This is a genomic window from Kitasatospora sp. RG8 (assembly GCF_017813315.1).
Taxonomy (GTDB): Bacteria; Actinomycetota; Actinomycetes; order Streptomycetales; family Streptomycetaceae; genus Kitasatospora.
In genome coordinates this window covers 56043-169786 of record NZ_JAGIYX010000008.1, presented here as the reverse complement: position 1 = coordinate 169786, position 113744 = coordinate 56043, and the positions used below count along the sequence as shown (strand labels likewise).

At 73.9% G+C, this 113744-nt stretch carries 98 protein-coding genes and 3 pseudogenes (2 of these 101 cut by a window edge); 50 read left to right on the top strand and 51 right to left on the bottom strand.

Going from position 1 to position 113744, the window contains the following annotated elements; genetic code table 11:
• Positions 1–1219, bottom strand: the 5' portion of a protein-coding gene (locus J5Y04_RS15090; RefSeq protein ID WP_209412514.1) for a class I adenylate-forming enzyme family protein. 359 nt of this gene lie to the left of the window's left edge; 1219 of the gene's 1578 nt are visible here — the first part of the coding sequence; the start codon lies at positions 1217–1219; its stop codon lies beyond the left edge, outside the window.
• Between the two features lie 143 nt (positions 1220–1362).
• On the opposite strand from J5Y04_RS15090, the gene J5Y04_RS15085 reads away from it, so the two are divergent.
• The 3 genes from J5Y04_RS15085 (at position 1363) to J5Y04_RS15075 (ending at position 6164) form a co-directional block, all read left to right on the top strand.
• Positions 1363–2250 (top strand): LysR family transcriptional regulator, encoded by an 888-nt coding sequence (locus J5Y04_RS15085; RefSeq protein WP_209412513.1) that lies wholly within the window; start codon positions 1363–1365, stop codon positions 2248–2250.
• 351 nt (positions 2251–2601) lie between these two features.
• Positions 2602–5817: an SNF2-related protein gene (locus tag J5Y04_RS15080; protein WP_209412512.1), complete on the top strand. Its 3216-nt coding sequence runs from the start codon at positions 2602–2604 to the stop codon at positions 5815–5817.
• A gap of 176 nt (positions 5818–5993) precedes the next feature.
• On the top strand, positions 5994–6164 hold the full coding sequence (locus J5Y04_RS15075; RefSeq protein ID WP_209412511.1) for a hypothetical protein: 171 nt from the start codon (positions 5994–5996) through the stop codon (positions 6162–6164).
• A 114-nt stretch (positions 6165–6278) separates the two neighbouring features.
• Here J5Y04_RS15075 and sph read toward each other — a convergent pair whose 3' ends face one another.
• The 3 genes from sph to J5Y04_RS15060 form a co-directional block, all read right to left on the bottom strand.
• On the bottom strand, positions 6279–7313 hold the full coding sequence (sph, locus tag J5Y04_RS15070; RefSeq protein WP_209412510.1) for a sphingomyelin phosphodiesterase: 1035 nt from the start codon (positions 7311–7313) through the stop codon (positions 6279–6281).
• A gap of 72 nt (positions 7314–7385) precedes the next feature.
• A complete protein-coding gene (locus J5Y04_RS15065) occupies positions 7386–9482 on the bottom strand; it encodes an MMPL family transporter (RefSeq protein WP_209412509.1) in 2097 nt (698 codons plus the stop codon).
• 182 nt (positions 9483–9664) lie between these two features.
• Positions 9665–10627, bottom strand: coding sequence for a deoxyribonuclease IV (locus tag J5Y04_RS15060; RefSeq protein WP_209412508.1), 963 nt, complete (start codon positions 10625–10627; stop codon positions 9665–9667).
• Positions 10628–11266: 639 nt separating this feature from the next.
• Between J5Y04_RS15060 and J5Y04_RS15055 the strand changes: the two genes are divergently transcribed.
• A complete protein-coding gene (locus tag J5Y04_RS15055) occupies positions 11267–12361 on the top strand; it encodes a nitrous oxide reductase family maturation protein NosD (RefSeq protein ID WP_209412507.1) in 1095 nt (364 codons plus the stop codon).
• A gap of 162 nt (positions 12362–12523) precedes the next feature.
• Positions 12524–13555 (top strand): methyltransferase, encoded by a 1032-nt coding sequence (locus tag J5Y04_RS15050; RefSeq protein WP_209412506.1) that lies wholly within the window; start codon positions 12524–12526, stop codon positions 13553–13555.
• A gap of 67 nt (positions 13556–13622) precedes the next feature.
• Here J5Y04_RS15050 and J5Y04_RS15045 read toward each other — a convergent pair whose 3' ends face one another.
• Positions 13623–14324, bottom strand: coding sequence for a class F sortase (locus tag J5Y04_RS15045; RefSeq protein ID WP_209412505.1), 702 nt, complete (start codon positions 14322–14324; stop codon positions 13623–13625).
• A 265-nt stretch (positions 14325–14589) separates the two neighbouring features.
• The gene (locus tag J5Y04_RS15040) at positions 14590–14973 is read right to left on the bottom strand and encodes a hypothetical protein (RefSeq protein ID WP_209412504.1); all 384 of its coding nucleotides are present in this window, start codon (positions 14971–14973) and stop codon (positions 14590–14592) included.
• Between the two features lie 269 nt (positions 14974–15242).
• Between J5Y04_RS15040 and J5Y04_RS15035 the strand changes: the two genes are divergently transcribed.
• A complete protein-coding gene (locus J5Y04_RS15035) occupies positions 15243–15683 on the top strand; it encodes a PPOX class F420-dependent oxidoreductase (protein ID WP_209412503.1) in 441 nt (146 codons plus the stop codon).
• A gap of 84 nt (positions 15684–15767) precedes the next feature.
• Entirely contained in the window at positions 15768–16628 is an 861-nt protein-coding gene (locus J5Y04_RS15030) for a hypothetical protein (protein WP_209412502.1), read from the top strand.
• A 256-nt stretch (positions 16629–16884) separates the two neighbouring features.
• Here the strand turns inward: J5Y04_RS15030 and J5Y04_RS15025 are convergent, their stop codons facing one another.
• From J5Y04_RS15025 to J5Y04_RS14995, 7 genes are all read right to left on the bottom strand, one after another.
• Positions 16885–17217, bottom strand: coding sequence for a TcmI family type II polyketide cyclase (locus J5Y04_RS15025; RefSeq protein WP_209412501.1), 333 nt, complete (start codon positions 17215–17217; stop codon positions 16885–16887).
• Positions 17218–17222: 5 nt separating this feature from the next.
• Positions 17223–17678, bottom strand: a complete 456-nt coding sequence (locus tag J5Y04_RS15020; protein WP_209412500.1) for an SRPBCC family protein — start codon at positions 17676–17678, stop codon at positions 17223–17225.
• A gap of 1 nt (position 17679) precedes the next feature.
• Positions 17680–17940, bottom strand: a complete 261-nt coding sequence (locus tag J5Y04_RS15015; RefSeq protein WP_148641381.1) for an acyl carrier protein — start codon at positions 17938–17940, stop codon at positions 17680–17682.
• 39 nt (positions 17941–17979) lie between these two features.
• Complete coding sequence (locus J5Y04_RS15010; protein WP_209412499.1) at positions 17980–19221, bottom strand: beta-ketoacyl synthase N-terminal-like domain-containing protein; 1242 nt, start codon at positions 19219–19221, stop codon at positions 17980–17982.
• A gap of 5 nt (positions 19222–19226) precedes the next feature.
• A complete protein-coding gene (locus tag J5Y04_RS15005; RefSeq protein WP_209412498.1) occupies positions 19227–20483 on the bottom strand; it encodes a beta-ketoacyl synthase in 1257 nt (418 codons plus the stop codon).
• A complete protein-coding gene (locus J5Y04_RS15000) occupies positions 20480–20914 on the bottom strand; it encodes a cupin domain-containing protein (RefSeq protein ID WP_209412497.1) in 435 nt (144 codons plus the stop codon). Before J5Y04_RS15000 ends, J5Y04_RS15005 begins: the two co-directional genes overlap by 4 nt.
• Before the next feature lie 75 nt (positions 20915–20989).
• Complete coding sequence (locus tag J5Y04_RS14995) at positions 20990–22156, bottom strand: SchA/CurD-like domain-containing protein (protein WP_209412496.1); 1167 nt, start codon at positions 22154–22156, stop codon at positions 20990–20992.
• A 301-nt stretch (positions 22157–22457) separates the two neighbouring features.
• On the opposite strand from J5Y04_RS14995, the gene J5Y04_RS14990 reads away from it, so the two are divergent.
• A complete protein-coding gene (locus J5Y04_RS14990; RefSeq protein ID WP_209412495.1) occupies positions 22458–24083 on the top strand; it encodes an FAD-dependent monooxygenase in 1626 nt (541 codons plus the stop codon).
• Between the two features lie 111 nt (positions 24084–24194).
• Here J5Y04_RS14990 and J5Y04_RS14985 read toward each other — a convergent pair whose 3' ends face one another.
• A complete protein-coding gene (locus J5Y04_RS14985) occupies positions 24195–25853 on the bottom strand; it encodes an APC family permease (RefSeq protein ID WP_209412494.1) in 1659 nt (552 codons plus the stop codon).
• A 389-nt stretch (positions 25854–26242) separates the two neighbouring features.
• On the opposite strand from J5Y04_RS14985, the gene J5Y04_RS14980 reads away from it, so the two are divergent.
• The 6 genes and pseudogenes from J5Y04_RS14980 to J5Y04_RS14955 all read left to right on the top strand — a co-directional run bounded on the left by J5Y04_RS14980 (position 26243) and on the right by J5Y04_RS14955 (position 30816).
• A complete protein-coding gene (locus tag J5Y04_RS14980; protein ID WP_209412493.1) occupies positions 26243–26545 on the top strand; it encodes an urease subunit gamma in 303 nt (100 codons plus the stop codon).
• 14 nt (positions 26546–26559) lie between these two features.
• Positions 26560–26871, top strand: coding sequence for an urease subunit beta (locus J5Y04_RS14975; protein ID WP_209412492.1), 312 nt, complete (start codon positions 26560–26562; stop codon positions 26869–26871).
• Positions 26864–28600 (top strand): urease subunit alpha, encoded by a 1737-nt coding sequence (locus J5Y04_RS14970; protein WP_209412491.1) that lies wholly within the window; start codon positions 26864–26866, stop codon positions 28598–28600. The genes J5Y04_RS14975 and J5Y04_RS14970 overlap by 8 nt, the downstream gene beginning before the upstream one ends.
• On the top strand, positions 28600–29265 hold the full coding sequence (locus tag J5Y04_RS14965) for an urease accessory protein UreF (protein WP_209412490.1): 666 nt from the start codon (positions 28600–28602) through the stop codon (positions 29263–29265). The genes J5Y04_RS14970 and J5Y04_RS14965 overlap by 1 nt, the downstream gene beginning before the upstream one ends.
• Positions 29255–29950, top strand: a pseudogene (gene ureG, locus J5Y04_RS14960) (urease accessory protein UreG); the annotation flags it as partial. The gene J5Y04_RS14965 and the pseudogene ureG, both read left to right, overlap by 11 nt.
• 101 nt (positions 29951–30051) lie before the next feature.
• Complete coding sequence (locus J5Y04_RS14955) at positions 30052–30816, top strand: urease accessory protein UreD (protein WP_209412488.1); 765 nt, start codon at positions 30052–30054, stop codon at positions 30814–30816.
• A 5-nt stretch (positions 30817–30821) separates the two neighbouring features.
• Here J5Y04_RS14955 and J5Y04_RS14950 read toward each other — a convergent pair whose 3' ends face one another.
• Positions 30822–31748 carry a serine/threonine dehydratase gene (locus J5Y04_RS14950; protein ID WP_209412487.1) on the bottom strand — a complete coding sequence of 309 codons (927 nt, stop codon included), beginning with the start codon at positions 31746–31748 and terminating at the stop codon, positions 30822–30824.
• Positions 31749–31828: 80 nt separating this feature from the next.
• Here J5Y04_RS14950 and J5Y04_RS14945 point away from each other — a divergent pair, with 80 nt between their 5' ends.
• On the top strand, positions 31829–31996 hold the full coding sequence (locus J5Y04_RS14945; protein ID WP_209412486.1) for a hypothetical protein: 168 nt from the start codon (positions 31829–31831) through the stop codon (positions 31994–31996).
• A 58-nt stretch (positions 31997–32054) separates the two neighbouring features.
• Here J5Y04_RS14945 and J5Y04_RS14940 read toward each other — a convergent pair whose 3' ends face one another.
• Both J5Y04_RS14940 and J5Y04_RS14935 read right to left on the bottom strand, forming a co-directional pair.
• Entirely contained in the window at positions 32055–32369 is a 315-nt protein-coding gene (locus tag J5Y04_RS14940) for a hypothetical protein (RefSeq protein ID WP_209412485.1), read from the bottom strand.
• A complete protein-coding gene (locus J5Y04_RS14935; protein ID WP_209412484.1) occupies positions 32366–32656 on the bottom strand; it encodes an SAV_915 family protein in 291 nt (96 codons plus the stop codon). The genes J5Y04_RS14940 and J5Y04_RS14935 overlap by 4 nt, the downstream gene beginning before the upstream one ends.
• A gap of 234 nt (positions 32657–32890) precedes the next feature.
• On the opposite strand from J5Y04_RS14935, the gene J5Y04_RS14930 reads away from it, so the two are divergent.
• From J5Y04_RS14930 to J5Y04_RS14920, 3 genes are all read left to right on the top strand, one after another.
• On the top strand, positions 32891–33328 hold the full coding sequence (locus J5Y04_RS14930; protein ID WP_209412483.1) for a helix-turn-helix domain-containing protein: 438 nt from the start codon (positions 32891–32893) through the stop codon (positions 33326–33328).
• Entirely contained in the window at positions 33321–33731 is a 411-nt protein-coding gene (locus J5Y04_RS14925) for a DUF4180 domain-containing protein (RefSeq protein WP_209412482.1), read from the top strand. Before J5Y04_RS14930 ends, J5Y04_RS14925 begins: the two co-directional genes overlap by 8 nt.
• 165 nt (positions 33732–33896) lie before the next feature.
• A complete protein-coding gene (locus J5Y04_RS14920) occupies positions 33897–36116 on the top strand; it encodes an NADP-dependent isocitrate dehydrogenase (protein WP_209412481.1) in 2220 nt (739 codons plus the stop codon).
• Positions 36117–36185: 69 nt separating this feature from the next.
• Here J5Y04_RS14920 and J5Y04_RS14915 read toward each other — a convergent pair whose 3' ends face one another.
• Positions 36186–37655: an MFS transporter gene (locus J5Y04_RS14915; RefSeq protein WP_209412480.1), complete on the bottom strand. Its 1470-nt coding sequence runs from the start codon at positions 37653–37655 to the stop codon at positions 36186–36188.
• Between the two features lie 146 nt (positions 37656–37801).
• On the opposite strand from J5Y04_RS14915, the gene J5Y04_RS14910 reads away from it, so the two are divergent.
• Positions 37802–38578: a TetR/AcrR family transcriptional regulator C-terminal domain-containing protein gene (locus J5Y04_RS14910; protein ID WP_209412479.1), complete on the top strand. Its 777-nt coding sequence runs from the start codon at positions 37802–37804 to the stop codon at positions 38576–38578.
• Positions 38579–38656: 78 nt separating this feature from the next.
• Here the strand turns inward: J5Y04_RS14910 and J5Y04_RS14905 are convergent, their stop codons facing one another.
• Positions 38657–39628 carry a cytochrome c oxidase assembly protein gene (locus J5Y04_RS14905; protein ID WP_209412478.1) on the bottom strand — a complete coding sequence of 324 codons (972 nt, stop codon included), beginning with the start codon at positions 39626–39628 and terminating at the stop codon, positions 38657–38659.
• A 357-nt stretch (positions 39629–39985) separates the two neighbouring features.
• Here J5Y04_RS14905 and J5Y04_RS14900 point away from each other — a divergent pair, with 357 nt between their 5' ends.
• The 16 genes and pseudogenes from J5Y04_RS14900 to J5Y04_RS14825 all read left to right on the top strand — a co-directional run bounded on the left by J5Y04_RS14900 (position 39986) and on the right by J5Y04_RS14825 (position 54350).
• Positions 39986–41548: an AMP-binding protein gene (locus J5Y04_RS14900; RefSeq protein WP_209412477.1), complete on the top strand. Its 1563-nt coding sequence runs from the start codon at positions 39986–39988 to the stop codon at positions 41546–41548.
• Positions 41549–41669: 121 nt separating this feature from the next.
• Positions 41670–42902: a 5-aminolevulinate synthase gene (gene hemA, locus J5Y04_RS14895; protein ID WP_209412476.1), complete on the top strand. Its 1233-nt coding sequence runs from the start codon at positions 41670–41672 to the stop codon at positions 42900–42902.
• Positions 42899–44419 carry an AMP-binding protein gene (locus tag J5Y04_RS14890; RefSeq protein ID WP_209412475.1) on the top strand — a complete coding sequence of 507 codons (1521 nt, stop codon included), beginning with the start codon at positions 42899–42901 and terminating at the stop codon, positions 44417–44419. Before hemA ends, J5Y04_RS14890 begins: the two co-directional genes overlap by 4 nt.
• Before the next feature lie 104 nt (positions 44420–44523).
• Complete coding sequence (gene fabG / locus J5Y04_RS14885; RefSeq protein WP_307853119.1) at positions 44524–45411, top strand: 3-oxoacyl-[acyl-carrier-protein] reductase; 888 nt, start codon at positions 44524–44526, stop codon at positions 45409–45411.
• Positions 45411–45839 carry a 3-hydroxyacyl-ACP dehydratase FabZ family protein gene (locus J5Y04_RS14880; protein WP_209412474.1) on the top strand — a complete coding sequence of 143 codons (429 nt, stop codon included), beginning with the start codon at positions 45411–45413 and terminating at the stop codon, positions 45837–45839. Before fabG ends, J5Y04_RS14880 begins: the two co-directional genes overlap by 1 nt.
• Entirely contained in the window at positions 45836–46312 is a 477-nt protein-coding gene (locus J5Y04_RS14875) for a 3-hydroxyacyl-ACP dehydratase FabZ family protein (protein ID WP_209412473.1), read from the top strand. Before J5Y04_RS14880 ends, J5Y04_RS14875 begins: the two co-directional genes overlap by 4 nt.
• A gap of 105 nt (positions 46313–46417) precedes the next feature.
• Positions 46418–46678 carry an acyl carrier protein gene (locus tag J5Y04_RS14870; protein ID WP_148641354.1) on the top strand — a complete coding sequence of 87 codons (261 nt, stop codon included), beginning with the start codon at positions 46418–46420 and terminating at the stop codon, positions 46676–46678.
• Between the two features lies 1 nt (position 46679).
• Positions 46680–47888 carry a beta-ketoacyl synthase gene (locus J5Y04_RS14865; protein ID WP_209412472.1) on the top strand — a complete coding sequence of 403 codons (1209 nt, stop codon included), beginning with the start codon at positions 46680–46682 and terminating at the stop codon, positions 47886–47888.
• The gene (locus J5Y04_RS14860; protein ID WP_209412471.1) at positions 47885–49006 is read left to right on the top strand and encodes a beta-ketoacyl synthase N-terminal-like domain-containing protein; all 1122 of its coding nucleotides are present in this window, start codon (positions 47885–47887) and stop codon (positions 49004–49006) included. Before J5Y04_RS14865 ends, J5Y04_RS14860 begins: the two co-directional genes overlap by 4 nt.
• On the top strand, positions 48990–49847 hold the full coding sequence (locus tag J5Y04_RS14855) for an alpha/beta fold hydrolase (RefSeq protein ID WP_209412470.1): 858 nt from the start codon (positions 48990–48992) through the stop codon (positions 49845–49847). The genes J5Y04_RS14860 and J5Y04_RS14855 overlap by 17 nt, the downstream gene beginning before the upstream one ends.
• Positions 49844–50482, top strand: coding sequence for a 2-hydroxychromene-2-carboxylate isomerase (locus tag J5Y04_RS14850; RefSeq protein ID WP_209412469.1), 639 nt, complete (start codon positions 49844–49846; stop codon positions 50480–50482). The genes J5Y04_RS14855 and J5Y04_RS14850 overlap by 4 nt, the downstream gene beginning before the upstream one ends.
• A complete protein-coding gene (locus J5Y04_RS14845; protein ID WP_209412468.1) occupies positions 50479–50652 on the top strand; it encodes a hypothetical protein in 174 nt (57 codons plus the stop codon). The genes J5Y04_RS14850 and J5Y04_RS14845 overlap by 4 nt, the downstream gene beginning before the upstream one ends.
• Positions 50649–52081 (top strand): annotated as a pseudogene (locus tag J5Y04_RS43965) (aldehyde dehydrogenase family protein). The gene J5Y04_RS14845 and the pseudogene J5Y04_RS43965 overlap by 4 nt, the downstream one beginning before the upstream one ends.
• A 26-nt stretch (positions 52082–52107) precedes the next feature.
• The gene (locus J5Y04_RS14835; protein WP_209412467.1) at positions 52108–52905 is read left to right on the top strand and encodes a response regulator transcription factor; all 798 of its coding nucleotides are present in this window, start codon (positions 52108–52110) and stop codon (positions 52903–52905) included.
• A gap of 31 nt (positions 52906–52936) precedes the next feature.
• Positions 52937–53467 (top strand): DUF4188 domain-containing protein, encoded by a 531-nt coding sequence (locus J5Y04_RS14830; RefSeq protein WP_209412466.1) that lies wholly within the window; start codon positions 52937–52939, stop codon positions 53465–53467.
• 58 nt (positions 53468–53525) lie between these two features.
• Positions 53526–54350 carry a thioesterase family protein gene (locus J5Y04_RS14825; RefSeq protein ID WP_209412465.1) on the top strand — a complete coding sequence of 275 codons (825 nt, stop codon included), beginning with the start codon at positions 53526–53528 and terminating at the stop codon, positions 54348–54350.
• Between the two features lie 208 nt (positions 54351–54558).
• Here the strand turns inward: J5Y04_RS14825 and J5Y04_RS14820 are convergent, their stop codons facing one another.
• Both J5Y04_RS14820 and J5Y04_RS14815 read right to left on the bottom strand, forming a co-directional pair.
• On the bottom strand, positions 54559–55323 hold the full coding sequence (locus J5Y04_RS14820; RefSeq protein ID WP_209412464.1) for a response regulator transcription factor: 765 nt from the start codon (positions 55321–55323) through the stop codon (positions 54559–54561).
• Between the two features lie 178 nt (positions 55324–55501).
• Entirely contained in the window at positions 55502–55933 is a 432-nt protein-coding gene (locus J5Y04_RS14815; protein ID WP_245204826.1) for a MarR family winged helix-turn-helix transcriptional regulator, read from the bottom strand.
• A gap of 87 nt (positions 55934–56020) precedes the next feature.
• Here J5Y04_RS14815 and J5Y04_RS14810 point away from each other — a divergent pair, with 87 nt between their 5' ends.
• The 4 genes from J5Y04_RS14810 (at position 56021) to J5Y04_RS14795 (ending at position 61126) form a co-directional block, all read left to right on the top strand.
• Positions 56021–57577 carry an MFS transporter gene (locus tag J5Y04_RS14810; protein WP_209412463.1) on the top strand — a complete coding sequence of 519 codons (1557 nt, stop codon included), beginning with the start codon at positions 56021–56023 and terminating at the stop codon, positions 57575–57577.
• Positions 57578–57916: 339 nt separating this feature from the next.
• Entirely contained in the window at positions 57917–58417 is a 501-nt protein-coding gene (locus J5Y04_RS14805; RefSeq protein ID WP_209412462.1) for a hypothetical protein, read from the top strand.
• Positions 58418–58512: 95 nt separating this feature from the next.
• Complete coding sequence (locus J5Y04_RS14800; RefSeq protein WP_209412461.1) at positions 58513–60603, top strand: M48 family metalloprotease; 2091 nt, start codon at positions 58513–58515, stop codon at positions 60601–60603.
• A 106-nt stretch (positions 60604–60709) separates the two neighbouring features.
• Positions 60710–61126 (top strand): VOC family protein, encoded by a 417-nt coding sequence (locus J5Y04_RS14795; RefSeq protein WP_209412460.1) that lies wholly within the window; start codon positions 60710–60712, stop codon positions 61124–61126.
• 133 nt (positions 61127–61259) lie between these two features.
• On the opposite strand, the gene J5Y04_RS14790 is transcribed toward J5Y04_RS14795, so the two are convergent.
• The 4 genes from J5Y04_RS14790 to J5Y04_RS14775 form a co-directional block, all read right to left on the bottom strand.
• Positions 61260–62048 carry a DUF6597 domain-containing transcriptional factor gene (locus tag J5Y04_RS14790; RefSeq protein ID WP_374106026.1) on the bottom strand — a complete coding sequence of 263 codons (789 nt, stop codon included), beginning with the start codon at positions 62046–62048 and terminating at the stop codon, positions 61260–61262.
• Positions 62049–62121: 73 nt separating this feature from the next.
• Entirely contained in the window at positions 62122–62526 is a 405-nt protein-coding gene (locus tag J5Y04_RS14785) for a hypothetical protein (RefSeq protein WP_209412459.1), read from the bottom strand.
• A gap of 97 nt (positions 62527–62623) precedes the next feature.
• Entirely contained in the window at positions 62624–63034 is a 411-nt protein-coding gene (locus J5Y04_RS14780; RefSeq protein ID WP_209412458.1) for a roadblock/LC7 domain-containing protein, read from the bottom strand.
• 94 nt (positions 63035–63128) lie between these two features.
• A complete protein-coding gene (locus J5Y04_RS14775; RefSeq protein WP_209412457.1) occupies positions 63129–63998 on the bottom strand; it encodes a MarR family transcriptional regulator in 870 nt (289 codons plus the stop codon).
• Between the two features lie 555 nt (positions 63999–64553).
• Here J5Y04_RS14775 and J5Y04_RS14770 point away from each other — a divergent pair.
• Together J5Y04_RS14770 and J5Y04_RS14765 are read left to right on the top strand one after the other, a co-directional pair.
• The gene (locus tag J5Y04_RS14770; protein ID WP_209412456.1) at positions 64554–64922 is read left to right on the top strand and encodes a hypothetical protein; all 369 of its coding nucleotides are present in this window, start codon (positions 64554–64556) and stop codon (positions 64920–64922) included.
• A 183-nt stretch (positions 64923–65105) separates the two neighbouring features.
• Positions 65106–66278, top strand: a complete 1173-nt coding sequence (locus J5Y04_RS14765; RefSeq protein WP_209412455.1) for a CopD family protein — start codon at positions 65106–65108, stop codon at positions 66276–66278.
• A 249-nt stretch (positions 66279–66527) separates the two neighbouring features.
• Here J5Y04_RS14765 and J5Y04_RS14760 read toward each other — a convergent pair whose 3' ends face one another.
• From J5Y04_RS14760 to J5Y04_RS14720, 9 genes are all read right to left on the bottom strand, one after another.
• Positions 66528–67205, bottom strand: coding sequence for a response regulator transcription factor (locus tag J5Y04_RS14760; RefSeq protein WP_209412454.1), 678 nt, complete (start codon positions 67203–67205; stop codon positions 66528–66530).
• Entirely contained in the window at positions 67202–68533 is a 1332-nt protein-coding gene (locus J5Y04_RS14755) for a sensor histidine kinase (RefSeq protein ID WP_307853118.1), read from the bottom strand. Before J5Y04_RS14755 ends, J5Y04_RS14760 begins: the two co-directional genes overlap by 4 nt.
• Positions 68534–68626: 93 nt before the next feature.
• Positions 68627–69475, bottom strand: a complete 849-nt coding sequence (locus J5Y04_RS14750) for an ABC transporter permease (protein WP_209412453.1) — start codon at positions 69473–69475, stop codon at positions 68627–68629.
• Positions 69472–70431 carry an ABC transporter ATP-binding protein gene (locus tag J5Y04_RS14745; protein WP_209412452.1) on the bottom strand — a complete coding sequence of 320 codons (960 nt, stop codon included), beginning with the start codon at positions 70429–70431 and terminating at the stop codon, positions 69472–69474. The genes J5Y04_RS14750 and J5Y04_RS14745 overlap by 4 nt, the downstream gene beginning before the upstream one ends.
• A 208-nt stretch (positions 70432–70639) precedes the next feature.
• Positions 70640–72061, bottom strand: coding sequence for an MATE family efflux transporter (locus tag J5Y04_RS14740; protein ID WP_209412614.1), 1422 nt, complete (start codon positions 72059–72061; stop codon positions 70640–70642).
• Between the two features lie 23 nt (positions 72062–72084).
• Entirely contained in the window at positions 72085–73116 is a 1032-nt protein-coding gene (locus J5Y04_RS14735) for a cysteine synthase family protein (protein ID WP_209412451.1), read from the bottom strand.
• A 34-nt stretch (positions 73117–73150) separates the two neighbouring features.
• Complete coding sequence (locus J5Y04_RS14730; protein ID WP_209412450.1) at positions 73151–74488, bottom strand: Y4yA family PLP-dependent enzyme; 1338 nt, start codon at positions 74486–74488, stop codon at positions 73151–73153.
• On the bottom strand, positions 74479–75468 hold the full coding sequence (locus J5Y04_RS14725) for an ornithine cyclodeaminase family protein (RefSeq protein WP_307853117.1): 990 nt from the start codon (positions 75466–75468) through the stop codon (positions 74479–74481). Before J5Y04_RS14725 ends, J5Y04_RS14730 begins: the two co-directional genes overlap by 10 nt.
• Positions 75469–75521: 53 nt before the next feature.
• Complete coding sequence (locus J5Y04_RS14720; protein ID WP_209412449.1) at positions 75522–76511, bottom strand: TauD/TfdA family dioxygenase; 990 nt, start codon at positions 76509–76511, stop codon at positions 75522–75524.
• Positions 76512–76900: 389 nt separating this feature from the next.
• Between J5Y04_RS14720 and J5Y04_RS14715 the strand changes: the two genes are divergently transcribed.
• From J5Y04_RS14715 to J5Y04_RS14700, 4 genes are read left to right on the top strand one after another with little or no spacing between them, the layout of a single operon-like run.
• Entirely contained in the window at positions 76901–78460 is a 1560-nt protein-coding gene (locus tag J5Y04_RS14715; RefSeq protein ID WP_209412448.1) for an ABC transporter substrate-binding protein, read from the top strand.
• Positions 78457–79437 carry an ABC transporter permease gene (locus J5Y04_RS14710; protein WP_256463498.1) on the top strand — a complete coding sequence of 327 codons (981 nt, stop codon included), beginning with the start codon at positions 78457–78459 and terminating at the stop codon, positions 79435–79437. The genes J5Y04_RS14715 and J5Y04_RS14710 overlap by 4 nt, the downstream gene beginning before the upstream one ends.
• A complete protein-coding gene (locus tag J5Y04_RS14705; RefSeq protein WP_209412447.1) occupies positions 79434–80285 on the top strand; it encodes an ABC transporter permease in 852 nt (283 codons plus the stop codon). Before J5Y04_RS14710 ends, J5Y04_RS14705 begins: the two co-directional genes overlap by 4 nt.
• Complete coding sequence (locus J5Y04_RS14700; protein WP_209412446.1) at positions 80282–81757, top strand: ABC transporter ATP-binding protein; 1476 nt, start codon at positions 80282–80284, stop codon at positions 81755–81757. The genes J5Y04_RS14705 and J5Y04_RS14700 overlap by 4 nt, the downstream gene beginning before the upstream one ends.
• Positions 81758–82512: 755 nt before the next feature.
• Here the strand turns inward: J5Y04_RS14700 and J5Y04_RS14695 are convergent.
• From J5Y04_RS14695 to paaA, 9 genes and pseudogenes are all read right to left on the bottom strand, one after another.
• Entirely contained in the window at positions 82513–83790 is a 1278-nt protein-coding gene (locus tag J5Y04_RS14695) for an aminotransferase class V-fold PLP-dependent enzyme (RefSeq protein WP_307853116.1), read from the bottom strand.
• Entirely contained in the window at positions 83787–84743 is a 957-nt protein-coding gene (locus J5Y04_RS14690; RefSeq protein WP_245204824.1) for a S9 family peptidase, read from the bottom strand. Before J5Y04_RS14690 ends, J5Y04_RS14695 begins: the two co-directional genes overlap by 4 nt.
• Positions 84736–85572 (bottom strand): tryptophan 2,3-dioxygenase, encoded by an 837-nt coding sequence (locus tag J5Y04_RS14685; protein WP_209412445.1) that lies wholly within the window; start codon positions 85570–85572, stop codon positions 84736–84738. Before J5Y04_RS14685 ends, J5Y04_RS14690 begins: the two co-directional genes overlap by 8 nt.
• A gap of 19 nt (positions 85573–85591) precedes the next feature.
• Positions 85592–86365, bottom strand: coding sequence for an SDR family oxidoreductase (locus J5Y04_RS14680; RefSeq protein ID WP_209412444.1), 774 nt, complete (start codon positions 86363–86365; stop codon positions 85592–85594).
• A gap of 57 nt (positions 86366–86422) precedes the next feature.
• A complete protein-coding gene (locus J5Y04_RS14675; RefSeq protein WP_209412443.1) occupies positions 86423–87520 on the bottom strand; it encodes a 2Fe-2S iron-sulfur cluster-binding protein in 1098 nt (365 codons plus the stop codon).
• Positions 87521–87526: 6 nt separating this feature from the next.
• Positions 87527–87997: a 1,2-phenylacetyl-CoA epoxidase subunit PaaD gene (paaD, locus tag J5Y04_RS14670; RefSeq protein ID WP_256463502.1), complete on the bottom strand. Its 471-nt coding sequence runs from the start codon at positions 87995–87997 to the stop codon at positions 87527–87529.
• A gap of 185 nt (positions 87998–88182) precedes the next feature.
• Positions 88183–88983, bottom strand: a complete 801-nt coding sequence (gene paaC / locus J5Y04_RS14665; RefSeq protein WP_209412442.1) for a 1,2-phenylacetyl-CoA epoxidase subunit PaaC — start codon at positions 88981–88983, stop codon at positions 88183–88185.
• Positions 88984–89101: 118 nt separating this feature from the next.
• Positions 89102–89377: pseudogene (paaB, locus tag J5Y04_RS14660) on the bottom strand (1,2-phenylacetyl-CoA epoxidase subunit PaaB); the annotation flags it as partial.
• On the bottom strand, positions 89374–90426 hold the full coding sequence (paaA, locus tag J5Y04_RS14655) for a 1,2-phenylacetyl-CoA epoxidase subunit PaaA (RefSeq protein WP_209412440.1): 1053 nt from the start codon (positions 90424–90426) through the stop codon (positions 89374–89376). The gene paaA and the pseudogene paaB, both read right to left, overlap by 4 nt.
• A gap of 332 nt (positions 90427–90758) precedes the next feature.
• Here paaA and J5Y04_RS14650 point away from each other — a divergent pair, with 332 nt between their 5' ends.
• The 3 genes from J5Y04_RS14650 to J5Y04_RS14640 are packed head-to-tail and all read left to right on the top strand — an operon-like array spanning position 90759 to position 93279.
• Positions 90759–91007, top strand: coding sequence for an acyl carrier protein (locus J5Y04_RS14650; RefSeq protein WP_209412439.1), 249 nt, complete (start codon positions 90759–90761; stop codon positions 91005–91007).
• Complete coding sequence (locus J5Y04_RS14645; protein ID WP_209412608.1) at positions 91007–92482, top strand: class I adenylate-forming enzyme family protein; 1476 nt, start codon at positions 91007–91009, stop codon at positions 92480–92482. Before J5Y04_RS14650 ends, J5Y04_RS14645 begins: the two co-directional genes overlap by 1 nt.
• Positions 92479–93279 (top strand): 4'-phosphopantetheinyl transferase superfamily protein, encoded by an 801-nt coding sequence (locus J5Y04_RS14640; RefSeq protein ID WP_209412438.1) that lies wholly within the window; start codon positions 92479–92481, stop codon positions 93277–93279. The genes J5Y04_RS14645 and J5Y04_RS14640 overlap by 4 nt, the downstream gene beginning before the upstream one ends.
• Here the strand turns inward: J5Y04_RS14640 and ccrA are convergent.
• The 4 genes from ccrA to J5Y04_RS14620 all read right to left on the bottom strand — a co-directional run bounded on the left by ccrA (position 93263) and on the right by J5Y04_RS14620 (position 107352).
• Positions 93263–94426 carry a crotonyl-CoA carboxylase/reductase gene (ccrA, locus tag J5Y04_RS14635; protein WP_209412607.1) on the bottom strand — a complete coding sequence of 388 codons (1164 nt, stop codon included), beginning with the start codon at positions 94424–94426 and terminating at the stop codon, positions 93263–93265. The two genes, J5Y04_RS14640 and ccrA, sit on opposite strands and share 17 nt — an antisense overlap.
• Before the next feature lie 83 nt (positions 94427–94509).
• Positions 94510–94725: an MbtH family NRPS accessory protein gene (locus J5Y04_RS14630; protein WP_209412437.1), complete on the bottom strand. Its 216-nt coding sequence runs from the start codon at positions 94723–94725 to the stop codon at positions 94510–94512.
• A 26-nt stretch (positions 94726–94751) separates the two neighbouring features.
• A complete protein-coding gene (locus J5Y04_RS14625; RefSeq protein ID WP_209412436.1) occupies positions 94752–98540 on the bottom strand; it encodes a type I polyketide synthase in 3789 nt (1262 codons plus the stop codon).
• Positions 98533–107352, bottom strand: a complete 8820-nt coding sequence (locus tag J5Y04_RS14620; protein WP_209412435.1) for a non-ribosomal peptide synthetase — start codon at positions 107350–107352, stop codon at positions 98533–98535. Before J5Y04_RS14620 ends, J5Y04_RS14625 begins: the two co-directional genes overlap by 8 nt.
• Before the next feature lie 578 nt (positions 107353–107930).
• On the opposite strand from J5Y04_RS14620, the gene J5Y04_RS14615 reads away from it, so the two are divergent.
• Together J5Y04_RS14615 and J5Y04_RS14610 are read left to right on the top strand one after the other, a co-directional pair.
• Positions 107931–109181: a protein kinase gene (locus tag J5Y04_RS14615; RefSeq protein WP_307853115.1), complete on the top strand. Its 1251-nt coding sequence runs from the start codon at positions 107931–107933 to the stop codon at positions 109179–109181.
• The gene (locus J5Y04_RS14610) at positions 109178–109705 is read left to right on the top strand and encodes an RNA polymerase sigma factor (RefSeq protein ID WP_307853114.1); all 528 of its coding nucleotides are present in this window, start codon (positions 109178–109180) and stop codon (positions 109703–109705) included. Before J5Y04_RS14615 ends, J5Y04_RS14610 begins: the two co-directional genes overlap by 4 nt.
• 87 nt (positions 109706–109792) lie before the next feature.
• Here J5Y04_RS14610 and J5Y04_RS14605 read toward each other — a convergent pair whose 3' ends face one another.
• The 4 genes from J5Y04_RS14605 to J5Y04_RS14590 form a co-directional block, all read right to left on the bottom strand.
• Positions 109793–110788 (bottom strand): 2-hydroxyacid dehydrogenase, encoded by a 996-nt coding sequence (locus J5Y04_RS14605; protein ID WP_209412433.1) that lies wholly within the window; start codon positions 110786–110788, stop codon positions 109793–109795.
• Positions 110789–110909: 121 nt separating this feature from the next.
• Positions 110910–111935, bottom strand: coding sequence for a 6-phosphofructokinase (locus tag J5Y04_RS14600; protein WP_209412432.1), 1026 nt, complete (start codon positions 111933–111935; stop codon positions 110910–110912).
• A 363-nt stretch (positions 111936–112298) separates the two neighbouring features.
• Positions 112299–113027 (bottom strand): type 1 glutamine amidotransferase, encoded by a 729-nt coding sequence (locus tag J5Y04_RS14595; RefSeq protein WP_148641312.1) that lies wholly within the window; start codon positions 113025–113027, stop codon positions 112299–112301.
• A gap of 43 nt (positions 113028–113070) precedes the next feature.
• A protein-coding gene (locus J5Y04_RS14590) for a MurT ligase domain-containing protein (protein WP_209412431.1) crosses the window boundary here: on the bottom strand, positions 113071–113744 show its 3' portion. 589 nt of this gene lie beyond the right edge of the window; only the last 674 of its 1263 coding nucleotides appear in the window; its start codon lies off the right edge, out of view; its stop codon occupies positions 113071–113073.

Below are 113744 nucleotides of genomic sequence, written 5' to 3'. Positions count from 1 at the left end.
CGAGGTGGCCGACGTCCCCGGTGCGGACCCAGCCCTCGTGCAGCACCTCCGCGGTGAGGTCCGGGCGGCGCCAGTAGCCGCTCATCACCATGGGGGTGCGGACGTGGATCTCCCCGTTCTCGCCGGCGGGCAGGACGGCCCCGGCCGGGTCCCGGACCTCGATCTCGACCCCGGGGTCCGGCCGGCCCGCGGTGATCCGCCCGCCCGGGCCGGTCACCGTGTGCTCGTCCGGCCCGACCTCGGCGATGTTCCCGGCCTCGGTCTGCCCGTACCAGCCGTGCAGCACCGGCCCGAAGGCCTCCGCGGCCTGCCGCAGCCGTTCGGCGGAGGCGACCGTGCCCCCGTAGAAGAGCCGCCGCAGCGAGGAGAGGTCGGTGCCGGCTGCGGTCGGGTGGTCCAGCAGCTCGTACAGCATCGGTGGCAGCAGCCACAGGTCGGTGATGCGCTCCCGCTCCAGCGCGGTGAGGACGTCGCCCGGTTCGAAGCCGGGCCGCAGCACCACGGTGCCCCCGGCGAGCAGCGCCGCGTCGGCGAGGATGCCGGCCATGTGTGCGAGGGAGGTGCAGGCCAGGGCGCGGGGCGGCGCGTCGGCCCGGAGTCGTCCGGCGAGCCGGTCGAGCAGCTGCCGGTAGGGCCCGTGCGTCAGGGGGATGCCCTTCGGGATCCCGGTGGTGCCCCCGGTGAAGCGAAGGCACCAGTCGTCCTCGGGCCGCACACGGTCCACGGAGGCGTCGGCGCCGGGGGCGGCTTCCGGGGCAACGACGTGGGCAGCGCCGGGGGCCACGGCCGTGCCCGGCAGTGGGGTGCCGAGCGTGAGCACCGTCGGGACCCGCACCCGTGCGAGCAGTGCCCCGGCCGCGGCCTGACAGGCCGGGTCGACCAGCAGCACGGTGGCGTCCGCGCTCGCGACGATCTCCGCCTGCACCGCCGCGGACATGCCCGCGCCCAGGAAGAGCACCCGGGCGCCGAGCAGGTTCGCGGCATAGCGTGCGACGACGGCCTCCGGCAGGTCGCCGGTGAGGAACGCCACGCTGTCTCCGCGCCGGACGCCGTGAGCGGCCAGGCCGGCGGCGGTGGCGCGGACCTCGTCGTGGAGCGCACCGGCCGTGACGGTGCGGCCGTCGGCGCCGACCAGCGCGGGCCGCCCGGGTTGCCGGAGCAGGGTCGCGAGGATGCCGTCGACATAACTTTCGAACGGTGGAGTGGAGTTGGCGGGCATGGTGGCGTCTCCTTCGACGGTCCTGGCGGATGGCCCTGTCCGGAGGCTAGGCGAACTCCGCTCATCGGCGCCAAGACCGAATCCGGTATGAGATCATGCCTGACCGGTTATCAGAACCGGCCCGGCCGAAGGGGGACGACGGGGTGGACCTGCTCGCTCTGCGCTGCTTCCAGGTCGTCGCCCGGCACGGTCACATCAGCCGCGCCGCCGAGGAGTTGCGCGTTGCCCAGCCTTCGGTGAGCCGGACGATCGCCAGGTTGGAGGCGGAGCTCGGCGTCCTGCTCTTCGACCGCCGCGGCCGACGGATACACCTCAACGACCACGGCGCGGCCTTCCTCCGCCGCGTCGACCGCGCCCTGCGTGAACTGGACGACGGCAAGCGTGAGTTGGCCGAGCTCGCGCAAGGGGGAGGCCGGGTGACGCTGGCCACCGAGACCCTGCTGACCGTCACCGACCTGCTGGCCCGCTTCCGGGCCGCTCACCCCGAGGTCGAGATACGGGTGCGGCAGTCCTCCGTCGATGCGATGGTGCGTCGGCTCCGCACCCGGGAGGTGGATCTCTGCGTCGCCTCCCAGCCGCTCGTGGGGCCGGGGCTGGTGTCCGAACCGCTGCTGCGGGAGGAGGTGCTGCTCGCGGTGCCCGAAGGCCACCGGTTGGCGGGCCGGGACGAGGTCCCGGTCTCCGAGCTGGACGGTGAACCGTTCGTCACCCCGAGCCGGGGCCACTGGCAGCGGGTCCTCGCCGAGCGGCTCTTCGCGCAGGCCGGCGTGGAGCCGGTGATCGTCTGCGAGGGGGACGAGCCCGGCGCCGTCGTCAACCTGGTCGCCGCGGGCATGGGCGTCGCCCTGCTGCCCGCGATGGCGCGTGCCTCGGAAGTCCGGGCGCCTCTCCGCTGGGTGCGGCTCGCCGAACCGGGCTGCCACCGCGAACTGCGCCTCGTCCGCGACGGCGCCGCCCACCACCCGGCCGCCGCCCGCCTCTTCGGCGCCTTCGCAGTCCACCACTTCGGCCGGACGGCCACGGGGGTGTGAGCGCCGCCGGGGCCTGGGCGCCGCGGGGTCCCGAGCGTCGCGGGGGTCGGACGGCCGCCGGATCCTGAGCGCCGCGGGAGCCCGACCTCTGCGGGGGCCAGACCTCCGCCGAGTCCGGCAGCGGCACCGATCGCGTGGCCAACCGCTCACGCCACCCATGGTGGGGCACGGCCGGGCCCGCCCGTCCCGTTCGCTCGGCCACCTTGCCCCGTCCCGTTCGCTCGGCCACCTTGCCCCGTCCCGTTCGGTCGGCCACCTCGCCCCGCCGCCTTGTCGGACCCCGCGGTTAGGGTGGAAATGCCACTGCCACCGCAGTGCCGCCACGCCCCGTCTCGTCCGGAAGGCCCGCCCATGTACGCCCTGCACGCGCTCTGGCGAGCCGACGGCCGCCTCGCGCTCTGGGCGGAGGACGCGCAGGCGTACCGGACCGGGCGGGCGGCGGCGCGCCGCGCGGAGGGCGGAGCGCATCCGTACGCCTGCACCGCGGGGGAGGTCGCGCGGCTGCTCGGGGCGATCGGGCCGGGGCTCGACTGGCTGGCCGGCCAGGGCGCCGAGCGCTGGACCGGGCTTCTCCTGCCGACCCTCGGTGACCGGCCGACCCCCTCGCCCGACCTGCCGGTCGGCCGTGCGCCGCACGGGGTCGTGCTGAGCCCGTGGCGGGTGCCGTCCCTGCTGTTCGACGCCGCGGAGGCGGCCCAGCTGCTGGGTGCGCTGTACGACCCGCACTGGCCGGGTGCGACCGTCGAACTCCCCGGCGCCGGGTCGGTCGAGCTGGCCTACGGCGCCTCGCTGCGCTGGCTCTCCGCCGTGCACGACCTCGCCTGGCGGCTGGTCGGGCGGGGGCTGCTGCTGCCGGCCCTGAGCGAGGAGGCACCGGGGGAGTGGTACGCGCGCTGGCGGCCCGCCCCGGACGCCCCGGCCCGCCGTGAGCTGGCCGCGCTGGCGGCGGGTTGCCCGCCCGTCTGCCGCGCCGAGCACCGGCCGTCCGCACCCGGCTCCTCCGCACCCGGCTCCTCCGCACCCGGTTCCTCCACGGCCGCCTCCTCCACTGCCGGTTCCCCCGCCGCGGCCGGGCCCACCGGCGCCGACCTGGTCACCGGCCTGCTGGAGACCCTGGTCGACCGCGAGGCCCGGGCCGCCCTCGCGGACCTCGAACCGCCCGCCGAGCCCTGGCTGGCCGCCCTCCACGCCGCCGACGGCCTGCTCGGCCAGGCCCCGCCCGCGGACCTCTCCGAACGCCTCACCGCCTGGCGCGGCACCCGGCCCGCGGACAGTCCGCTCCGGCTCAACCTCCGGCTCACCGAGCCACTCGCGCCCGACCTGGACGCCTCAGGACCGGACGCGTCCGGCCTGGATGCGTCCGGCCTGGACTCCTTCGGTCTGGACGCCCGCCACGACACCCCTGACGGGAAGGCCGCCGACGTCTGGCGCCTCGACCTGCTGGTGCAGGCCGTCGACCGCCCCTCCGTGGTCGTCCCCGCCGCCGACCTCTGGTCCGAGGAAGCGGGGTACGCCGTCCTGGCCCGGACCGTCCCCGACCCGGCGGCGGCCTACCTCGCCGAGCTGGAGCGCGCCGCCCGTGTTCACCCGCCACTGGGTACCGCCCTGTTGGGCGCCCGCCCCACCGGCGTCGACCTCGACCGCGACGGCGCCCTGCGGTTCCTGCGCGAGGCCGCTCCCGCCCTCGCCCGGGCCGGTTTCGGCGTGCTGCTCCCGGCCTGGTGGCAGCGGCGCCCCCGGCTCGGGCTCGCCCTCAGCGCAGCCCCGGCCGCCGCGCCGGGCGCGGTCAAGCGCACCGCGCACATCGACCAGGACGACGTGCTGGACTTCCAGTGGCAGCTCTCCCTCGGCGAACTCACCCTGACCGAGGAGGAGTTGGCCGAGCTGGCGGCGGCCCAGCGCGGGCTGGTCCGGCTGCGCGGCCGCTGGATCGAGGTGGACCAGGCCCAACTCGCCGTCGCCGTGCGGTTCCTGGCCGAGCACGGCACCGGCACGATGGCACCGGCCGAGCTGCTCCGGCTGGCCGTCGACGACCGTGCGGCCGTGGACGGGCTGCCCGTCACCGCCGTTCACGCGGCCGGTCCGCTCGGGGAGCTGCTGGCAGGCCGGCCCGGCCCCGCAAGCCGCGTCCCCGAGCTGCCCGCCGGCTTCACCGGGACGCTCCGCCCCTACCAGCGGCGGGGACTGGCCTGGCTGGACGCCCTCGGCCGGCTCGGTCTGGGCGCCGTGCTGGCCGACGACATGGGCCTGGGCAAGACCGTCCAGACCCTCGCCCTGCTCGCCCTGGAGCAGGAGCGCGGCGCGACCGGTCCGGTCCTGCTGGTCTGTCCGATGTCGCTGGTCGGCAACTGGCAGCGGGAGGCCGCCCGGTTCGCCCCGGGCCTGCGCGTGCACGTCCACCACGGCGCGGACCGTACCGCGCCCGACACGTCCGCCGATCTCGTGATCACCACGTACGGGCTGGTCCAGCGCGACGTCGCCGAGCTGCGCCGGGTCCGCTGGCGGCGGATCGTCGCCGACGAGGCGCAGCACATCAAGAACCCGGCGGCCCGGCAGTCCCGGGCGGTCCGCTCGCTGCGGTCCGGCCCCCGGATCGCGCTCACCGGTACACCGGTGGAGAACCGCCTCGCCGAGCTGCACGCCGTCCTCGACTTCGCCAATCCGGGGCTGTTCGGCAGTGCGGAGTCCTTCAAGGAGCGGTTCTCGATCCCGGTCGAGCAGTCCGGCAATGCCGAGGTGGCGGCCAGGCTGCGGCGGCTGGCCGGGCCCTTCCTGCTCCGTCGCAGCAAGAGCGACCCGCTGATCTCCCAGGACCTGCCCGCCAAGCAGGAGTTCACCGTCCGCTGCAACCTCACCGCCGAACAGGCGGGCCTGTACCGGGCGGTGGTCGCCGACCTGTTGCAACGCCTGGCGGGCATCCGCGGGGTGGAGCGCAAGGGTGCGGTGCTGGCGGCGATCGGCCGGCTCAAACAGGTCTGCAATCACCCGGCCCAACTCCTCCATGACGGTACCGAGTTGGCCGGTCGTTCGGGCAAGGTCGAGCGGCTGGTGGAGTTGCTGGAGGAGGCGCTGGCCGAGGGGGACCGGGCGCTGGTCTTCACCCAGTACGCGGAGTTCGGCACCATGCTCCAGCCCTACCTGGGCCGAAGGCTGCGCGAGGAGGTCGCCTACCTGCACGGCGGCGTGCCGAAGGGGCGCCGGGACGAGCTGGTGGAACGGTTCCAACGACCGGACGGGCCGAAGGTCTTCCTGCTGTCGCTCCGCGCGGGCGGCACCGGCCTCAACCTGTCCGCCGCCAACCAGGTGATCCACCTCGACCGCTGGTGGAACCCGGCCGTCGAGGACCAGGCCACCGACCGGGCGCACCGGATCGGGCAGCGCCGCGACGTTCAGGTACGGCGGCTGGTCTGCGCCGGCACCGTCGAGGAGCGGATCGACGGTCTGCTCGCGGCGAAGCGCAGCCTGGCCGACGCCGTGATCGGCGGCGGCGAGCAGTGGCTGGCCGAGCTCTCGACCGAGCGGCTGCGCGAGCTGCTCACCCTGTCGGCCGACGCGATCGGAGAGTGACCCCCGTGATGCCTGAGCTCCCCGCGGTGCCCGAACGCCCTGCGGTGCCTGGACGCCCCGCGGTGCCAGAGCCCCCCGCGGTGCCAGAGCCCCCCGTGGTGCCAGAGCCCCCCGCGGTGCCCGGACGCGCTGCCAGGTCCGGGCGCGCCCCCCGGCCCGCATCCGGTGACCGCCCGTTGGCCGAGTGCCTCGACACCTTCTGGCAGGGGCGCGTACCGCCGCCCGCCGACGAGGCCGGACCGGCCCCGGCCCTCGACGGCCTGGGCCCGTCCGGCATCACCGTCCGAGGGCGGTCCCTGGAGACCACCCTCGGACCGGCCTACCGCCGCTTCACCGGCACCGGCTGAGGCATCGGCCGAGGCGCGGCGCGAAGCACAGGCCGGGGCACCGTCCGCGCGACCCTTCGCGCGGCCGTCCACGCAGCCGTGCACGCAGCCGTGCGCGCGTGGTCGTTCGCCCGCTCAGCCCGCCGACAGCGGGTAGTGGTCGGACAGGTCGGTGTAGGTGTAGCTCTTGCCCCAACTGCTCACCGTCCACGGCGAGCTGTGGAAGCGCACCACCGTGTTGGTGTAGCTCGCCGGCTGCGCGTGGTCGGCACGGTAGAGGACGTAGTCGAGGTCCTCCTTGGGCTCGCCCGGGTAGCGGTAGGCGGCGATCGAGTTGTCGACGGTGTCGAAGGAGTCGGCCCAGCCGTTGCGCGTGGTGGCCGGTGCGACGTTGGCGTTGGCGAGCAGCGAGGGGTACTCGCTGCCGTGCGAGTCGATGTTGAGGTCGCCGGCCAGCAGGACCGGCTCGGCGGCCGGGATGTTCTTGCCGTCGATGAACGCCTTCATCGCCTTGAGCTGTGCCGCCCGGACGGCGGCGGGCTGGCCCGCGGAGCACCCGGTGTCGGTGGACTGCAGGTGGGTGCCGACCACGTGGGTGCGCACGCCGTTGACGTCCAGCACCGCGTAGACGAAGCCCTTGTTCGACCAGTAGTCGCTGCCGCAGGCGTCCTTGAAGACGTACTGCTCCTTGCGCAGGATCGGCCACTTGCTGAGCAGCGTCACCCCGCCGTCCTCCGGGGAGGCGGAGGTGTAGCTGCCGCCGGTGGCGTCCCAGCCGTCGGTCGACCGGCCGACGACCGGGGTGTGGTACGGGTACGCGGCGGAGGCCTGCGAGGTGAGCAGGTCGGAGGCGGCGTTGTCGAAGGCCTCCTGGAGCACGACCACGTCGTGGCCCTGGAAGACGTCGGACGCGGCGATGGCCTTGGCCCGGTAGTCCTGGCCCCAGTTGGGGTACAGGTTCTTGCTCATCAGGAACACGTTGTACGTCAGCACGTTCAGTGCCGGAACCGTGGCGACCGGCGCGGCCGCCGCAGCGGTGACCGGAGTCGTGCCCGCGGCGGTGGTCGCGGAGGCGGCCGGAGCGGCGGCCACCGGGGCGATCAGGGCGGCGGCGACGGTGCAGGCGGCGGCCAGCCGGGTGCCGCGGCGAGGCGTGGTGAAAGTTGGCATGAGCGCAGTCAACGCGGTCCCGGTCACGCCCGGCAAGACTGCGGACGAGAACCGTGTGAACTCGGCGGTAACTTAAAGCTGTCTGGTCAACTCGCTCTCCGGACGGTGGACTTGCTTGGACAACTCGGACGGCCACCACATGTGCCGGTCCAGGTCCATGGTGAGCGCGGTGACCAGCACCGACCGCACCACCAGGGTGTCCAGCAGGACGCCCAGCGCCACGGCGAAGCCGATCTCGGCGAAGCCCACCACCGGCAGTGTGCCGAGCACCGCGAAGGTGCTCGCGAGGATCAGCCCGGCCGAGGTGATCACCCCGCCGGTCGCCGCCAGCCCGGCCACCGCACCGTGCCGGGTGCCGTGGTGCACGGACTCCTCCCGCACCCGGGTCATCAGGAAGATGTTGTAGTCGATCCCGAGCGCGACCAGGAACACGAACACGAACAGCGGGAACGAGTTGTCCTGGCCCTCGAAGTGGAAGACGTGCTCGAAGAAGAACGCGCTGATCCCGAGCGCCGCCGCGTACGACAGCACCACCGTGGCGATCAGCACCAGTGGCGCGGTGACCGCCCGCAGCAGCATCGCCAGGATCACCAGCACCACGCCGAGCACCAGCGGGATGATCGTCCGGTTGTCGTGCGTCGCGGCCCGTCCGGCGTCCAGGATCACCGCCGTGGAGCCGCCCACCTTGGCGTCGGCGTCCGGGACGGCGTGGACGGCCGCGCGCACCCGGTCCACGGTGTCCTTGGCAGCCTGGCTGTCCGGCGGGTCGGCGAGCGTGGCCTTGAACAGCGCCTCGCCCTGCTGCACCACCGGTTCGGACGTCCCGGCCACGCCGGGCGTCGCCGCCGCGGCCGCGCGGACGGCCCCGGCCCCGCCCGCCGTGCTGATCACCGTCAGCGGCGCACCCGTCCCGCCGGGGAAGTGCTGCTCCAGCACCTCCTGGCCGACCACCGAGTCCGGCTTGCCGGTGAAGGTGCCGGCTGTGCTCAGACCGGTGGCGTTGAGCGAGACCAGCCCGACGCAGCAGGCGGCCAGGGCCAGTGCGGTGCCGATCCACACCTTGCGCGGACGGCGGCCGATCCACGTCCCGACGTGCGCCCAACGGCCCGTCCTGGTCGGCTCCGGCGTCCCGAACGCGGGCTTGACCGGCCAGAACACCCAGCGGCCGACGATCACCAGCAGTGCGGGCAGCAGCGTCAGCATCGCGATCAACGCCACCAGCACGCCGATCGCGCAGACCGGGCCGAGGCCGCTGGTGGAGTTCATCTCGGCGATCAGCAGGCAGAGCATCGAGGCGATCACGGTGGCCGACGAGGCGAGGATCGCGGGGCCGGCCCGGTGCAGGGCGAACGCCATCGCCTCGTGCCGGTCCTCGTGCCGTCTCAGCTCCTCCCGGTAGCGGGCGGTCAGGAGCAGCGCGTAGTCGGTGCCGGCGCCGAGGACCAGCACGATCAGGATGCCGGCGCTCTGCGCGTTGACGGTCAGTCCGGCGTGCTGGGCCAGCAGGTAGATGACCGCCTGGGCGACGATCAGGGCCCCGGCGGCCGAGACCAGCGGCAGGGCCCAGAGGACGGGGCTGCGGTAGGTGAGCAGCAGCAGGATGATCACCACGCTGATGGTGGCGGCCAGCAGGGTGCCGTCGATGCCCGCGAAGGCCTCGGCCTGATCGGCGCCGATCCCGGCCGGGCCGGTGACGTGCGTGGCCATGCCCTGGCTGTCGGCTGCGGCGGTGGCGCGCAGGCTGTCCACGGCCGGGCGCAGGTCCTGCCAGCCGCCGGTGCCGATGTCGATCGGCACGGTGGTCTGCATCGCCTTGCCGTCCGTGGAGACCACGGGGCCGACCACCGGCCCCAGCACGTGTGGCGCCCCGGCGAAGGCGGTGGCGTCCCGGGCGGCCTCGGCCCGGTCGGCGAGGGTGATCCCGCTGTCGCGTTGGTACACCACCACGGCCTGCGCGGTGTCCACCGGTTGGAAGGCGCGCTGGGCGTCCAGTACCTGGGTGGACTCGGCATTGCCGGGCAGCCAGCTGGACGCCTGGTTGTCCTCGGCGTTGGTCAGCTTGCCGGCGAGCGGTCCCGCCACCACCAGCAGCACCAGCCAGAGCGCGAGCACCACCCACTTGCTGCGACGACCGCAGGGGAGTGTGGCCAGTCTCCGGGTCGGGCTCATTGCAAACCCCCAGGGGGCTGAGACATCACTCGTTCCAGCCTGCCACCGCCCCGCCGACCCGGCAGCCCGAGTACGCAGTCCGAGCGTTGCCCGAGCGTTGCCCGAGTGCTGTCCCGCCGGCTGGACAGGGCGTTGACGACGGTCCGCCAGGGGCGTAGCCCCCGCCGGGGCCGGGCCGCCCGTCAGGCCGGTACCGCGGCCCGCTCGCGCAGCTCCTTGAGCAGCGCGATGTCGATCGCGTGCCCGGTCCCGTCGCCGCCGTGCCTGCGGTCCGGGGTCTCCACCACCAGCGGGACCCCGGCCGTCTCCGGGTGCTCGAAGAGCTCGCGGAACGGCTCCGCGCCGATCCGTCCCGCGCCGATGTTGGCGTGCCGGTCCTTGCGGGCGCCGACCTCGTCCTCCGAGTCGTTGGCGTGGATCAGTCGCAGCCGGCCCGGCCCGGCGGCCGCCACCAGGGCGTCCAGCGCCTCCCGGACGCCGCCCGGCGCCGCCAGGTCGTGGCCGGCCGCGAAGGCGTGGCAGGTGTCCAGGCAGACCCCGACCTTCGGGTGGCCGTCCAGCGCGTCCACGTACGCGGCCAGGTCCTCCATCCGCGAGCAGAGCGAGCTGCCCTGACCGGCCGTCGGTTCCAGCAGCAGCCAGGGCGCGTCCTCGCCCAGGGCGTCCAGCTCGTCCAGCAGCGGGCGGACGTCCGCGCGGACCTGCGCCATCGCCTCGGCCCGCCGGGAGCCGCCGCCCGGGGCCGTGCCGACCGCCGAACCGGTGTGCAGCACCACGCCCAGGGCGCCGATCGCGTGGCCGCGCAGCAGGGAGTGGCACAGCGAGACGGCCGAGCGCTCACGGGTCGCCGCGGTGTCCGAGCCGAAGTTGATCAGGTACGGCGCGTGCACGTACGCCGGGATGCCCTGTTCGGCGCAGGCGGTGCGGAACTCCTCGTCCTGCGCCGGGTTGCCCGGGGGAGTGGCCCACCCGCGCGGGTTGGCCACGAACACCTGGACGGCCTCGGCGCCCACGGTCCGCGCGTACGCCAGCCCCGTCCCGGCCAGCCCGCGGGCGGCCACCGGCACGTGGGCCCCGACGGGGTTGCGGACGGCGGTGACCGGTGCGACGGCGGCTGGGGGCGGCAGGACGGCGGCGGTGTTCATGGCCCCGAGCATGCCACGCGGCCCGGAGCCCCCGGCGCGCAGCCGCCTGCACCTGGCATTCGTGCACGTACGAGGCCTTATGAGAAACGGTCCTTCGTTATCGATCGAGTGAACCGGAGGCCCGGACGCCGGCCCGGCCGGAGCCGGGACCGTCACCATCCGTGACAGTGGGCAACCCGGTGGAGGCGGCCGTGACCACCGCCGAAGCCGCCGAGACGGTCGACCTGCGCGCCGCGCGCCTCGTGCAGGACCCGTTCCCCGCCTTCTCCCGGATCCGCGAACGCGCCCCGCCGGCCCGCGGCACCATCCCCGGCGTCGACCCGGTCTCCTCGCCCCGCCGCTCTCCGGGCCCGCGCCCGTCCGGCCCGTACCCGTCCGGCCCGTACCCGTCCGGCCCATGCTCGTCCGACCCATACCCGTCCGGCGCGCGCCCGCCCGTACCGTCCGGCCCGCCCTGCGGGCCCCCGCCCCCGGCCATTTGCCGACGCCCCGTCAGTCCTGCAGCCCAGCCCTGGTGGCGGGCCCACCCGCGCGCCCATAGCGTCGATGCGACCGACATCCACCGGCCGTCATCTCTCGCTCACACCGCGTCACCGCGCCGGCGTTCCCGCGAGCGCGTCAGAAAGCAGGTCACCACTCATGCCCACGCGACGGGTCCACCACCTCGCCGCGGCCACCGCCGCCGCCACGACCGCCCTCACCAGCGCCCTCACCACCCTCGCCGTCGCGCCCCCGGCCCACGCCGCGGGCGCCCTTCACCTCGTCCAGCCGGGCGAATCGATTCAGCAGGCCGTCGACTCCGCCCGGCCCGGCGACACCGTCCAGCTGCTCGCGGGCACCTACCGCGGCAGCGTCCGGATCACCACCCCCGGCCTCACCCTGCGTGGCGTCGGTCCGCAGAGCGTGATCGCCCCCGGCACCGCCGCCGACGGCACCGCCGGCGACTCCGTCTGTGCCGCCGCGGGCCACGGCCTCTGCGTCGCCGGCACCGACGACAACCGGCTCGACGGGGTCACCGTCGAGGCCCTCGCCGTCACCGGCTTCACCAAGAACGGCATCAACGCCAGCTCCACCACCGCCATGACCGTGCGCGCGACCCACGTCCACGACAACGGCCTGCAGGGCATCAGCCAGGAGAAGTCGACCCGCGCCGTCATCGTCGGCAACGAGTCGGCCCGCAACGGTCAGTCCGGCGTCTTCCTCGCCAACAGCGTGGTCAACGAGGGCGGTGCCACCGACACCGAGGGCACCGTGGTCAGCGGCAACCGGCTCTCCGGGAACCGGATCGGCGTCACCGTCCGCCGCCTGCGCGACCTGAGCATCGAGGCGAACGACATCCACGGCAACTGCGGCGGCGTCTTCATCGTCGGCGACGAGGGCGTGCCGCGGGCCGGCGCGTTGAGCATCGCCCGCAACAGCGTCGTCGCCAACAACAACTACTGCCCGCCCAACCCGCGGCTCGACTACATCCAGGGCACCGGAATCCTGCTCACCGGCGCCGAGGACACCTCGGTGACGGAGAACGACGTCCGCGACAACGTCGGCGCCTCGCCGATGTCCGGCGGCATCGTGCTCTTCCGCAGCCTGGTCGGCGCGCCCAACGCCCGCAACACCATCAGCGGCAACCACGCGGTCGGCAACGGCCCGGCCGACCTGGTCGACGCCGACACCGGCACCACCAACACCTTCGCCCGCAACCACTGCGCGCTGTCCTCGCCCGCCGGCCACTGCTGAACCCGCTGCGCCCGCAGGACCCCGGCCGCGCGCCCCGGCCGCCGGCCCCCTCAGCCCTGAGGGGGCCGGCCCCCGAGGACCCCGGCCCACACCCCCCCCGAGGACCCCGGCCCACAGCCCCCCGAGGACCCCAGCCCCTTCTCACCAGCAGAAAGACGGCACATGACCACCGCACCCGCCACCACCCCGCAGGCCGCGATGCGCCTGCGGGAGCTCGTCTTCGGCGCCGCCTGCGCCGCCGCCGTCCGTGCGGCCGCCCGGCTCGGCGTCGCCGACGCGCTCGGCGACACCCCGACCACCGTCACCGACCTCGCGGCCGCGCTCGACACCGAGCCCAAGCCGCTGCGCCGCCTGCTCCGCGCCCTCACCTGCTACGGCGTCTTCCAGGAGACCGGCGACGACCGCTTCGAGCACACCGAGATGTCCCGCCTGCTGCGCGAGGACGCCCCGAACAGCCTGCGCTACATCTCCCTCTGGTGCACCGAGCCGTGGACCTGGGAGGCCTGGCCGAAGCTGGACGAGGCGGTCCGCTCCGGCCGCAACGTCTTCCCCGAGCTCTTCGGCAAGGAGTTCTTCGACTACCTGCACAGCGACGCGGGCGACTCGGCCAAGGTCTTCGACAAGGCGATGACCACCTCCAGCCGCCAGTCGGCCGCCGACTTCGCCGCCTACCTCGACCTCACCGGGATCGACTCGGTGGTCGACATCGGCGGTGGCCAGGGCCACGTGCTCGCCAGCCTGCTGGAGAAGCACCCGGCGCTGCACGGCACCCTGCTCGACCTGCCCAAGGTGGTCGCCGGTGCGGACCCGCGGCTGCGCGACGGCGGCGCCTACGCCGCCCGGGCCCGGCTGGTGCCCGGCGACTGCCGGGTGGACATCCCGGTCCGCGCCGACCTCTACATCATCAAGAACATCCTGGAGTGGGACGACGAGAGCACCCGTCGCACCCTCGCCAACGTGGTCGCCGCGGCCCGCCCGGGCGCCCGCGTCGTGGTGGTCGAGAACCTGGTCGACGACAGCCCGTCGATGCGCTTCACCACCGCCATGGACCTCATGCTGATGCTCAACGTCGGTGGCGCCAAGCACTCCGAGCAGAGCCTGGTGCGGCTGATGGAGGAGGCCGGCCTGGCGGTCGCCGAGGTCCGCCCGGTCAACCCGTACCTGCACGCCTTCGAGGCCACCGTCCGGGGCTGACTCCGGGCCCGCCCACGACGGGACCGCCCGCACCGGGTACACGGTGCGGGCGGTCCCGTCGTACGGCTCAGGCCTTGCGCGAGGACTCCAGGTGCGCGAAGACCACCACGTTGTCCAGGTAGTCCTTGCGCTTCCGGTCGTACGTGCCGCCGCAGGTGATCAGCCGCAGCTGGGCGTCGGGCGTCTTCCCGTAGACCTTCTGGTCGGGGAAGGCGTCCTTGGCGAATGTCTCCACCGAGTCCACCAGGAAGACGGCGACCGTGCCGTCCGCCCGCTGCACCTCGACCCTGTTCCCCGGCAGCAGCAGGCTGAGCAGCAGGAACACCGCGGGGCCCTTGTTGGTGTCCACGTGCCCGGCCACCACGGCGCTGCCGCGTTCACCCGGGGTGACGCCGTCGCGGTACCAGCCGACCAGGTTCTTGTCGTCCGGAGGCGGCGCGTTGAGCTGCCCGGCCGGGTTGAGCGTCAGCTCGGTGAACGGTGCGTCCACGGCGATCTGCGGGATCCGCAGCCGGGTCGGCTTGGACCGCTTCAGCGGGGGCGCGACGGGCCCGGGAGCCGCCTTGGCCGGTGACTGGGCGGACGCCGGGGAGGCGGGCGCCCCGCCGGGTGACGCGCCCGCGGTGGCCGCCGGGGGAGCGGCCTGGCCGGGCGCGGGATCGGCGGAGGGTGCGGCGTCCACCGAGTTGTAGATCAGCAGCAGACCGGCCGCCGCCGCGCCCATACCCGCGCGCAGCAGCCGGGAAGTACCAGGGACCAGACCGGCCATCACTCCACTCCTCGGCCTTCACGTCGACACACCGGCAACGGTGGCGTACCTGCGGCACCGGCGTACCGGCAGCCCCGCCATGCCTGCGGCCACGGCGTACCGGCGGCGCCGCCGTACCCGTGGCCCTGGCGTACCTGCGGCGCGGCCCCGGAACGGTGCCGTGGGGCATCGCCCCGCGCGCCCCCGCCGTGGCCGCCGGGGAAGCGGCGGCCACGGCGGGGAGGCGACGGGACGTGGCTTGCGGCGCCGGAGCCGGCGCCGCGGGTCAGATCGCGGCGCCGGCGGAGCGGCGGCCCTTGCGCAGGGCGATGGCGCCCGCGCCGAGGCCGCCCAACAGCAGGACGGCGCCGGAGGCGAGGCCGCCGCCGGACAGGGCCAGGCCGCCGCCGCCGGTGTGCACGCCGCCGTGCGGGGTCTTCTCCTCGGCCTTCTTCTCCTCGCCCGAGTAGCCCGAGGAGCCCGAGGAGGAGGAGTCCTTGTCCTGCTTCTCGTCCCAGGTCTTCTGGCCGTCGGGGCTGGCGGCCTTGTCCTGCTTCTCCTGCCAGGTGAGGTTCTTGTCGGAGCCGTCGGCGAAGGCGGCGGGGGCACCGACGGTGAGGGCGGCAGCGGCCACGACGGCTCCGGCGAGCAGTGTGCGGGCAGAACGCATGATGATGATCCTTCCGGCGCGGAGCCGCGACAGCCGACACGTCGTCGGGCAAGGGGACTCGCGGAGGTGCGCCTGATCCACCGTCAACCACCGTGACGGCCGCTGCCACCGGAGGACGGCAGTGACGGCGGCGGTCGTGCGGCCCTTCGGGTGGACTCGCGGGCGTGTTCACCCGGGTGCCCCGGCGATCCGGGTGAATCCGGTTCAGGCCTGGCCCGGGGGAGGCGGGCGGCGGCGTGGAGCCCGGCGCGCGCGGGCAGGCATGACGCATGGTCGAGATCTCGAAGGACGTACAGGCGAGGATCGAGGCGGGGCACGTCTGGTACGTCGCCACGGTCAACGCGGACGGGTCACCGCACGTCAGCCCGATGTGGGTGGGCACGCAGGGCGGTCTGGTGCTGTTCAACACCTCGGTCGGCCGGGTCAAGGAGCGCAACCTGCGGCGTGACCCCCGGGTCTGCCTCTCGCACGCGGACGCCGCCGACCCGTACGACCGGGTGCAGATCCGGGGGCGGGCGGTCCGGTTCGTCGAGGGGGAGGAGGCTGACCGGAACATGGACCGGCTGGCCGCGGTGTACCTCGGGGCGGAGCGCTACGAGTGGCGGATCCCCGGCGAGCGGCGGGTGGTGGTCCTGGTCGAACCGGACCGGATCAGCCGGGTGGTCGGCGTCGAGGCCCTCCCGCCGGGCGCGCCGGGGGCCCACGGGTAACCCGGCTCCCGAGGGCACCCCGGGGAACCGGGTCCGGCCGGCCGCGTCTATCTTGATGGTCCACTGACACCAGAGGGAGCGGGAATGGGCACGGTCGGTCGGAAGGTTGCGGCGGTGGCGGCGACGGGGGTTCTGCTGGGCGTGCTGGCGGCCTGTGGCTCCGGAGGGTCGAAGACCTCCCACGACGTGGCGGCGGGCGGCGCGAGCCCGGCGGCGGGGGCGACCGCCGGCGCAGCCACGACGGCGCCCGCGGACGCCGGGGCGAGCCCGGCCGGCGGTGCCGCGTCCGCCACCTCCGCGGCCGCTTCGGCACCCGGTGCGGCGGCCGGTACGCCCGGCACGCCCGCGCCCGGGGCTGCGGGCACGCCGTCGCAGGGCGGCGGTGCGGGTGCCGCCGGCGGCGGCACCGCGCAGCCCGCCGGGGCGGACTCCGACACGCTGCTCCTCGACGACAGGCTCCTGCTCCAGCTGATGCCGGACCAGAAGGCCATGACCGGCTGGGAGGAGGAGAAGCGCCGGGTGGACACCGCCGACCACGCCACCACCTGCAGCGGCGCCGGCTCGTGCACCGGCAAGCCGCTCAGCGGGACGGCCCGGTTCTCCTCCGGTGAGGTGACCGCGCGCTTCGGGATCGACACCCTCCCGAGCAAGGCGGCGGCCAAGGACCGGCTCGCGGAGGCCTACGCGGCGTACGGCGACGCCGGCAAGTACCACACGGTCGACCTGGCCGCGCTGGGCAGCGAGAGCCGCGTCTTCCAGGGCCAGCTGGCCGGCCGGGACGGCGTCACCGTCGTGCTGCGCTCCGGCACGGTCGTGGCGACGGTGACCACCGAGGGCGGCCCGGTCGACCCCGCGGCGACCCGGCGGCTCGCCGCGATGCTGGTCCAGCGCGTGGAGCAGGCCCAGGCGGGCCGGACCCCGGACGCGGTCCTCGGCACGGCCTGAGAAACGGCCTGAGAAACGGCCTGAGGGACGGCTCGGCGAGCGGCCCGGCGAACGTTCCGTGAAACGGGGGCCGGCGAACCGCCTCACGAGCGTCCTGACGAGCGGCCCGGCGAACGTCCCGGGAAACGGGGCCCGGCGAGCGGCCCGGGCGTGCCGCGGGGCGCCCGGCCCCGTGCCATGCGCCCCGCACGCTGCGTGCGCCCGCGCACGCCGGTGCCCCGCAGGCCTGCCTGCGGGGCACCGTGCGGTTCGCGGCTCAGTTGAGGCCGCTGCGCTCCCAGCGGTAGAACTCGCGCGCCATGGCGTCCTTGGGCTCCCGCCAGGTGGCCGGGTCGTACGCCTGGACGTAGGCGGTGAGGGCGTCGCTGACCGCCCGGAACTCCGGGTGGCCGGTCACCTGGGCGACGGCCGGGCCCGGCGGGCGGTCCGCCTCGATCAGGTGCAGGTAGACGTCGCCGAACTGGAAGAGGCTGCGGCCGGTGACGCCGATCAGGTGCGGCAGTTCGCCGCGGTCGGACTCGGCGAACACCTCGGCGATGCCCTGGGCCGCGTCCGGCTTCATCCGGGCGACGATCAGTGCGCGGTGCATCCGGCTCACACCTCCCCGGCCTGCTTCTCGACCTTCTCGCGGATCAGCTGCATCTGGATGCGCGAGTTGCGGTTGATGTGGTTGACCATGCCGTCGTCGTCGACCGGGGCGGTGGGCTTCATCGCGAAGTCCTGGACCCAGCGCATCTTCGTGCCGGCCGGGACCTCCGTGTACTCCCAGCGGATGTCCATGAACTCGAACGGCCCGGGCTCGACCCGGCGGGCGCGCACCGCGAGCGAGGCCCGGTCGGTGGTGCGCTCGGAGACCCAGCTCCAGACCTGGCCGTTCTCGTCGGGGTGCATGGTGAGCCGGAAGCGTACGCTGTCGCCGTCCCGCTCCAGCACCTCGACGGAGGCGTACTCGCTGAACAGCTGCGGCCAGTTCTCCAGGTCGTTGGTGATCTCCCAGACCAGGTCGAGCGGCGCGGCGATGACGATCTCGTTGTCCGTGTGTCCGGGCATCTCAGGCACCGGCCTTCGAGGTGAACGCGGAGTTCACCAGGTCGAGGAACTCGGCCGGGGTCTTGGCCGACTCCGCACCGTTGGTGACCTTCACGCCGTGCCGGTTCTCCAGTTCGCCGACCACGCCGAGCAGACCGAGGGAGTCCACGCCGAACTCGTCGAAGCTGGCGCCGGGGCGCTCCAGCTCGACCGGGTCGATCGCGACGCCGGCCCGGGCCTCGATCAGTGCGGCCAGTTCGGGGTGGCTGAGGGTGTTGCTCACGGGAAGTCCCTTCTAGGTGAGCCAAACAGGGGTTGTCGGTCAGGCCCGGTCGTCGCGCCGGAGGACCAGCGCGGCGTTGGAGCCCATCAGCCCGCGGCTGAGCACCAGCGCGGTGCGCAGCTCGGCCGGGCGGGCGCGGCCGGTCACCAGGGCGAGGTCGTGGCAGACCTCGGTGACGTTGGGGGTGGGCGGCAGGACGCCGTCCTCCATGGCGAGCACGGCGGCCGCCGCGTCGAGCAGCGGTGCGCCGCAGTAGGCCCGCCCGGTCCCGGACTTGGGCGCGGTCACCGGGACGCGCTCGGCGTACGGGCCGAGGGCGTCGGCCAGGGCGAGCGCCTCGGCGCGGTCGGCGGCCGGGACGCCGAGGGCGTCGGCGAAGACCACGTCGACCTCCTCCGCGGCGATCCGGGCCTGGTCGAGCGCGATCCGGATCGCGGCGGCCAGTCCCTCCCGGGAGTCCTCCCAGCGGGAGGCGCCGGTGAAGGTGGCGCCGTGCCCGGCGATGCGGGCCCGGACGGCGGCCCCGCGCCGGCGGGCCGCCTCCTCGTCCTCCAGCAGCAGCATCGCACCGCCCTCGGCGGGGGCGAAGCCGTTGGCGTCGGCGGAGAACGGCAGGTAGGCCCGGTCGGGATCCTCGGCGAGGCTGAGCTCGGGGTACCCGAGCTGGCAGACCATCGAGTACGGCGCCAGTGGTGCCTCGGCCGCGCCGGCCACCACCGCGTCGGTGCCGCGCGCGATCGTGCGGGCCGCGTGCGCGAGGGCGTCCAGGCCGCCGGCCTCGTCGCTGGCGACCACACCGCAGGGGCCCTTGTAGCCGCCGCGGATCGAGACCTGGCCGGTGCTGGCCGCGTAGAACCAGGCGATGGACTGGTAGGGGCCGACGAACTGTGGTCCCTGGCCCCAGAGTTGCTGCAGCTCGCGCTGGCCGAACTCGCCGCCGCCGGATCCGGCTGCGGTCACCACGCCCACCGCGTACGGCTGTTCGGGGTCAGCGGTGTAGCCGGCGTCCGCCACCGCCAGGTCGGCGGCGGCCATCGCGTAGTGCGTGAAGCGGTCGGTCTGTACCAGGTAGCGGCTGTCGATCACGGACTGCGGGTCGAAGTCCCGTACCTGCCCCGCGATGCGCAGCGGGAGGTCGGCGCAGCCCTCGCGGGATATCCGGTCGAGGACGCTCACGCCCTGCCTGGTGGCCTTCCAGAAGGCGTCGGTACCGACGCCGTTCGGCGCCACCACGCCGAGGCCGGTGATCACGGCCCGGCGGCCCTGTTGACGTGACGTCATGGATCTCACCCCGTTCTGTTGAGCACGACGGCGGACTGGAACCCGCCGAATCCACTGCCGACCGAGAGGATGTGACGGAGCGGCAGCTCGCGCGCGGTGCGCGGCACGTAGTCGAGGTCGCACTCCGGGTCCGGAGTCTCGTAGTTGGCGGTCGGCGGTACCACGCCGTGGGCCAGTGCGAGGGTGCAGGCGACCACCTCGATCGCGCCGATCGCGCCGAGCGAGTGCCCGACCATCGACTTGATCGAGCTCATCGGCGTCTCGTACGCGTGCCCGCCGAGCGAGCGCTTGACGGCCGCCGTCTCGTGCCGGTCGTTCTGTTTGGTGCCCGAGCCGTGCGCGTTGACGTAGTCGACGTCGGTGCGGTTGACCCGGGCGTGGCCGAGCGCCTCGTCGATCGCCCTGGACATCTCCAGCCCCTCCTGGGTGAGGCCGGTCATGTGGTAGGCGTTGCCGAAGGTCGCGAAGCCGCCGATCTCGCCGTAGATCCGCGCGCCGCGCCGGCGGGCGTGCTCCAGCTCCTCCAGCACCAGGACGGCGCCGCCCTCGCCGAGCACGAAGCCGTCCCGGTGGGCGTCGAAGGGGCGGGAGGCGTGTTCCGGGTCGTCGTTGCGTTCGCTGGTGGCCTTGATGGCGTCGAAGCAGGCGACGGTGATCGGCGAGATCGGCGAGTCGGAGGCGCCGGCGATGCAGATGTCGGCGCGTCCCTCCTCGACCGCCTGGAAGGCGTAGCCGATCGCGTCCAGCCCGGAGGTGCAGCCGGTGGAGACGGTCTGCACCGGGCCGTGCGCGCCGGTGCGCTCGGCGACCGTGGAGGCCAGGGTGGAGGGCGCGAAGGCCCGGTGCAGCTGAGGCTCGGCCCGCCGGTGGTCGACGTCCCAGCGGGCGCCGCCGGCGCTGACCAGGGCGTAGTCGTGCTCCAGCCGGGTGGTGCCGCCGACGGCGGTGCCGAGCGAGACCCCGATCCGCCACGGGTCCTCGGCGGCGAGGTCCAGGCCCGCGTCGGCGACCGCCTCGTCCGTCGCCACCATGGCGAACTGCACGTACCGGTCGGCCCGTTGGACGTCCTCGGGGCTCAGTCCGTGCGCCGCCGGGTCGAAGTCGCACTCGGCGGCGATCCGGGAGCGGAACCCGGTGGGGTCGAAGAGCGTGATGCCCCGGGTCGCCGTCCGGCCGGAGGTGAGCAGCCGCCAGAAGGCCGGAACGCCCACGCCGCCGGGTGCGACCACGCCGATCCCGGTGACGGCTACGCGCCGTGTCACGAAGCGACCTTGGCGTGTTCCGGGGGACCGGAGGTGCCGGCCTCCCCGGTCTCCTCGGTGTCGACGTGGCCCAGCTCGGGGCGCGGGGCGAGCGGGCCGAGGTGGAAGACCATCCGGGCCTCGGTGTCGCCGACGTTGCGGAACCGGTGGCGCATGTTGAGCGGGATCATCAGGCCCTGGTTGGGCTTGAGCGCCCGGGTGACCCCGTCGAGGTCCACCTCCAGGTCGCCGCTGACCACGAAGACGAACTCCTCGGAGTACGGGTGGTAGTGCTCGCCGATCCGCTCGCCGGGCTGGACGATGGCCAGGCCCATGAAGCCGCTGGTCGCGCCGCAGGTGGTGGGGGTGAGCATGGCGCGCAGGTCGCCGCCGCGCCGGCGGTTCTCCGGTGCCTCGTCGACGTGCACGATCCGTGGGTACTGCGTGGACATGGTTTCTTCCTCCGAGTGTGTGGGGTCCGGGCTTCGGGGCCGGGGGCTCTGGAGCCGGTGTGGAACGGGGTGTCGTCAGTTCCCCTGCGAGCTGCGGTCGGTGACCGGGTTCATCGCGCGGGCGGCGAGGACGGCGCTCAGCCCCGCGACGGTGCGCAGGTCGCTGTCGGCGCCGAGGTCGAGCAGCCGGCCGAGGACGGTGGCCTCGCGCTCGCCGGCCACGCCGAGGGCCGCCGCCGGGTCGGCCTCGGCGGGTACCCGCAGGTCCACCAGGCGGACCACGACGTCCTCCCGGTGGAAGACGACGGCCGTCGCGACCGGGCCGGTCGGGTCCGCGGTGGCGAGGTTGTCGTACTCGGCCAGCAGCGCGGCGACGGCCTGCCCGTTGCCCGGCTTGACCGGGTAGAGCACGGCGTGCCGGTGCAGCCGCCCGGAGGCCGGGGAGCCGGCGATCGCCTGGTGCTCGGCGGGCAGCGCGGCCTTGGCGAAGAAGGCGCGCGCGGCCTGCGGGTCGCCCAGCTGGCGGGCCTCCTCCAGGTACGGGTTGATCGCCTCCTCGACGGCCCGGACCTCGGGCTGCATGGCGACGTGGCGCAGCGCGTCGCCGAGGCTGCCGGTGACCTCGACGGCCCGGACCACCCGGTTGCCGTGCATGAACAGCGAGGTGCGGCGCAGCCGCGTGTTCTCGTCCACCTCGGCCTTGGGGGAGGCGTAGCCGGACAGGATGCGGGCCACCTTCTGCTCGCTGCCCGGCTTGACGGTGAAGGTCAGCGCGTGGCGGATCACCCCGTCCGGGCCGGGGGCGGCCTGCGGCGGGCCGACGTGCCCGGCCGGCGCGGTGCGCGGCAGGCCGGGCGGCACCTCGACCGGGGCGCGGGTGCCGGTGGCGCCGGCCGCGGAGGTCTCCCGGAGGATGGAGTAGCGCAGCGAGCGGAAGGTGTCGCTCACGCAGCCGTGCATCGGCTTGACCATCTCGCGGTGCGCCGGGCTGTCCACCCACTCCAGGAAGGTCTCCTGGTCCTGCCACTCGCTGGTGATCAGCCACTGCCGGGGGTCGTTGATCGACTGGCACAGCTGGTCGCTGACGTGCCCGGGGACGGACGCCACCTGGTGGCGCAGCTTCTCGTACACGTCCAGGAAGCGCTGCTGGGCGCCGTCCTTGATCTCCAGCATCAGCATCACGCGCAGCCGCGTTTCGGTCTCGGCCTGCTGTTGCGCCTGCGGTTCGGACAGAGTCGTCATGATCCACTTTCTGCTTCTGGGGCGCCCGCGTCCGGCCGCGCGGGGCGGCGTCCGGCCAGGGGTCCGGCGGGGGAGGGCGGTGCGGTGGCGGTCGGCCCGGGCATCGGCATCAGGCCTGAGGTCGATCGTGCGCGGAGCCCACGGGTGGCGCGAGATTTGCGGGCCATCCGAGCGAAGAGGCGGCACAACGCCCCCGGGGCGGGGGATGCAGAGACGGGGCCGCCGTCTGTGCGCGCCCCGCCGAGGGCGGCGCCGAGCCCCGCAGCCGGTCCGCGAACTCCCGTACAGGCTGGAGTAATTGATGAATCCGAAGGTTGACGACCGGGTGCCGGTCCTGATCGTCGGCGGCTCGCTGGTCGGGCTGTCGGCCTCACTCTTCCTGGGCCGACTGGGTGTCAGACACCTGCTCGTCGAGAAGCACGCCGACACCTCGCATCACCCGCGTGGCCGAGGCAACAACGTCCGCACGATGGAGCTGTACCGGGTGGCCGGGATCGAGCCGGCGATCCGCGAGGCGGCCTCGGTGCTCGCCGCCAACCACGGCATCCTCCAGACCCCCTCGCTGACCGGGGAGGAGCAGGAGTGGCTGTTCCGGGAGATCGACCCGGGCGGCCGGCTGGCCCGGTTCAGCCCGAGCGCGTGGTGCCTGTGCAGCCAGAACGACCTGGAGCCGGTGCTGCTGAAGTCCGCCCGCGAGCTCGGCGGCGACCTGCGCTTCAGCACCGAGCTGCTCTCCTTCGAGCAGGACGCCGACGGGGTGACCGCGCTGCTGCGCAGCCGGGAGACCGGTGAGGAGCGCACCGTCCGGGCGCAGTACCTCGTCGCCGCGGACGGCCCGCGCAGCCCGTCCCGGGAGCGGCTGGGCATCGGCCAGACCGGCAAGGGCGAGCTGTTCCACAACGTCAGCATCACCTTCCGGGCCAAGCGGCTGGCGGAGGCGGTGGGCGACCGGCACTTCATCGCCTGCTACCTCACCAACCCGGAGGCCGACGGCGCGTTGCTGCCGGTGGACAACCACGAGGAGTGGGTGTTCCACGCGCCCTGGCACCCCGAGCACGGCGAGCCGCTGGAGGCGTTCACCGACGGGCGGTGCGTGCGGCACATCCGGGCGGCGGTCGGCATGCCCGACCTGGAGGTGGAGGTCACCGGCAAGGCGCCGTGGCACGCGGCCGAGCGGGTGGCCGAGCGCTACTCCGGCGGGCGGGTCTTCCTGGCCGGGGACGCCGCGCACGAGATGTCGCCGACCGGTGCGTTCGGTTCCAACACCGGCATCCAGGACGCGCACAACCTGGCCTGGAAGCTGGCCGCGGTGCTCGGCGGCTGGGCCGGGCCGGGGCTGCTGGACACGTACGGGCAGGAGCGCCGGCCGGTTGCCGAGGTGACCAGCGAGCGCGCCTCGGCCCGTTCGGCCGAGCACAGCCACCCCGGGTACGCGGTGGTGCCGGGCGTGGGCCGGCAGGCCGGGGTGCTGGCGGTGGCGCTGGGCTACCGCTACCCGGCGGGCGCGGTGGCCGGGGCGGATTCGGCCGGCGCGGTGGTGCCGGAGAAGTTCGAGTCGGCCGGCGAGCCCGGCAGCCGGGCGCCGCACCAGTGGCTGCTGCGGGCGGGCGTGAAGCTCTCCACCCTCGACCTGTACGAGCAGGCGATGGTGCTGCTCACCGGCCCGGACGGGCGGGCCTGGCACGAGGGTGCCCGGCGGGCGGCCGACCGGCTGGCCGTCCCGCTGGACGCGTACCGGATCGGCCTGGGAGCGGAGGACGACCTGGCGCCCGAGCCGGGCACCGACTTCGCCGAGCTGCACGGGGTGCGGCCGGACGGCGCGGTGCTGGTCCGGCCGGACGGCTTCGTCGCCTGGCGCTCCGAGGGCGCGGCGGCGGACCCGGAGGCGGTGGTGACGGCGGCGCTGCGCGAGGTGCTGAAGCTGTAGCGCCGGCCCGGTACCGGACCCGGTCGCCACAGGAGGCGAGCGGGCGGCGGACGCAACGGGACGGGCCCGCCGGGTGAACCGGCGGGCCCGTCCTGGTGTGCGGCGGGGGCGTCAGTGACCGCCCGCGTCGACCACCTCGATGTCCTCGATGTTCTGCTCGATCGCGTCGGCCGGCAGCGCGACCCGGATCGCCCAGAAGTAGATGGCGAGGGCGAACGCGGCGACCGCGCCCATGTCCCACCACATCGGGATGTTGCCGGCGCCGTCGCCGAACCCGCCCTGCCAGGAGATCAGGCCGAGGCCCACCAGGTAGACCGGCAGCCACTGCGCGGCGCGCCAGTCCAGGCGCGGGGCGTTCGGCAGGCCCTTGCGGATCGCGTACGCGGCGTAGCTGCCGAGCAGGACGTAGCCCAGGACGATCGCCATGCCCAGGCGGGACAGGGTGTGCCAGCCGGCCCAGTAGATGATCAGGCTGGCGACCACGAAGGCGAGCGGGGAGATCACGCCGCCGAGGGGCAGGCGGTAGGAGCGCTCACGGGCGGGCAGGCGGCGGCGCAGCGCGCCGAAGGCCAGCGGGGCGCCCGCGTACATCAGCACGCTGGCGGAGGTGATGAAGCCGACCAGCTCCTGCCAGCTCGGGAAGGGCAGGAAGCAGATGACGCCGGTGATGAAGGAGAGGGCCAGGCCGAACCACGGCACGCCGCGCTTGTCGAGCTGCTCGAACTTCTGCGGCGCGTAGCCGTTCTTGCTCAGGCCGTAGGAGATGCGCGAGGTGGAGGTGGTGTAGATCAGGCCGGTGCCGCCGGGGGAGACGATGGCGTCGAAGTAGAGCACCCAGGCGAGCCAGCCGAGGCCGACCACGGTGGCGAGGCCGGCGAACGGGCCCTCGATGCCGGGGAAGTCCAGCTTGTCCCAGCCGTTGGCGAAGGAGCTGAGCGGCAGCGCGCCGATGAAGACGACCTGGAGCAGGACGTAGATCAGGGTGCCGATGGCGACCGAGCCGAGCACCGCGCGGGGGATGTCGCGCTTGGGGTTGCGGCTCTCACCGGAGATCTGGATGGCCTGCTCGAAGCCGAGCAGCGCGAAGATGATGCCGCTGGAGCTGATCGCCGCGAGCACGCCCTTGATGCCGAACGGGGCGAAGCCGTGCGAGGTGAAGTTCGAGCCGTGGAAGTTGGTCAGGGCGAGCACGAAGATCGTGAACAGCGGAATGAAGATCTTCAGCCAGGTCGCGACCGAGTTGGTGTGGGCCAGGACCCGCACACCGAGGAAGTTGACCGCGACGAAGACGCCCATCAGCAGCACCGCGACGATGAAGCCGCTGGTGGTGAGGGTGCCGTTGTCGTTGAGGAAGCTCTTCGCGAACTCCCAGTGCCCCGCGTACCCGATCATGGCCTCGACCTCGATCGGTGCCACCGTCGCGGCCTGCAGCCAGGAGAACCAGCCGAAGGACATGCCGGCCAGGCCACCGAAGGCGTAGTGCGGGTAGCGGGCGGTGCCGCCGGCGACCGGGAAGAGCCCGCCGAGCTCGGCGTGCACCAGGGCGAGCAGCACGATGGCGACGGCGCCGATGCCCCAGGAGATGAGGGCGGCCGGGCCGGCGACCATGACGGCGTTCTTCGCGCCGAACAGCCAGCCGGAGCCGATGATCGAGCCGACCGAGGCCCAGAGCAGGCCGATCAGGCCCACTTCCCGGCGGAGAGACCGGTGGGCCGGGGCACCGTTGTCGGTGCCCGTGCCGGGCGGGGTCATCTGGTTGAGGGAAACCATTGGCAATCTCTCTGTGTGTGGGGGCCCCGGCTGTCGGAGCGCGGAGAGTTGCCACACAGTAGGCGTATTCATAGGCCTCTGCACAGATTTCATTACTGAATGTTTACCTACTTCGCCGGACATCCGCCCTGGTAGGGGGCATTCAGTTCATACATGTGTTACGTAACTGATGAGTAGGTTCAGTACTTGAGCGCGAATTGAGCTTCGGTCCAAGCTCTGGCAATCTGGACGGCAAATAGGGTTATAGAAATGGTGTGGACTGCATAGTGATACCGTCCGGGCCCGGCGGTGCGGTCTGCTGTCCGGGTGGTTCGTCCGCTACGGTATGCGCCACCATCGCGGCACAGTGTCGTGTCCGCGCGCTCTGACTCCCTCGAAGGTGCGCGCAGTTGAAACTCACCCCCCACGAGCAGGAGCGCCTGCTCATCCACGTGGCCGCCGACGTCGCCCGCTCCCGGCGGGCCCGCGGTCTGCGGCTCAACCACCCCGAGGCGGTCGCGCTGATCACCTCGCACGTCCTCGAAGGCGCCCGCGACGGCCGCACCGTCGCCGAGCTGATGGACTCCGGCCGCAGGGTGCTCACCCGGGACGACGTCATGGAGGGCATCCCCGCGATGATCCCGGACGTCCAGGTCGAGGCGACCTTCCCCGACGGCACCAAGCTCGTCACCGTCCACGGGCCGATCCAGTGAGCGCCGCCGAGGAGATGACGCCAGGTCAGATCCTCTACGGCGAAGGCGAGATCGGGCTCAACCTCGGGATGGAGGTGATCCGGCTGACCGTGCTCAACGGCGCCGACCGGCCCGTCCAGGTCGGCTCGCACTACCACTTCGCCGAGACCAACCCCGGCCTCCGGTTCGACCGTGCGGCCGCCCGCGGCCTGCGCCTCAACATCCCGGCCGGCACCGCCGTCCGCTTCGAACCGGGCATCCCGGCGGAGGTCCAGCTGGTCCCGATCGCCGGCCGGCGCGAGGTGGCCGGCCTGCGCGGCGAGACGGCGGGAGCCCTCGATGACTGACCGCCCCGCGCTCCGGCTCACCCGCGAGCGCTACGCCGACCTGTACGGCCCGACCACCGGCGACCGGATCCGGCTCGGCGACACCAATCTGCTCGTCGAGATCGAGGAGGACCGCAGCCGCGGCGGCGACGAAGCCGTCTTCGGTGGCGGCAAGGTGATCCGCGAGTCCATGGGCCAGGCCCGCACCAGCCGGGCCGAAGGGGCCCCGGACACCGTCGTCACCGGCGCCGTGGTGCTCGACCACTGGGGCGTCGTCAAGGCCGACATCGGCATCCGGGACGGCCGGATCACCGCTCTCGGCAAGGCCGGCAACCCCGAGACCATGGACGGAGTCCACCCGCTGCTGGTGATCGGCCCGGAGACCGAGGTGATCGCCGGCAACGGGCGGATCGTCACCGCCGGCGGCGTCGACACCCACGTCCACTTCATCTGTCCGCAGCTGGTGGACGAGGCGCTGGCCTCCGGCGTCACCACCCTCGTCGGCGGTGGCACCGGGCCCGCCGAGGGCACGAAGGCCACCACGATCACCCCCGGCGCGTGGCACCTCGGCCGGCTCTTCGCGGCGATGGACGGCCTGCCCGTCAACATCGGCCTGCTCGGCAAGGGCAACACCGTCAACGAGACGTCGATGCACGACCAGCTGCGGGCCGGCGCGCTCGGCTTCAAGATCCACGAGGACTGGGGCGCCACCCCGGCCGCGATCGACGCCTGCCTGCGGGTCTGCGAGCGGACCGGCGCCCAGCTCGCCATCCACACCGACACCCTGAACGAGGCCGGGTTCGTCGGCGACACCCTCGCCGCGATCGCCGGGCGCGGCATCCACGCCTACCACACGGAGGGTGCCGGCGGCGGCCACGCACCCGACATCATCACCGTGGTGGGCGAGGCCAACGTGCTGCCCAGCTCCACCAATCCGACCAGGCCGCACACCGTCAACACCATCGACGAACACCTCGACATGCTGATGGTCTGTCACCACCTCAATCCGCACGTGCCGGAGGACCTCGCCTTCGCCGAGTCCCGGATCCGGCCCTCCACCATCGCCGCCGAGGACGTCCTGCACGACCTCGGCGCCATCTCCATCATCAGCTCCGACTCCCAGGCGATGGGGCGGATCGGCGAAGTGGTGCTGCGCACCTGGCAGACCGCCCACGTGATGAAGGCCCGGCGCGGCGCGCTGCCCGGCGACGGCCGCGCCGACAACCACCGGGCGCGGCGCTACGTCGCCAAGTACACCATCAACCCGGCCGTCGCCCAGGGGCTGGACGGCGAGATCGGCTCGGTCGAACCCGGCAAGCTCGCCGACCTGGTGCTCTGGTCGCCCGCCTTCTTCGGGGCCAAGCCCGACCTGGTCGTCAAGGGCGGCCAGATCGCCTGGGCGCAGACGGGCGACGCCAACGCGTCCATCCCCACGCCCCAACCGGTGCTGCCCCGGCCGATGTTCGGCGCCACCGGGCGCTCGGCGGCGGCCAACTCGCTCAACTTCACCTCGCAGGCGGCGATCGACGACGGCCTGCCCGGGCGGCTGGCCGAACAGCTCGGCGTCGCCAAGGAGTTCACCGTGATCCGGAACACCCGCGGGGTCACCAAGGAGCAGATGGTCAACAACAGCGCCCGCCCCGACGTCCGGGTCGACCCCGACACCTTCACCGTCACCGTCGACGGCGAGGTCGTCACCCCGCAGCCGGCCGTCGAACTGCCGCTCGCCCAGCGGTACTTCCTCTTCTGATGACCCTCGCCGCGCTGCTGCTGCTCGCCGACGGGCGGTTCCCCGCCGGCGGGCACGCGCACTCCGGCGGCGCCGAGGCGGCGGTCAGGGCCGGGCGGGTGCACGACGGTGCGAGCATGACGGCCTTCCTCACCGGACGGCTGCACACCACCGGCCTGGTCGCCGCCGCCCTGGCCGCCTCGGCCGCCGCCGGACAGGACACCGCCGTCCTGGACGCGGCCGCCGAGGCCCGCACCCCCTCGCCCGCCCTGCGCGCCACCAGCCGCCGGCTCGGCCGCCAGCTGCTCCGGGCCGCCCGCGCCGCCTGGCCGCACCACCGGCTCGACCGGATCGCCGAGGCGTTCCCGCGCGGTGCGCACCAGCCGGTGGTGCTCGGAACCGCCGCCCTGGCCGCCGGGGTCACCCCCGCCCAGGCCGCGTCCGCCGCCGCCTACGAGAGCGTCAACGGGCCGGCCACGGCCTGCGTCCGGCTGCTCGGCCTCGACCCGTACGAGGTCGCCGCCGCGCTCGCCCGCCTCGCGCCGCAGCTCGACGCCGTCGCCGCCACCGCCCTCGAAGCGGCCCTGCGCGGCGACCCGGACGTGCTGCCCGCCGCCTCCGCCCCGCTGCTCGACGTCTACGCCGAGGAGCACCACTCCTGGAAGGTCCGCCTCTTTGCATCGTGACCCCGTCGACCCCGTCGACGCCCCCGTCCGCCACACCTACGGCGCTGCGGCCGCCACCGGCAGCGACGCCGCGGCCGGCGGCCGCCGCCGCGCCCTGCGGATCGGCCTCGGCGGGCCGGTCGGCTCCGGCAAGACCGCCACCGTCGCCGCCCTCTGCCGCCTGCTGCGCGAGGAGCTGTCGCTGGCCGTCGTCACCAACGACATCTACACCACCGAGGACGCCGAGTTCCTGCTCCGCAACGCCGTCCTGCCGCCCGAGCGGATCACCGCGGTCGAGACCGGCTGCTGCCCGCACACCGCCATCCGCGACGACATCTCCGCCAACCTGGAGGCCGTCGAGGACCTGGAGGACGCCGTCGGCCCGCTCGACCTCGTCCTGGTGGAGTCCGGTGGCGACAACCTCACCGCCACCTTCAGCCGTGGGCTGGTCGACCACCAGATCTTCGTCATCGACGTGTCCGGCGGCGACAAGATCCCGCGCAAGGGCGGCCCGGGCGTCTCCACCTCCGACCTGCTGGTGATCAACAAGACCGATCTGGCCCCGCTGGTCGGCGCCGATCTCGGGGTGATGGCCCGCGACGCCGCCGCCCAGCGCGGCGCACTGCCCACGGTCTTCTGCTCGCTCACCTCCGCCGAGGGCGTGGCACCGGTCGCGGCCTGGGTCCGGGAGAAGCTCACGGCCTGGCGCGGAAACGGCCTGCACGGGATGGACCTGCACGGGACGGCTCTGCCTGGGACGGCTCTGCGCGAGGCCGGCCCGGACGGGGCCGACCGGCACGGGGTCCGGTGACGGCCGCGCCCGTCCCGCGGGCCCGGATCCTCGCCGTGCCGGACGGGCGGGGCACCACCGCCCTGCCCGTCCTCTCCGGAGCCGGCCCGCTCGCACCCCGCCGCACCCGGGACGACGACGGCGCCGCCCACGTGGTCCTCGTCGGCTCGATGGCCGCACCGCTCGGCGGCGACCACCTCGCGCTCGACGTCGAGCTGGCGGACGGCGCCGCGCTCACCCTCACCAGCGCCGCCGCCACCATCAGCCTCCCGGGCCCCGGGCCCGCCCGCTACGACATCGACCTGACGGTGGGGGAGGGCGCCCGGCTCGACTGGCGGCCCGAACCGGTCGTCGCCGCGAGCGGCAGCCACCTCGTCCTGCACACCAGGATCACCCTCGCCGCCGGTGCCCGGCTGCGCTACCGGGAGGAGCAGATCCTCGGCCGCCACCACGACTGGGCCCGCGGCGCCGCCCCCGGCCGGCTCACCTCCCGGCTCACCGTCCGCCGGGCCGGCCGGCTCCTGCTCGACCAGCAGACCGACCTCGGCCCCGGCGCCCCCGGCTGGGACGGCCCCGCCGTCCTCGGCGGCCACCGCGCCACCGGCCAGCGGCTCACCGTCGGCCACCCGCCGCCGGAGCCGCCCCCGCCGCCCCCGCCGCCCCCGCCGCAGCGGCAGCCCGGCGCGGGCGACGCCGCCCTGCTCACCCTGCCCGACCCGGACGCCCTGCTGCTCACCGCCGCCGCCCCGGACGGGCTGGCCCTGCGCAGGCTGCTGGGGTAGGGCCGCTACCGGCCCGCGACCAGGTCGGACGGGTCGGTGTTGGCGCCGCACAGCAGGACGGCGATCCGCTCGCCGTCCGTCTGGTCCAGCGCGGCGAGGGCGGTGGCCGCGGCGTGCTCGACGGCGATCCGACGTTCGTCCCAAAGCTCCTGCCGGGCACGGACGATGGCGGTGTCCGGCACCAACACCGACCGCACGCCGTCCTGTCGGGCGGCGTGCAGGGCAAGTGCCGTGGCCCGCCTGGCCCCCAACGAGTCCGAGGCCACCGACTCGACCGGGACGTCCACCGGGCGGCCGGCCGCCACCGCCGCGTTCAGCGCCCGGCTGCCGGCCGGCTCCACCGCCACCACCCGGACGCCGTGCTCGCGTGCCGCGGCCGCCACCCCCGCGAACAGCCCGCCGCCGCCCACCGAGACCACCACCGTGTCCAGGCCGGGGACACGCTCCCTGATCTCCTCCAGGACCGTCCCGGCCCCGGCGGCGATCAGCGGGTGGTCGTAGGCGTGCGAGGCCAGTGCGCCACCCGTCGTGGCGAACTCCTCGCAGGCGGCCAGCGCCTCCGCGTACTCGCCGCCCGCAAGCCGCACCTCGGCGCCGTACGAGCGCAGCCGCGCCACCTTCACCGGCGGGGCCGTCTCCGGCAGGAACACCGTGGCCCGTACGCCGAGTTCACGGGCCGCCCAGGCGCAGGCCAGGCCCGCGTTGCCGCCCGAGGCGATGGTCACCCCGGCGGCGGGCAGGGTGCCCGCCGCAGCGTGCGCGAGCAGGAAGTTCTGTGCGCCACGCGCCTTGAAACTGCCGGTGTGCTGGAGGTACTCCAGCGCCAGCCACACCCGCCCGCGCTCGTCCCCCGGCGCCACCACCACCGGCCGCACCCGCCCCGCGATCCGTTCCCCAGCCGCCTTCACGTCGTCGTACGTCAGGTGGTCCACGCCGCTGGTCTCCTCCGCGCCGGGGGCGGAGGCCGGCCCCCGCCACGTCACCGCCGACGGTACGCGCCCGCGGTGCGGAGGTGAAGATCACGACCGGGCCGGCCCGGGACCGGCGCGTCCTGCTGGAGCCGGCGACGGCCGCCCTGATCGCCGTGGCCTTCCTCGGCGAGCCGCTCACCCCGGGCCTCCTGGCCGGCTCCGCGCTGCTGCTCGCGGCGATCGCCGCCCTGGCCCGCGAGAGCGGCTGACGGCGGGCCCGCCCGTCCCCCGGCGGGGCGCGGGCGGGCCCGGGGCGCGTGGTCCGCCCTACGGCACCGGCCGCAGGGTCGGCGGCCGCGGGACGAGGGCCCGCAGGACGACGTCGATCCGGACGTGGGCGGCGCCCGCGCGCTGCAGGGCCGTGGAGACGGCGCGTAACTCCTCGGGGCCGGTGCAGGCGAGGCGGAGTTCGAGGTCGGCGTCCCCGGCCAGGGCGAGTCCGCTCTGCACGGCGGGGAACTCGGCGGCCAGCCGGTCGAAGTCGAGCGGGACGGGGCCGAAGCGGATCCGGGCGAGGGCGTGCAGGGACCGGGCCGCCCCGGGCTCCGGGTTGCCGCCCGGGAGCAGTCGGAGGGCGGTCACCGGGTCTGGAGCACGGCCGTCGGGGCGGGGGAGCCGGTCCCGCGGACGGGCGGCGCGACGAGGCGCGGGTCCAGCACCAGGGCGTCGATGCCGAGGGGCGCGGCGAGCGCCCGCAGTGCCGGCTCCCCGAGCTCGGCGGCCGCCTGGTCCGGCCCGAGCAGGGCGGTCAGGGCCGCGGCGGAGCTGAAGCCGACCGCGCAGCGGCGGCCGTCGCGGAGGCGGAAGAGCCGGAGGGCGGTGGTGCGTCCGGTGACGGTGACCGGGACGTGCCAGACGACGCGGGCCATGCGGGTGCTCCCGGGTGGTGGAGGGGCCTGCCGGAACTGCTCCTTCGACGCTAGGGCGTCCGCGGGCCGCGGGCCGCCGTCCTGACGCGGTGTTGACCGAATGCGGTGCCGTATTGACGGGGTTCTGACGGTGGCGCCGCGGTGACGGGTCCAACGCTCCTTATTCTTCCCTATCACTGCCGTCGTCATGGTAGTTTGCGGATTCATAGAGGAGCTCGGGGAAGGTGGCGTCCGATGCCGCAGTACTACTCGGTGGAACAGGTGGCCGAGCTGCTGGGGCTGCACGTCCGCACCGTGCGCGGCTACGTCCGCGACGGACGGCTGAAGGCGGCCCGGATCGGCAAGCAGTACCGGATCACCGCGGAGGATCTCGCGGCCTTCACCGGCGCCCCGGCGGCGCCCGCGCCGGCCGTCGTCGCGCCGGAACTGCGTGCCGAGGCGTCCACGATCGTGCAGGTGGACGGCATCGGCACCCGGGAGGCGGCCCGTCTCGCCAGCACCGTGATGGCGGCGATCTCCGGCCCCCGCGAGGGCGGCCGGCCGCTCAAGTTCCAGACCGTCCACGACGAGGAGCGCTCGACGCTCAAGGTGATCGTCTTCGGCGGGCTGGCCGACACCGCCGAGCTGCTCGTCCTCATCAATGCGCTGATCAGGGAGAATCGCCATGTCTGAGCACCACGAGGCCACCGAGACCGTCGAGACCGTGGCCGGTTCCGAGGTCGTCGAGATCGCCGGGACCACCGTCCTGCGACTGCCCGCCGAGGGCACGGTGATCGGCGGCGAGGGGGATGCGATGGACCTGATCGGCGACGCGATGGGCCGCGACGCCACCTGGGTCGTCGTCCCGGCCGCCCGCCTCGGGGGCGACTTCTTCCGGCTGAGCACCCGCGTGGCGGGCGGCATCGTGCAGAAGTTCGTCAACTACCGGATCGGCCTGGCGGTCACCGGCGACATCTCGGAGCACGTGGCCGCCAGCAGCGCCCTGCGCGACTTCGTGGTCGAGAGCAACCGCGGCAACCAGCTCTGGTTCCTCGCCGACGCCGGTGAGTTCGACGCCCGGCTCGCCCGGGCCTGAGCCCTCTCCGTTTGCCCTGCGCCCGTCCCGGGACCACGGTGGAGCTGACCACCGACGGCCCGGGGCGGGCGTCGGCGTGTGCTCCGGGACGGGGGGTGGTGGAGCGGAGGGGCGAGCACGAGATATCTTGACATCAAGACGTTGGAGACGTGAAGCGGAGTACCGATGACTGACTCGACCATCATCTATACGCACACCGACGAGGCGCCGGCCCTGGCAACGTACTCGTTCCTGCCCGTGGTCCAGGCCTACGCCTCGACGGCCGGCGTGCAGGTGGAGACGCGTGACATCTCCCTGGCCGGCCGGATCATCGCGAGCTTCCCGGAGCGTCTGGAGGAGGGCCAGCGGATCGAGGACGCCCTCGCCGAGCTGGGCGAGCTCGCCAAGACCCCCGGCGCCAACATCATCAAGCTGCCGAACATCTCGGCCTCCATCCCGCAGCTGAAGGCGGCCATCGCCGAGCTCCAGGCGCAGGGCTACGCGCTGCCGGACTACCCGGACGACCCGCAGACCGACGAGGACAAGGACGTCCGCGCCCGCTACGACAAGGTCAAGGGCAGCGCCGTCAACCCCGTCCTGCGCGAGGGCAACTCGGACCGCCGCGCCCCCGCGTCGGTCAAGAACTACGCCAAGACGCACCCGCACCGCATGGGCGCCTGGACGGCCGACTCCAAGACCAACGTCGCCACCATGGGCCAGAACGACTTCCGCTCCACCGAGAAGTCCACCGTGATCGCCGCCGACGGCTCGCTGCGCATCGAGCTGGTGGCCGAGGACGGCGCCACCACCGTGCTGCGCCCGTCGGTGCCGGTCCTGGCCGGCGAGGTCGTGGACGCCTCGGTGATGCGCGCCGCCGCCCTGAACGAGTTCCTGGCCGCGCAGGTCGCCCGTGCCAAGGCCGAGGGCGTGCTGTTCTCGGTGCACCTCAAGGCCACCATGATGAAGGTCTCCGACCCGATCATCTTCGGCCACGTGGTCCGCGCCTTCTTCCCGCAGACCTTCGCCAAGTACGGCGAGGCGCTCGTCGCCGCCGGCCTGAACCCGAACAACGGCCTCGGCGGCATCCTGGGAGGCCTCGACAAGCTGGCCAACGGTGCCGAGATCAAGGCCTCGTTCGAGGCCGAGCTGGCCGACGGCCCGGCGCTGGCCATGGTCGACTCCGACAAGGGCATCACCAACCTGCACGTGCCGAGCGACGTCATCGTCGACGCCTCGATGCCGGCCATGATCCGCACCTCGGGCCACATGTGGGGCCCGGACGGCAACGAGGCCGACACCCTGGCCGTCCTGCCGGACAGCAGCTACTCCGGCGTGTACCAGGCCGTCATCGACGACTGCCGTGCCAACGGCGCCCTCGACCCGGCCACCATCGGCTCGGTGCCGAACGTCGGCCTGATGGCGCAGGCGGCCGAGGAGTACGGCAGCCACGACAAGACCTTCGAGATCCCGGCCGCGGGCACCGTCCGCCTGGTCGACACCGAGGGCAACGTGGTGCTGGAGCAGGCCGTCCAGGCCGGCGACATCTTCCGCGCCTGCCAGACCAAGGACCTGCCGATCCGCGACTGGGTCAAGCTGGCCGTCACCCGCGCCCGCGCCACCGGCAGCCCGGCCGTCTTCTGGCTGGACGAGGGCCGCGCGCACGACGCCGTCCTGATCGGCAAGGTCAAGGAGTACCTGCCGGAGCACGACACCGAGGGCCTGCAGATCGAGATCAAGACGCCGGTCGAGGCGACGAAGTTCTCGCTGGAGCGGATCCGCCGCGGTGAGGACACCATCTCCGTCACCGGCAACGTGCTGCGTGACTACCTGACCGACCTCTTCCCGATCCTGGAGCTGGGCACCAGCGCCAAGATGCTGTCGGTCGTCCCGCTGATGAACGGCGGCGGCCTGTTCGAGACCGGCGCCGGCGGCTCCGCCCCGAAGCACGTCCAGCAGCTGGTCAAGGAGAACTACCTGCGCTGGGACAGCCTGGGCGAGTTCTTCGCGCTGGCCGCCAGCTTCGAGCACCTGGCCCAGTCCACCGACAACGCCCGCGCCCAGGTGCTGGCCGACACGCTGGACCGCGCCACCGGCACCTTCCTGAACGAGGACAAGTCGCCGAGCCGCCGCCTCGGTGGCATCGACAACCGTGGAAGCCACTTCTACCTGGCCCTGTACTGGGCCCAGGAGCTGGCGCAGCAGACCGCCGACGCCGAGCTGGCCCAGGCGTTCGCGGGTCTGGCCAAGGCGCTGTCCGACCAGGAGCAGACCATCGTCGAGGAGCTCATCGCCGTCCAGGGCTCCCCGGTCGAGCTCGGTGGCTACTACCAGCCCGACCCGGCCAAGGCCGCGGCCGCGATGCGCCCGTCGAAGACCTTCAACGACGCGCTGGCCAACCTCGGCTGATCCAGGCCCGGTTGAACGGGGAGGCCCCGGAGTCCGCACAGGACTCCGGGGCCTCCCGCGTACCCGGGGTCAGTGACCGTCCTCCGGGCGGGCGTGGCGGGGGAGCAGGAAGGCGACCAGGAAGGCGAGCGCCAGCAGGCCGGCGGTCAGGCCGAAGGTCCGGCCCGCCGCGTGCTGGAAGCCGTCTGGGCCGGCCCAGCCGAAGAACGCGGTGCCGAGCAGCGCGACACCGATCGAACCGCCGAGCTGCTGCTGGGCGTTGAGCACGCCGGAGGCCGACCCGGTCTCGGCGTCCTCGACGCCGGCCAGGGCGATGTCGAAGAACGGCGCCATGATCAGGCCGAGGCCGAAGCCGGTGACGGCCAGCGCGGGGATCAGCTCCCAGCTGGTCAGGCCGCCGGCCCAGTGGTCGACGCAGGCCCAGAGGCCGAGCGCCCCCGCGGCCGCGACGGCCATGCCCGCGTGCAGGACCCGGCGGCCGAACCGCGGGCCGAGGAAGCCCCCGGAGAGGACCGCGCCGATCACGATGCCCAGCGAGAGCGGGATCATGCTGAGGCCGGAGTGCAGCGAGGTCCAGCCGAGGCCGAGCTGGAGGTAGAGGGTGAAGGTCAGCAGCAGGCCGGAGACCGCGGCGAAGAAGACCAGCCCGGTGGCGAGCGCCGAGGTGAAGGCCCGCTTGGCGAAGAGTGAAGGCTCGATCAGCGGGGTGCCGCCGCGCTTCAGCACGCGGCGCTGGTGGAGGACGAAGAGCCGGAGCACCGGCAGCGAGGCGGCCATGGACAGGTAGGTCCAGAGCGGCCAGTCCAGCTCGCGGCCCTGCACCAGCGGGTAGACCAGCAGCAGGACGGCGGCGCTGAGCACCAGGACGCCGAGCGGGTCGAGCCGGCCGGCGCCGGCGGTGCGGGTGGTCCGGTCGGCGGGCAGGATCCTGACGGCGGCGAGCACCGCGAGCAGGCCGAGCGGCAGGTTGATCAGGAAGACCATCCGCCAGCCGGTGCCGAACCAGTCGGCGTCGGTGAGGTAGCCGCCCAGGGTCGGCCCGAGGACGGAGGAGAGCCCGAGGACCGGGCCGAAGAGACCGAACGCGGCGCCCATCTCCTTCGGCGGGAACATCGCCTTGATCAGGCCGAGCCCCTGCGGGATCAGCAGGGCGGCGAAGAGGCCCTGGACGGTCCGGGCGGCGATCAGCGTGCCCGGGCCGGGCGCGGCGGCGCAGAGCACCGAGGCGAGGGTGAAGCCGGCCGCGCCGGCGACGAAGAGGTTCTTGCGACCGAAGAGGTCGCCGAGCCGGGCGCCGGTGATCAGCAGGACGGCGAAGGCGAGCGTGTAGGAGGCGGAGATCCACTGGATCTGCGCGTCGCTGCCGCCGAAGTCGCGCTGGATGGCGGGGGAGGCGACGCCGACGATCGTGGTGTCGAGGAGGTCCATCACCTCGGCGGCCAGGATCACGGCGAGGGCGGCCCAGCGCAGTCGGTAGCCGGCCGGTTCGGGCTCGGCGGCCTCGGTGGCGGGTCGGGGAGGGGCGGTCTGACTGGTCATGGGAGGGCTCTCCGGGAAGGTCTGAGCTGAACGAACCACGTTCGCCCTAACGAACACTGTTTCCTTGCGACGAACAGTGTTCTCCCATGGAACAGTGTTCGTGTCAAGTAGTGTGGGACTCGTCAACGACCACGAAGGAGCCCTCCATGACCAGTGCCGCCCCGCGTCCGAGCTGGTCGGCGCACTGGCAGGAGAAGGAGAAGGCGGCGTCCAGGCGCCAGCCGCTCAGCCGCGAGCGGATCGTCGAGGCCGCCCTGCGGATCGTCGACACCGAGGGAATGGACGCGCTGAGCATGCGCCGGGTCGGCCAGGAGCTCGGTACCGGCGCCGCCAGCCTCTACGCCCACGTCGGCAACAAGGACGAGTTGGTCGAGCTCGTCCTCGACCTGGCGTACTCCGAGATCGCCCTCGAAGAGCCGGACCCGGCCAACTGGGAGGACCAGCTCAAGCGGCTGATGCGCCGCTCGCGGGACGTCCTGCTCGGCCACCGCGACCTCGCCAAGGCCGCCGTGGTCGCGAACGTCCCGGTCACCCCGCACGCCATGGACATCGCCGACACCATGCTGGGCATCCTGCGCGCCGGCGGGCTGGACGAGCAGACCGCCGCGTACGGCGTGGACCTGCTCGGGCTGTACACCACCGCGACCACCTTCGAGGCGTCCACCCGCAGCGCCCACACCGAGGCCGACGCGGAGGCCTACACCGGTCGGGTGCGGGAGTACTTCAGCACGATCCCGGCCGACCGCTACCCGATGATCACCTCGATGGCCGCGGCGCTCACCCGCAACGTCGGCGACGAGCGTTTCGAGTTCGGCCTGGACATCCTGGTCGCCGGCCTCGCCCGGCAGGGCGGCGGGGCCGGGCAGAGCGGCGGGGCCGGTCGGGCCGACGGTGTCGGGCAGGCCGACGGACCGACGGGCTGACGGGTCGCCGGGCGTCCCCGGGAACGACGGAACCCCCCGCCCGGGCGTCGGGCGGGGGGTTCCGTTAGGCGGTGGAGGCTAAGCGTCGGCCGCCGGCGCCGGGCGCCGGCCGCGCTTGTCCAGCGAGGCCAGGTACGCGTTGTACGCCGCCAGCTCGGCGTCGCCGCTGCGGTCCTCGGCCCGGTCCCGGCGGCGGGACACCCGCTGCTCGGAGCGCATCCACTGGTAGACCAGCGCGATCAGCACGATCGCGGTCGGGATCTCGCCGAACGCCCAGGTGATGCCGCCGGCCAGCTTCTGGTCCTCCAGGAGGCTGGTCCCGGGCGGCGCGCCGGCCTCGGTGAAGGTCGTCACCAGCGGGTGGCCGGCCATCATCACGGCCACGCCGAAGAAGGCGTGGAACGGCATCCCCATGAACAGCTCGATGATCCGCATCACGTGGCCGGGGCGGTTCGGGCCCGGGTCCACACCCATGATCGGCCAGAAGAACGCCAGCCCGGTGGCCAGGAAGTGCACCATCATGAAGATGTGCCCGAGGCGGTACTGCATCAGGAAGTCGAACAGCGGGGTGAAGTACACCCCGTACAGGCTCGCGATGAACAGCGGAATGGTGAACGCCGGGTGCGAGATCACCTTGACGTAGGTGCTGTGCAGCAGCGCCACCAGCAGCTCGCGCGGTCCGCGCGGGCGCCCCTTCCCGGCCGGGCGCAGCGCCCGCAGTGCCAGCGTGATCGGCGCGCCGAGCAGCAGCAGGATCGGTGACAGCATCGAGAGCACCATGTGCTGCATCATGTGCGCGCTGAACAGCACCATGCCGTAGTCGTTCAGCCCGGTGCAGGTGACCAGGATCACCGAGCCGACGCCCGCCACCCAGCCGACGGCCCGGCCGATCGGCCAGCGGTCGCCGCGCCGGTACAGCCGCACCACGCCCGTCCCGTACAGCGCCAGCGCGACCAGGCCGCCGATCAGGAACACCCAGTCGGGGGACCAGGTCATGACGTTGGAGAGGGAGAACGGCCCCAGCTCCGTCATCCCTCCGTGGTGGTGCATGCCTGACATTCCGTCGCCCATGGGCGGGTCCTGCTTTCCCTCGTCGCGGCCCCCGGACGGGTCCGGTTCGCCCGTTTTGCTTCGGCATACAGAGTAGGCGGGCCTTACCCCGGCGCTTCCCCCGGCCCCCGCCCCGCGCGGGCCCGCCGGCCCGCGCGGCCGCTCGGCCACCCCCGGCCGCACGACCCGGCCACCCGACCGGGGTACCCGTTCGGCTACCCCGGTCGTGCGCCCCTTCCGAGGCGCCGGTCAAGCCGTCCGAACGTTCTTTCCCGGGCCTTTCCCGACCGGAAGGATCGGAACGCACCCGGGCAGCAGACCGAGATCCGCCGGGGGTTCACATCGAGAGGCAGGGCCATGACCCCACAGGACCACTGGTGGACAGAGAGCGACAGCTACGTCGCGGACATCCTCTCGGTGTTCGCGGCGGCGCCGGAGCGCCCCGCCGTTCACTGGCGGGGCGAGGCGCTCTCCGGCGGTGAGCTGATCCGGTCCGTCACCGGCACCCTCCGCGCGCTGCGGGACAACGGCGTCGGACAGGGGGACGTCGTGGCCGTCCTGGTCGCCCCCAACAGCCCCGAGATGCTCACCGCGCGGTACGCCGCGCACCTGCTCGGCGGCGCCGTCTGCTACCTGCGCTCCACCAACCCGGGGACCAGCTCGACGATCCTTCCGCTGGACCACCAGATCCAGATCCTGCGCGACACCGCGGCCGTGACGGTCTACGCGGACGACGAGAGCGCGCAGCGCGCCCTGGAGCTCGCCGAGGGCGCCGGCGGACTCCCGGTGACGCGCGCCCGCCGCGCCGACGGCGACACCGTCGAGGCCGGCGCCCCCACCGCCGCGCCGTGGGACCCGCAGGCCCTCTCGGTGATCAGCTTCACCAGCGGGAGCACCGGACGGCCGAAGGGCATCCGGCTGGCCGGCCGGGTCTGGAACGGCTCCGTCCGGGGGATGGTGGCGGCCGACCGCGCGGCCGAGTCCGTGAAGCTGCTGGTGACGACCCCGCTGAGCCACACCGTGGCCGCGATGGCCGACGCCGCCCTCGCCCTGGGCGGGGAGATCCACCTCCACGAGGCCTTCGACGCCGGGCGGTTCGTCGCGGCCGTCTCCGAGCAGGAGATCTCGTGGACCTTCCTGGCGACGACCCAGCTGTTCCAGCTGCTCGACCACCTGGACGAGCGCGGCGCCCTGGACCTCGCGTCCGGCGGTCTGTCCTCGCTGAAGCGGCTGATCTACAGCGGCAGCCCGGCGGCGCCCGCCAGGATCGCGCAGGCGGTCCGGATCCTGGGCCCCGTCATGGTGCAGGCCTACGGCACCGGGGAGACCGGCCGCATCACCTCGCTGCGCCGCGAGGACCACTACGACCCGTGGCTGTCGACCACCGTGGGGCGCCCCTTCCCCGAGGTGGAGGTCGTCGTCGGCGACCCGAACACCGGCGAGCCGGTGGCCACCGGCGAGGTCGGCGAGGTCCGGGTGCGTTCACCGCACCTCATGGACGGCTACACCGGAGACCCGGAGCGGACGGCGAAGGTCCTCCGGGACGGCTGGTACTTCACCGGGGACATCGGCTACTCCGACGAACGCGGCTACCTCCACCTGCTGGGCCGGGTGGCGGACGTGGTCAAGGTCGGCGGGGTCAAGGTCCATCCGACGGTGGTCGAGCGGGAGATCCTCTCGCTGCCGGGCGTCCGCCACGCCGCCGTCTACGGCGTGCAGGACCGGGACGGCGCCGAGCACCTCCACGCGACGCTGGTCTGCGACCCGGCGGCCGAGGTCCGGACGGAGGCCGTCCGTGCGCACCTCGCCGAGTCGCTGTCGGTCCTGCACGCGCCCGAGAAGATCAGCCTCGTCAGTGCGCTGCCGCTGAACGACAACGGCAAGCCCGACAAGCTGCGGCTGCGGCTGCTGGAGGCCTGATCCGCCCGGCCCGGCACGCGCAAGCCCGGCGTCCCGGCATCCCGAACCCCAGTTTCCCGGTCCCCGAACCCGGATCACCGCATCCGGCTCCCGGGGGATCGACATCGAGAAAGCGAACGCAATGAACCTGCATCTGGAATCGTATTCCGACGGCGCCACCGCTGCGGACCTCGCCGAGCGCAGGCGCGAGTTCCTGGAGATCGGACGTCGCTCCGGCGAGTTCCCCAGCGCCACCGCCCGGCGGGACGGCGTGGACTCGCAGATCAGCGTCTGGTGCAGCAACGACTACCTCGGCATGGGGCAGAACCGCCACGTCGTCGAGGCGATGAAGGCCGCGATCGACGCCCACGGCGTGGGCTCCGGCGGCTCGCGCAACATCGGCGGCACCAACCACTACCACGTCCAGCTGGAGCAGGAGCTGGCGGACCTGCACGGCAAGGAGGCCGCCCTCCTCTTCACCTCCGGCTACACGGCCAACGACGGGGCGCTCACCGTCCTGGCGGGGATGCCGAAGGACACCGTCGTCTTCTCCGACGCGAAGAACCACGCGTCGATCATCGACGGCCTCCGGCACAGCGGCGCGCAGAAGCACGTCTTCCGCCACAACGACGTCGCCCACCTGGAGGAGCTGCTGGCGGCCACCCCCGCCGACCGCCCGAAGCTGGTCGTCCTGGAGTCGGTCTACTCGATGTCGGGTGACATCGCGCCGCTGGCCGAGATGGCCGAGGTCGCGGACCGGTACAACGCCACGACGTACATCGACGAGGTGCACGCCGTCGGAATGTACGGCCCCCAGGGCGCCGGCATAGCCGCGCGGGAGGGCATCGCCGACCGGTTCACCGTCGTCATGGGCACCCTGGCCAAGGGCTACGGCACGGTCGGCGGGTACATCGCGGGCCCGGCCGCCCTCGTCGACGCCGTCCGCACGCTCTCGCGCTCCTTCATCTTCACGACCTCGCTGCCGCCGGCCGTCGCGGCCGGTTCGCTGGCGGCGGTCCGCTACCTGCGGACCTCCGACGCCGAGCGCAAGAAGCTGGCGGAGAACGCCCAGCTGCTGCACCGGCTGCTCACCGAGGCCGACATCCCGTTCATCTCCACGGACTCGCACATCGTCTCGGCCTTCGTCGGCGACGACGAGACCTGCAAGAAGGCGTCCCAGCTGCTGTTCGAGCAGCACGGCATCTACGTCCAGTCCATCAACGCGCCCAGTGTGCGCGCCGGCGAGGAGATCCTGCGGATCGCCCCGTCCGCGGTGCACGGGCGGGCGGACGTCGAGAACTTCGCCGAGGCGCTGCGCGGGATCTGGAAGGAACTGGAGATCCCCTCGGCGAGCGACCGGAACTGGCTGAAGTGACCGGGTCGGTGGCCGCCGTGCTGGCCGGTTCGGCAGCCCGACGGCCGGACCGTCCGGCGCTGGTGTGCGGCACGGCACGGCTCTCGTACGCGCAGCTGTGGGAGCAGGCCCGGCGGTACGCCGCGGCCCTGCGGGCGGAGCGGATCGGGCCCGGTGACAGGGTCGCCCTGCTGCTGCCGAACACGCCGGAGTTCGCGGCGCTGTACTTCGCGGTGCTGGCGCTCGGCGCCGTGGTCGTGCCGGTCGGCACCGCCCTGAGGTCGGCCGAGATCTCGCACGTGCTGCGGGACTCGGGGGCGCGGGCGCTCGTGTGGGCCGGCGCGCTGCCCGAGGAGGCCGCCCGCAGCGCCGAGGCGGCCGGTGTCCTGGTGCTGGCCGTCGGGGACGCCGACGGCGCGGCGCACCGGCTCGACGCCGACGCCGAGCCGGTCGCCACCTACGTCGAGCGGGCGCCGGACGACCTCGCGGTCGTCCTGTACACCTCCGGCACCACGGGCACGCCGAAGGGGGTGATGCTCACCCACCACAGCGTCCTGACGAACATCACGGTGACCGCCGTGTCGCCGTTCGCCTTCGGGGAGGACGACGTCCTGCTCGGCGCCCTCCCGCTGTCGCACACCTTCGGGCAGATCTGCGGGATGGCGGTGTGCTTCCACGCCGGGGCGACCATGGTCGTCATGGAGCGCTTCGGGGCGGAGGACGCCCTGCGGCTGATGCGCGAGCACGGCTGCACGGTCTTCATGGGCGTCCCGACCATGTACTACGGCATGCTCGAAGCCGTTGCGGCGGGTGCGCGGGCCCCGCGCCTCTCCCGCGTCTACAGCGGCGGTTCGGCCCTTCCGGTGCCGGTCCTCGAACAGGTCCGGACGACGTTCGGGTGCGAGGTGTACGAGGGGTACGGGCTGACGGAGACGTCCCCGGTCGTCGCGTACAACCTGCCCGGGACGGTGTGCAAGCCGGGGACGGTGGGCCTGCCCATCGAGGGCGTGGAGGTCGCGGTCGCGGCGGCCGAGGTGGAGGGCCGCATCGAGCTGTTGGACCGGGGCGAGATCGGCGAGGTCGTCGTGCGCGGGCACAACGTGATGGCCGGCTACCTCGGCCGCCCCCGGGAGACCGCCGAGGTGCTGGTCGACGGCTGGTTCCGCACCGGGGACCTCGGCGTGCAGGACGCGGACGGCTATCTGACCCTGGTCGACCGCAAGAAGGACCTTGTCGTCCGCGGCGGCTACAACGTGTACCCGCGCGAGGTCGAGGAGGTGCTGCTCGGTCATCCGGCGGTGGCCAGGGCGGCGGTGGTCGGAGTCCCGGACGCGAAGCACGGCGAGGAGGTGTGCGCCGTCGTCGTGGTCCGGGCGGGCCATCACGCGGACGCCGCGCTCGCCGGCGACATCGTGGCGTGGAGCAGGGAACGCATGGCGGCCTACAAGTACCCGCGCCGGGTCGAGTTCGTGGCGGACTTGCCGCTCGGTTCGAGCGGCAAGGTCCTCAAGCGGGAGCTGGCGCGCCGCTACGCCTGACGGCCGGTCAGTCGTCCGACTGGGCGTCATAGGCACTCCTGTGTACGGGAGTTCATGCAGGGACGACGGGACCGCCCGGCCGATACCGGCCGGGCGGTCCCGTCGTGTCCGAGGCCGTGGTCCAGACCGCCGGGACCGGCGGGCAATCCCTCGGAAGCCTCCAATGGCAGGAACCTGCCAGTCCCGGGGAAGGCCCTCCGGGCGGACCTAGCATTCAAATTGCCATCGCGATCAAAGGGGTCGAAGAAGCAATGAGCGAGCAAGGCTGTGTGGTTGTCACCGGCGGCTCCCGGGGAATTGGTCGGGCCGTAGCGCTTCAGCTGGCGGCGGACGGGTTCGATATCGCGTTCTGCTACCGGACCGGCGGCGCCGCGGCCGAGGAGACCGAGAAGGAAATCCGCGAGCTGGGCGTGGAGTGCTACCACGCGCCGTGCGACGTGGCCGACCTCGAATCGGTGCAGGCGTTCGTCAAGACCGTCGAGGAGAAGCTCGGCGGGATTTCCGGGCTGGTCAATTCGGCCGGCATCGTCAAGGACAACCCGATGGTCCTGATGCCGGCCGCGGACTGGCACGCGGTCATCGACACCAACCTGACCGGCACCTACAACTTCTGCCGCAGCGTGGTGTTCGGGTTCATGAAGCGCCGGAGCGGCGTCATCGTGAACATCTCGTCGGTCGCGGGCGTGTTCGGCAACCCGACCCAGAGCAACTACTCGGCGGCGAAGTCGGGAATCCACGGCATGAGCCGGGCGCTGGCGAAGGAAGTGGCCGGGTACGGCGTCCGGGTCAACGTGGTGGCCCCCGGGTTCATCGAGACCGACATGACCGCGGGGCTCGGCGAGAAGGCTCGCAAGGCCGCGCTCGGGATGATCCCGATGAAGCGGATCGGCGAGCCGGAGGACGTCTCCGACCTGGTGTCGTTCCTGGTCTCGGACCGCGCGGCCTACATCACCGGCCAGGTCATCCAGGTCGACGGCGGAATCGCGTTCTGATGCCGGAGACACCCGCGACGCGACCGCGCAGGCGCGCCGCACCGCTGGCCGCCGTCGACGGCGTCACGCTCGTCGGCGACACGGAGGTGACGGCGGTCAAGGCCGTCCACGCCGCCGACCCGTACCTCGACGGACACTACCCGGAATTCACGATCTATCCGGGCGTGTTCATCATGGAGTCGGTGAACCAGGCGGTCGACGAATTCGTCGCCCGCCGGTTCGGCGCCGGCCGGATCGCGGACCTGACGACCGTCAAGTCCGTGCGGTTCACCACCCCGGTTCTCCCGGGGGACACGCTCCAGGTGTCCTGCACGATTCTCGCCGACGGCGACGCGCTGGCCGTGAACGCGAGCTGCCGGAATTCCGCCGGCGCCACCGCGGCGAAACTGAGGCTGTCCTACGGGGTCGTGGACGGAGGCGGCCGGTGATCGACCACGCCGCAATCCGGGGAATCCTTCCGCACCGCCACCCGATACTCCTGGTGGACACCGTCCTGGAATGGCATCCGTTCGACCGGATCGTCACCACCAAGGCCGTCTCCGGCAGCGAGCCCTGTTATGCGGGAATGGCCGAGGGGCTCGGCCGGTCCGCCTATTCCTATCCGAAGACGCTGCTCATCGAATCGTTCGGCCAGAGCGGTGCCGTGCTCTGGCTGGAAAGCATCAGGACGCGTGGCGAAAGCCTGGACGGGACGCTGATATTCGCCGCGGCGCGCAATGTCGAGTTCCACCGCCCGGTGTACCCGGGTGACACCGTCCGGCACGAGCTGAAGATCGACCAGCTGGTCGGCGCCAACGCCTTCCTGTCCGGCCGGAGCCTCGTCGGCGACGAGCCGGTCATGACCGTCGGCGAGGCCATCGCGGTCATCCGGCCCAACACGCCTGCGGCACAAGAGGCCTGACGTCACGTCGGAGCAGAACCCGCCGGTCCGTTCCCGGACCGGCGGTCCAGAGCACCACGACCAACACCCAACCCCCCAACACCCAACCCAGAAAGCGGTAACGAGATGTCGACTGCGACCAACCAGCAGGTCATGGACGAGCTGCGCGAGATGATCGCGGAGGTCCTGGAGGAGGAGCCCGAGAACATCACCGAGACCAGCAGCTTCATCGAGGACCACGACGCCGACTCGCTCCGGGCGATCGAGATCCTGGCCCGCATCGAGAAGAAGTACAAGGTGTCGGTGCCGCAGGAGCGGCTCGCCGACATGGTGAACCTGCGCGCCGTGTACGACACGCTGGTCGAATACTCCGACGGGAACATCTGACATGCCCCGCCGTGTGGTGATCACCGGCCTCGGACCCCTGTCGACCATCGGTGTGGGCCCGGACGCCTTCGCGGCCGGCCTGCGGGCCGGCGCGAGCAACAGCGGGCCCATCCGCAGCTTCGACGCCTCCGGCTTCCCGCACAACGTCGCGAACGAGCTGGGTGACGTCAGCCCCGCGGACTACGTCACCAACCTCGACCCCGACGCCTGGGGACCGGCGAGCCTCGCCGCGGCCGCCGTCGCGCGGCTGGCGGTCGAGGACGCCGGCCTGGACCGCGCCGAACTGCGGCGCGGTCGGGCCGGGTCGGTCTTCGGGACGACCGGTGCCGAGACCCGCCTCCACGAGGAGGCGTACGAGAAGTGGCTGGCCGAGGGGACCGGCGCCGACATCGGCGGCCTCGTCAAGAGGATCCCCGCCTACCGGCTGGCCGTCGCCGCCAACCGCGAACTCGGCATCCACGGGGAGGCGGTGACCCTGGCCACCGCCTGCTCGGCGAGCAACTACGCCATCGGCTACGCCTACGACGTCATCGCGGCGGGTGACTCGGACTACATGATCGCCGGTGGCTCGGAGGCCATGTGCGCGTTCGCCGTCGCCGGCTTCTACCGGCTCGGTGCGCTCGCGAAGGACGTGTGCACGCCCTTCGACGCCGACCGCAAGGGCATCCTGATCGGCGAGGGCAGCTCCGCGCTGCTGCTGGAATCGCTGGACTCGGCGCTCGCCCGAGGGGCCGAGATCTACGCCGAGGTGCTCGGCTACGGGCTCAACTGCGATGCCAACCACATGGTGTCGCCGTTGGCGACGTCGATCGCCGAGTGCACCCGCCGGGCCCACGCCAACGCCGGGGTGAAGCAGAGCGAGATCGACTACATCTGCGCCCACGGGACCGGCACGCCGTCGAACGACTCCGCCGAGGTCGCCGCGCTGCGCGAGGTCTTCGGCGACGAGCTCCCCCCGGTGAGTTCGATCAAGTCGATGCTCGGCCACTCCATGGGCGCGGCGAGCGGGTTCGGTGCGATCGCCTCCTGCCTGGCGATCAGGGACGGCTTCCTGCCGCCGACGATCAACCTGAACACGCTCGACCCGGCCTTCGAGGGCATTGACGTGGTGCCGAACGTGTCGCGGGCCGCCGATGTGCGGATCGTGCAGAACAACGGGTTCGCCTTCGGCGGCAACAACGCCATCACGATCTTCGGGAGGTACGAATGAGCGCCCTGGCCGTGACCGGATGGGGGGTCCTGTCCGCCATCGGGTCGGGCGCGGAGGAGTTCTCCGAGGCCTGGGGAGAGCGCCGCAGCGGCCGCACGGACGTGACGGGGATGTTCGAGCAGCAGCTCCCGTCCGCGACCGCCTGCGCGATCCCCGGCTTCGACGCCAAGGAGTACCTGGGCAAGAAGGGGACGCGCTTCTTCGACAGGTCGACGGCGCTCTCCGTCGTCGCCTGCAAGCTCGCCCTGGACGACGCCCGCCTCGCCCGCGGGGAGGAGGCCGACGGCGGCATCGGGCTCGTGCTCGGACTGAGCAGCGGCGGGCCCCAGGCGATGTCGGACTTCATCCACGAGATGTACACCAGCGAGAAGCCGTACCTCGTCAACCCGCTGCTCTTCCCGTACGCGGTGATGAACGGTGCGGCGAGCGCCACGGCGATCTGGCACAAGCTCAAGGGTGTCAACGCCACGGTGTCCGGCGGGCAGATGGCCTTCCTCACCGCCCTGCGGTACGCCCGCAACAAGGTGCGCAACGGCTACGTGCACGCCGCCGTGACCGGGGTGGTGGAGGAGTTCTCGCCGACCCGCGCCTGGGCGTCGCACCGGGCCCGCGGCACCGCGGAGGGCCGCGTCGAACTCGGCGAGGGCGGTGCGTTCTTCGTGCTGGAGGACGCCGAGGCCGTGCGGACCGCCGGCCGCAGCCTCGACGCCGAGATCCTGGCGGTCGACGGCGGCCTCTACGGTGAGCCCGGCAGCGAGGACGACCCGGCCGCCGGCCTGGCGGAGTGCATCACCCGGGCGCTCGAAGCGGCCGGTGTCGCCGCGGCCGACGTGTGGGCGGTCGCGCCGTCGCTCTCCGGTTCACCGAGGCGCGACGCGATCGAGCTCGCGGCCGTCAGGACCGCGCTGGGCACCGGCACCCCGAACCTCCTGCCGGTCAAGGAACTGGTAGGTGAGACCTACTCCGCGGCGGGGGGCCTGCAGTTGGCCGCGCTGCTCGCGGAGCACCGCAACAACCCCGCCCGCGACGGTGCGGTCTCGCTGGTGACCTCGCTCACCTCCGAGGGGATGGCCGGGGTGGCCGTGGTCCGGGGGTGGAGCCGTGCGACGAGCGCATAGCGACCGGGGACCGGTCGCGCAGTCCGTGGTCGAGGGCGTGTCGCTCAGCGCGCACGGTCCGGCCCGCCCTCCGGTGGTGGCCATGCTGCACGGCCTGGAGGACGACTGGCAGAGCTGGAAGCCGGTCACGGACGGGCTCGGCGACCGGTTCCGCTGCTATGCGATCGACCTCCCGTGGCGCGCCGGCGGTGACTACGGCTGGCGCGCCGGCGGGACGGCCGGGCAGTGGGTGGAACGGGCCCTGGAGATCGTCCCCGAGCCGGTCTCCGTGGTCGTCGCCCACTCGATGGGTGCGAACGCCGTGCTGCACTGGCTGACGTCCGGTGCGGCGCGGCGGCTCGACGCCGTCGTGCTGCTCTCGCCGTTCTACCGCCTGACCTCCGTCCCGGTGGACTGGCCGATGTTCGACCGGTCGCTCGCCGACTTCCGGGCGGTCATGAAGGCCGGCCTGCGGGCGCGCCTCGGTGAGCGCGCCGCGCGGATCGGCCCGGAGCTGGTCGACCTGATGGCCGAGAAGGCGCTCGACCGGATCGGCCCGGAGGGCTTCCTCGCCCTGTTCGACCAGTTCATCTCCTCGTCCGGGCTGGACCTCGCGGCGAACACCGTGCCGACCCTCGTGGTCGGGGGGACCACCGATGCCGGCATCAGCGGTCCCCGCGCCGAGGCGCTCGGCCTGGCCATGCCGTCCGCGGAGATCCGCCTGGAGGACGGGCTGACGCACTTCTGCCACATCGAGCAGCCGCACCGGGTGGCCGAACTGGTCGCGGAGTTCCTGCTCCGCACGACACCCGCATTCACGAAGGCCGGGCAACGGCCGGGACCGGAAGGAGCGACCCCGTGAGCAAGCGGTACCCCCCGAAGTTCTACTTCTCCCTGCACAGCCCCTACAGCTGGATGGCGAGCAGGCTGCTGGCCGAGCGCTGCCCGCAGGCGCTCGAAGAGATGCAGATGATCCCGTACTTCTACCCGGACGCGCAGACCTGGAAGTCGATGGACGAACGGGGGATCGAGCTGCACTACGCGGACATGAGCAAGGCCAAGCACCTCTACATCCTCCAGGACGTCAAGCGGCTGTCCGCGCGGTTCGGCTTCGAGGTGACCTGGCCGGTCGACCGCGAGCCGTGGTGGGTGCTGCCGCACCACGCGTGGCTCGCCGCGAAGCGCACCGGCGACCAGAACATCCTGTACTGGGCGATGGTCGAGGCCCGCTGGGGCCGCGGCGAGGACATCTGCGACCGCGGGACGCTGCGCGGCATCGCCGACGCGGCCGGGCTCGACGGCGCGACGCTGGTCGCCGCGCCCGAGGACGAGGAGCTGCGCCAGGAGGGCATGGACGCCATGGAGGCGGCCTACCTGGACGACGTGTTCGGCGCTCCCTACTTCAAGATCGGCCCCCACCGCTACTGGGGACTGGACCGCCTCGACGACTTCATCGCGGGATTCGAGCAGTGGCAGCGGAAGGGCAGGGCGGCATGACGGCGAACCCGGCCGGTCCCCGGGCGGCGGAGACGGAGAGCCTGACGGGCCTGCGTCGCCCGGTGCCGCTCGTCGCGGACATCGACGACGACCCGATGGACGGCATCCCGGCCGAGCTCACCGGGCTGGTGAGCGGCCTCGGCAACGACACCGCGGGCGGCTGCGGATGAGCGCCTCCGTACCCGCGCGGACGCACTGGATCGGCGGCACCCGGACCACCGGCCACACGCAGTGGATCGACGTCGTCGACCCGGCGACGGAGGAGCGCCTGTCGGTGGTGCCGGCGGGCACCGCGGCGGACGCGGACCTCGCGGTCGCGGCGGCCGTGCGGGCGTTCGGCCACTGGTCCGGCGTGCCGCTGCGCGAGCGGGTCGACGCGGTGCGGGCGGTCGCGAAGGGGCTGGCGGCCCGGCAGGACGAGATCGCCGCGGCCGTCACCGCGGAGGTCGGCGTGCCGGCGGTGTTCTCGCAGCGGGTCCAGGCGTCCCTGCCGGTCGCCGTCGCGTCCGGGGCCGCCGCCGTCGCCGAGGACTTCGCCTGGACCGAGCAGATCGGACGCTCGACCGTGTTCCGCGAACCGGTCGGCGTGGTTGCGGCGATCACGCCGTGGAACTTCCCGCTGCACCAGGCCGTCGCCAAGGTCGCGCCGGCCCTGCTGGCCGGGAACACGGTGGTGCTGAAGCCCAGCGAGATCGCCCCGCTGACCGCGATGATCCTCGCCGAGGTCGTCCGCGGGGCGGGGGTGCCCGACGGTGCCCTCAACGTCGTCCACGGACGGGGCCCGGAGGTGCGGCGCTCGCCTCCCACCCGGACGTCGACATGGTCTCCTTCACCGGATCGACCGGGGCGGGCCGCAGCGTCGCGGCACTCGGGGCGCGGACCGTCAAACGGGTCGCCCTGGAACTGGGCGGCAAGTCCGCCAACCTGGTGCTGCCGGACGCCGACCTCCTCACCGCGGTACGGGCCGGCGTCGCGAACTGCTTCATGAACAACGGCCAGATGTGCTGGGCCTGGACCCGGCTGCTGGTGCCCGCCGCGCTGCACGACCAGGCGGTCGAGGCGGCCGCGGAGGCGGCGGCGGCCTTCACCGTCGGCGACCCGGCCCTGCCGGGCACCCGGATCGGTCCGCTGGCGTCCGCCGCCCAACGCGACCGGGTACGGGGCTACATCGAGCGCGGGATCGCCGACGGCGCCCGGCTCGCGGCCGGCGGTCCGACGCCCCCGGACGGGCTCGACCGCGGCTACTACGTCCGCCCGACCGTCTTCGCGGGGGTGAGTCCGACCGCGGTGATCGCCCAGGAGGAGATCTTCGGGCCGGTGCTGTCCGTCATCCCGTACTCCTCCGAGGACGAGGCGGTCTCCATCGCCAACGGCACGCGCTACGGCCTCGGCGGCGCCGTGTTCTCCGCGGACCCGGACCGTGCACTGGCCGTGGCCAGGCGGCTGCGCACCGGCCAGGTCGACATCAACGGCGCGGCCTTCAACGAGGCCGCCCCGTTCGGGGGGTACCGCCAGTCGGGCAACGGCCGCGAGCTCGGCCGCTTCGGACTGGAGGAGTTCTGCGAGGTCAAGTCAATCCAACGATCGGCATCCGGGTGACGGTCGTTGCAGGGAAGTGAGGCACCGTGCCGACCAGCACGCTCGACATCGACACTGACATCGACATCGACATCGACACCATCGCGACGGCCGCGACGACCGGGACGGCGACGACGACCAGGACGACCGTGACGGCCGCGACGACCGGGACGGCTGCGACGCCCGTCACGGCCGACCGCGCCGGGACGGGCGGCACCACCGCGATCGTCCTGATGATCCGTGATCACATGCGGCGCTACGGCGTCGAGGGGATGTTCCGTTCGCTCGACCCCCGGCTGACCACGCGCACCTGCGCGGACCTCGGCGAGCTCGCGGGCTTCTCCGGCGGTCAGCTGATCATCTCGTCCGGCGACGCGGTCGGCCCGCTCCCCGAGGAGACCGCCGACACCCTGCGCACCAACGACATCCGCGTCCTGGTCCTGGTCGACCCGGCCACCGTGGTCGAGCAGTCGTGGGCCGACCGCGCGCACGGCTTCCTGGACTGGGCGGACCTCAGCCCGGAGACCCTGGGCCTGGCGGTCGCCGACGTGGCGGCCGGGCGGTTCCACGTCTCGGAGTCCCTGGTGCGGCGCTCCGTGACGGCGTCCGACCAGGCCGCGAACGAGGCGGCGGCGCGGCGGGCGGCGGTCTCGCTGACGGCACGCGAACTCCAGGTGCTGCGGCTGATCGCGGGCGGGTCGAGCAACCGGCAGGTCGCCCGTTCGCTGGGCATCTCCGAGCACGGGGTCAAGCGCCTGGTCGGGATCGTCCTGGCCAAGCTCAACTGCCCGAACCGCACCCTCGCCGTGGTCCGGGCCATCGAGTCGGGTCTCCTCACGCTGTGAGCCGGCCGTACGAGAGAAGGAGCAGCGCCTCATGTCAGAGGTCCACCGCGGCCGCTACACCGCGGACATCGAGGGTGACTTCGTCGTCTTCCTGATCGGCATGCACGTGAACCGCCCCTGGCGGATCCACAAGTGGTGGCCGGTCTTCCGGTCGATGTTCGGCATGGTGAAGGACCTGCGCGAGCACCCCGAAAAGGGGGCGCTGTGCAGCTACTTCGCGCTGATCGCCGGAGTCGGTCCCGCGGTCGTCCAGTACTGGCGCAGCTTCGAGCAGTTGGAGGCGTTCGCCCGGAACACCGACGACCCGCACCTGCCGTCCTGGCGGCGGTACAACCGGGCCGTCCACGCGTCCGGGGACGTCGGCATCTGGCACGAGACCTACCTGGTGAAGGACGGACAGTACGAAACCGTCTACGCCAACATGGGCCGCATCGGGCTCGCCCGGGCCGGCTCGCTGAAGCCCGTGCAGAGCAAGGGCCACTCGGCCGCGCGCCGGCTCGGCCGGACCGCCGACGACCACCTGCCCGCCGGCATCCGCCCGCCGGGCGACCCGGCGGCCTGAGGCGCGCCGACGCGGCACCCCGGCTCCCGACGGCCGGTCCGACGAAAGGGAACGAAGGATGAACGACTCCACCACGACCGAGAACGCCCTGCCGCCCATCGACAGGTCCTGGCGGACCTGGGCCGGTGCTCTCGGCGGCCGGGTGTCCACGATGATGCTGCGGCACGCCGGTGAGCAGCTGACCGGGGACCTGGCCCCCAGGGCGGTGCACAGCTCGTTCCTCGCACCGGTGTCGGACCGCCCGCTGCTGGTGAGGTCCGAGGTGGTCCGCCAGTCGCGGACGAGCGCCGTGGTGCGTTCGACGCTCGTGCAGCACGAGCGTCCGGTGGCCCTGGCGACGGCCCTGTTCGGCACCGCGGGGGACAAGCCGACCCTGCAGGCGCCGGCGGCGCCGGTCGTACCGGCTCCCGAGGACTGCCCGGACGCGGGGTTCCCGGCTCGGATGTTCCCGTACACCGGCCACTTCGAGACCAGGATGGCGGGGGAGGAGCGGCCGTTCGGCGGCGGGACCAACCCCGAGATGACGGCCTGGATCCGGCTCCGGGAGCCCGACCTGACCCCGGCCGGGGCGGCGCTGGTCCTGCTGGACGCGATGCCGCCGGCGGTCTACGCGGCGACCTCCGAGCTGGTGTCGGTGCCGACCGCCGAGTACTCGGTGCACTTCGCCGACGGCCTGTCCTTCGCCGGGAGCGGCGACTGGGCCCTCGTACGGGTCAACACCGATCAGGCGAGTGACAGTTGGGCCGTGGAGTCCAGCAGTATGTGGAGTGCGGACGGCACCCTGCTCGCCGTCGGCCGGCAGACCCGTCAGATCCTGCGCCCGGCGGCGCCCGGTGGCGCGGTCCAGGTGCCCCCGACCTGGTGGACGGGCGCCGGCGCCTGACCCTGCGGGGCCGTGCCGGGCGCCGGGCCCGGTGGGGCCGTGCCGATGCCCGACCCTGCGGGGCCGTGCCGGGCGCGGGGCCCGGTGGGGCCGCAGCGGCCGCGCGACTGCGCAGGACGTCGCATGGAATGCCTCCGCGAATTCTCCAGAAAACGAGCACATGCCTCCCACCCGATCTGCCGACGGGTGGGAGGCATGTGGTGGAGGATCAGGCGGAGTGCCGGTACGAAAATTCCCCGTCAGGATCCCCGGGGCTCAGCAGGCCGTCCCGGAGCGCGTGCACGCCGGCCTGGAACCGTGAATTCGCGTCGAGTCGGCACATGATTTCCGCCACCCGCCTCCGGTAGGTGCGCAGCGACAGGCCGAGATTTCGGGCGGCCACTTCGTCCTTGTGGCCGAAGGCCAGTGCGTGGATGACCTGCCGGTCCATTTCGTCGAACTCCGACCGGAGGTTGCGCAGGTAACTCATCGGCTCGCTCGCGGCGTTCCAGGTCGCGGTGAGCAGTGACTGGATGTTCTTGATGACCGGCGGTGCCCAGACCGCCATGCACTGTTCCTGGGAGAGGCTCACCTGGGTGCGCATGAAGGCGACCTGGGAGTCCACGATCGCCAGCTCCTGGAGTCTGGTGTCGGTGACCCGCACCTGGATACCGCGGTCCCCGGCGGACAGCAGGTACTCCGGCGTGCACCAGTGCGGAAGATCGTCCCGGTGGTAGAGCACCCGGACCGAGAGTTTTCGCCGCACCCCATCCTGAAGGATTTCCCGCGCCATCTGGAGGCGCTCCCCGCTGTACCATTCCGAACTGGGTGCAGAGATGATCACGGCATGCCGGGACCGGGTCATGGACTGCAGGGCCGCTATTCGCATCTGGCCCGCATTCCCGAATTGCTCGATAAGGCCGTCCTGTTCGGCGGCGGAAATAATGTTCCGATCATTGACTGTTGCCCGGTCATTGCCCGAGGATGCCAGCATCCGAATTCCCCCATGAGTTTGGCTCTGGCTCGTTCCTGGTCAAACTGTAGTCGTCTGACAGGGGCCGCTCAAGTCGGACTTCGGTCAAATCTGGCTATACGCCTTCCGGTCCGGCCGGGGGCCGGAACGGGCGCGGTGGCCCTGATTTCCCGGCCCCGCGCCGTACCGCGGAAGCGCTTCAGTGGCAGGCTTTGGAGACGCCTTCCAGCCAGTGCCGGACGGCGGCCCGCTCCTCCGCCGAGAAGGCGGCCTCCAGCTGCTCCTCGCAGCGGTCGACGGCGGTGCGGGCCTCCGACAGGCGGGACTGCCCGGCCTCGGTGACGTGGATCTGCTGGCTGCGCCGGTCGGTCGGATTGGGGCGCCGCTCGATCAGGCCCTCCTGTTCGAGGCCGACCAGCATCTCGTTGGCGGCCTGACGGGAGCTCGCCACCTCCCGGGCGATGTCCGAGGCCGAGAGCCCGGGCTGTGACTCGGCCATCAGCAGCGTGGCGTACTGCGAGGTGGAGAGCCCGAACGCCTTGAGCTCCGCGGCGATCGCCGACCTCATGTTCAGCCAGACCTTGCGGACCAGGAAGGTCAGCGAGCCGACAGCCGCCCCGTGGGAATCCAACGTTCCGCCTCCTCAGAATCGACAGGTTCCTGACGGTTGTGCATACTGATCCCGTCAGGTTCTTGTCGATCCTATTCGAAGGCCCTCATGACGACGCCCCCGACCTTGCCGAGGACCAGGCAGCAGCTCATCCTCGCCGTGCTCCTCCTGTCCTCGCTGCTGATCTGGCTGGACAACAGCATCCTCACCACCACCTTCGAGACCCTCGCGGACCCGGTCCGCGGTCTCGGCGCCAGCCCCGCCCAACTCCAGTGGGCGACCGGCTCGTACACCCTGGTCTTCGCCACCCTGATGTTCGGCGCGGGCGCCCTGGGCGACCGCTTCGGGCACCGGACCGTGCTCGCCACCGGCATGGTGGTCTTCGGCGGCTCCTCGCTGTGGGCGGCCTACGCCACCGACGCGGGCCAGCTGATCGCCGGCCGGGCCGCGATGGGCCTGGGCAGCGCACTGATCATGCCCGCCGCCATGGCCGTTCTCATGTGGACCTTCACCGGTCCGGCGCGGGCGACCGCGATCGGCATCTCCTCGGCGTCCGCCGGGGTCGGGATCGCCGCCGGCCCGCTGCTGTCCGGACTCCTGCTCGACCGCTTCTGGTGGGGCTCGGTCTTCCTCATCAACCTCCCGGTCGTGGTGCTGGCGCTGATCGGGATCACCGTGCTCGTCCCCAACTTCCGCAGCCCCACCCGGCGTCCGCTCGACCCGGCCGGACTGCTGCTGTCGGTCAGCGGGCTCGCCTCCCTGGCCTACGGGCTGATCCGGGCCGGGCAGGTGGCCTCCTGGACCCCGGTCGGCGTCTGGGTGCCGATCGCGGCCGGCGTGGCCCTCCTGGCCACCTTCGTGCTCGTCGAACTGCGCACCAGGCAGCCCAGTTTCGACCCGCGGCTGCTCGGTCGGCGGATGTTCGGCGGCGGCAACGCGGCGCTCGGGATGCTGCTCTTCGCGATGACCTCCGCGAGCTTCTACGGCGCCTTCTACCTCCAGGGCGCACGCGGCTTCTCGCCGCTCCAGGCCGGTCTGGCCTTCTCCCCCGCGGCGTTCGGCTCGATCGTGGGGGCGCCGCTCGGCGTCCGGCTCTCCCGGCGCTGGTCGCTGCGCTCGGTCACCGCGTCGGCCCTGGCCACGGCGGGCCTGGCGATGGGCTCGCTGATGTTCTTCGGGCTGGACACCCCGCTCTTCTGGAACGAGATCATGTACCTGGTCCAGGGGCTGTCGATCGGGATGGTGATCGGCCCGGTGACGGCGGCGCTGATGAGCACCCTGCCCCTGGAGCGCGCCGGTGCCGGTTCGGCGGTGACCAACACCGTGCGGCAGACCGGCAGTCTGCTCGGGATCGCGGTGGGCGGCACGATCATGTCCATCGTGTACCGCCGGGCGATCGAGCCCGCGCTCGAGGACACGCCCGGCCCGCTGCGGGAGCAGGCGCGGATCTCCGCCGAGCAGGCCCGGCACGCCGCGGCCGCCGCCCACGAGCCCGCGCTGGCGCACGCCGCCGACAACGCCTTCATCCACGCCATGCACGTCAGTGCGGCCTGGACCATGCTGATCGCCCTCACCGGAGCGGTCCTGCTGGTGATCGCGCTGCGGCCCGACCGCAAGCCCGTCGAGCCGGTGCCGGACGACGTCCTGGAGCCGGCCGCCCGCTGACCGCGCCGGTGACGGCGCGGGGGAGGCCCTGTCTCAGTGGGGGGACAGGGCCTCCTGCCGCACGACGGCCGCGCGTGATCGGCGCCGTGCGTGCCCGGCGTCGCGCGACCGGCCCGTGCGTGCCCGGCGTCGCGCGTGACCGGCCCGTACGCGACCGGACCCGTCCGCGAAGGGGCCGTGCGCGTACGGGCCCGGGCCGGGGGGAGCGGCGGGCGTGCGTCGGTCACAGCTTGGCCAAGGCCCTCCGGCAGGGCTGTGCCGGCGACGTTCCTGCGCCACAATGCGGGGTGTCCGGGACCGGCGAACCGGGGGGTTGGCATGCGCGCATACGACAGCACCATGGCGACGAGGCTCGCGCGGCGGGCCGTGGAGGCGGTGGCGCCGCAGGAGCTGGCCCAGTTCGCCATGACGGCGGAGGCGTTCCACAGCACGCCGCCGCGCAAGCGGCTCCAGGCCGTCCGGCGCGACGAGCCGTTGGGGCTCGGGCTGGAGACCGCCGCGGCGCTGCTCAGCACCGCGGCCCTCGCGGTGGCCGTCCGGGTGCTCGACCACCTCACCGAGCGGGCCGCCGGGCAGGCCGCGGACACCGCCGAGCGGGGCGTGCGCGCCCTGTTCCGGCGCAGGCGTGCGGAGCCCGCCGCGGAGGCGGTGGAGCGGCTCTCCGCCGAGCAGTTGACGACCGTGCGCCAGGTGGCCGTCGACGCGGCGCTGCGCTTACGGGTCCCCGAGGAGCAGGCCCGGACGATCGCGGACGGGATCGTGGCGGAACTGGTCACCATGGCCCGGGGTCCGGCCCGGGAGGCCGGGCGGGGGGAGGACGCCGGGGAAGCCGCGCAGTGAGCGCGCTGCCCGCACCGGGGGCCGGGGCGGGGCCGGGCCCGGGGCAGCGGCACCCACGGCCGACGGGCCTGCCGTCCGGCACCACGGTGCGGTTCGTGCTGCTGATCGCGGTGGTGGCCGCAGCGGGGGCGATCCTGCTGAACGGCTCCTCGTCCGTGCTCCTCACCGCGGTGGACCTCCGAGAGACGCTCGACTACTCCGAGTGCGCCACCCGCGCGGCCGAGACCGCGGCCCGGCTGCGCGCGGGGGACTCCACGGTGACCGTCCCCGACTACGAGTTCGACTGCCGGGACCCGCGCGCCGCCACCGGCCGGCTGATCCCCCTCGCCGCCACGGCCTGTCTGCTGCTGGCCGTCGCCTGCGTCTACGTCTGCCTGCCGAAGTGGCGGAGCAGGCGGCGCGGCTACCGCCCGACGGCCGGCATGCCGGAGCTCACGGCGTATCTGGAGGACGTGGTCCGCGGAACGGACGTGCGCGCCCGGGTCTCCTTCCTGTTCGAGCCCCTCGACGCGGGGGTCTCCGCCCTGGCCTTCGGCCGGGTGGGGCAGCGCCGGATCGTGTTGAGCGGCGGGCTGGTGAAGCTCTTCGCCGACGACCGGGGCGCGTTCCGCACCGTGGTCCTCCACGAGCTCGCGCACATCCGGAACCGGGACGTGGACGTCACCTTCCTCACCCTGATCGTCTGGCGCATGACCGGGCCGCCCCTGCTGGCGATGGCGCTGATCTCCCTGACGGGCGCCGTCACGATCGACGAGCGGCCGGTCGTGGCCACCATCCTCGCCTTCGCCGTCGAGGTGCTCGTCCTGGCAGTGCTGGTCACGCTCCTCAGGAACGCCGTGCTGCGCAGCCGCGAACTGCACGCGGACGCCCGCGTCGTGCAGTGGGAGGGGTCCGCGGCCCCGGTGAGGAGGCTGTTCGCCGAGTTCGGCCTGGCGTCCGTGCCGGCCACCGCCCGCCGGCCGGCCGCCCTGCGGGTCCACCCGTCGCTCGCCGAGCGCGACGCCGCGCTGGACGACGGCCGGGTCCTCTTCCCCACGGGCTTCTGGGACATGTGCGCGGTGGGGGCCGCCGCGGAGTTCCTCTACGAGTTCCTGCGGCTCGGTCCGATCGGCGGCGGCACCCGGACCGGTGTCGTCACGGACACGGTGGCGGCGGTGGCGGTCGCCACGCTGCTCGTCGGCGCGGCCGGCACCGTGCTGTGGCAGGCCTCGGGAGCGGCGCCCGGAGGCGTCCCGCCCGCCCTCGTCCGGAAGGCCGGGCTCGGGCTCGGGGCCGGGCTGGGAGTGTCGCGCCTGCTGGCGCCGGCAGGGGTGTTCAACCTGGCGACGCTCGACGGCAGGGGCGCCGAGATCGCCGTCCCGTACGCGGTGTTGCTCTGCCTGTGCGGCTGGGGCATCGCCCGGTGGCTGGCCCTGGTGGCCCGGACGTGGATGCCGGTCGTGCTCCGCCACCGCCGTCCCCGTCTGGTGCTCCTCGCGGTCCTGGGCGTGTCGACCGTCGGTCTCGCCCCCGCCCTGGACTTCCTGCTGGGCCTGCCGACCATGGTGCTGTTCGCGGTGTCCTTCATCGCTCCCGCCGTCCCGGCGCTGCTGGTCTTCGTCGGCAGCGTGCTCTACCTGGCCGCCGCCCGGATGTCGACGGTCCTGACGCCGCTGGTCCTCACCGCCGGGCTGGTCCCGCTCGTCGGGCTCCGCGTCGCGTGGCGCAAGGGCATGGCCCACACCTTCCCCGGCTTCGGCCCACCGCTGCGGACGGACGGGCTCCTCACGCGGTTCGGCGTTCCCGCGGGGGCCGCGGCGGCCTGCCTCGGTGTCCTGATGCCGCTCTCGGGCGTCTCGCTCACCGGCTGGGACCCCGTGCCGGTGGTCTGCGCCGCCCAGGTGACCGCCGCACTCCTGGCCGGCCGGGGCTACGCGCCGCTGCCGCTCTCCCGGGGGCTGCTGGCCGCGTACGGCGCGGGCGTCGTCGCCCTGCTGCTCTGGTTCACGGTCATGGACGGTCTCGCGGGCTGCGACCCCGGCGAGGCCGGCTGCCGGGCGCAGTTGACCGCCCGTCAGGTCCGGTTGTCCCTGGGCCTGTCCTCCGTGGGGACGGCGGTGGCCTGGGCGGTCCACGCGACGCTGCTCGCCCTCACCCGGCGCGCGGGCCATCGCGCGAACGGCCATCGCACCACCGGTCACCGCTGACCGCCGGGCTCCGTGCCGCCGGGCACTTGCTGTCCGGGCACCGCTGACCGCCGGATGTCCGTTTTCTCCAAGACCCGTCGCCCGCCCGCTGCCTAGGCTGCGGGCCATGAACACCGTACAAGCACCGCAATTCGCCTTCATCGGTCTCGTCGTCTCTGACCTGGCCGCGTCGCTGGCCTTCTACCGGCGCCTCGGGGTCGGGTTCCCCGAAGGCTGCGAGGACCAGCCGCACGTCGAGGCCGCACTGCCGGGCGGTCTCCTCCTCGTCCTCGACACCGAGGAGACCGTCCGGTCCTTCCACCCGTCGTGGCGCCCGCCGGCCGGGGGCGGCCGGATCGGGCTGGCGTTCCGCTGCACGGACCCCGAGCACGTCGACGCGGTGTACGAGGACCTGGTCGCGGCCGGTTACCACGGCGAGCTGAAGCCGTGGGACGCCTTCTGGGGTCAGCGCTATGCCACGGTGCACGACCCGGACGGCAACGGCGTCGACCTCCTCGCACCCTTGCCCGGCGCGGCCGGGTGAGCCGGGGGTCCTTCTCCGGCCCCCCTTCCCGCCCGGCCCCCCTTCCCGCCCGACCGCCCGACCGCCCGACCGCCCGACCGGCGGACGGGCGGGAAGGGCGGAGGGGCGGACGACGGGAGTCCGCCGGCGGACCCTAGCGCCGGACCAGTCCGCTCAGCGACTCCCCGGTCAACTCCCTGACGTCGCGTGCCAGATGGGCCTGGTCCGTGTAGCCCGTCACGGCGGCGGTCTGCGCGAAGGCGACGCCCGAGCGGGCCAGGGCGAGGGCGCGTTGCAGGCGGAGGATCCGGGCCAGGGTCTTGGGGCCGTAGCCGAAGGCGCCCAGGGACCGGCGGTGGAGCTGTCGTGCGCCCAGCCCCACCGACTCGGCGGTCGCCGTGACGGATCGGCCGGCCTCCAGGGACGCCACGACGGCTCCGAGCAGCGGGTCGGCGGGTTCGGCCTCGGCCGCGAGGAGCACCGCCAGGTCCTCCAGGGCGGCGGCCGGGTCCGGCGCCGCGTCGACGCGTTCCGTGAGACGGCGGACCCTGGCACCGGGCCAGAGATCGGCGAGGCCGACGCGCTGGTCCCTCAGCTCGTGGGCGGGCACTCCGAGCAGGGCGGGGGCGGTGCCGGGGTAGAACCGGACGCCCGCCCACGGCCCCTCACCGCCGGCACCGGGCCGGTGAGCACGGGTGTCGGGCCCGGCGACGAGGAGCCGGCCCCGGGTCCACAGCAGGTCCATGCAGCCGTCCGGCAGGACGGACGGCGGCGCGGGCGCCTGGAGGGAGAGCGGCACCGACGCCTGTGCGGAGAGCCGCACGGACGGCTGGCCGGATGCCTGCGCGGACGCCGGCCCGCCGACGGGCCGCCCGGCGGCTCCCCTCGTCCACACGACCGCGCCGGGCAGCCGGGACGCGCGCTCCGCGTACTCGAAGGACACGGGACGAAGGCTACGCCTCCCGGCCGGCGCGCCCGCCGGGAGCGGGGAACGCCGGCCGGGCCGTGCGGAGCGGTCACAGCCGGCCGTGGTCCTTGAGCACCCTCCGGGCCTGGGCGAACAGCATGCCGACGTTGACCGTCTTGCGGCAGACGACCACGGCGACGATCTCGTCGGTGCTGTCGATCCGCAGGAAGAGGTGTGCCAGGTTGTCGCTGTTGACGAGGATCTCCTGGAAGTAGTGCCGGTCGCTGACGACCCCGCGCCGCTCCTTGAAGATGCCCTCGATCATCACCACGTTCCGGCCCTGGAAGAGGTCGAGGGTGGCCGCCGCCAGCATGTCGAGGACCTCCGGCGGGTGCGAGTCCACGGTCTCCACGGACAGCAGCATGCCCGTGGACATGTCGATGACCCCCGCGGCCACGCAGTCCGGAACCTCGGCGCGCAGGGTCTTCACCAGGCTCGCGATCCTCTCGGCCATGCTCCGGGACCCTCTTGCTTCCGACCCGCTCACTTGCGCTCCTTCTCCGTGTCGTCCTGGAATGGCGCCGCTGTCGACTCCGTGGTCGACAGCCCGGCTACCGGTGGGGATGGTCGGCCTCGCCCTGGCCGCTCGCCGCGGTCAGCAGCACGCTGATCCGCTCCGCGGACTCCTGGGCCTCGGCCTGCAGTCGCTGCACGTCCATGCCGGCGTCGCCGAGCACCCCGATCAGCGCCATGTCGCCCACGGCCCGGGCGACCAGGTAGCCGTCGGTGAACTGCGACACGGTGTGGTGGAGCCGGCCCTTGCTGCTCATGCTGCCGGCGCGGCGGGCGATGCTGAACGAGGCCGCGGTGAGGGCGGCCAGGCCCTCGGCCCCCGCGGTCTCGTCCGTCTCCGAGGTGATCACCAGCCCGTCGACGGAGGCCACCACGACGTCGGTGACTCCGACGACGCGGTCCCGGAGCACCCGCACCTCTGCGGCCAGCTGGTCATGTCTGTCTGTCACGGTTCTCCCGTTGATTGGTCTCCGGGCGCCGACGAGCCGTCGCCGCCCGGTCCGTTCATCCACCGGCACGCGCCGGGTACGTCCGCGGTGACTGCTACTGCGCGCTGCCGAACCGCCGGTCCTCCGCGGTGAGCGCCGCCGGGGGCCGCCAGGGTCCGGAGACGGGGCGCAGGGGAAGGACGCCGGTGATCCCGCTGGTCCCCGGCCGGCGGCGCGGCAGTCGCGACGCGTCCTCCGTGCGGCCCGGCTGACCGGTCGGCTCCGGGGACCGTCCGTACTCCGGGGCGGGGGCGGGCCCGTCGGCCGCCCCCGTGGCCGAGGGCGCGACGTCGACCAGCCCTTCGTGCAGCAGTCGCGAGGCCTCGACCGTCACGGCGTAGAGGCCCCGTCCGAGCAGGAAGGCGATGTCCCGGGAACTGCGCCTGCCGTTGGCCTTTTGCAGGATGTCGCGCCGTTCGCCGGCGATCCCGTCGTCCAGGAGCCGGGTCCCGGCGTCGGTCCGCGACAACCGGTCGCGGAACGGTGAGACCGGCTGTCCGCCCAGGGCCCTGATCCGCCGCTCGGTCTCGCGGCTCAGCCACTCCGGTTCGACGCCCTCCGGAGCGGCGAAGCAGGTGGCCGGCGGCTCGGGGTCGAGCGCGACCCGGTCGATCCGGCCCATTCCCATCGCCAGGGCCCCGTCCAGCGCCGCCATCGCGCAGATCAGTTGCAGTTCGGCCGAGCCGACCAGTCCCCGGGCGACCAGTTCGGCGCCCACGCGCCTCCCGGCGGCCCCGGCCCGGGCCGCCGACGCCCAGTCGGCCTCTGTGACCCGGCCGGAGCGCAGGAGGAGGGTCTCGACTCCCGGCGAACCGGGGGAGGCGACCTCCAGGATGACGCCGTCCTCGAGGTGGAAGCGGCCGCCGGGGTCACCCGTCACGAGGAGCGTCCCGGAGAGGCGGCCGTGCGGGACCTCCCTCAGCACCCTGGCGAAGTCCAGCCCCGCGCCGCCCGGCCGCGAGGCCGCGGACAGCGGCAATACCCTCGCGGACCCGGCTTCCCCCGTACGGGGACCGGGATTCCGGTGCGTCGGTATTCCGATTTCTGACATGTCTCCGCTATCGACCGTGTTCTCCTGGACACCTGCCGCCGACGTTCCCGGAAGTCGGCTCAGGAATCGCACTGTAGTCGCAGGGACAGGATTTCGGTTGGACGGGCGGGAATTGAACGCTTGTCCGTTCCTGGTGACTCCTTGTGCATCATTGATGAGACAGTGACATTCAATTCTGGCGGATCTTGTTCGCCGGTCGGATGCCCGATGCCCGATGCCGGATGCCTGATGCCGGATGAGGGAGTGCCGCCGCCGGAGCACGTCGACGGCGGGCGCCGGCCTCCGGTGGCCCGCGGTCGTGCGGATCCGCTGCGGCAGCTGCGAGTTCCGGTCGTGCGGGGCGGCCGTCGCCGCCTCGCCGCACCGCCGCATCGGCGTTACGGTGAACCGGGCGGCAGGCGTGTGCGGCCCGTCGAAGGAGGTCCCGCCATGGCGCGTGGATTCGCCAGGGTCGACAACCCGGGCAACCTGATTTCCTCCCAGGGCGTCACGGGAATGGCGAAGGCCCTGAGTGACGGTCGACCAATTCCGTTCGGGGCCTACTGCTTCAAGCTCGAATTCACGCCCCTGGCGGTCGTCGCCTGTTCGGTCGCGCATCCCGACGACAACAGGTACGGGCCGTTCGGCCCGATCCTGTACACGGCCGGGCCGAACATCAGCGGCATCCTGACCACGGACGACAACGGGTCCCCGGTCGAGTGCCCGGCCGGGTTCCAGGACGCGGCAGTGATCGGCCGCGTACCGTCGGGCGTCGGGCTGGGAATCGCCTACGGCGGCTTCTACGTCCTCTTCGAGTAGCCCGCGAGCCTCCGTGGGGTCCGCCCCTCCATGGCCGGGGCGAGGAGCGTTCCCGTTGGTGCGCCCGGCGCCGTTCTCGGCCGTCGGTGCAGCTCAGGGCACCGTTGCTCACGAAATGGTGACGATCGGCCGAACTGTGGTCAGCCGATATAAGGCTGACCTTATTTAGGCTAGCCTCACCTTATGCACACTGCCTCGTTGGCCGCGACCACGGCCGGATACGCCATGCCCCAGCTCTGGCGGGCCCTCACCAAGACCGGCTACTTCATCGGTCTCAGCGGGGCCATCGGCGCCACCGTCACCTACGCGACCACGGTCCGCCCGGCACTGCGGGCGCCGGAAACGAACACCGAGGACGCTCGACTCCTGCGCAGACGCACCGCCCGCTACCTCGCCTGGGCCGGCGTGGTCCTGCTGGTCGCGGGCTACTTCCAGCTCGCCGCGCGCGTCGCCCGGGCCGGCAAGGGGATGCCCTTCGGTGACGCCCTCGCACCGGACCGGATCTGGCACTACCTGCGGGCCCCTGCGGCCAAGGGCGCCTGGATCGCCCAGGGCACCGTCCACCTGGTCCAGAACCTCGTCCTGGTGGCGACCGCCGCCACGCTGATCGCCCTCTTCGTACCGGCCGCCCGCCGTCACACGGACCGGATCGCCCTGACGGCCCTGCCGCTCTCCCTGGCGGTCACCCTGATCGCCGGCGTGCCGACCACGACCCCGGCCGACCTCGACGCGTGGCTCAACCCGGTCTTCGACCAGGCCCACATCGTCTCCGGCACCGTCTGGCTCGGCGGACTGGCCCTGCTGGTCGCCCTGGCCGGCACCCGCAAGCGCCTCGGCGCCGGCGCCGGGCTGCTCTGGGCCGACACCTGGCGGCGCTTCGGCCTCGTCGCCATGGTCTGCGTCGGCGCGGTCACCATCTCCGGCCTCTGGCTCAGCTGGAAGCACGTGGGCGGCATCTCCCAGCTCTGGACCACCGGCTACGGCATCGCACTGCTCGTCAAGATCCTCCTGGTCGCCGGCCTGGTCACCGCGGGCGCCTTCAACCAGTTCTGGCTGATGCCCCGCATCGTCCGGGCCCGCACCACCGACGACACCGCCTCCCTGCTGCACCTGACCCTGCGGCACTTCCCCAAGGTCGTCTGGGGCGAGGTGGTCCTCGGCGTGGCCGTGCTCGTCGTGCTCCCGTACATCTCCGGTTCGGCCCGCACCGAGGCGGGCAGTCCGAAGGCCGTCTCCTCCGGCACCCTGTTCGCCGGCGGCGCTGCTCTCGCCATCGCGCTGCTCGTCTCCCTCTACGCCACCGCCAAGGCCTCGGACGCGCTCGCCCGCCGCGGGCTCCCGTCCGCAGCGGCCTGACGGTCGCACCCTCCGCGGGGTTGCGCACGGGGTGGGGTGCGGGTGAGCAGACCGGCTCACCGGCACCCCACCCCGTGCACGCGCACGCAGGTCGTCACCCCCCCGGGTACGCCGAGGAGGCGAGCGAGGAGACGTCAGCAGCACGGACCGTCGGCCCGGTGAGTCGGCCCGGTGAGCCGGAACGGGTGGCGGAGCGTACCGGCGTCGGCTGGCGGGAGGGGGCGGGGAGGGCTGAGGCAGGGAGGGCGGTCAGGCCGGCGGGTTCGGGTGGGTCAGGCCGCGGTCGTAGGCGAAGATCACAGCCTGTACGCGGTCCCGAGCGCCGATCTTGGCCAGGACCCGGCTCACGTGGGTCTTGACCGTGGATTCCGCGAGGACCAGCCGTTGGGCGATCTCGGCGTTGGTCCAGCCGTGGGCGATGGCGACGAGGATCTCCCGTTCGCGGTCGGTCAGGGAGTCCAGGCGTTCGTCGGGAGCGGGCATCGCGCCGGGGGGACGGAACGGCAGGCGGTGGGCGTAGGCGTCGAGGAGGCGCCGCGTGATGGCAGGGGCCACGACCGCGTCGCCTTCGGCCACCGCGCGGATGCCGGCGAGGAGCTCTTCGGGGCGGGCGTCCTTGAGGAGGAAGCCGCTGGCCCCGGCGCGCAGCGCGGCGTGGGCGTACTCGTCGAGGTCGAAGGTGGTCAGGACGAGGATGCGCGAGCGGCCGCCGGTGGCGACGATCTGACGGGTGGCCTCGATGCCGTCCATGCCGGGCATGCGGATGTCCATCAGGACGACGTCCGGCCGCAGGTCGGCGGTCAGCCGGACGGCCTCGGCGCCGTGGGCGGCCTCGCCGACCACCTCGGTGTCGGGCTGGCTCTCCAGCAGCATCCGGAAGCCGTAGCGCTGCAGGGGCTGGTCGTCCACGATGAGGACGGTGGTCACGTCGGGCCGCCTGTCGGGTCGGGGGTGAGGTCGAGTTCGGCCTCGACGGTCCATCCTGCCCCGGGGCCGGGTCCGGCCGTGACGGTGCCGCCGTACACCGCCGCGCGTTCACGCATCCCCGAGATCCCGTGCCCCTCGGTGGCGCCGTGTGCGGGCGCGCGGTCAGGGCCGCTCGGGCCGGTGTCCCGGACGCGCACCTTCAGCCGGGTGGGGTCGGCGGCCAGGGTGACGTGGGCCCGCGTGTCGGGGCCGGCGTGCTTGAGGGTGTTGGTGAGGGCCTCCTGGACGATGCGGTAGGCCATGAGCTGGACGCCGCGGTCCAGCTGGTCGAGGTCGCCGGCCGCGGTGTAGAGGACCTGGGGGCCGGCGGCGCGGATCCGGGTGCACAGCGCGTCGAGGTCGCCGATGCCCGGCTGCGGGGCGAACTCGGCGGCCTGGTCGCCCTGGTCGCGCAGGACACCGAGCATGCGGCGCAGCTCGCCGAGTGCCTGGCGGCTCGTCTCCCCGATCAGGAGCAGTGCTTCACGGCCTCGGTCGGGAGCCGCCTGGGCCGCGTAGGCACCGCCGTCCGCGAGGGTGACGATGACGGACAGGTTGTGGCCGATGATGTCGTGCATCTCACGGGCCACCCTGGCCCGCTCGTGGGCGGTGGCGAGCCGGCTGCGCTGGTCGCGCTCGATCTCCAGCCGGGCTGCGCGCTCGCGCAGCCCGGCGAGCTGGGCGCGGCGGATCCGCACGGCGATGCCGAGGGCGACCGCGGCGATCGCGGCGCTGAACAGGAAGAACAGCGCGTCGCCGACCGACACGCCGGAGGACAGCTCGACCGCGACCAGGGCCAGGGCGCCGGCCATGGCGCCGCACGCCCAGGCCAGCTTCCGCAGGCTGCCGTGCAGGGCGAGGCTGTAGAGGGCGACCAGCAGGGCCGCGTCCGCGCGCAGCGCGGCGCCGAGCGACCACTGGAGCACGAAGACGGCCATGATCGCTGCGAAGGCCGCGGCGGGCCGGCGGCGCCGCCACAGCAGCGGCAGGACCAGGCCGGCCTGGAAGGCCAGCATGGCCGGCAGGGCCAGGTGGGTGAAGGCGATCCGGTGCTGGTGCGGGGAGTCGCCGTCGGCGTGGAACGGGCCGGTGGCGCTGCCCCGGACGAGGTCGGGCACGCAGAACAGCACGAAGACCACGGCGACCACGGCGGTGTCGAGGACCCAGGGGTGGTTGCGGTCCGCCTGCCGGACGCGCTGGCCGAACCGGGCCAGGCGGCCGAACACCGGGTGGGCCGACAGCAGGTCGGTGCCCGGGGCGGCGGCGTGCTGGTCGTTCACGGTTGTCACCTGTCCATCGTCGCCCGGTCGCGCCGGGCGCCGGTCCGGTCGAACGAGAAGGGGTGCGGCGGCGGGGGTGCGCGCCGCCGCACCGGCGGTTCCTCAGGCGTCGGTGCGCACCAGGCGCACGGCGGCCCCGGTCAGGGCGAGGACGGTCCACCCGAGGAAGACGATCAGTCCGGCGGTCGGGGACAGGGTGGTGGTGTCGTGGTGGAGGGCGAACATCGCCTCGCCCGCGTGGCTGGGCAGGTAGGGGCCGATGTGGTCCTGCCACGAGGTGGGTAGCAGCGCGGTCAGCCCGGGGATCAGCATCAGGGTGGCCACCAGGACGGCGATGCCGCCGGCCACCGAGCGCAGGAGTGCGCCGAGGGCGACGCCGATCGCGCCGACGAGGCCGAGGTAGAGCCCGGCGCCCAGCAGGCCGCGCACGACGCCTGCGTCGGAGAGGGTCATCGCCGCGCGGGTGCTGGAGAGGATGTGGCTGTCGGCGAGGAAGACGGCGAACACCCCGGCGGTGCCGAGCACCAGCGCGATCAGGCCGAACACGGCGGCCTTGGACCACAGCACGGGCAGACGGCGCGGCACGGCGGCGAGGGTGGAGCGGATCATGCCCGTCGAGTACTCGCCGGCGGCGACCAGCACGCCGAGGACGCCGAGCGCCAGCTGGGCGAAGTTGGTGCCGAACAGCGACAGGCTCAGGGTGCTCGCCTGGGCGAAGTCCCGGTCCATCGGGCGGCCCGAGGCCATCCGCGACTTGAACTGGAACGCGGCGATCAGGCCGAAGGCCACCAGGAAGAGCAGGGCCAGGCCGAGGGTGATCCAGGTGGAGCGCAGCGACCACAGCTTGGCCCACTCGGAGCGCAGCACGCGGCCCGCCGTCACCTTGTAGGCGTGGCGCTCGGCCCGGCGGTCGGCGCTCGTGGACGTCGGGCTCGGGGCGATGGTGCTCATGCCACGCTCCTCGGGGTGTCGGTGCCGACGGTGTCGGCGGCCTTGGCGGTGGTGGTGCCGTGGTACTCGACGGCGTCCCTGGTCAGGTCCATGAACGCCTCCTCCAGGGAGACCGTCCGGGGGGTGAGCTCGAAGAGGGCGATCCCGTGCTCGGCGGCGGTGAGGCCGATCTCGCGGGCCGTGCGGCCGGTGACGAGGAGTTCCTCCGAGCCGGCCCGGCCGGTGATCTCCACGCCTGCTCCGGCCAGGGCCGAGCGCAGCCGGACCGAGTCGGCGCTGACGACCTTCACCGCGTCTCCCCCGGCCTCGCGGACCAGCTCCTGCACGGTGGTGTCGGCGAGCAGCCGGCCCCTTCCGACGATGATCAGGTGGTCGGCGACGAGCGCGACCTCGCTCATCAGGTGGGAGGAGACGAAGACGGTGCGGCCCTCGGCGGCGAGCGAGGTGAGGAGGTTGCGGATCCACAGGACGCCCTCGGGGTCGAGGCCGTTGACCGGTTCGTCCAGCATCACGGTGGCCGGGTCGCCGAGCAGGGCCGAGGCGATGCCGAGGCGCTGGCCCATGCCGAGCGAGAACGCCCCGGCACGCTTGCGGGCCACCGAGCCGAGGCCGGTCAGCTCGATGACCTCCTCGACCCGGCGGCGCGGGATGCCGTGGGTGTGGGCCTGGGCCATCAGGTGGTTGAAGGCGGAGCGGCCCGGGTGGATCGACTTGGCCTCCAGCAGCGCGCCGACCTCCTGCAGCGGTGCCGCGTGCTCGGCGTAGCGGCGGCCGTTGACCCGGACCGTCCCGCTGGTGGGTGCGTCGAGGCCGACGATCATCCGCATGGTGGTGGACTTGCCGGCTCCGTTGGGCCCGAGGAAGCCCGTCACCGTCCCCGGCCTGACCGTGAAGTCCAGCCGGTCCACGGCGGTCTTCTCGCCGTAGCGCTTCGTCAGCTGGTGCGCCTCGATCATCGCTCACCTCTGTGCTCCGGGGCCGGGCCGTCCCGGCCGCCCTCGTGTTCCACGCTAGGGGCGGGGGCGGCGCGATCCGTGGTACCGCGGGCCGATCATCGGCGTGCCCGTAGTACCGCGGTACCACGGTCGCCCACGGGTCCGGAGTGTGCCCGGGGGCGGGGCCGTCCGGGTTCCCCGCCCCCGGTGGGGGCCTGCGGGCGGGCGGTCAGGCTCCGGCGGCCACGCTCGCGGGCGCCGCGGCGTCCTTGGCGGTGAGGGCACGGCCGTAGCGGCGCAGGAGGAGGACGGCGGTGGTGGCCAGGCCGACGAGCAGGCCGAGCCACAGGCCGCGGGTGTCGCCACCGAGGGGGTAGGCGAGGAGCCAGGCGGCGGGCAGGCCGACGGCCCAGTAGCCGATGAGGGTGATGCGGAAGCCGCTCCCGGTGTCGTCGAGGCCGCGCAGCAGTCCGACGCCGATGTTCTGGGCGCAGTCGAAGAACTGGAGGACGGCGACCACGGAGAGCAGACCGGTGGCGATGTGCAGGCCCTGCTGGTCGGCAACGGCGTCCGCGTCGAAGTAGGGGCGCAGGACGAGGTCCGGGAGCGTGAGGTACGCGAGGCCGACCAGGGTGGTGACCGCGGCGCCGCAGGCGAGCGCGGTGTTCCTGATGCGGCGGGCGGCGGCGTACGCGCCGAGGGCGAGTTCGCGGCTGACGTTGATGGAGGCGGCGTGGGAGAGGCCGACGGCGACCTGGAAGACGATGTAGACGAGCTGGTTGACGGCGGTGTGCGCGGCGAGCGCCGCCGGCCCGAAGCTGCCGGCGAGCAGGGCGGTGACGGAGAAGAACCCGGCCTCGGAGCCGTAGGTGGCCGCGATGGGGGTGCCCAGGCCGAGCAGGCGGCGGACGGTCGCCGCGTCGGCGCGCCAGAAGTCCGGGCTCAGGAGCGGGGCCAGCTGCGGGTCGCGGCGCGCGGAGGCGTAGAGGGCGAGGAAGGACAGCAGGTGGACGCTGCTGGTGGCGACGCCGATGCCGGTGAGGCCGAGCCGCGGCAGGCCCCAGGTGCCGTGGATGAAGGCCCAGTTGAGGGCGGCGTTGACGGCGACGGAGGCGAGGGTGATCCGCAGCAGGGCCTGGGGGCGTCGCATGCCGACGGTGAACTGGCGGACGGCCTGGAACCAGAGGCAGGGCACGAGGCCGGGGGCGAGGGCGGCGAGCATGCCCTGGGCGCGGTGGGCGATGGTGGCGTCCTGGCCGAGCCAGGTGGCGGCCTGGCCGATGAGGACCATCAGGACGGCACCGGCCAGGCCGGCGAGGGTGGCGACGGCCATCGCGGCACGCACCAGGCCGCGCACCTCGTCGCCGTCCCCGCCGGCGGCGGCCTCGTCGTCGGCCGCGCGCTCGGCGCGGGCTGCTGCGGCTGCCACCTGGTTGCCGACGGAGGTCACCAGCCCGACGCCCATGGTGCGGAGCTGGTTGAAGATCACCAGGGCGAGGCCGCCGGCAGCCAGCGCCTCGGTGCCCAGGACACCCATCATGACGGTGTCGGTGGTGGTGAGGGCGACCTGGGCGAGCTGGGTGAGGGCGAGCGGGACGGCGAGGGCGGCGAGCGCGCGGCTGTCGCGCGCCAGGGTGGTCAGCTGCTGCATGGCGGTTGTCACGTCTCTTGGGGTCAGGGCCTGCGGAGTTTGGAGAGGGACTCGTCGATGTCGGCCTCGACGGCCTCGTCGATGAGGTTGCGGGCGGTCATCCAGTCGTCGTTGAAGACGGTGTCCATGTACTTCTCGCCGCCGTCGTTGATGAACGCGACCATGACGGCGTCCGGCGGCAGGGTCGTCAGGCGGGCCAGGGCGTCGTGGACGACTCCTCCGGCGGAGCCGCCGATGAGCAGACCGGTGCGGCGGGCGACGACGCGGGCGGTGGCGAAGGCCTCGACGTCGCCGACCTTGACGCCCTCGTCGATGAGGTCGTAGTCGACGAGCAGGCCGATGGTGGCGCCCTCGGGGGTGCCGGTGCCGGACTGGTAGTAGTCGTGGGCGGGCGGGCCGAAGGCGATGGAGCCCTTCGGTTCGACTCCGACGACCGCGACGCCCGGCACGTGCTTCCTGAGCTCGCGGGCGGTGCCGCACAGGCCGCCGCCGGTGCCGACCGCGCCGATCAGCACGTCGACCCGGTTGTCGAGGGCCTGGGCGATCTCCCGGCCGACCGCGTGGTAACCCACCGCGTTGCTGGGGTTGTTGTGCTGCTCGGTGAAGAACGTGTTGTCCCTGCCGAGGGCCATCTCCTCGGCGAGTTCCTCGCGGGCGGCGGTTTGCAGTTCCCCGCCGTCGGTGTCGGCGTCGACGTAGACGAGTTCGGTGCCCATCGCCCTCATGCCGCGCAGCTTGTCGGCGGCGGCGTGGTGGTCGACGACGGCGGTGAAGCGGTAGCCGCGCTCGGCGGCGACCACGGCGAGCCCGAGTCCGGTGTTCCCGGAGGTGGACTCGATGATGTGGCCGCCCTCGCGCAGCTGCCCGCGCTCCTCGGCGTCGAGCACCATCTGCCGGGCCATGCGGATCTTGGCGCTGCCGGTGGGGTTGAACATCTCCAGCTTCAGCAGGAGGCGGGCGCCGTTGTCGGCGCGGGCCAGCTCGAACAGCGGGGTGTAGCCGATGAGGTCGGAGATCCGGCTGACCACCGGGGGGCGGGTCAGGGCGTCGGTCATGGTGTGAGGCTCCGTCGGACGTGGTGTGCGGGGGTCAGCGGTCGAGGTGCCAGCGCGGCCGGCCCGCGCCGTCCGGGTGGTCGATGACGACCTTCGGCGGCAGCGGCAGCTCGTGGAAGGGGGACTCGTTGGAGTCCATCTGGTAGCCGGCCGTGTTGGGGTAGACGAGGAGGTCGCCGGGACGGGGCCGGGCGGGGAAGGCGATCTTGCGCCAGCTCAGGAGGTCGGAGTCGAGGCAGCTGGACCCGCCGACGCACGCCCGGAACTCCTTCGTGTCCTCGCCGGGAGACCGCGGAAGGAGCAGCGGCTCGGGCAGGTACTCGCTGGTGAACCACTGCTCGGACAGGCTCAGGCTGGTGCCGTCCACGGTCAGGATGCCGTACCCGGCACGGTCCTTGACGCCCTGGACGGGGAAGACGGAGGACCCGGCCCGGTCGAGCAGTGCGCGTCCGGGCTCCAGCAGCAGCATCACGCCCGCCTCGCGCAGCCGCCGGGCCAGCGGGTCACCGGCTCCGCCCGGACGGGCGGCGAGGACCGCGCGCAGGGCGTCGGCGCCGGCGACGGGCGAGTGGTAGGGGTAGAAGTCGCCCGCGGTGAAGGCCTTGCGGGCGTGGTAGTCGTCGGGGCCCTGGTCGGAGAGGAACGTCTCCCAGGCGCCGGCGGGCACGTAGTCGACGGCGAAGCCGCCGCCGATGCTGATCCGGTCGGCCGGCAGTCCCAGGATCCTTGCTCTGCGGCACAGTTCGACGAGCTCGCCGGCGAGGTCGGTACGGGGCTGCACCTCGTAGCCGGACAGGTGGAAGCTGAAGCCCTCCATCCGGACCCGCTCACCCGCCGAGGCGCAGCGCAGCAGCGCGGCGTCGAGCTGGTGGTCGTCGAGGCCGAAGCGGCTCCTGGGCTGGGCGGGCGGGAAGCGGCGCAGCAGGACGCGGACGGGCCGGGGAACGTCCAGGTGCAGGACGCGCTCCAGTTCGTCGAGGGAGTCGACGGCGACGAGCGCGCCCTGGAGGGCCGCGACGCGCAGCAGGGGCTCGGCCTTGGCGGGGCCGGTGACGACGAGGTCCTCGCCGCGCACGCCGTGGCCGAGTGCCTCGCGCAGCTCGCCCGGGCTCGCCACGTCCACTCCGGCGCCGGCGGCGGCGCAGCGTTCGATGAACGCGGCGGCCTTGTTGGCCTTCTTCGCGAAGTACACCTTGCCGTTCACCCCGGCCCCGGTGAGGGCGGTGCGGAACGCGGCGAGGTTGGCGTCGAACCGCTCCGGCAGCAGGTAGTGGAACCCGCTGCCGAGGCCGTGGGCGAGTTCGTGGAGCAGGCCGCTCGCGTGGATGCGCTCGGCGAGCGGGTCGGGGTGGGCGGGCAGGGTCAGCGCCACAGAGCCACCTCGGTGCCGAGGCCCTGGTCGGCGGCGAGCTGGGCGAAGCGGTGTCCGAGCGCGATGTCGGTGACCACGAGGCCGCTGTTGTAGGCGAAGATCCGCTGGTCGGGGGCGGTTCGGGCCTTGGAGACGCCGGAGATGACGACGGGCAGTTCCAGGTCGACGGCGGGCAGGTTGCCGTCGGCGTCGGCCATGTCGGTGCCGGTGACGCGCATCTGGGCCTCGCTGGTGGCGATGACCCGGTCGGCGCGGTGCAGGGTGGACGGGGCGAGACCGTGGCCGACGAGGATCGCGGTCGCGCCGGGCTTCAGCCAGTCGGCCTCGACGGCGGCGGGGGTGTGACCGCCGGCGGTGGCGACGACGACGTCCGCGTCGCGCGCCGCTCGCTTCAGGTCGGTGACCAACTCCGGCTCGCGGCCGGGGAAGTGGCGCTCCAGCTCCCGGCGGACGGCGGTGATGCCGTCGGGGTGGGTGCCGGACAGCAGCAGGCGCTCCAGCTTCGGCAGGGTGGTGAGCAGGAACGGCAGCGCGAGGCGGCCCTGGGTGCCGGTGCCGATCACGAGCGCCGTGGAGGCGTCGGGGGCGGCGCACTCGCGGGCCAGCAGGGCGGAGACGGCCGGGGTGCGAAGCGAGCCGATGCGGGAGCAGTCCATCATGGCGACCGGCAGTCCGGTGACGTCGTCGTAGACGGTCAGCGTCGTGTAGTAGTGCTGCTCGTCGCGGCCCTTGTCGAGGCCGTGCTTGTAGGAGGTCTTGACGGCGACGACGTTGCGGGCGCCGTCGCGGCCGAGCATGGCGTAGGAGACGGAGTGCCCGTCGGCGGGCTTGACGGTGAGTTTGCGCGGGTTGTCGGACCGGCCTGCGGCCAGGGTGCGGTAGGCCTGTTCGACGGTGTCGACGACGTCGGCGAGGGTGATGTCCAGGCCGGCGAGGTCGCTGGTGGAGAGTACGCGCAGGGTGGTGTCGTCCCGGTCCACGTGGGGTGCCCTTTCGGATGGGTGAGGCGGCCTCTGGAAGGCGGGAGGGTCGGTCAGGAGGCCCAGGCGGTGAGGGCGGCCTGGCCGTAGCCGTGCTCGTCGTGTTCGGCGACCGGGCGGGTGGGGCGGCCCTCGACGCGCACGGAGGCCCGCTTGAGCCAGCGGTCGGTGCCGTCGTAGCGGGCCCGGAAGGGGACGCGGCCGTGGACGACGAGGTCGTTGTCGACGACCAGGACGTCGCCGGGCCGCAGGCTCACCGAGACCGAGACGCGGGCCAGCTCCTGTGCGAGGCGGTCGTACGCCTCCCGCCACGCCTCGTCGGCTTCCTCCAGGGGGGTGTAGGCCGGGTCGTAACGCATGGTCAGGCCCTGGGGCGAATCGAAGAGGGTGGGCACCGGTGCGGGGCGGCCGGGGAACTTCCGGGCCTGCTCGTAGGCGTCGTCGGGCAGGATCGGCGCGACCGGACGCTTCAGCCGGGCGACGTCCTCGTCGGCCAGTTCGGCCAGGCGCACGCTGGCCGCGGTGGTGGCGATGTCGTCGTGGTTGCGCATGCAGCACAGCAGCAGGAGGTGGGCGCGGCCGGGGTGGAAGGCGTCCTCGGTGTGCGGGGTGAGCAGGACGGAGCTGGAGGCGCCGGTCTGCTCGCTCTCGTGGCCGGGCGAGGGGACGATGTTGTGCACGAACCGGCCGTCCTGCTGGCCGTCCCAGGCGATCGGGGTGCCCATCAGCGCGGAGACCAGCAGGAGCACCACGTCCCACCGTGCGCCGGCGTCGCCGACGGTCGACCAGTGGCCGGGTGTCGGACCGAGTTCGACGTCGTCCGGGCGCAGGCCGCGCAGCACGAACAGGCCGTCGGCGGTGTCCACCGGGCGCAGTGCGTGCCGGAGTCCGTTGCCGAGCTGGGCGCACATCACGGGCAGGTCGGCCAGCAGGTGGGGGCTGGTCGCGGAGCCGTGGAAGTCCAGCAACTTGGCGGCGGTGGCGGTCAGTTCCGCGGCGGCGGCGGTGTCGAGACGGCGTACCGGGGCAGGGCAGGTGGGCACGGCAGGGCCTTCCGGGGGCAGGGGGGAGGGTGAGCGGGCACGCGGCATCACCGCGCCGGTGTGGGACGGCAGGCGGGAGCAGCGCGTGAGGCGTGGGGTCCGGGGCGGCTCGAACGGCCGGACGACAGGAAACGTAACAACGACTTCGAGGTAAGGCAACCCTTACCTGGTCGGCGTCCACGGTCCGGTGTCTACATTGACGCAGTCTCGGTTCCGGTTGGCGGTGCGCGGGCCGCGCAGGGTCAACCTTCCAGCTCAAGTGCCTCTTTGAGGGGCGGGGGCGCATGGCCTGAAAGTGCGTGCGCTCCGTCGGGCGGCTTGCGGCCTCTCTCAAACTTAGGGTAGGTAAACCTAAGTAAGTCGAGCTCAACCCGAATCGAGGAACGAACGTGGGCGTCACCAGACGACAGCTGCTGTGGGCCGGTGCCGGTGTCGGGGCGGCCGGTGCGCTCGCCGCCTGCAGCAGCGGCACGAGCGGGTCCAAGGACGCCGCGACCTCCGGCTCCGCGAACGAACAGCCCCGCGCCGGAGGGACGCTGAAGGTCGGCGCTCTCGGCAAGGCCTCGGCGATCACCCGCGACCCGCACGGATCGCAGGCCAACGAGAGCGACTACCTGATCATCAGTCTGCTCTACGACACGCTGGCCGTTCCCGGGACCACCGCCAACACCGTCCCGCGTCTGGCCGCCTCCTGGAAGCCCTCGGAGGACCTGAAGACCTGGCGCTTCACGATCGCCGACGGCGCGACGTTCCACGACGGCACACCCGTCACGGCCGACGACGTCGTCTGGTCGCTGCAGCGCCTGCGCAACACCCCGGCCGGCAGGAGCCGCCTGCCCGGCATCCAGCCCGAGGGCATCAGGGCCGAGGACGCGAAGACCGTCGTCCTGGTCTCCGACTACCCCAACGCGGACCTGCCGCTGCTGACCCGCCTGACCACCTTCGTCCTCAAGAAGGACACCAAGGACGACGCGATCGCCGGCGCCCCCGGCACCGGCCCGTTCAAGCTCGACTGGTACCGCGACGGCAACGCCCGCCTCGTCCGAAACGACACCTGGTACGGCGGCAAGGTCCTCCTCGACGCCGTCGAGGTCCGTCTCTTCGAGAGCCCCCAGGCCATGGCCAACGCCCTGCTCGCCGGGCAGATCGACGTCGCCTCCAACGTCGGGGCCGTCGCCGCCCGCACCGCCGAGGCCCGCAAGGACGTCCGGATCCTGCGCCGCCCCAACGACATGGCGATGCCGATCGTCATGCGCACCGCCGACGGCCCCTTCGCCGACCCTCGCGTCCGCGAGGCCCTCAAGCTCGCCGTCGACCGCGACGCCATGGTCAAGCAGGTCCTCTCCGGCTACGGCAGCGTCGGCAACGACATCCTCGGCACCGGCGACCCCGCCTTCGCCAAGGACATCCCCCAGCGCACCCGCGACCTCGCGAAGGCCAAGCAGCTCCTCGCGGACGCCGGCTTCGACACCTCCCAGACCTACGACCTGATCACCACCGAGGACATCTCCGGCCTGGCCGAGTCCGCGACCCTGTTCGCCACCCAGGCCCGCGAGGCCGGAGTGAGGATCAACGTCGTGAAGCAGGACTCCAAGATCTTCTGGGACGCCACCTGGCTCAAGGCCCCGCTCTACACGACGTACTGGGGCACCAACGACTCGGTCGTCTTCTTCGCGTCCAAGACGATGCTCTCCGACGCCGGCCAGAACGAGGCCGCCTTCAAGGACCAGGCCTTCGACGAGGCCTACCGCACGGCCATGGCCACCGCGGACGCCGCCGGGCGCGGCAAACTGCTGCACCAGCTCCAGGAGATCGAGTACGCCAGGTCCGGCTACCTGCTCTGGGGCATGGCCGACGGCATCGACCTCGTCGGCGCCGCCGTGCGCGACCTGCCCAAGCTCCCCGGCTACGGCCGCGTCCAGCTCGAAAAGACCTGGCTGGCGCGTTGACCACGCTCCGGCCGCACAGTCTCCCGGCCCGCATCCTCCCCGGTGCGGGCCGGGCCGCCCGGCAGGTGGCCCGGCGCCTGGCCATGCTCGTCGTCCTGCTCGCCGGCGTCTTCGCCGCCGTCGAGCTCCTCCCCGGCGACGCCGCCGGCGCGACCACCGACCGCGGCGTCACCGCCGCCGACCTCGCCGCCCGCCGCACCGCCCTGGGGCTCGACCGCCCGGTCGCCGAGCGCTTCTGGGACTGGATGACCGGCCTGCCCACCGGCGACCTCGGCACCACCGCACGCGGCCAACACGTCACCGACGTCCTCGCCGGGCCGTTCCCCAACACCCTGCTGCTCGGCACCCTCGCCCTCGCCCTGAGCACCACCGGCGCGCTCGCGCTCGGCAGTTGGGCCGCGCTGCGACCGGGCGGACGCGCCGACCGCACCATCGACGCGGTCTCCACCGCCGCGTTCGCGCTCCCGGAGTTCGTCGTCTCCGTCGCCCTCCTGCTCCTGCTGTCCCAGTGGACCGGCTGGCTGCCCGCCGTCACCCTCACCGGCCCCGACGGCAGACCCGAGTCGTGGACCATGCTCGCCCTGCCCCTGCTCTCCCTCGCGATCCCCCAGATCGGCTGGAACACCCGCATCGTGCGCGGCGCACTCGCCGACCAGGCCGCGCTGCCGCACGTCCAGGCCGCCGTCCTCGACGGCCTGCCGCGCCGGCGCGTCCTCGGCCACCACATGCTCCCCGGCGCCCTGCCCGCCATCGCCGTCGGCATCGCCACCTCCGCCGGCATGCTCCTGGGCGGCACCGTCGTCGTCGAGACCCTCTTCAACTACCCCGGCATCGGCGCCCTCCTGGCCGGGGCCATCAGTGACCGCGACACCACGCTCGTCGCCGGAGTCGTGGCCGCGGCCGGCGCCGCCATCAGCCTGCTCCTGCTGCTCGCCGACCTCGTCCGCACCACCACCCTCGGAGAGGAGCGCCGATGACCGCCGACGCCCCGACGGCAGCGGCCGCCCCGCCCGCCACCCGCCGCACGGGACGCGTGCTCGTCCGCGCCGCTCCGGCACTGCTCCTGGTCGTCCTCGCCCTGGCCGGCCCCCTCCTCGCTCCCCACCCCGTCGACACGCCCGTCACCTTCCCCTACGCCGAACCCGGCGACGGCGCCGCACTCGGCGGTGACCAGCTCGGCCGTGACGTCCTCAGCCGCCTCCTGAGCGGCGGCGCACCCCTGATCGCCACCGCCCTGGCCATCGCCCTCGTCGTCACCGCGGCCGCCACCGCCCTCGGCATCCTCGCCGCCCTGCGCCCCGCCATCGGCCGGTGGATCGAACGCGCCGCCGACCTGACGATCCTCCTGCCCTCCGTCCTCGCCATCATGCTCATCGCCCTGGCCTGGCCCGGCGGCGGACGCCTCGCCGTCGCAGCCGCCGCCATCCTCCTGGGCATCCCCTACGCCGTACGGATCGTCGCCGCCGCAGCCGCCCCCGTCGCCGCCACCGGCTACGTCGAGGCCGCTGCCGCGGGCGGCGAGCGCCTGTGGCACCTGATGGTCCGCGAGGTCCTGCCCAACCTGCGCTCCACCCTCCTCGCCCTGTTCGGCCTGCGCTTCGTCGAGGGCGTCTACATCGTCTCCGTCGCCGCCTTCCTCCAGCTCGGCCCCCAACCCCCGGAAGCCGACTGGGCCCTGATGATCCGCGAGAACGCCGCGGGCATCACCCTCAACCCCTGGGCCGTCGGCGCACCGTGCCTGGCCATCGGCCTGCTCGCCATCAGCGTCAACCTCGCCGCCGAAGCCCTCGCCCCCGCCCGGCCCACCCCGGAGGCCCCGCTGTGAGCACCACCGCCCCCGCCGCCCGTGCCGCCGGCCTGTCCATCGCCCTCGGGCACACGCCCCTGCTCACCGACGCCGGCCTCACCCTCACCCCTGGCCGCGTCCACGCCATCACCGGCCCCTCCGGCGCCGGCAAGACCACCCTGCTGCGCGCCCTCGCCGGGGCCCTCCCACCCGGCGCCCGCGTCACGGCCGGCACCGTCGACGTCCTCGGCCACGACATCCTCGCCCTCCCGCCCGAGGAACTCCGCCGCCTCCGCCGCCACCGGCTCGCCTTCGTCGGCCAGGACCCCGGCTCCGGCCTCAACCCGCGGATGCGCGTGGACCGCCTCATCACCGAGACCGCCGCCGATCGGCGCGGGACCACCGTGCCCGACCTGTTGCGGGCCGTCCGCCTACCGGCCGACGACCATCTCCGGCGCCGCCGCCCCGCAGGCCTCTCCGGTGGTCAGCAGCGGCGGGTCGCCCTCGCCCGCGCCCTCGCACGACGGCCCGGGATCCTCCTGCTCGACGAGCCCACCGCCGGCCTCGACGCCGACCTGCGCGACGACATCGCCGACCTGTTGCGGGCCGTCGCCGACCGCGACGACATCGCCATCGCCTTCACCAGCCACGACCCCGCCTTCGTCGCCCGCTGCGCCGACGAGGCCCTCGCCCTGTGGCCCGCGCAGGCCCCGTCACCCGCCCCGGCCGGCCCGTCACCCGCCCCGGCGACCGCACCGGCCGAGCCCGGGAGGCGGCGCACCAAGGCCGAAGGCCCCGTGCTGAGCGTGCGGTCGCTCGGCGCCCACACGGGCAGCGGCCGCACCCGCCGCACCGTCCTCGCGGACCTCGACCTCGACCTGACCCCCGGCACCCTCACCGGAGTGGTCGGCCCGTCGGGCTGCGGCAAAACCACCCTGGTCCGCACCCTCGCCGGACTCCACGCGCCCGACACCGGCACCATGACGCTCCGCGACCGCCCGCTGGCGGCCTCCCACCGACGGCGCGCCCGCGACCAGCGCCGCCGCATCCAGCTCGTCCCGCAGAACCCCCTCGGCGCCCTCAACCCCGCCCACACCATCGGCGCCACCCTCACCCGGCCGCTGAAGCTGCACTTCGGCCTCCCCACCGCCCGGTGCGGGGAGCGTGTCGCCGAACTGCTCGCCGCCGTCGGCCTGCCCTCGCACTACGCGGGCCGCCACCCCCACGAGCTGTCCGGCGGACAACGCCAGCGCGTCTCCCTCGCCCGCGCGCTGGCCGCCGAACCCGACGTCCTGCTCTGCGACGAGGTCACCTCAGCCCTCGACGCCGACACCGCCTCGGCACTCATGGACCTCCTCGGCGAGCTGCGCACCGGCCGAGGCCTGGCGGTGGTCCTCGTCAGCCACGACCTTCCCCTGGTCGCCGGCCACGCCGACCACGTCCTGTCCCTCGCGGGTCCACGTCCCGCACCGCTCGCGAACCGGCACCCTGCGAGCAGCAGCGTGCTCTGATCCGGCACCGCAACGGCCGGGGAATCCCGCCGCCTCCGGACCGTGACGGTGCGGCGGTGCGGCGGTGCGGTGGTGGGGTGGTGCGGCACTGCGGCGGTGCGGCCGTCCCCGTCCGGCGTAGTACCGAGGTGCCGCCCCCACCGCGAGGTTCCGTCCCGGGTACCACCGTCCGTCCCTGCGCGGCCGCTAGCGTGATTGGCAGGACAACCGGTCGGCTACCGGGTCGAGCGTCGCGCCGAGGCGTCGGCCGGATCCCCCGGCACCCCGCGGCCGTCCAGGCCCGCGACCGGCACCACCGTCGAGGCATGCGGAGGGTGGCATGAACACTGTGACCTGCCTGACCACGAACGGCCACGGGCTTGCCCGGGCCGTCCGGACGCCCGGCCCCACTGTCACGTCCGTCGGGTGGGCGGCACGCGACGGACGGCCGATCCCGACGCCACCGCCCACGACCCGGCACATCCGCGGCCCGGCGACAGCGGCCACCTGGACCCTGAGGACACCGGTGCCGCCGCGGTGCCCGTGCCCGTGCTCGTCATCGGCCGGGGCGTCGGCCCCGTGGCCGGCTCCTCCGACCTTCTCACCGTGGCGGCCCGCGACCTTGTCGTCGTGGCGAGCCACCACCTGCTCGCCGTGGTGACCCGCGCCACGGTGAAGCCTCCCTCGGCCGTGACCCTGGTCGCCCGCGCACCGATCCCGTGCCGACCGGCCGCTCGGCGCAGGCCGGGACGGCCGTCCGGTCCACCGGCCGCGCCTCAGGTCACCACCGCCCGCCGCTCGGCCAGGTGCGGCCGGTGCGCGCGCCCGGCGGTGATCTCCTGCAGGGTGGTCATGGCGTGCAGCACGTCGGCGTGGGACACGTAGAGGGCGTTGACGCCGAAGCGGAGCAGATCGGGGGCGCGCATGTCGCCGATCACCCCGCGGGCGGCCAGGGCCTGGACCAGGGCGTAGGCCTCGGGGTGGCGCAGGGCGACCTGGCTGCCGCGCCGGTCCGGTTCGCGCGGAGTGGCGGGGGTGAAACCCAGCGGGGCGAGCAGGTCGTCGGCGCAGTCGAGCAGGAAGCCGGTCAGCGAGAGGCTCTTGGCGCGCAGCCGGGCCGGGTCGACGCCGTCGAAGACGGTGAGGGCGGCTTCCAGTGCGAGCAGGGAGAGCATCGGCGGGGTGCCGATCCGCGCGCGGGCGATGCCGTCGGCGGGACGGTACTCCTCGCTGGGGTCGAACGGGTCGGCGTGGCCGTTCCAGCCGGTCAGCGGGTGGTCGAAGCCAGCCTGGTGACGGTGGGCCACATAGAGGAAGGCGGGGGCGCCGGGGCCGCCGCACAGGTACTTGTAGCCGCAGCCCACGGCCAGGTCGGCGCCGAGCGCGTCCAGGTCGAGGGGCAGCGCCCCGGCGGCATGGCACAGGTCCCACACCGTCAGCGCGCCCGCGTCGTGGGCGGCCCGGGTGACGGGCGCCGGGTCGGTCAGCGCGCCGGTGCGGTAGTCCACCGGCGCGCCGAGCACGGCGGCCACCTGCTCGCCCTCCCGGGACAGCAGCTCCGCCAGCGCGTCGGCCGGCACCGCACGGAGCCGGAGGCCGTGGAGCCGGGCGACGGAGGCGGCGAGGTACCGGTCGGTGGGGAAGTGGTCCCGGTCGACGACCAGCAGCGGCCGGCCGGGGCGGAGCCGGACCGCCGCGCTCAACGCGTTGAACAACTGCACGCTGGTGGAGTCGCCGACCACCACCTGCCCCGGGGCCGCGCCGATCAGCCGTCCGACCGCGTCGCCGACCCGCAGCGGGGCCTGCCACCAGGCGTGGTCGTTCCAGGAGCGGATCAGACCGGTGCCCCACTGCCGGTGCACCACGTCCGCCAGCACCGGCGGGACGGCCGCGGGCAGTGCGCCGAGCGAGTTGCCGTCCAGGTAGACGACGCCCGGCGGGAGCAGGAAGCGCTCGCGCAGGCCGGACAGCGGGTCAGCGGCATCCAGTGCGGCGGCCCGGTCGGCGAGGCGTTCGGCAGGTCGTTCGATGAGGCGTTCGGCGGTGCCGCTCACGTCGTGCTCCCCGCGCTCCCGACGGCCTGCCCGGGGGCGAACTCCGCTGCCAGTCGGTGCAGTTGCTCCGCGACCGCGCGGGCACCCGGCGCGCCGGGCTCGATCAGGGTGTAGTGGCCGGTGTCCGGCAGCACCACGACCTCCAGGTCCCGGTGGACGGCGGCGTAGTCGGTGAACTGACCCGGCGGCACCTCCTCGTCGACCGCCCCGTGCAGCAGGACCGTACGCACCCCGGTGGTGCCCGGCCCGCGCAGCAGGGTGACCGGGTCCACCAGCGGCAGCCGTTCGGGTGCGGCCTCCGGGCCGCCGAGCAGTTGCAGGGCGGCGTCCTCGCTGAGCCGGTCACGGATGGTGGCCTGGAGGTCGGTGAGCGGGGCCAGGGCGAGGATCGCGGTGGGCGGCTCGGCGCTGTGCCAGGGGGAGTCGGCCGGCAGCAGGGCGCGGGCCCCGGCCCACAGCGCCAGGTGCCCGCCCGAGCAGTGCCCGGCGAGGACGTACGGCCGCCCGGCCGGGAGGGTGTCCACGATCCGCGCGATGTCGTCGAAGGTCTCGGGGTAGCCGCCGGCGCCGCCCGAGCGGCGGAAGCCCGGCAGCACGGTGGTCAGCCCCTGCCCCGCCAGGTAGGCGGCGAACGGTGTCAGGTGCATCCGGTCGTAGCGCCAGTAGCCGCCGTGCAGCAGGATCACCAGGGGCGCGTCGTCGCGGCCGCCCTCGGCCGGCCACAGGTCGTAGACCTGGTGCGGGTGGTCGCCGTAGCGGCCGTGGACCGGGGCCAGCACCGGCCTGAGGCCGAGCACCCGGCGTTCCTCCTCGGCGGCGAAGGCGGAGATCGTCCTGCCGGCGGTCGTCGAGCCGGTGGCCGTGGTGGTGGTCGTCGTCGTCGAGCCGGTGGTCGGCGTGGTGGTCGCGTCGGACATCGGCTCGGACATCGACTCGGACATCGGGTCAGACATCGCTGCGCACCGTCCACAGCTCGGGGAAGACCTGGCGCCGCGCGCGGCGGTCCAGCCAGTCCAGCCCGGAGGTGCCGGCGCTGCCCGGCCTGGCGCCCATCGCGCGCCGCACCACCAGCAGGTGGTCGGTGCGCCATCGTTGCACCAACTCGGCTATGTCGGTGAGCAGTTCGGCCAGCCGAAGGAGCGGATCGTGCTGCGGTCCGCGGTAGATCCGCCGCCACACGTCGACGACGCCCTCGTCCGGTTCGTAGGCCTGGGTGACGTCCCGTTGGAGCACGGCCTGCGGCACCTCGTGGCCCTGGGAGTGCAGGAAGTGCAGCACCTCGTCCCAGAGCGCGGGGGCGTGCAGGTGCTCGGCCAGCTCGGCGTGCTCCACCGGGTCGCCGCGGTGGGCGTCCAGGACCGCTCCGGACTTCTCGCCGAGCAGGAACTCCATCATCCGGTACCGGACGGACTGGGCGCCCGAGGCCTGGCCGAAGGCGGCCCGGAAGCCGTTGAAGCGCACCGGCGTCAGCGCCGCCAGCGGAGTCCAGGCGGCGTTGAGCGACAGGTGGGCACGGCGGCTGCGTTCCAGCGCGTCCAGCGCCGCCGGCAGGTCCTGCTTGGCGAACGCGTCGCAGGCCGCGCGCCACTCGTGCACGATCAGCTTGAACCACAGCTCCATCACCTGGGTGGTGACCAGGAAACCCATCTCGTCGGGCGCGTCGGTGAGCGGCTGCTGGAGCGAGCCGAGCACCGAGGCGTGCACGTAGTCCTCGTACGGCGAGGTGCCTGCGAAGACGGCCAGCTCGGCGGCGTCCTCGGGGACGGGCGTTTGGTTGATCATCTGTTGGGGCTCCAGGGTGTCAGAGGCCGAGGTGGACGCCGCCGGTCGCGTCGATCCACTGCCCGGTGATCCAGCGGGCGTCGTCGCCGGACAGGAAGGCCACCACGTCGGCGATGTCGGCGGGTGTTCCGAGCCGGTCGAAGACCGAGTGCGCGGCGAGGGCGCTGCGGATCCGCGGGTCGGCGAGGGTCGGATTGATCGCCGTCTCGGTGAAGCCGGGCGCGACGGTGTTGACGGTGATGCCGCGCGGGCCCAGCTGCAGGGCCAGGGCGGGGGTGAGGACGTCCAGCGCGCCCTTGGTCATCGTGTAGGCGGCGATCGCGGGGTAGGCGATCCGGACGGCGCCCGAGGAGATGGTGACGATGCGGCCGCCGTCGCGCAGCCGGGGCAGCGCGCGCTGGAGGATGAAGAACGGCGCGCGGGTGTTGACGGCGAAGACCCGGTCGTAGTCCTCCTCGGTGACGTCCGCGATGGGCTTGGGCAGCGTGATGCCCGCGTTGTTCACCACGATGTCCACACCGGCCGGCGCGCCGAGCGCCGCCAGACCCCGGTCGAAGCCGTCCCAGACGGCCTCGGCGTCGCCCGGCACGCCGAGCTCGGCGCGCAGGGCGAAGGCCCGGCCGCCGCCCGCCTCGATCTCCTTGACGGTGTCCTGCGCGGCCTGCTCGTCGTGGCCGTAGTGCACGGCCACCAGCGCGCCCTCGGCGGCCAGCCGCAGCGAGATCGCCCGGCCGATGCCGCGGCTGCCGCCGGTCACCAGCGCGGTCCGGTCGGCGAGTCTGGTCGACGTCATGAATGGTTCCTCTCTGCGCCGGCCCTGCCGGGGCCGGCGGTCGGGACGCCCGAGGTCTCAGGCGTCGAAGTCGAGTTCGACCGCATCCGTCTGCGGACGGGCGCGGCAGGTGAGCGTGTAGCCGGCCGCCACCTCGGCCGGGTCGAGCGCGTACTGGCTGTCCAGCACCGCCGAGCCGGAGACCACCCGGGCGCGGCAGCTGCCGCACAGCCCGACCCGGCAGGAGTACGGTGCGTCCGGCCGGACCCGCAGGACCGCGTCCAGCAGCGTGCGGTCGCCGGGAAGCATCCGGGCACCGGCGGTGTGGCCGCCGAGCCGCGCGGTGACCTGGACGCTGCGGCCGGCCGGCGGCACCGGAACCGCGGCGGGCGTCCCCTCGGGCGAGAAGAGCTCCAGGCGGATCTGCCGCTCGGCCGCGCCGGCCTCGGCGAGCGCGGTCCGGGCCAGCGTCACCAGCCCCCACGGCCCGCACAGGTAGAAGGCGGTGGCCGCGTCGAACTCGGTGCCCGGCGCGGACAGCAGGCGCTGCAGCCGGGCACCGTCGAGCCGGCCGGAGAGCAGGTCCGCCTCCCGGCGCTCCCGGGAGAAGACCTGGAGCAGGGTGAACCGGCCCAGGTACGCGTCCTTCAGGTCGGCCAGCTCGTCGGCCAGCAACAGCGAGCCGGCGCCGCGGGCGGCGTACAGCAGTGAGACGCGGCAGTGCGGGTCGTCGCGCAGCGCGGCCGCGGCCATCGCCAGCAGCGGGGCGATGCCGGTGCCGCCGGCCAGCAGCACGTGGTGCGTGACCGGTGCGGCGGCCAGCTGGAAGGTGCCGGCCGGCGGGGAGACCCGCAGTCGGTCTCCCACCGCGAGCCGGGTCGTCGCGTACGCCCCGAAGCCGTCCGGACTCGCCCTCTTGACGATCAGCCGCAGCCGGCCGGGGTCGAACGGCGGCGGGCAGACCGAGTAGCAGCGCCGCAGTTCGCGTTCGCCCTGCCGGTGGCGGACCACCACGTGCTGCCCGGCGCGGTGGGAGAGGGCCTCGGCCAGCCGCTCCGGCACCGCGAGGGTGACCGCCACGGTGTCGTCGGTGAGGTGGTCCAGCCCGCTCACCGTCAGTGCGTGCCAACCCTGCGGCCCGGCGGGCCGGTTGGTTTCGTCGATCGTGCTCAGCACCTCGCCTCACCCCGTCCTGAACTGTGCGAACGTCTCGCGGCAGGCCGTGCACAGCAGGATCGCCTGGCAGCGGGTGGCTCCGAACGGGCTCAGCGGCCGGGTGGCCTGCGAGCCGCAGTGCGGGCAGGGCGGCCCGAGCGCCACCGTCACCACCTGGGCCTCGGCCCCGGCCGGGCGCCCCGGCGGGGCGATCCCGTGCTCGGCGAGCCGGCGCCGGCCCCGCTCGCTGATCCGGTCGGTGCTCCAGGCCGGGACCAGCACCCGGTGCACCCGGCCCGCCGGGTGGCCGGCCTCGGCGAGCACGCCGCGCACCGCCTGCTCGATGACCTCCATCGCCGGGCAGCCCAGGAAGGTCGGGGTGAGCTCCACCTCCGGCGTGCCGTCCGCACCGATCCGCACCACGTGCACGATGCCCAGGTCGCCGAGGGTCACCACGGGCAGCTCGGGATCTGGTAACTCCTCGACGGCGGAGCGCAGTTCGGCCAGTTGCAGTGCGGCCGACCGGTGTTCGGTCGGTCGCTGTTCGGCCGGTTGACCTCCGGACGGTCGCTGGTCGGTTGGTCGCCGTTCGGCCGGTCGCGGTCCGGGCAGTCGCCGTTCGGGCGGCCGCGACAGCGGTGACCCGGCGGCCGCGGAGCCCGGCCGGACCGGTCCCGGGCCGCTCACCAGCTACCTCCCGGGTACTGGCGGTGGACCGACTGGAGCTCGGCCAGCAGCAGCCCGAACTCCTCCGAGTGGCGCCCGTCCCGGCCGCCGCCGGCCGACCAGGACGGCTCGGGCACGCGCAGGCCCGCCCGGGCCGTCACCTCGGTCACCTCGCGCTGCCAGCGCTCGCGCACCTTGTCCGGGGCGGGGACCAGGCCCGCCGTGTCCAGCCGCGCCACCGCCTCGTCCGCCTCGAACAACTCGGCGGCGTACGGCCACATCAGTTCCAGGCCGTGCTGCATCCGGCGGCGGCTCTCGGCCGTGCCCAGGCCCAGCCGGACCGTCCAGCCGTCGGCGTGCGCCCGGTGGTAGCCCACCTCCGTTGCGGCGCGCCCGGCGAAGGCGGCCAGCTCCGGGACGGCGCAGCCCGCCAACTCGGCGTAGTACAACCGCGCGTAGTGCGTGTAGAGCAGCTGGCGGGCCACCGTGACGGCGAAGTCGCCGCCCGGAAGCTCGGTGAGCAGCGTGTTGCGGAACTCGCGTCCGTCGCGCAGGTACGCCAGGTCGTCCTCGCTGCGGCCGGTGCCGTCCAGTCGGCCGCTCGTGGTCAGCAGGATCCGGGCGTGGCCGAGCAGGTCCAGTGCGATGTTGGACAGCGCCAGGTCCTCCTCGATGCTCGGCGCCCGGGTGATCCACGCGCACAGCCGCTGGGCCAGGATCAGGGCGTCGTCGCCGAGACCGAGCGCGCAGCGGGCCAGGTCGTGCTCCTGCGCCACCGTCGTCGCGGCGGCGGTACCGGCCGTCGTGTCAGCGGTCATGGCTCGTTCCCTCCGTGGACCTGGACGGCTCGGGCGACTTGGACGGCTGCTTGGACGGCTCGGACGCCTCGGACGGCCGCTTGGACGCCTCGGACGCCTCGGACGCCTCGGGACCGCCCAGCGGCGCGTAGTGGCCGGGGTAGCGGTACGGCTTGTCCGCCGCGCCGGCGAAGTACGGGTCCTTCTCCTGCGGCGAGACCGCGTGCACCTGGTCCGAGCGGACCACCCAGAGGGACTGCGGTTCGCCGCGGCGGGCGAACAGGTCGCGTGCGGTGGCCAGCGCCAGCTGGTGGTCCGCCGCGCGGACCGAGCCGACGTGCTGGTGGGCCAGTCCGCGGCTGGCGCGCAGGAACACCTCCCAGGACGCCGACGGGCCGCCGTTCCCGCTGGTCATGCCGCCACCTCCGTCGTCTCCTCGCCGCTGCCGCGGCCCGCGTACGCCTCGGCGGCCTCCCGCACCCAGGCGCCGTCCCGGTGGGCGGCCTCCCGGTGCGCGAGGCGCCGCCGCGCCCAGTGGGTGCCCTCCGCCAGCGCCCGCCGGTAGCAGGGCCAGTCGACCGGGCCGAAGTCGTGGTGGCCGCGCTCGGGGTTCCAGCGGATCGCCGGGTCCGGCAGGGCCAGGCCCAGGCTCGCGGCCTGCGGCACGACCAGGTCCACGAAGCGCTGGCGCAGTTCGTCGTTGGTGTGCTGCTTGATGCCCCAGGCGATCGCCCGCCGGGAGACCGCCGAACCGACCGCCGCGCCCGCGCCGCCCGCCTCGGTGTCCGGTGGGCCGAACATCAACGCGACCGCGGGCAGCCACCAGCGGTTCACCGCGTCCTGGGCCATCCGGTGCTGCTCCGGAGTGCCCCGGCTCAGCGCCAGCAACTGGTCGTAGCCCTGCCGCACGTGGAACGCCTCCTCCTGGCAGACCCGCCGCATCGCCCGCGCGTAGGGGCCGTAGGACGTCCGGGTCAGCGGTGCCTGGTTGACCACCGCGGCGCCGTCCGTGAGCCAGGCGATGGCGCCGGTGTCGGCCCAGGTCAGCGCCGGGTGGTCGAAGGTCGCCGCGTAGTGCTGCTGGCCGCGGTGCAGCGCGTCCAGCAGGTCGGCGCGGTCCACGCCCAGGGTCTCCGCCGCCGAGTACAGGTACAGGCCGTGCCCGGCCTCGTCCTGCACCTTGGCCAGCAGGGCGGCCTTGCGGTGCAGGGTCGGCGCGCGGGTCAGCCAGGCGCCCTCCGGCTGCATGCCGATGATCTCCGAGTGTGCGTGCTGGGCGATCTGCCGGATCAGCATCCGCCGGTAGCCGTCGGGCAGCCAGTCGCGGGGCTCGACGGTCTCGCCGGCCGCCACCAGCGCCTCGAACTGCGCGAGCAACTCCCCATCTTCCTGGCGCAGTTGCCCGCCCTGTTCGCCCTGCCCGGTGGCCGGCGCGTGCCGCGCCGACTGATGCCCGCCGGTCATGTTGGCCACTCCTTCAGCTCCCCTGCCGGTCCGGGCGCCGCCTCGTCGTGACCGGCGCCTCCGAAACAGAAAGAGGCGCCGATCGGCGCGGGCTATCCCCGGCGCCGCGGATCCGCGGGCGTGATGAAGGTCACGCACGGGGCGGGGAGTGCCGGACCCGCGGCGTCCCTCCTTCCAGAGGTGAGGGCAGTGCCAGGAGCCACCGCCCGCGGCGGCCGCTCGACGACCGACGAGCGGCGCGGCGGACGGGCGCGGCCGCCCACGGCGAAGTGAACACGCGCGTGAAGCGAACAAGCGCATGAAGCGAACGAGCGCACAGTGAAAGGGAAACCATGAGCCTGATCAGGTCGATGCTGGTGGAACTGACCGGCACCTCGGAGTACACCGACGGGATCGGTGACGACGTCGACCTCGCGGCCAGCGGCATCGACAGCGGGGACCTGGTGCGTCTGGTCCTGCTCATCGAGCAGCGCACCGGCGTGGAGGTCACCGCCGAGGACATGGAGAAGCTCGCCACGATCGGCGACTACGAGCGCTTCGTCGAGGAGCGGAGCGCCGCCCAGCAGTCCGGCGGCGCGTGATGTGGCTCAGCCAGCTGACGGAACGCAACCGGCAGTGCTTCCCCGACCGGGTGGCGCTGGTGGACGAGCGCCGCTCGGTCACCTGGTCCCAGTTCCACGAGCGCACCGTCCGCCTCGCCCACGGGCTGGCGGCTCTCGGCATCGCCCCCGGCGACCGGGTGGTGGTGCTCTCGCTGGACCGCGTCGAGGTGCTGGAGACCTACTTCGCGCTGGCCCGGCTCGGCGCGCTGTTCGTGCCGCTCAACCACAGTCTCACGGTGTCCGAGGTCGCCGAGATCGTGGAACGGGTCGAGCCGACCGCCCTGATCGGCGAGACGGCGCTGCTGGAGCGCTTCGCGGACCTCCCGGTGTCGCGGCGGATCGCCCTGGACGAGCCGGCCTTCGCGGAACTCGGTGCGCAAGCAGCGCAGTTCGAGCTGCCGGAGATCGCGGACACCGACCCCGTCGCGATCCTGCACACCTCGGCCACCACCGGGCGGGCCAAGGGCGTCGTGGTCGACCAGCGGTCGTTCCGGGCCATCGCGCTCGGCTGGCTGGCCGTCAGCAGGCCGGCCGACGACATGGTGCTGGTCAACTGCTGCCCGCTCTACCACGGCAGCATGGTGGTCACGCTGACCTACCTGGCCGCCGGGGCCACCGCCGTGCTGATGCCCGGCTTCAACCCGCAGCGCGCGCTGGCCGCGGTCGAGACCCACCGCGCCACGCACATCTGGCTGGTCCCGCAGATGCTGCGCTTCATGCTGCAGGCCAAGGCCCTGGAACGCACCGAGCTCGGAACCCTGCGCGAGGTGATGTACGGCGCCGCGCCGATGCCCCCCGAGGTGTACGTGGCGGCCGCCGAGCGGCTGGGCTGCGGGTTCCGGCAGGTCTACGGCATGACCGAGGTCGGCGGCCCGTTCGTCACCCTCGGCCCGGAGGAGCACCCGGCCCCGGACGCGGTGGGCGAGATCGTGCCCGCCGGCCGGGTCGTCCCCGGCATGTCCGTGCGTGCGATCGGCGCCGACGGGCAGGAGGTGGCGCCGGAGGCGATCGGCGAGATCGTGGTCCGCGGGCCGGGCGTCATGCACGGCTACCTGCACAACCCGGAGGCCACCGCCGAGATCACCACGGCGGACGGCTGGATCCGCACCGGCGACCTCGGCCGGATCGACCGGGCCGGCCGCATCCACCTGGTCGACCGCACCAAGGACCTCATCCTGCGGGCCGGGCAGAACGTCTACCCGTCCGAGATCGAGCGGGCGCTGCTGCAGCACCCGGCGGTGCGGGACACGGCCGTGGTCGGCGTGCCCGACGCCGACTACGGCGAGGTGCCGCTGGCCTACGTGGTCGCCGAGGCGGGCACCGGTCGCGCCGAACTGCAGCGCCACCTGGCCGAGCGGCTGGCGCCGTACAAGCGCCCGGCGCGGATCGAGTTCATCGAGCAGGTGCCGCGCAATCCGGCCGGAAAGATCGTCAAGAAGCTGCTCCGGGTGTGACCGCGGAACTCACACGGCGGCAGGTCCTGGACGACCTGCCGCCGCTGCGTGCCGCACTGGCTGCCCGCGGCCTCTCCCTGGCCTGGGCCGTCGCCGAGGCCGACGCGGACGGCGACGCCGGACACCCGGACGTCACGCCCGCCGGGCCGGGCGAGGCACAGGCCGCGGCCGGGATGCCGCCCACCCGCCGCCGCGAGTTCCTGGCCGGCCGGTGGGCGGCGCGGCGGGCGCTGCGCGCGGCCGGGGGCCCGGGGGGCGAGATCGGGCGGGCCGGGCGACGCCCGCTGGCACCGGCCGGCTGGGCGCTGTCCATCAGCCACTCGGCCGGGCTCGCGGTGGCCGTCGCCGCGCCGCTCAGCCGGTACGCCGCGGTCGGCTGCGACCTGGAGCTGCGCCGGCTGCCGGCCGCCGCGGCCCGCCTGGTGCTGACCGGGCCGGAGCGCGCCTGGGCCGGCGACGCCGGTACGCCGGGTGCGGAGCACCGGCTGCTGGCCCTGTTCTCCGCCAAGGAGGCGGCCTTCAAACTGCTGTGCGGGCTGCGGCCGGAGACCTTCGGCGCGCTCACCGTGGCCCGCCTGAGCGCCGACCCGCCGCCGGTCGGTGCCCGGCCGCGGGCCTTCCGGCTGCGGCCGAGCCTGCCGGGCGCACCGGACCCGCAGGGTGTACCGGACCTGCCGTGCCCGCCGGGTACGGCCCGGGCGCCGGGTACGCCGCCGCCCGCGGCGCTGGTACGGGTCGGCGCCACGGGCGACGGGGTGTTCTGCTGGACGGCGCTGCCCGCTAGCGTCCGGCGTTGACCAGCACCGCCATGTTCCCCGGCGGGTGCTGGTTGTCGTGGATGAGCTGGTGCGCCAGCCCGACGTCCTCGAAGTCGAAGGTGCGCGACAGGCACGGGTCGACGAACCCCTGCTGGATCAGCGCCGAGACCTCCCGCGCCTCCCGGGCGCTGGCCACGTGCGAGCCCTGCAGGCGCTTCTGCCGCATCCACAGGAACCGCAGGTCCACGTCGCCGTTGTAGCCGGTGGTGCCGCCGCAGATGACCACCATGCCGGCGTTGTCGCACAGGTACATCGAGGTCGGGATGGTGTCCTGGCCGGAGTGCTCCAGCACGATCCGCGGCGCCCGCCGCTCGCCCAGCACCTCCCAGAACCGGCGGCCGAACGCCCGGGCCCCCTGGAGCCAGTGGGCCATCGCCTCCTGGTCGGTGGCGTCCGGCAGCCGTCCCCAGTGGTCGAAGTCGCGCCGGTCGATCCAGCCCCGGGCGCCCAGGCGCACGCAGAACTCGCCGCGCTCCGCGTTGGAGACCACCGCCACCGGGACGCCCCCGGCGTGCCGGACCAGCTGGATCGCGATGCTTCCCAGGCCGCCCGCGCCGCCCCAGATCAGCACCGGGTCGCCGGGCCGGACCGAGTGCGGCTCCCAGCCGAACAGCTGGCGGTAGGCCGTGGCCGCGGTCGCGAGGTAACAGGCGGCCTCGGCCCAGGACAGCCGGGCGGGCTTGGGGTGCAACTGGTACTCGCCGACCACCGCGAACTGCGCGAAGGAGCCGTAGTTCTCCTCGTAGCCCCACACCCGCTGGCTGGCGGAGGTCGCCGGGTCGGCGCCGAGCCGGATGTCCTCGGCGTGCTCGTCCCAGGTGCTGGCGAGCACCACCACCGCGTCCCCGGGCTTGAACTGCCGCACCCCCTCGCCGGTGGCCCACACCACGCCGGACAGGTCGGAGCCGCCGATGTGGAAGTCCTCGGTGGCGCCCTGCTTCTGCCGCGCCGCGATCACGTCCAGCGGGTAACCCTGCGCCGCCCAGACGTTGTTGTAGTTGACGCCGGCCGCCATCACCTTCACCAGCACCTGGTTGCGGCCGACCGGCGGCACGTCCACCACCTCGGTGCGGAAGGCGTCCGCGGGGCGGCCGTAGCGCTCCCGGCGGATCAGCGAGGCGTACATCTGCCGCGGCGTGTGCCCCAACTCGGGGGCGTCGCCCAGTTCGTAGAGGTCCTTCTCGGCGAAGGGGACCTGGCTCGGCTGGATCACCGGGAGACTCCTCGGGTGGTGGTACCGGGGGCGGAAGCGGCGGCCGCGTGCTCGGCGGCCGCCAGGCTGGCACGGTGGGAGGCGGCCGGCAGCACCTGCCGCCAGCCGGCCGGGGGCTCGGCGAAGACCGGCCAGAGCGAGTGTTCTCCGGCGGCGTTCACCAGTAGCACGTGCGACGCCTCGTCGCCGCGGTCCTCGAACGGACTGCGCATGGGTCTCTCCTGTCTTACGTGGTCGTTCACGACTTCAGCGCGGCGGCCAGCACCGCGCCGATCTCGGCCATCGGCCCGGGTTCGGTCATGCCGTAGTGGCTGCAGGCGACCGGGTGGTCGTGCAGGGTGCCGGTGACGTACGGGCGCCAGGACTCGGCCTTGCCGGGCCTGAGCGACGGGTCGACCGGCCCGTCCCCGGCGGGCCGGTCCGCGCTCGCGGTGAAGAACAGCGCGTCGCCGTCGAAGACCCCGGGTGCGAAGCCGGGTGCGATCCGCAGGTTGTTGCGCATCACCTCGGCGATCCGTTCGGCCTCCGCCCCGGTCACCGGCGAAGTCCCGCCGTCGGCCCCGGACAGCCGCGCCAGCACCCCGGCCACGGTCGGCAGCGGCCCGTCGCCCGGCTCCAGGCCCGCCACCCGCAGCAGCAGCGCCGCCACCTGGGACTCGATCTGCTCCTCGGTCCAGTGCAGGCCGTACGGCTGCGGCGCGTCCAGCATCGCCAGCAACTCCACCTCCTCGCCCTGCCGTTGCAGGGCGCAGGCGATGGCGTGCGCCACGAAACCGCCGTACGACCAGCCGAGCAGCCGGTACGGGCCGTGCGGCTGCTGTTCGCGCAGCAGCGCCACGTACGCGTCGGTCATCGCCGCGGCGTCGGCGGCCGGCGAGCGCCTTCCGTCCAGCCCGAGGGCCTGGATGCCGAAGACCGGCTGGTCGGCGCCGAGGTGGGGCAGCAGCCCGGAGTACCGCCAGGACACGCCCGCCCCCGGGTGCACGCAGAACAGTGCGGTCTGCTCACCCTCGGCGCGCAGCGGCAGCAGCGGCGCGAAGGCCTCGGGGCCGCCGCCACGGCCCGCGGCCGCGATCAGCCGGGCCACGGTCGGGGCCGACAGCAGCGCGGCGGCCGGCACGTCCAGCACCCCGGCCTCGCGCAGCCGGCCGACCAGCAGCACGCCGCGCATCGAGTCGCCGCCCAGGTCGAAGAAGTTGTCGTCGACGCCGATGCCCTCGACACCCAGCACCGCCTCCCAGACCTCGGTGGCCGCCTGTTCCAGCGGGGTGCGCGGCGGCACCTGCTCGGTCGTCAGGTACGGGCGCGGAGAGCGTCCGGCGGGGGTTCCGGCAGGGCCGTCCGCCGCCCCGGCCGGGCGGGCCCCGGGGGCGTCGATCCAGTACCGCCGGCGGTCGAACGCGTAGCCGGGCAGCGGGACCGGACGCACCTGCTCGGCCGGGTCCGGCTCGGGCAGCGCGGCCACGCCGGCGCTCCACAGCCGCCCGAGTGCGGCCGCCAGCACCTGCCCGTCCGGGCTCTCGGCCTTGGCGTGCCGCATCGTGGTCACCCCCACCACCGCGGCCTGTTCGCCGAGCGCGGCGCCGGCCAGCTTCAGCAGGGTGTCACCGGGGCCGATCTCCACCAGCACCGGGTTGCCGCGCTCCCACAGCGTCCGGACGCCGTCGGCGAACCGCACGGTCTGCCGGGTGTGGGCGACCCAGTGCTCCACCGAGCCGGCCTGCGCGTCGGTGGCCCAGCCGCCGGTGACGTTGGTGACGTAGGGGATGCGCGGTGGGCGCAGGGGGGACGAGCGCAGGTGCCCGGCCAGCTCGCCGAGCGCCGGGTCCAGCACGGCGGAGTGCGCCGCGGCCGGCATCCGCAGGCGGCGGAACGTCACCCCCGCCTCCGCCAGCCGCCGTTCCAGCTCCGCCACGGCGGCCACCGGGCCGGCGACCGTGCAGGCGGCCGGGCCGTTGACGGCGGCCAACGAGACCCCCTCGGTCAGGAACGGCCGCAGCTGCTGCTCGCCCAGCGCCACCCCGACCGTGGCACCGCCGCAGGCGGAGATCAGCCGGATCCGCTCGTGGACCAGCGGCAGCATCTCCTCCAGGGTGAACACCCCGGCCAGGCAGGCGGCCGTGTACTCGCCGAGCGAGTGCCCGATCATCGCGTCCGGGCGCACCCCGCGCTCGGCGAGCTCCGCGGCCAGCGCGTACTGGGTGACCACCAGCGCCAGGAACGCCTCGGCGGCCGCCGGGTCCACCTGCTCGAACAGCGCGGTGCGCAGGTCCCCGCCGAGCCCGGGCCGCAGGATGCGGGCGCACTCGTCCACCGCGTCCCGGTACACCCCGCCGGCCCGGTACAGCTCGGTGCCCATGCCCACGTACTGGGTGCCACCGCCGGGGAACAGGAACGCCACCGGCCGCGGTGCGCCGTCCGCCACCTCCACCGGTTCGGGCAGCGGCGCGCGCAGCGCGCCCACCGCCTCCCGGGCACTGCGCACGGCGACCGCGGAGCGCAGCCGCATCGCCGGCCGGTGCCCGGTCAGCGTGTGGGCGACGTCGGCCAGCCGTAGCCCGGGGTCGTCCGCCAGCCGCCCGGCCAGCGCGTCGGCCTGGCCGCGCAGGGCGCCCGGGGTGCGGGCCGACAGCGGCAGCACCCGCCAGCGTTCCTGCTCCGGCGCCCGGGAGTCCGCCGGGACGGCCGGCGCCTCCTCCAGTACGACGTGCGCGTTGGTGCCGCCCACGCCGAAGGCGCTCACCGCGGCGCGGCGCGGGTGCCGGCCGGCCGGCCAGTCCTCCAGCGCGGTCGGCACCCGGAACGGGGTGGCGGTGAAGTCGATCAGCGGGTTGGGCCGCTCGAAGTGCAGGCTGGGCGGGACCTGCCGGTGCTCCAGCGCGAGGACGGCCTTGACGAACCCGGCGATGCCCGCCGCCGCGCCCAGGTGCCCGATGTTGGTCTTCACGGAGCCCAGCGCGCAGTAGCCGCGTTCGTCGGTGGTGTGCCGGAACGCCTCGGTGAGCGCCGCGACCTCGATCGGGTCGCCCATCGCGGTCGCGGTGCCGTGCGCCTCGACCAGGCCGATGGTGTCCGCGGTGATGCCGGCCGCCACCTGCGCGGCCAGGACCGCCTCGGTCTGGCCGACCGGGCTCGGCGCGGTGAAGCCGACCTTGCGGCGGCCGTCGTTGTTCACCGCCGAGCCGCGCACCACCGCCCGGATCCGGTCCCCGTCGGCGATCGCGTCCTCCAGGCGCTTGAGCACCACCACGCCCACCCCGTCGCCGGAGGAGGTGCCGGCCGCGTCCGCGGCGAAGGCCCGGCAGTACCCGTCCGGCGAGAACGGACCGCCGGGCACCCAGCGGTAGCCCAGCAGCGCCGAGGGGTTGACCGACACCGCCCCGGCCAGGGCGGTGTCGCAGCGGTAGTCGATGAGGTCCTGGCAGGCCTGGTGGACGGCCACCAGGGCCGTGGAGCAGGCGGTCTGCAGGGACAGGCTCGGCCCGGTCAGCCCCAGCTCGTAGGAGACCCGGGTGGCCAGGGTGCCCAGCGAGTTGCTGGTGGCCGCGTGCACCAGGGCGACCGAGCCGGGCCGGCCGGCGTACTGCGGGTGCAGGTGCGCCGGGTAGTAGCGGCTGTCGCCCGCCCCCGCGTACACCCCGACCTGCCGGTCGTCGAAGCCGCCGGCGTACCCCGCGTCCTCCACCGCGTGGTAGGCGGTCTCCAGCAGCAGGCGCTGCTGCGGGTCCACCACGGCGGCCTCGGTCGGGCTGTAGCCGAAGAACGTGGCGTCGAAGCGGTCGATGCCCTCCAGGGCGGAGACCCTGCGGACCAGGTCGGGGTCGGCCAGGTCCGCCGGGTCGCCGCCCGCGGCCAGGAACTCCTCGTCGCCCACCAGCCGCATGGAGTCCCGGCCGGCGGCCAGGTTGGCCCAGAACTCGGCGACGTCGGCCGCGCCCGGGAACCGGGCGGCCATGCCGATCACCGCGATCAGCGGCGGGTCGTCGACCGTGGTCGGGTCGGTGGTGGCCAGGTGCTCGTCAGGCATGGTTGTCGCCCTTCTGCTGTGCGGTGGTACGGCGGGCGGCCTGCGCGGTGCGCCGCCGCTGCGCCTGCTGGCGGGCCCGGTCCAGAGCCGAGGGGGCGCCGGGGGCGCCGGCGGCCGTCGGCCCGGCGGGTCGGCCGGCGGCGCCGGTCTCCGGTACGCCGGTGGCGGGCGCGGTGTCGTCGGCGGTGCGCACGCCGGTCTCGGCGAGGTGCCGGGCCAGATCGCGCACCGTCGGGTGGCCGAACAGGTCCACCACCGTCAGCTCGGTGCCCAGCGCCTCGTTCACCCCGGCCTGCGCGGCCACCAGCAGCAGCGAACTGCCGCCCAGGTCGAAGAAGTTCTCCTCCCGGCCGATCCGCTCCCGGCCCAGCACCCGGGCCCAGAGCCCGGCGATGGTCTCCTCCAGCCGGTCCGCCGCGCCGTCCGGGGCCCCGGACGCGCCGGGCTCGGCGGACCCCGCGGCCCGCAGCACCCAGTGCCCGTCGACGTCCAGCGTCCGGGCCGCCCCGGCCGCGCCCGTGCACACCGCTCCCAGGTCCGCGCCGTCGGCCAGCACCACCCGGCCGGCCAGTCGCTGCACCGGGCGGGCCGGGCCGGCCAGGTGCGCGCGCACCCAGGGCGCCGTCCGGTCCGCGCCGATCAGCAGGTGCGGCTCGGCCAGCGAGGCCGCCAGGTCGTACGAGCGCAGGGCCGCCACCGGATCGAGGGCGCGGTAGCCGCGGGCCTCGGTCAGCGCCGCCAACCGGTAGCCCTCGCTCATCCCGCGTCCCTTCCAGGCGCTCCAGGCGAGACTGCGCACCGGGCGTCCGTCCCGACCGTGGCGCACCGCGAGCGCGTCGAGGAAGGCGCAGCCCGCCGCGTAGGCCGCGTTGAGCGAGCCGCCGAAGAAGCCGTTGACCGACGAGAAGGCGGTGTAGGAAGCGCCCAGCTCCGCGGCCAGCCGGTGCAGCACCCAGCCGCCCTCGACCTTGGCGGCCAGCGCGGACCGCCAGCGCTCGGGATCCAGCTCGGTGATCGGCGCCTCGTCCCGGGCGCCGGCCAGGTGCAGCACGCCGGCCAGCGGCACCGACCACGCGTCGCGGGCCCGGTCCACCGCGGCCCGCAGCTGCACCGGGTCGGTGACGTCGGCCGTCTCGTAGCGGACCTCGCCCAGCGCGCGCAGCCGCCGGTACGCCTCGATCCGTTCGGCCGCCGGGCCGTCCGCGGCCGGCCCCCGCTCCCGGTCGGGCTCGTCGGGCAGGGCGGTGCGGCCGACCAGCAGCAGCCGGGTGCCGGGCGTGCGCAGCAGGTGGGCGGCCAGCTCCGTGCCGACCCCGCCCAGGCCGCCACTGACCAGGACGAAGCCGGGCGCGTCGGGGTCGGCGCTCTGTTCGGACAGCTGTTGTTCGGGCAGCTGCTGTTCGGCCGACGGCTGTTCCGGCAGCGGCGCCAGCCGGCGCAGGTGACGGACCCCCGACCGGTGGGCGACCTCCGGCTCACCGGGCGGCAGCGCCAGCTCGGTCAGCAGTGCCCCGGCCGCCGCCTCGGCGTCGACGTCCGCCGCCAGATCGAGGTGGACGGCGCCCAGCCAGGGAAGTTCCTCGCGCAACGTGCGCAGCAACCCGCCGGCGGCCGCGTGCAGGTAGCCGCCCCGCTCGGCCGGCAGCACCGGGTGGGCACCGGCGGTGGCGAAGACCAGCGGCAGCGGGGCGGGGCGGTGCGCGGCCCGGGCGGCCAGTGCCCGGGCCAGCGCGAGCAGCGACTGCGCGCCGTCGCGCTGCGCCTCGACCAGCTCCGCGACGCTGTCGGGCTCGCGGTCGGCGCCGTCCAGCGCACCCAGGTGCAGCACGGCGTCCACCGTGCGGCCGTCCTGCGCGAGCCGGTCCAGCAGCCGGGCCAGGTCGGCCTCGTGGTCCGGTCGGACCCGGTAGCGAGCCGCGTCGGCGCGCTCGAAGCCGGGGCCCGCCGTCACCACGGTGCAACGGCCGTCCGCCGCCCGCAGCCCGGCGGCCACCCGCTCCGCCACGGCGCCGGCCCGCTCGCCGCGGCCGGCCAGCACCAGGGTGTGCCCAGGGGTGCCGCCCGGCGCGCTGTGCGGCCGGGCGGGCTGCCACACCGGGCGCAGGAACCAGTCCGGGACGGTGACGGCGGTGCCCAGCAGCTCCTCCGCCTGCCGCAGCACCTCGTCGAACTGCCCGGCCTCGAAGCGCTTGCGCAGCTGGGTGCGCTGGATCTTGCCGATCTCGGTCTTGGGGATCACGGCCGCCGCGACCGGCAGCAGGTGGGCCGGGCTCACCCCGATCTCCCGCGTCACCTTGCCGCGGATCTCGCGCAGCGCCGCGGCGGCGTCCACCCCGTCGGCCAGGTGGACGAAGAGCGCCAGCTCGTCGGTGCCCGCCGACGGATCCGGACGCACGGCCACCGCGGCGGTGAAGCTGCGCACCACGGTGGCGAGTTCCTCGACGCAGGCCTCGATCTCGTGGCTGTAGTGGTTGACGCCGTTGACGATGATGACGTCCTTGGCACGGCCGGTGATGTACAGCTCACCGGCGCGGAGGAACGCCAGGTCCCCGGTCTCGAACCAGCCGTCCGCGGTGAACGACTCGGCGTTGGCCTTGGCGTTGTCGTGGTAGCCCGAGGTCACCGAGGTGCCGCTGACCTGCAGCCGGCCGACCTCGCCCTCGCGCAGCACCCGGTCGGTGCCGTCCACGATCCGCATCGCGAAGCCCGGGTACGGCAGACCGCAGCTGACGAAGGACTCGTCGGCCCCGGTCGGTTCGCCCGGCAGGCTGATGTCGGTGACCACCGAGCAGGTCTCGGACATGCCCCAGCCCGGGTGCATCACGTCCTGCGGCAGGCCGAACGGGCGCAGCACGTGCAGGAAGCCGCGGGCGGTGGCGGCCACCACGACCTCGCCCGCGTTCATCACCAGCCGCATCGGCGACAGGTCCCAGCGGCGGCCGGCCATCCGGTCGGCGTGTTCGGCCACCAGGCCGAACGCGAAGTTGGGCGCCCAGGTGACGCTCACCCGGTGACGGTCGGCCAGGTCGAGCCAGCGCAGCGGGTCCTGGAGCAACCAGCCGGTCGGCGCGTGGACCTGACGACAGGTCAGGTAGACGTCGCGCAGGTGGAACATCACCACGCCGGTCACGTGGTCCAGCGGGATCCAGTTGAGCGAGACGTCGGCGGCCGACAGGCCGTTGGTGACGGCGGCGGCCGCCGAGCGGGTGAGCACGTTGCCGTGGGTCAGCCGCACCGCCTTGGGCAGGCCGGTGCTGCCCGAGGTCATCAGCATCAGCAGCAGGTCGTCCGGCCGCGCTCGGTACCAGTCCAGGTCCTCCGGGCCCCGGCGCAGCGCGTCCACCGTGGCCAGCCGCAGCTCCGGCCAGCCGCGGCGCTGCGCCAGGCCGCGCAGCCCCGGCTCGCCGGCCGTGGTGGTGACCACCGGCGGCATGCCCAGCATCCGCCAGATGCCCTCCAGCTTGGTCAGTGCCGCCGACGCGGCCTCGTAGGAGGCGGGCACGGTCAGTGGGACGGCCGTGATGCCGCCCAGGATGCAGCCCCACAGCGCGGCGACGTAGTCCTCGGTGTCCTCGCACTGCAGGATCACCCGGTCGCCGGGGCGCAGCCCGAGGGCCCGCAGCCCGCCCAGCACCCGGGACGCCTCCGGGACCAGCGAGGCGTAGCTGCGCCGGGTCTCCGAGCCGTCCGCGCGGACGTGCACCACCTCCGCGTGCTCCCCGGCCGTGGCGGCGCGGCGCAGTGCCGCCGCCCAGCTGCCCACCGTCGGCTCCGGAAGCTCGGGGCCGGTGCTCACCGCGAGGGGCGCGTCCGTGGTGGTCGCCGCCTCGGCGGCCTGCTCCGCCACCGGCCGCCGCCGGGCGGCGGCCGGTCGCCGGGTGCCCAGCTCCTCGGGCGCGTCCTCGAGCTCGACGGTGGCCGCGCGGACACCGGGCAGCGCGGCCAGCGCGCGCTGCCACTGTTCGGCGGTCACCCGGTCCAGCGGCGGCAGGCTCAGCAGCGCGGCGGTGTCCAGCGCGCCGTTGGCGTCGTACGGCAGGGTGCCGACCGCGGTCAGCCGGGCGTCGGCGCCGAGCGCCCGTGCGGCCTGTTCGGCGGCCCCCGCGCGGGCGGGCACCGCGAACAGCCGTGCCCGGCCGTCCGGTTCGCGGACGGCGGCCGCCGCGCGCAGCCCGCCGGCGGCCAGTGCGGCGCGCTCCGGCGCGGCAGGGTCGGGGCCGGGCCGGGCCGGACCGGCCACGCCCTGCGGTGGCGGGGGAGCGGGCAGCGCGCCGAGCCGCTGCGCCGGGTCGGCGGCGACCGCGGCCAACAGCCGGTGCAGCGCCTGCGCCAGACCCTGGACCGTGGCGGCGTCGAACAGCTCGGTGGCGTATTCCAGATGGCAGTCCAGGCCGGCCGGGGCGCCCTGCTCGTCGGACCGCTCGACCACGTCGAGGAACAGGTCGAACTTGGCGGTGCCGGTCGCGGTGGGCCGCAGCGGCGCCGTGACCGGGCCCAGCCTCAGCACGGCCTCGCCCGCGTTCTGCAGTGCCAGCATCACCTGGAACAGCGGGTGCCGGGCCGGGTGCCGGGGCGGGTTGAGGGCCTCCACCAGCAGCGGGAACGGAAGGTCCTGGTGGTCGTAGGCGGCCAGGTCGACGGCCCGCACCCGGGCCAGCAGGGTGCGGAAGTCCGGGTCGCCGGAGGCGTCGGTGGGCAGCACCAGGGTGTTGGTCAGCAGGCCGACCAGGTCGTCCAGCGCCGGGTCGGTGCGGCCGGCGACGGGCGTGCCGATCGCGACCACCGGGCCGGCGCCCCACCGGGTGAGGAGCGCGCCCAGCGCGGCCTGCAGCACCATGAACAGGCTGGCCCCGCCGTCCTCGGCGAGCCGCAGCAGCGCCCGGTGCAGATCGGCGTCCACGGTCAGCGTGCGGGCCGCGCCGCGGTCGCCGGGCCGGGTGCCACGGGGCCGGTCCGCAGGCAGGCCCGCGTCCTCCGGCAGGCCGGCCAGCGCCTCGCGCCAGAAGGCCAGTTGCTGCTCCAGCAGGCCTGCCCCGGCCGGTGGCGGGGCGAGCAGGCGGCGCTGCCAGAGCGCGTAGTCGGCGTACTGCACCGGCAGCGGGCGCCATCCCGGGCCCCGGCCGGCCACCCGGGCCGCGTAGGCCGCGGACAGGTCGTCGGCCAGCGGGCGCAGCGACCAGCCGTCACCGGCGCTGTGGTGCAGGACCAGGACCAGCACGCGGTCCTGGCCGGTGCCCAGCAGCCAGGCGCGCAGCGGCAGTTCACCCGCCAGGTCGAAGCGGTGGCGCAGTGTGGCGGTGAGCTGCGCGGCGACCTCCTCGGCGGGGCAGTCGACCTCCGTCAGCTGCGGGGCGCGCTCCCCGGCGGGCAGCACCCGCTGCCGGGGCCGGCCCTCCGTCTCGATCAGCAGGGTGCGCAGGCTCTCGTGCCGGTCGGCCAGGTCGGCCAGCGCCGCACGCAGCGCTTCGACGTCCAGCTCGCCGGCCAGCGGTACCACCAGGGGGATGTTGTAGGTGGCGCCGGAGGCGTCGATCCGGTTGAGGAACCACATGCTCTCCTGTCCGTGGGAGAGCGGCAGCAGCTCGGGACGCGCGGCTTGCGCGAGCGGCGGGCGGGCCCCCGGCCGCGGACCGTCGGGCGTCAGCCGCCCAGCCACCCCGGCGGGCGTCGGGGCGTCAAACAGCGCCGCCACCGGCACCTGTTGACCGGTCTCCAGGCGCAGCCGGGAGAGCAGCCGGGTGGCACTCAGCGAGTGGCCGCCCAGGGCGAAGAAGCTGTCGTCGCGGCCGACGCTGCCCCCGGGCAGGCCCAGCACCTCCTCGAACAGCCTGCAGACCAGGGCCTGTTCGGCGGTGTCCGGGGCCCGGCCGCCGGCCGCGGCGGCGAAGTCCGGCGCCGGCAGCGCGGCCGCGTCCAGCTTGCCGTTGCCGGTCAGCGGCAGCGCCTCCAGCAGCACGCAGGCGGCCGGGACCAGGTGTTCGGGCAGCAGCCCGGCCAGGTGGGCCCGGAGCGAGCCCGGGTCGGGCCGCTCGCCGGGCGCCGGTACGACGTACGCCACCAGCACCCGGTCGCCGCCCAGTTCGCGGGCCACCACGGCCGCCTGGGCCACCGCGGAGTGACCGACCAGGGCGGCCTCGATCTCGCCGGGCTCGATCCGGAAGCCGCGGATCTTGACCTGCTGGTCGGCCCGGCCCCGGTACTCCAGGGTGCCGTCCCCGGCGCGCCGGGCGAGGTCGCCGGTGCGGTACATCCGGGACCCGGGTGCACCGAACGGGTCGGCGACGAAGCGCTGCACGGTCAGCCCCGGCCGGTCCAGGTAGCCGAGCGCCAGGCCGGGACCGGCGACGTACATCTCGCCCACCGTGCCGGGCGGCACCGGCTGCAGGCAGTGGTCCAGCACGTACACGCGCAGGTCGGCGAGCGGGACGCCGATGGTGCCCCGCGGGTTGGGCTCCTCGACCGCTTCCCGGGTCACCCGGTGGTGGGTGACGTGCACCGTGGTCTCGGTGATGCCGTACATGTTGACCAGCTCCGGGCAGCGGTCCCCGTGCCGCTCCAGCCAGGGGCGCAGGTGCGCGGCCTCCAGCGCCTCGCCGCCGAGCACGACGTAACGCAGGGCCAGGGGTTCCGCCTCGGCGGGTGCCTCCTGGTCGGCCCGCACCAGCTGGTGGAAGGCCGAGGGCGTCTGGTTGAGCACGGTGACGCGCTCGCGCCGCAGCAGCTCCAGGAAGTCCCCCGGCGCACGGGAGACCGCGTACGGGACGACCACCAGACGGCCGCCGTGCAGCAGCGCGCCCCACAACTCCCAGACGGAGAAGTCGAAGGCGTAGGAGTGGAAGAGCGTCCAGACGTCCTCGGGTCCGAACGCGAAGTGCTCGGCGGCGGCGAACAGTCGCAGCACGTTGCCGTGCGGGACCGGCACGCCCTTCGGCCGGCCGGTCGAGCCCGAGGTGTGGATGACGTACGCCACGGTGTCCGGGGTGAGCGGCGCGGTCCGGTCGGCGTCGGTGAGGTCGGCGGGGGAGAGCGCGGCGAGTTCCCGCTCGTCCTCCGGGGCGCCGAGCACCACGGGCGTCGCGCCGTCCGCGGGCAGCTTCGCGGCGCTGCCGGCCTCGGTGACGGTGAGCAGCGGCGCGGCGTCCTCGGTCACCAGGCGCAGCCGCTCGGCGGGCTGGGCCGGGTCCAGCGGCAGGTAGCCGGCGCCGGTCTTGAGCACGGCGAGGACGGCGGTGACCAGCTCGGCGGTGCGCGGCAGGGCCAGCGCCACCAGGCGGCCGGGGCCGGCGCCGCGGGCCGCCAGCAGACGGGCGAGCCGGTTGGCCCGGTCGTTCAGCTGGGCGTAGGTCAGGGTGCCCTGCTCGTCGGTGACGGCCGGTGCCTGCGGGGCGAGGGCCGCCTGCGCCTCGAACCGGGCCGGCACGGTGCCGCGGGCCGCTGCGGTGAGGGCGGCGGGCAGCGGCGGCGCCGGGGTGAGCTCGGGCAGCTGCCGGTGCTCGTGCGGCAGCAGCAGGGAGGTGCGGGCGAGCGGCAGGCCGGGCTCGGCGGCGGCCAGTTGGTCGAGCAGGTGTACGAAGCGCTGCTGGTGCGCGGTCAGCTCCTGGTCGGTGTAGACCGCGGGGTTCGCGTCGAAGGCCAGCCACAGCCCGGGACCGTCCTCGGCGGGGCGCACGTTGATCTGCAGGTCCTCGACGGCGCCGCCGGTGAGGTGGTGCGAGGTGCACGGGTGCCCGCCGAAGCGCAGGTCCTCGCTGAACGGGATCAGGTTGACCACCGGCCCGTACAGCCGCCGGCCCCCGTCGAGCAGGCCCAGGTCACGGCGCAGGTACTCGCCGCGGTACTGCTGGTTGCGCCGCAGGGCCGCCAGCTCGGCGGTGACCTCGCGCACCAGCTCGCCCACGGTGGTGCCCGGGCTCACCGTGACCCGCAGCGGCAGGATGTCGGAGGTGGTGCCCGGTGTGCGCAGCGCGGCCGAGCCCGGGCGGCTCATCGTGGCCAGCCCGAGCACCAGGTCCTCCGCGCCGGTCGCCCGGTGCAGGTAGGCGGCCACCGCGGCCAGTAGCAGGTCGGTGCGGGAGGCGCCGAACCGGCTGGCGGCCGCCGCCAGGGCCTCGGCGTCGGGCAGCACGGTGGCGCTGCGGCGGAACGGGTAGACCGGCGGCGCGGTGCGCCCGCTCAGCCGCACCGGTGCGGGCGCGTCGGCGAGGCGGTCGGTCCAGTACGCGCGGTGCCGGGCGAAGCGCTCCGAGGAGCGGTACGCGGCGTCGGCCTCCAGGAGCGGGCCGATCGGGCCGAACGGATCCGGCGGGACTTCATCGCCCGCGGCCAGCGCGCTGTAGGTCTCGGCCAGCCGGCGGGCCACCAGCTTGTAGCTGTAGCCGTCCAGCAGGATGTGGTGGGCGCGCAGGGACCAGGCGTAGTGGTCGGTGCCCAGCGTGAACAGTGCGTGGGTGAACAGCGGGCCGCTCTCCAGGTCCACGGCGGCGGCCAGGTCGGCGCGGATCCACGCCTCGGCCGCGGTCCGCGGCTCGGGCTCCGCGCTCACGTCGACCCGGTGCAGCGGCCAGTCGGCCGGCTCGGCGGGCAGCACGCAGCACGGTCCGTCCGGGGTGTCGCGGAAGCGCAGTGCGAAGGTCTGGGCCTCCGCCACCGTGCGGCGCAGGGCGGTCTCGAAGAGCGCCGGGTCGATGCGGCCGTGGATCTCGACGTACTCGGCGGTGTTGTAGGCGCCATTGGCCGGGTCGAGCCGCTGGGCGAACCAGATTCCTTCCTGGGCGCCCGACAGCGGCCGGAGTTCTTCCTCATGGACTGACATGGCACCAACCTTCAGCGCGGAGCGGGAATACCGCCGGAGAGACCGGCCGATGTGATCGAGCAGGAGTCGGGGCGCGCGCGAGGAAATCTGCCGGCGTACCCGAGGAAAGCTCAAGGAAAGAAGGGTGAAATTCGGGCCCAACGGAGCCCGGCGTGGAGAGGCGTCGCCCCGGTGAATGCATTGGCGACGGTGATCACTCAGAGCCTCATTATCAGGAGGCACCCTTGTCAGGTCAAGGTCAACTTCGGTGGGGGCGGCTGGGACAGAAGTGGACAACTGATGCGTTCGGCCAGCTCGGATGTGGATCTCCCGGCTCCCGTGTCGGGGTGGATTTGGCCGAGAACTCGCTGGAAGACGCGATTCGGCCATGTCTGAGAGGCGACCTTGGCGCATACGTGACCAGGTGAAAAGCTGAGCGCGCGGACTCCTTCAGTGGGTCCGCCGCAGCTACGGGGGATACGAATTGTGCTGCGGAAATGCGGATTCGGCTGGATCTGATCCGGTCGCCGTCCCGCAGGACCGAACAGTGCTCCGTTCCACAGCTCGAAAGGCTCACCATGCAGCGCTTGCTATGCCCCGTGGAAACGCTTTACGTCGGCCAGCGGAGCCGGGCCGTCATTTCCTGCGCGGTGTCGGGCGGGGTCGACCCGCAGGTGCTCACCGCGGCCTTCGCGGACCTGACCGCCCAGCACCCGCCACTGCGCTGCCGCATCGCACGCGAGGACGCCGGATTCGTCCTCCAGGAGCTCGACACCCCGCCGCGCCTGGTGGTGCGGGAGGGCGCCGACGACGGCTACGGCGACGAACTCAACGCCCCGCTGCCGGTGGGCGGGCCGCTGGTCCGCGCCACGCTGCTGCGCGGCGCCGGTACCGACACCCTGGTGCTGGTCATCGACCACGCCATCACCGACGGCCACAGCGCCATCGCACTGCACCACGCGCTCTGGGAGCGCTACGCGCAGCTGCTCGCCGCACCCGGCACGGCCCCGGAGCCGTGGCGCACCGACTGGCCGGCGCCGCTGACCGAGCAACTACCGCCCTGCCCCGAGGAGGAGGTCGCCCGGTACTTCGACCGCCGCGTGGCCGCCGCCCGGGCCCGCCCGGTCGAGCTGGTGCCCTACGACGCCGCGGGCGGGGCCGAGGGCGGCCGGATCGAGGTTGCCCGACTGCGGCTGAGCGCCGAACGGACCGCCCAACTGCGCATCGCGGCAGCCGCGTTCGGGGTCTCGGTACAGGGACTGATCGCCGGCGCCCTGCTGCTCGCCGCCCGGCGGCGGCTGCCCGGTGAGGGTTCGCGGACGCTCGGCTGCCTGTCGCCCGTCGACGTGCGCTCCCGGATGACGCCCCCGGTGCCGCGCGAGCTGATGATCGCCGCCGTCACCTCCAACGTCCAGGCGCTCGACGTCGCCCCGGATAGCGAGCCGATGGCGCTGGCCCGCACGGTGACCGGCGGGCTGCGCCAGGCCCTGGTGGCCGGCGAACCGCTGCTCGAGGTGCGCATCATGCCCCGGGTGGCGGAGTTCCCGCCGCTGATGGCCGGCACGGTGATCGCCACCAACATGGGAGCCGTCGCGGCCCCGCCGCTGCCCGAGGGGCTGGAGCTGCTCGACGTGCGGCTGGTGCCGGCGCGGGAGCAGTACTTCCCGCAGGCCGGGCGCAGCCCGCTGATGGCCTGTGTGACCACCTTCGACGGGCGCCTCGCGGTGGAGTTCCCGTACTGGACCGAGTGCTTCAGCGCCCCCTTCATGGCGCTCCTGCGGGACGACGTGCAGTCCACGCTCCTGGACCTCGCCGCGCTCGGCGGGCCGACCGGGAGCGCCGCGTCGTGACGGCGGTCGACACGAGCCCGGCCGCGACCGCGGCGCCGCTGCTCGCGCGGGCGCAGGCCGGCGACCGGCAGGCGCTCAACGACCTGCTGGCCCACATCGCGCCCTACGTCTCCCGGGTGTGCACGCCGATCGCCCGGCGGCACGGCCCGGACGCCGTCCAGGAGGCCCTGCTCGCGGTCTACCGCGGTGTGCACGGCCTGCGGGACACCGGGGCGTTCTACGGCTGGGTGCGCGCCATCGCCGTCCGCGAGGCGGTGCGCGCCGCCCGGCTCTCGGTGGACTCCACCGCGGACGCGCTCCCCGAGGTCACCCAGGACGCGAACCCGCTGGACGTCGTGCACATCGACGACATCCTGGACCGCCTCTCCCGTCAGCACCAACAGGTGCTCTCGCTCAGGGTGTTGGGCCTGAGCGAGGAGGAGATCGCGCATGCCCTGCAGCTCCCGGTCGGCACCGTCCGCTCCCGCCTGCACCGGGCCCGGCGCCGCTTCCGCCAGCACTGGAACGCCACGCCGATCTGCTGACCCGGCTCCCGGCGGGCGTCCTTCGCCCGCTGCGGCCCGCGGGCCGCACGGCCCGTGCACGCCGGGAGGGTCCGGCCCGTTGCGGGGTCAGGTCCTCGGTACCAGGGTGTTCTCGTTGGTGCGCCCGGCGCTGAAGTCCTCGATGTTGCGGGCGGTGGCGTCGATGATCTGGCCGACGGCGGTGCGGGTGAAGTAGGCCTGGTGCGAGGTGACCAGGACGTGGGGGAAGGTGACCAGGCGGGCGAGGGTGTCGTCGCTGATGCCCTCGACGGAGCGGTCGTAGAAGAAGACGCCGGTCTCCTCCTCGTAGACGTCGAGGCCGACGCCGGAGAGCCGTCCGGCGCGCAGGGTCTCGACCAGGGCGGCGGTGTCGACGAGGCCGCCGCGGCTGGAGTTGACCAGGATCGCGTCGTCCTTCATCCGGGCCAGCGCGGCGGCGTCGATCAGGTGGTGGGTGGCGGGCAGCAGGGGGACGTGCAGGCTGATCAGGTCGGCGCGGGCGAGGAGGTCGGGCAACTCGGTGTAGGTCATGCCGAGTTCGCGGCAGGCGGGGTTCTCGGCGATGTCCCAGCCGAGCAGCTCGGTGCCGAAGCCGTGGGCGATCCGGGCGAAGCACTCGCCGATCTTGCCGGTGCCGATCACGCCGACCGTCATGCCGTGGACGTCGCGGCCGAGCAGGCCGTCGAGGCGGAAGTCGAACTCCCGGCAGCGCAGGGCGGCCCGGGTGAGCCGGCGGTTGACGGCCAGGGCCAGCGCCCACGCGTGCTCGGCGACCGCGTAGGGGCTGTAGTGGGAGACCCGGGCCACCGTGAGGCCGAGTTCGGCGGCGGCCTCCAGGTCGATGTTGTTGAATCCGGTCGAGCGCTGGGCGATCAGCTTGGTGCCGCCGGCCGCGAGGAGGGTGAGGGTGCCGGCGTCCAGGACGTCGTTGACGCTGCTGCTGATGCCCGGGTAGCCGGCGGCCAGCGGAGCGGTGTCCCGGTTGAGGAAGACGCTCAGGCAGCGCAGTTCGTGCCGGCCCGTGAACGCCTGCTCCAACAGGGGCCGCTCGTCGGCCTGAACGCCGTACGCGAGGATCTCCATCGGCTGCATCCTTCCCGTGGTGGTCTGCTCCACCGGCCACGCTAGCCCGCGGCTGCGTGCGGCGTGCGGGAACGACACCGGCCCCGGGCGGATGCCCGGGGCCGGTGGGGGTGGGGGAGGGTCAGAGGACCGTCTCCGCCTCCAGGTAGCGATCCTGCGGCACGGTCTTCAGCTCGGCGACGGCCTCGCCCAGCGGCACCAGGTTGATGTTGGTGCCCTGCAGCGCGGTGATGTGGCCGAAGGCGCCCTTGTGGACGGCCTCCACGGCGTGCCAGCCGAACCGGGTGGCCAGCACCCGGTCGTACGCGGTCGGGGTGCCGCCGCGCTGGGTGTGGCCGAGGATCACCGGGCGGGCCTCCTTGCCGAGGCGGTGCTCCAGCTCGCGGGAGAGCTGGGTGGCGATGCCGGTGAACCGCTCGTGACCGTAGATGTCCTTGCTGCCCTCTTCCCAGTGCATGGTGCCGGCCTCGGGCTTGGCACCCTCGGCGCAGACCACGATCGCGAACTTCTTCTGCCGGTCGAAGCGCTCGCGGACGACGGCGGTCAGCTTGTCGATGTGGAAGGGGCGCTCCGGGACGACGATCGCGTGGGCGCCGGCGGCCATGCCCGCGTTGAGCGCGATCCAGCCCGTGTGGCGGCCCATGACCTCGACGACCATGACGCGCTGGTGCGACTCGGCGGTGGTCTTCAGCCGGTCCAGGGCCTCGGTGGCGACCGAGACGGCGGTGTCGAAGCCGAAGGTGACGTCGGTGCACGCGATGTCGTTGTCGATCGTCTTCGGCACGCCGACGATCGGCAGGCCGGCGTCGCTCATCAGCTTGGCGGCCTTGAGGGTGCCCTCGCCGCCGATCGGGATGACGGCGTCCAGGCCGAGGTCCGCGCAGTACCGCTTGGCGCGTTCGACGCCGTCGCGCAGGTGGCTCGGCTGCACCCGGGAGGAGCCGAGAATGGTGCCACCCTGGGCCAGGATGCCGCTCACCGAGTCCAGGGTGAGGGGGCGGTGCACGCCCTCCAGGAAACCGCGCCAGCCGTCCTCGAACCCGATGATCTCGTCACCGTGGTCGACCACCCCCCGGTGGACCACGGAGCGGATCACCGCGTTCAGGCCGGGGCAGTCACCGCCGCTGGTCAGCACTCCAATACGCATTGCTTTGCAACTCCCGAGCAGAACCGAGGAACGGCCGGACTACAGGCTGGGACGACGAACCGTCACCGTAGCGGCCCCGTTCCACGCCGTGATGGCGGGGAGATGACCGTGGGGTGAAGGACCGGCCGATCCGGACAGAACATCCGAAACCGGCCGCGAAGTCGAGCATACGGCCCCTGCGTCCGGCCGGGCAGGAGCCGACGCGGGAGCGGCGCCGTCGGCGCCCCCGCGCGGAAGTGCAGCCTGCTGCCGAGGAGGGTGTGCAGCCGGCAACCCCATTGTCGTACGTCCGGGCCCGTCCGTGGACCGGGTGACCGCATCGCGGGCACCCGGTCGGGGCGGACCGGCGCACGACGGCGTGTATTACGCGGGGCGCGAAGTGGCCGCGATGCGCTCGGCGCGCAGCGCGTCGTACCAGGTGGTGTCGGCCGGCGGCAGGGCGTTGACGTCCAGTGCCAGCTTGATGAGCATGTCCGCCACGGCGGGGTTGCGGGCCATCACCGGCCCGTGCAGGTAGGTGCCGAAGACGGTGTCCCGCCAGGCGCCCTCGGTGCCGTCCCCGGTGCCGTTGCCCCGGCCCGCGGTGACGGTGGCCAGCGGCTGGACGCCCTGGCCGAGGTGGGTCACGCCCTGGTGGTTCTCGAACCCGGTCAGCTGCGGCAGGCCGAGCCGCGGGTCGACGTCGGCCAGCACGTCGCCGACGCACCGGGCGCCCTCGCCGCGGGCGGTCCAGACGTCGAGCAGGCCGAGGCCCGGCTCGCGCTCGCCGAGGTCGTTGATGAACTCGTGACCGAGGATCTGGTAGCCGGCGCAGACGGCGAAGATGATCGCGCCGTTCTCGGCGGCCCGCACCAGGCCGCTGTCGTTGCGCAGCCGCTCGGCGGCCAGTCGCTGCGGGCGGTCCTCGCCGCCGCCGATCAGGTAGATGTCCCCGCTGGTGGGTACCGCCTGGTCGGAGCGGACGTCGATCCGGGTCACGTTGAGGTGGCGCTGGCGGGCCCGGCGCTCCACGACCAGGGCGTTGCCCCGGTCGCCGTAGGTGCTGAGCAGGTCCGGGTAGACCCAGACCACGCGCAGGCTGCTCTCACTCATCCTCGAAGGCCTTCCATCGTGAAGTGGGCTGCTGGGCCGGGCATCAGCCGGCCACGACCTTCCGCAGCTGCTGGAAGGCGGTGTAGTTGGCGATCGCCTCGATCCGGCCGGGCGGGGCCATCCGGACGGCCTGCTCCAGCGACTCCACCACGTGGAACTGCAGCCCGGCGACCTCCAGACGGACGGCCAGGTCCAGCTTGCGCTGGCCCATCACGAAGACGGGGTGCCCGGCGAGGCGCTCGTAGTCGACGTCCCAGAGCCAGGAGGTGTCGGTGCCGTCGGCGTCGAGCGCGTTGACGGAGAGGATGACCGGCGCGGGCGGGCCGTCGATCAGCGAGAAGGTCTCCAGCCAGCCGGCCGGGTTCTTGGCCAGCAGCAGCCTTATGTCGCGGCCCTGGTACTGCACCACGTCGTAGCGGCCGGCCACGGCCGTGACCGACTGCATCCGCTCCAGCGCGACCTGCGGGGCGACGCCGAAGACGGCGGCGACGGCGGCGGAGCTGGTGGCGTTGGCCAGGTTGGCCCGGCCGGGCAGCTGGAGCCGGATCGGCCAGGCGCCGCGCTGCGGGTCGATCACGTGGGTGCCCTGGAGAGCCCAGTGCGGGTTGGGACGGCGGAAGCCGCACTCCTGGCAGAACCAGTCCTCGCCGGGGCGCTGCATCACGCCGCCGCACGCGGGGCAGGACCAGGCGTCCTCCTTCCAGGCCTGGCCGGCGG

Excerpts from the sequence above, each read along its gene's own strand:
- J5Y04_RS15080 (WP_209412512.1), top strand. The coding sequence starts at position 2,602 with ATGTACGCCCTGCACGCGCTCTGGCGAGCCGACGGCCGCCTCGCGCTC.
- sph (WP_209412510.1), bottom strand. The coding sequence starts at position 7,313 with ATGCCAACTTTCACCACGCCTCGCCGCGGCACCCGGCTGGCCGCCGCC.
- J5Y04_RS15065 (WP_209412509.1), bottom strand. The coding sequence starts at position 9,482 with ATGAGCCCGACCCGGAGACTGGCCACACTCCCCTGCGGTCGTCGCAGC.
- J5Y04_RS15060 (WP_209412508.1), bottom strand. The coding sequence starts at position 10,627 with ATGAACACCGCCGCCGTCCTGCCGCCCCCAGCCGCCGTCGCACCGGTC.
- J5Y04_RS15055 (WP_209412507.1), top strand. The coding sequence starts at position 11,267 with ATGCCCACGCGACGGGTCCACCACCTCGCCGCGGCCACCGCCGCCGCC.
- J5Y04_RS15050 (WP_209412506.1), top strand. The coding sequence starts at position 12,524 with ATGACCACCGCACCCGCCACCACCCCGCAGGCCGCGATGCGCCTGCGG.
- J5Y04_RS15045 (WP_209412505.1), bottom strand. The coding sequence starts at position 14,324 with ATGGCCGGTCTGGTCCCTGGTACTTCCCGGCTGCTGCGCGCGGGTATG.
- J5Y04_RS15040 (WP_209412504.1), bottom strand. The coding sequence starts at position 14,973 with ATGCGTTCTGCCCGCACACTGCTCGCCGGAGCCGTCGTGGCCGCTGCC.
- J5Y04_RS15035 (WP_209412503.1), top strand. The coding sequence starts at position 15,243 with ATGGTCGAGATCTCGAAGGACGTACAGGCGAGGATCGAGGCGGGGCAC.
- J5Y04_RS15030 (WP_209412502.1), top strand. The coding sequence starts at position 15,768 with ATGGGCACGGTCGGTCGGAAGGTTGCGGCGGTGGCGGCGACGGGGGTT.
- J5Y04_RS15025 (WP_209412501.1), bottom strand. The coding sequence starts at position 17,217 with ATGCACCGCGCACTGATCGTCGCCCGGATGAAGCCGGACGCGGCCCAG.
- J5Y04_RS15020 (WP_209412500.1), bottom strand. The coding sequence starts at position 17,678 with ATGCCCGGACACACGGACAACGAGATCGTCATCGCCGCGCCGCTCGAC.
- J5Y04_RS15010 (WP_209412499.1), bottom strand. The coding sequence starts at position 19,221 with ATGACGTCACGTCAACAGGGCCGCCGGGCCGTGATCACCGGCCTCGGC.
- J5Y04_RS15000 (WP_209412497.1), bottom strand. The coding sequence starts at position 20,914 with ATGTCCACGCAGTACCCACGGATCGTGCACGTCGACGAGGCACCGGAG.
- J5Y04_RS14995 (WP_209412496.1), bottom strand. The coding sequence starts at position 22,156 with ATGACGACTCTGTCCGAACCGCAGGCGCAACAGCAGGCCGAGACCGAA.
- J5Y04_RS14990 (WP_209412495.1), top strand. The coding sequence starts at position 22,458 with ATGAATCCGAAGGTTGACGACCGGGTGCCGGTCCTGATCGTCGGCGGC.
- J5Y04_RS14985 (WP_209412494.1), bottom strand. The coding sequence starts at position 25,853 with ATGGTTTCCCTCAACCAGATGACCCCGCCCGGCACGGGCACCGACAAC.
- J5Y04_RS14975 (WP_209412492.1), top strand. The coding sequence starts at position 26,560 with ATGACGCCAGGTCAGATCCTCTACGGCGAAGGCGAGATCGGGCTCAAC.
- J5Y04_RS14970 (WP_209412491.1), top strand. The coding sequence starts at position 26,864 with ATGACTGACCGCCCCGCGCTCCGGCTCACCCGCGAGCGCTACGCCGAC.
- J5Y04_RS14965 (WP_209412490.1), top strand. The coding sequence starts at position 28,600 with ATGACCCTCGCCGCGCTGCTGCTGCTCGCCGACGGGCGGTTCCCCGCC.
- J5Y04_RS14935 (WP_209412484.1), bottom strand. The coding sequence starts at position 32,656 with ATGGCCCGCGTCGTCTGGCACGTCCCGGTCACCGTCACCGGACGCACC.
- J5Y04_RS14930 (WP_209412483.1), top strand. The coding sequence starts at position 32,891 with ATGCCGCAGTACTACTCGGTGGAACAGGTGGCCGAGCTGCTGGGGCTG.
- J5Y04_RS14925 (WP_209412482.1), top strand. The coding sequence starts at position 33,321 with ATGTCTGAGCACCACGAGGCCACCGAGACCGTCGAGACCGTGGCCGGT.
- J5Y04_RS14920 (WP_209412481.1), top strand. The coding sequence starts at position 33,897 with ATGACTGACTCGACCATCATCTATACGCACACCGACGAGGCGCCGGCC.
- J5Y04_RS14915 (WP_209412480.1), bottom strand. The coding sequence starts at position 37,655 with ATGACCAGTCAGACCGCCCCTCCCCGACCCGCCACCGAGGCCGCCGAG.
- J5Y04_RS14910 (WP_209412479.1), top strand. The coding sequence starts at position 37,802 with ATGACCAGTGCCGCCCCGCGTCCGAGCTGGTCGGCGCACTGGCAGGAG.
- J5Y04_RS14905 (WP_209412478.1), bottom strand. The coding sequence starts at position 39,628 with ATGCACCACCACGGAGGGATGACGGAGCTGGGGCCGTTCTCCCTCTCC.
- J5Y04_RS14900 (WP_209412477.1), top strand. The coding sequence starts at position 39,986 with ATGACCCCACAGGACCACTGGTGGACAGAGAGCGACAGCTACGTCGCG.
- hemA (WP_209412476.1), top strand. The coding sequence starts at position 41,670 with ATGAACCTGCATCTGGAATCGTATTCCGACGGCGCCACCGCTGCGGAC.
- J5Y04_RS14880 (WP_209412474.1), top strand. The coding sequence starts at position 45,411 with ATGCCGGAGACACCCGCGACGCGACCGCGCAGGCGCGCCGCACCGCTG.
- J5Y04_RS14870 (WP_148641354.1), top strand. The coding sequence starts at position 46,418 with ATGTCGACTGCGACCAACCAGCAGGTCATGGACGAGCTGCGCGAGATG.
- J5Y04_RS14865 (WP_209412472.1), top strand. The coding sequence starts at position 46,680 with ATGCCCCGCCGTGTGGTGATCACCGGCCTCGGACCCCTGTCGACCATC.
- J5Y04_RS14860 (WP_209412471.1), top strand. The coding sequence starts at position 47,885 with ATGAGCGCCCTGGCCGTGACCGGATGGGGGGTCCTGTCCGCCATCGGG.
- J5Y04_RS14845 (WP_209412468.1), top strand. The coding sequence starts at position 50,479 with ATGACGGCGAACCCGGCCGGTCCCCGGGCGGCGGAGACGGAGAGCCTG.
- J5Y04_RS14830 (WP_209412466.1), top strand. The coding sequence starts at position 52,937 with ATGTCAGAGGTCCACCGCGGCCGCTACACCGCGGACATCGAGGGTGAC.
- J5Y04_RS14825 (WP_209412465.1), top strand. The coding sequence starts at position 53,526 with ATGAACGACTCCACCACGACCGAGAACGCCCTGCCGCCCATCGACAGG.
- J5Y04_RS14820 (WP_209412464.1), bottom strand. The coding sequence starts at position 55,323 with ATGCTGGCATCCTCGGGCAATGACCGGGCAACAGTCAATGATCGGAAC.
- J5Y04_RS14810 (WP_209412463.1), top strand. The coding sequence starts at position 56,021 with ATGACGACGCCCCCGACCTTGCCGAGGACCAGGCAGCAGCTCATCCTC.
- J5Y04_RS14805 (WP_209412462.1), top strand. The coding sequence starts at position 57,917 with ATGGCGACGAGGCTCGCGCGGCGGGCCGTGGAGGCGGTGGCGCCGCAG.
- J5Y04_RS14795 (WP_209412460.1), top strand. The coding sequence starts at position 60,710 with ATGAACACCGTACAAGCACCGCAATTCGCCTTCATCGGTCTCGTCGTC.
- J5Y04_RS14785 (WP_209412459.1), bottom strand. The coding sequence starts at position 62,526 with ATGGCCGAGAGGATCGCGAGCCTGGTGAAGACCCTGCGCGCCGAGGTT.
- J5Y04_RS14770 (WP_209412456.1), top strand. The coding sequence starts at position 64,554 with ATGGCGCGTGGATTCGCCAGGGTCGACAACCCGGGCAACCTGATTTCC.
- J5Y04_RS14765 (WP_209412455.1), top strand. The coding sequence starts at position 65,106 with ATGCACACTGCCTCGTTGGCCGCGACCACGGCCGGATACGCCATGCCC.
- J5Y04_RS14750 (WP_209412453.1), bottom strand. The coding sequence starts at position 69,475 with ATGAGCACCATCGCCCCGAGCCCGACGTCCACGAGCGCCGACCGCCGG.
- J5Y04_RS14745 (WP_209412452.1), bottom strand. The coding sequence starts at position 70,431 with ATGATCGAGGCGCACCAGCTGACGAAGCGCTACGGCGAGAAGACCGCC.
- J5Y04_RS14740 (WP_209412614.1), bottom strand. The coding sequence starts at position 72,061 with ATGCAGCAGCTGACCACCCTGGCGCGCGACAGCCGCGCGCTCGCCGCC.
- J5Y04_RS14735 (WP_209412451.1), bottom strand. The coding sequence starts at position 73,116 with ATGACCGACGCCCTGACCCGCCCCCCGGTGGTCAGCCGGATCTCCGAC.
- J5Y04_RS14705 (WP_209412447.1), top strand. The coding sequence starts at position 79,434 with ATGACCGCCGACGCCCCGACGGCAGCGGCCGCCCCGCCCGCCACCCGC.
- J5Y04_RS14690 (WP_245204824.1), bottom strand. The coding sequence starts at position 84,743 with ATGTCTGACCCGATGTCCGAGTCGATGTCCGAGCCGATGTCCGACGCG.
- J5Y04_RS14685 (WP_209412445.1), bottom strand. The coding sequence starts at position 85,572 with ATGATCAACCAAACGCCCGTCCCCGAGGACGCCGCCGAGCTGGCCGTC.
- J5Y04_RS14680 (WP_209412444.1), bottom strand. The coding sequence starts at position 86,365 with ATGACGTCGACCAGACTCGCCGACCGGACCGCGCTGGTGACCGGCGGC.
- paaC (WP_209412442.1), bottom strand. The coding sequence starts at position 88,983 with ATGACCGCTGACACGACGGCCGGTACCGCCGCCGCGACGACGGTGGCG.
- paaA (WP_209412440.1), bottom strand. The coding sequence starts at position 90,426 with ATGACCGGCGGGCATCAGTCGGCGCGGCACGCGCCGGCCACCGGGCAG.
- J5Y04_RS14650 (WP_209412439.1), top strand. The coding sequence starts at position 90,759 with ATGAGCCTGATCAGGTCGATGCTGGTGGAACTGACCGGCACCTCGGAG.
- J5Y04_RS14645 (WP_209412608.1), top strand. The coding sequence starts at position 91,007 with ATGTGGCTCAGCCAGCTGACGGAACGCAACCGGCAGTGCTTCCCCGAC.
- ccrA (WP_209412607.1), bottom strand. The coding sequence starts at position 94,426 with ATGTACGCCTCGCTGATCCGCCGGGAGCGCTACGGCCGCCCCGCGGAC.
- J5Y04_RS14630 (WP_209412437.1), bottom strand. The coding sequence starts at position 94,725 with ATGCGCAGTCCGTTCGAGGACCGCGGCGACGAGGCGTCGCACGTGCTA.
- J5Y04_RS14625 (WP_209412436.1), bottom strand. The coding sequence starts at position 98,540 with ATGCCTGACGAGCACCTGGCCACCACCGACCCGACCACGGTCGACGAC.
- J5Y04_RS14620 (WP_209412435.1), bottom strand. The coding sequence starts at position 107,352 with ATGTCAGTCCATGAGGAAGAACTCCGGCCGCTGTCGGGCGCCCAGGAA.
- J5Y04_RS14605 (WP_209412433.1), bottom strand. The coding sequence starts at position 110,788 with ATGGAGATCCTCGCGTACGGCGTTCAGGCCGACGAGCGGCCCCTGTTG.
- J5Y04_RS14600 (WP_209412432.1), bottom strand. The coding sequence starts at position 111,935 with ATGCGTATTGGAGTGCTGACCAGCGGCGGTGACTGCCCCGGCCTGAAC.
- J5Y04_RS14595 (WP_148641312.1), bottom strand. The coding sequence starts at position 113,027 with ATGAGTGAGAGCAGCCTGCGCGTGGTCTGGGTCTACCCGGACCTGCTC.